At 63.4% G+C, this 94,789-nt stretch carries 85 protein-coding genes and 2 pseudogenes; 52 read left to right on the top strand and 35 right to left on the bottom strand.

The features are described 5' to 3' along the window. Nucleotides 1–31 precede the first annotated feature (31 nt). On the bottom strand, nucleotides 32–2,284 hold the full coding sequence (locus RH91_RS20485) for a transferrin receptor-like dimerization domain-containing protein (RefSeq protein ID WP_010165268.1): 2,253 nt from the start codon (nucleotides 2,282–2,284) through the stop codon (nucleotides 32–34). A gap of 486 nt (nucleotides 2,285–2,770) precedes the next feature. On the opposite strand from RH91_RS20485, the gene RH91_RS20480 reads away from it, so the two are divergent. Next, nucleotides 2,771–5,626, top strand: coding sequence for a PAS domain-containing protein (locus tag RH91_RS20480; protein ID WP_010165267.1), 2,856 nt, complete (start codon nucleotides 2,771–2,773; stop codon nucleotides 5,624–5,626). Nucleotides 5,627–5,819: 193 nt separating this feature from the next. Here RH91_RS20480 and RH91_RS20475 read toward each other — a convergent pair whose 3' ends face one another. Beyond that, a complete protein-coding gene (locus RH91_RS20475; protein ID WP_010165265.1) occupies nucleotides 5,820–6,941 on the bottom strand; it encodes a site-specific integrase in 1,122 nt (373 codons plus the stop codon). 263 nt (nucleotides 6,942–7,204) lie between these two features. Between RH91_RS20475 and RH91_RS20470 the strand changes: the two genes are divergently transcribed. Both RH91_RS20470 and RH91_RS20465 read left to right on the top strand, forming a co-directional pair. Further along, nucleotides 7,205–7,450, top strand: coding sequence for an AbrB/MazE/SpoVT family DNA-binding domain-containing protein (locus RH91_RS20470; protein WP_010165264.1), 246 nt, complete (start codon nucleotides 7,205–7,207; stop codon nucleotides 7,448–7,450). Continuing rightward, a complete protein-coding gene (locus tag RH91_RS20465; RefSeq protein WP_010165263.1) occupies nucleotides 7,447–7,833 on the top strand; it encodes a type II toxin-antitoxin system VapC family toxin in 387 nt (128 codons plus the stop codon). The genes RH91_RS20470 and RH91_RS20465 overlap by 4 nt, the downstream gene beginning before the upstream one ends. Nucleotides 7,834–8,034: 201 nt before the next feature. Here the strand turns inward: RH91_RS20465 and RH91_RS20460 are convergent, their stop codons facing one another. The 13 genes from RH91_RS20460 to RH91_RS20400 all read right to left on the bottom strand — a co-directional run bounded on the left by RH91_RS20460 (nucleotide 8,035) and on the right by RH91_RS20400 (nucleotide 24,292). Beyond that, entirely contained in the window at nucleotides 8,035–8,751 is a 717-nt protein-coding gene (locus tag RH91_RS20460) for a phosphatase PAP2 family protein (protein ID WP_010165262.1), read from the bottom strand. A gap of 230 nt (nucleotides 8,752–8,981) precedes the next feature. Beyond that, a complete protein-coding gene (locus tag RH91_RS20455) occupies nucleotides 8,982–11,555 on the bottom strand; it encodes a TonB-dependent receptor (protein WP_232283629.1) in 2,574 nt (857 codons plus the stop codon). A 205-nt stretch (nucleotides 11,556–11,760) separates the two neighbouring features. Then, nucleotides 11,761–12,384 carry a phosphatase PAP2 family protein gene (locus tag RH91_RS20450; protein WP_232283628.1) on the bottom strand — a complete coding sequence of 208 codons (624 nt, stop codon included), beginning with the start codon at nucleotides 12,382–12,384 and terminating at the stop codon, nucleotides 11,761–11,763. A gap of 71 nt (nucleotides 12,385–12,455) precedes the next feature. After that, nucleotides 12,456–13,460 carry a YncE family protein gene (locus RH91_RS20445; protein ID WP_029624148.1) on the bottom strand — a complete coding sequence of 335 codons (1,005 nt, stop codon included), beginning with the start codon at nucleotides 13,458–13,460 and terminating at the stop codon, nucleotides 12,456–12,458. Between the two features lie 67 nt (nucleotides 13,461–13,527). Further along, a complete protein-coding gene (locus RH91_RS20440; RefSeq protein WP_010165256.1) occupies nucleotides 13,528–14,937 on the bottom strand; it encodes a sensor histidine kinase in 1,410 nt (469 codons plus the stop codon). Next, on the bottom strand, nucleotides 14,924–15,601 hold the full coding sequence (locus RH91_RS20435; protein WP_010165255.1) for a winged helix-turn-helix domain-containing protein: 678 nt from the start codon (nucleotides 15,599–15,601) through the stop codon (nucleotides 14,924–14,926). The genes RH91_RS20440 and RH91_RS20435 overlap by 14 nt, the downstream gene beginning before the upstream one ends. 213 nt (nucleotides 15,602–15,814) lie before the next feature. Then, entirely contained in the window at nucleotides 15,815–18,925 is a 3,111-nt protein-coding gene (locus RH91_RS20430) for an efflux RND transporter permease subunit (RefSeq protein ID WP_037479849.1), read from the bottom strand. Next, nucleotides 18,922–19,953, bottom strand: coding sequence for an efflux RND transporter periplasmic adaptor subunit (locus RH91_RS20425; protein ID WP_029624147.1), 1,032 nt, complete (start codon nucleotides 19,951–19,953; stop codon nucleotides 18,922–18,924). Before RH91_RS20425 ends, RH91_RS20430 begins: the two co-directional genes overlap by 4 nt. After that, entirely contained in the window at nucleotides 19,944–21,287 is a 1,344-nt protein-coding gene (locus tag RH91_RS20420; RefSeq protein ID WP_029624146.1) for a TolC family protein, read from the bottom strand. The genes RH91_RS20425 and RH91_RS20420 overlap by 10 nt, the downstream gene beginning before the upstream one ends. After that, nucleotides 21,284–22,639 carry a sensor histidine kinase gene (locus RH91_RS20415; protein WP_029624145.1) on the bottom strand — a complete coding sequence of 452 codons (1,356 nt, stop codon included), beginning with the start codon at nucleotides 22,637–22,639 and terminating at the stop codon, nucleotides 21,284–21,286. The genes RH91_RS20420 and RH91_RS20415 overlap by 4 nt, the downstream gene beginning before the upstream one ends. Beyond that, a complete protein-coding gene (locus RH91_RS20410) occupies nucleotides 22,632–23,309 on the bottom strand; it encodes a winged helix-turn-helix domain-containing protein (protein WP_010165250.1) in 678 nt (225 codons plus the stop codon). Before RH91_RS20410 ends, RH91_RS20415 begins: the two co-directional genes overlap by 8 nt. A gap of 30 nt (nucleotides 23,310–23,339) precedes the next feature. Continuing rightward, a complete protein-coding gene (locus RH91_RS20405; RefSeq protein ID WP_010165248.1) occupies nucleotides 23,340–23,633 on the bottom strand; it encodes a PepSY domain-containing protein in 294 nt (97 codons plus the stop codon). A 389-nt stretch (nucleotides 23,634–24,022) separates the two neighbouring features. Next, nucleotides 24,023–24,292 (bottom strand): metal-sensing transcriptional repressor, encoded by a 270-nt coding sequence (locus RH91_RS20400; protein ID WP_010165246.1) that lies wholly within the window; start codon nucleotides 24,290–24,292, stop codon nucleotides 24,023–24,025. 145 nt (nucleotides 24,293–24,437) lie between these two features. On the opposite strand from RH91_RS20400, the gene RH91_RS20395 reads away from it, so the two are divergent. The 9 genes from RH91_RS20395 (at nucleotide 24,438) to RH91_RS20355 (ending at nucleotide 33,938) form a co-directional block, all read left to right on the top strand. Further along, the gene (locus RH91_RS20395; RefSeq protein WP_029624143.1) at nucleotides 24,438–25,562 is read left to right on the top strand and encodes a nickel/cobalt efflux transporter; all 1,125 of its coding nucleotides are present in this window, start codon (nucleotides 24,438–24,440) and stop codon (nucleotides 25,560–25,562) included. Further along, complete coding sequence (locus RH91_RS21920) at nucleotides 25,562–25,753, top strand: DUF1289 domain-containing protein (RefSeq protein WP_010165243.1); 192 nt, start codon at nucleotides 25,562–25,564, stop codon at nucleotides 25,751–25,753. The genes RH91_RS20395 and RH91_RS21920 overlap by 1 nt, the downstream gene beginning before the upstream one ends. Continuing rightward, complete coding sequence (locus RH91_RS20385) at nucleotides 25,753–26,103, top strand: DUF3147 family protein (protein ID WP_010165242.1); 351 nt, start codon at nucleotides 25,753–25,755, stop codon at nucleotides 26,101–26,103. Before RH91_RS21920 ends, RH91_RS20385 begins: the two co-directional genes overlap by 1 nt. Nucleotide 26,104: 1 nt before the next feature. Next, nucleotides 26,105–26,449: a hypothetical protein gene (locus RH91_RS20380; RefSeq protein ID WP_010165241.1), complete on the top strand. Its 345-nt coding sequence runs from the start codon at nucleotides 26,105–26,107 to the stop codon at nucleotides 26,447–26,449. A 53-nt stretch (nucleotides 26,450–26,502) separates the two neighbouring features. Then, entirely contained in the window at nucleotides 26,503–27,762 is a 1,260-nt protein-coding gene (locus RH91_RS20375) for a TolC family protein (RefSeq protein WP_010165240.1), read from the top strand. Beyond that, the gene (locus tag RH91_RS20370) at nucleotides 27,759–28,919 is read left to right on the top strand and encodes an efflux RND transporter periplasmic adaptor subunit (protein WP_010165239.1); all 1,161 of its coding nucleotides are present in this window, start codon (nucleotides 27,759–27,761) and stop codon (nucleotides 28,917–28,919) included. The genes RH91_RS20375 and RH91_RS20370 overlap by 4 nt, the downstream gene beginning before the upstream one ends. Beyond that, nucleotides 28,916–32,158, top strand: coding sequence for an efflux RND transporter permease subunit (locus RH91_RS20365; RefSeq protein WP_010165237.1), 3,243 nt, complete (start codon nucleotides 28,916–28,918; stop codon nucleotides 32,156–32,158). Before RH91_RS20370 ends, RH91_RS20365 begins: the two co-directional genes overlap by 4 nt. A 126-nt stretch (nucleotides 32,159–32,284) precedes the next feature. Continuing rightward, nucleotides 32,285–33,241, top strand: coding sequence for a cation diffusion facilitator family transporter (locus RH91_RS20360; protein ID WP_010165235.1), 957 nt, complete (start codon nucleotides 32,285–32,287; stop codon nucleotides 33,239–33,241). A 10-nt stretch (nucleotides 33,242–33,251) separates the two neighbouring features. Further along, on the top strand, nucleotides 33,252–33,938 hold the full coding sequence (locus RH91_RS20355) for a ZIP family metal transporter (RefSeq protein ID WP_010165233.1): 687 nt from the start codon (nucleotides 33,252–33,254) through the stop codon (nucleotides 33,936–33,938). A gap of 214 nt (nucleotides 33,939–34,152) precedes the next feature. Here the strand turns inward: RH91_RS20355 and RH91_RS20350 are convergent, their stop codons facing one another. From RH91_RS20350 to copC, 15 genes and pseudogenes are all read right to left on the bottom strand, one after another. After that, on the bottom strand, nucleotides 34,153–34,536 hold the full coding sequence (locus RH91_RS20350; RefSeq protein WP_010165232.1) for a MerR family DNA-binding protein: 384 nt from the start codon (nucleotides 34,534–34,536) through the stop codon (nucleotides 34,153–34,155). Beyond that, nucleotides 34,533–34,853 (bottom strand): annotated as a pseudogene (locus RH91_RS20345) (haloacid dehalogenase); the annotation flags it as partial. The pseudogene RH91_RS20345 and the gene RH91_RS20350, both read right to left, overlap by 4 nt. 282 nt (nucleotides 34,854–35,135) lie before the next feature. After that, complete coding sequence (locus RH91_RS20340) at nucleotides 35,136–35,447, bottom strand: hypothetical protein (RefSeq protein ID WP_010165230.1); 312 nt, start codon at nucleotides 35,445–35,447, stop codon at nucleotides 35,136–35,138. A 157-nt stretch (nucleotides 35,448–35,604) separates the two neighbouring features. Continuing rightward, nucleotides 35,605–36,174, bottom strand: coding sequence for a general stress protein (locus RH91_RS20335; protein WP_010165229.1), 570 nt, complete (start codon nucleotides 36,172–36,174; stop codon nucleotides 35,605–35,607). Nucleotides 36,175–36,186: 12 nt separating this feature from the next. Further along, complete coding sequence (locus RH91_RS20330; RefSeq protein WP_010165228.1) at nucleotides 36,187–37,482, bottom strand: MFS transporter; 1,296 nt, start codon at nucleotides 37,480–37,482, stop codon at nucleotides 36,187–36,189. Nucleotides 37,483–37,523: 41 nt separating this feature from the next. Then, a pseudogene (locus RH91_RS20325) lies at nucleotides 37,524–39,296 on the bottom strand (copper-translocating P-type ATPase). 1,071 nt (nucleotides 39,297–40,367) lie between these two features. Further along, nucleotides 40,368–41,669, bottom strand: coding sequence for a glycoside hydrolase family 130 protein (locus tag RH91_RS20315; RefSeq protein WP_010165227.1), 1,302 nt, complete (start codon nucleotides 41,667–41,669; stop codon nucleotides 40,368–40,370). A gap of 107 nt (nucleotides 41,670–41,776) precedes the next feature. Then, nucleotides 41,777–42,451, bottom strand: coding sequence for a DUF6629 family protein (locus tag RH91_RS20310; RefSeq protein WP_051116750.1), 675 nt, complete (start codon nucleotides 42,449–42,451; stop codon nucleotides 41,777–41,779). Between the two features lie 120 nt (nucleotides 42,452–42,571). After that, nucleotides 42,572–42,796 (bottom strand): hypothetical protein, encoded by a 225-nt coding sequence (locus RH91_RS20305; RefSeq protein WP_010165223.1) that lies wholly within the window; start codon nucleotides 42,794–42,796, stop codon nucleotides 42,572–42,574. A 132-nt stretch (nucleotides 42,797–42,928) separates the two neighbouring features. Next, entirely contained in the window at nucleotides 42,929–43,999 is a 1,071-nt protein-coding gene (locus RH91_RS20300) for an acetate/propionate family kinase (RefSeq protein ID WP_010165222.1), read from the bottom strand. Further along, complete coding sequence (locus RH91_RS20295; protein ID WP_010165221.1) at nucleotides 43,987–46,395, bottom strand: phosphoketolase family protein; 2,409 nt, start codon at nucleotides 46,393–46,395, stop codon at nucleotides 43,987–43,989. The genes RH91_RS20300 and RH91_RS20295 overlap by 13 nt, the downstream gene beginning before the upstream one ends. 250 nt (nucleotides 46,396–46,645) lie before the next feature. Then, nucleotides 46,646–47,029 carry a Cu(I)-responsive transcriptional regulator gene (gene cueR, locus RH91_RS20290; RefSeq protein WP_010165220.1) on the bottom strand — a complete coding sequence of 128 codons (384 nt, stop codon included), beginning with the start codon at nucleotides 47,027–47,029 and terminating at the stop codon, nucleotides 46,646–46,648. Continuing rightward, on the bottom strand, nucleotides 47,026–49,296 hold the full coding sequence (locus RH91_RS20285; RefSeq protein ID WP_010165219.1) for a heavy metal translocating P-type ATPase: 2,271 nt from the start codon (nucleotides 49,294–49,296) through the stop codon (nucleotides 47,026–47,028). The genes cueR and RH91_RS20285 overlap by 4 nt, the downstream gene beginning before the upstream one ends. Nucleotides 49,297–49,705: 409 nt before the next feature. After that, nucleotides 49,706–50,632 (bottom strand): copper homeostasis membrane protein CopD, encoded by a 927-nt coding sequence (gene copD / locus RH91_RS20280; protein ID WP_010165218.1) that lies wholly within the window; start codon nucleotides 50,630–50,632, stop codon nucleotides 49,706–49,708. Between the two features lie 4 nt (nucleotides 50,633–50,636). Next, nucleotides 50,637–51,005 carry a copper homeostasis periplasmic binding protein CopC gene (copC, locus tag RH91_RS20275; RefSeq protein WP_010165216.1) on the bottom strand — a complete coding sequence of 123 codons (369 nt, stop codon included), beginning with the start codon at nucleotides 51,003–51,005 and terminating at the stop codon, nucleotides 50,637–50,639. A gap of 126 nt (nucleotides 51,006–51,131) precedes the next feature. Here copC and RH91_RS20270 point away from each other — a divergent pair, with 126 nt between their 5' ends. The 29 genes from RH91_RS20270 (at nucleotide 51,132) to RH91_RS22695 (ending at nucleotide 80,855) form a co-directional block, all read left to right on the top strand. After that, nucleotides 51,132–51,407 carry a hypothetical protein gene (locus tag RH91_RS20270; RefSeq protein ID WP_010165215.1) on the top strand — a complete coding sequence of 92 codons (276 nt, stop codon included), beginning with the start codon at nucleotides 51,132–51,134 and terminating at the stop codon, nucleotides 51,405–51,407. Next, nucleotides 51,404–51,844, top strand: coding sequence for a periplasmic heavy metal sensor (locus tag RH91_RS20265; RefSeq protein ID WP_010165212.1), 441 nt, complete (start codon nucleotides 51,404–51,406; stop codon nucleotides 51,842–51,844). The genes RH91_RS20270 and RH91_RS20265 overlap by 4 nt, the downstream gene beginning before the upstream one ends. Continuing rightward, nucleotides 51,841–52,410, top strand: coding sequence for an RNA polymerase sigma factor (locus tag RH91_RS20260; RefSeq protein WP_010165211.1), 570 nt, complete (start codon nucleotides 51,841–51,843; stop codon nucleotides 52,408–52,410). The genes RH91_RS20265 and RH91_RS20260 overlap by 4 nt, the downstream gene beginning before the upstream one ends. 67 nt (nucleotides 52,411–52,477) lie before the next feature. Then, on the top strand, nucleotides 52,478–54,430 hold the full coding sequence (locus RH91_RS20255; RefSeq protein ID WP_010165210.1) for a copper resistance system multicopper oxidase: 1,953 nt from the start codon (nucleotides 52,478–52,480) through the stop codon (nucleotides 54,428–54,430). Further along, complete coding sequence (locus RH91_RS20250; RefSeq protein ID WP_029624136.1) at nucleotides 54,427–55,647, top strand: copper resistance protein B; 1,221 nt, start codon at nucleotides 54,427–54,429, stop codon at nucleotides 55,645–55,647. The genes RH91_RS20255 and RH91_RS20250 overlap by 4 nt, the downstream gene beginning before the upstream one ends. A 39-nt stretch (nucleotides 55,648–55,686) precedes the next feature. After that, on the top strand, nucleotides 55,687–56,271 hold the full coding sequence (locus RH91_RS20245; RefSeq protein WP_029624135.1) for a DUF305 domain-containing protein: 585 nt from the start codon (nucleotides 55,687–55,689) through the stop codon (nucleotides 56,269–56,271). Nucleotides 56,272–56,348: 77 nt separating this feature from the next. Then, nucleotides 56,349–56,723 (top strand): DUF305 domain-containing protein, encoded by a 375-nt coding sequence (locus tag RH91_RS20240; protein WP_010165207.1) that lies wholly within the window; start codon nucleotides 56,349–56,351, stop codon nucleotides 56,721–56,723. A gap of 138 nt (nucleotides 56,724–56,861) precedes the next feature. Beyond that, a complete protein-coding gene (locus tag RH91_RS20235) occupies nucleotides 56,862–57,230 on the top strand; it encodes a hypothetical protein (protein WP_029624133.1) in 369 nt (122 codons plus the stop codon). 90 nt (nucleotides 57,231–57,320) lie between these two features. Beyond that, entirely contained in the window at nucleotides 57,321–58,574 is a 1,254-nt protein-coding gene (locus RH91_RS20230) for a TolC family protein (protein ID WP_010165205.1), read from the top strand. After that, on the top strand, nucleotides 58,571–59,788 hold the full coding sequence (locus RH91_RS20225; protein ID WP_010165203.1) for an efflux RND transporter periplasmic adaptor subunit: 1,218 nt from the start codon (nucleotides 58,571–58,573) through the stop codon (nucleotides 59,786–59,788). The genes RH91_RS20230 and RH91_RS20225 overlap by 4 nt, the downstream gene beginning before the upstream one ends. Then, nucleotides 59,785–62,946 carry an efflux RND transporter permease subunit gene (locus RH91_RS20220; protein WP_010165202.1) on the top strand — a complete coding sequence of 1,054 codons (3,162 nt, stop codon included), beginning with the start codon at nucleotides 59,785–59,787 and terminating at the stop codon, nucleotides 62,944–62,946. Before RH91_RS20225 ends, RH91_RS20220 begins: the two co-directional genes overlap by 4 nt. After that, on the top strand, nucleotides 62,943–63,137 hold the full coding sequence (locus RH91_RS23325) for a hypothetical protein (RefSeq protein ID WP_010165201.1): 195 nt from the start codon (nucleotides 62,943–62,945) through the stop codon (nucleotides 63,135–63,137). Before RH91_RS20220 ends, RH91_RS23325 begins: the two co-directional genes overlap by 4 nt. A gap of 11 nt (nucleotides 63,138–63,148) precedes the next feature. Further along, entirely contained in the window at nucleotides 63,149–63,274 is a 126-nt protein-coding gene (locus RH91_RS23320; protein WP_010165200.1) for a copper-binding protein, read from the top strand. Nucleotides 63,275–63,945: 671 nt separating this feature from the next. Further along, nucleotides 63,946–64,257 (top strand): hypothetical protein, encoded by a 312-nt coding sequence (locus RH91_RS20210; RefSeq protein ID WP_232283626.1) that lies wholly within the window; start codon nucleotides 63,946–63,948, stop codon nucleotides 64,255–64,257. Nucleotides 64,258–64,490: 233 nt separating this feature from the next. Next, nucleotides 64,491–64,982 carry a DNA-directed RNA polymerase sigma-70 factor gene (locus tag RH91_RS20205; protein WP_029624132.1) on the top strand — a complete coding sequence of 164 codons (492 nt, stop codon included), beginning with the start codon at nucleotides 64,491–64,493 and terminating at the stop codon, nucleotides 64,980–64,982. A gap of 123 nt (nucleotides 64,983–65,105) precedes the next feature. Next, nucleotides 65,106–65,375, top strand: coding sequence for a hypothetical protein (locus RH91_RS20200; protein ID WP_232283625.1), 270 nt, complete (start codon nucleotides 65,106–65,108; stop codon nucleotides 65,373–65,375). Between the two features lie 25 nt (nucleotides 65,376–65,400). Next, nucleotides 65,401–65,883: a hypothetical protein gene (locus tag RH91_RS20195; protein ID WP_010165195.1), complete on the top strand. Its 483-nt coding sequence runs from the start codon at nucleotides 65,401–65,403 to the stop codon at nucleotides 65,881–65,883. After that, entirely contained in the window at nucleotides 65,853–66,323 is a 471-nt protein-coding gene (locus tag RH91_RS20190; RefSeq protein ID WP_051116749.1) for a winged helix DNA-binding protein, read from the top strand. Before RH91_RS20195 ends, RH91_RS20190 begins: the two co-directional genes overlap by 31 nt. Nucleotides 66,324–67,001: 678 nt before the next feature. Beyond that, the gene (repC, locus tag RH91_RS20185) at nucleotides 67,002–68,336 is read left to right on the top strand and encodes a plasmid replication protein RepC (RefSeq protein ID WP_010165193.1); all 1,335 of its coding nucleotides are present in this window, start codon (nucleotides 67,002–67,004) and stop codon (nucleotides 68,334–68,336) included. Nucleotides 68,337–68,601: 265 nt separating this feature from the next. Then, on the top strand, nucleotides 68,602–69,504 hold the full coding sequence (locus tag RH91_RS20180; RefSeq protein WP_010165192.1) for a replication initiator protein A: 903 nt from the start codon (nucleotides 68,602–68,604) through the stop codon (nucleotides 69,502–69,504). 177 nt (nucleotides 69,505–69,681) lie between these two features. Further along, nucleotides 69,682–73,902, top strand: a complete 4,221-nt coding sequence (locus RH91_RS20175) for a strawberry notch-like NTP hydrolase domain-containing protein (protein WP_010165190.1) — start codon at nucleotides 69,682–69,684, stop codon at nucleotides 73,900–73,902. Between the two features lie 125 nt (nucleotides 73,903–74,027). Beyond that, nucleotides 74,028–76,091 carry a ParB/RepB/Spo0J family partition protein gene (locus tag RH91_RS20170; protein WP_010165188.1) on the top strand — a complete coding sequence of 688 codons (2,064 nt, stop codon included), beginning with the start codon at nucleotides 74,028–74,030 and terminating at the stop codon, nucleotides 76,089–76,091. A gap of 138 nt (nucleotides 76,092–76,229) precedes the next feature. Next, the gene (locus RH91_RS20165; RefSeq protein ID WP_010165186.1) at nucleotides 76,230–77,153 is read left to right on the top strand and encodes an ArdC family protein; all 924 of its coding nucleotides are present in this window, start codon (nucleotides 76,230–76,232) and stop codon (nucleotides 77,151–77,153) included. Further along, on the top strand, nucleotides 77,150–78,121 hold the full coding sequence (locus RH91_RS20160) for a phosphoadenosine phosphosulfate reductase domain-containing protein (RefSeq protein WP_010165185.1): 972 nt from the start codon (nucleotides 77,150–77,152) through the stop codon (nucleotides 78,119–78,121). The genes RH91_RS20165 and RH91_RS20160 overlap by 4 nt, the downstream gene beginning before the upstream one ends. Next, complete coding sequence (locus RH91_RS20155; RefSeq protein ID WP_010165184.1) at nucleotides 78,118–78,327, top strand: hypothetical protein; 210 nt, start codon at nucleotides 78,118–78,120, stop codon at nucleotides 78,325–78,327. The genes RH91_RS20160 and RH91_RS20155 overlap by 4 nt, the downstream gene beginning before the upstream one ends. Before the next feature lie 73 nt (nucleotides 78,328–78,400). Next, nucleotides 78,401–79,036, top strand: a complete 636-nt coding sequence (locus RH91_RS20150; RefSeq protein ID WP_010165183.1) for a hypothetical protein — start codon at nucleotides 78,401–78,403, stop codon at nucleotides 79,034–79,036. Then, nucleotides 78,996–79,673: a DUF6927 domain-containing protein gene (locus RH91_RS20145; protein ID WP_232283624.1), complete on the top strand. Its 678-nt coding sequence runs from the start codon at nucleotides 78,996–78,998 to the stop codon at nucleotides 79,671–79,673. The genes RH91_RS20150 and RH91_RS20145 overlap by 41 nt, the downstream gene beginning before the upstream one ends. Further along, entirely contained in the window at nucleotides 79,666–80,646 is a 981-nt protein-coding gene (locus tag RH91_RS20140; RefSeq protein ID WP_010165180.1) for a hypothetical protein, read from the top strand. Before RH91_RS20145 ends, RH91_RS20140 begins: the two co-directional genes overlap by 8 nt. A gap of 50 nt (nucleotides 80,647–80,696) precedes the next feature. Beyond that, nucleotides 80,697–80,855: a hypothetical protein gene (locus RH91_RS22695; RefSeq protein ID WP_157137054.1), complete on the top strand. Its 159-nt coding sequence runs from the start codon at nucleotides 80,697–80,699 to the stop codon at nucleotides 80,853–80,855. Between the two features lie 209 nt (nucleotides 80,856–81,064). Here RH91_RS22695 and RH91_RS20135 read toward each other — a convergent pair whose 3' ends face one another. Next, nucleotides 81,065–81,373: a hypothetical protein gene (locus tag RH91_RS20135; RefSeq protein WP_157137053.1), complete on the bottom strand. Its 309-nt coding sequence runs from the start codon at nucleotides 81,371–81,373 to the stop codon at nucleotides 81,065–81,067. 248 nt (nucleotides 81,374–81,621) lie between these two features. Here RH91_RS20135 and RH91_RS20130 point away from each other — a divergent pair, with 248 nt between their 5' ends. The 3 genes from RH91_RS20130 to RH91_RS20125 all read left to right on the top strand — a co-directional run bounded on the left by RH91_RS20130 (nucleotide 81,622) and on the right by RH91_RS20125 (nucleotide 84,159). Next, nucleotides 81,622–82,581, top strand: coding sequence for a DUF2493 domain-containing protein (locus RH91_RS20130; protein WP_029624131.1), 960 nt, complete (start codon nucleotides 81,622–81,624; stop codon nucleotides 82,579–82,581). Nucleotides 82,582–82,674: 93 nt separating this feature from the next. Continuing rightward, nucleotides 82,675–82,932: a hypothetical protein gene (locus tag RH91_RS22690; protein ID WP_157137052.1), complete on the top strand. Its 258-nt coding sequence runs from the start codon at nucleotides 82,675–82,677 to the stop codon at nucleotides 82,930–82,932. An 816-nt stretch (nucleotides 82,933–83,748) separates the two neighbouring features. Further along, nucleotides 83,749–84,159: a single-stranded DNA-binding protein gene (locus tag RH91_RS20125; RefSeq protein WP_010165177.1), complete on the top strand. Its 411-nt coding sequence runs from the start codon at nucleotides 83,749–83,751 to the stop codon at nucleotides 84,157–84,159. Between the two features lie 94 nt (nucleotides 84,160–84,253). Here the strand turns inward: RH91_RS20125 and RH91_RS23315 are convergent, their stop codons facing one another. Beyond that, nucleotides 84,254–84,478: a hypothetical protein gene (locus tag RH91_RS23315; protein ID WP_010165176.1), complete on the bottom strand. Its 225-nt coding sequence runs from the start codon at nucleotides 84,476–84,478 to the stop codon at nucleotides 84,254–84,256. A gap of 728 nt (nucleotides 84,479–85,206) precedes the next feature. On the opposite strand from RH91_RS23315, the gene RH91_RS22905 reads away from it, so the two are divergent. After that, the gene (locus RH91_RS22905) at nucleotides 85,207–85,377 is read left to right on the top strand and encodes a hypothetical protein (protein ID WP_198283320.1); all 171 of its coding nucleotides are present in this window, start codon (nucleotides 85,207–85,209) and stop codon (nucleotides 85,375–85,377) included. 138 nt (nucleotides 85,378–85,515) lie between these two features. Here the strand turns inward: RH91_RS22905 and RH91_RS20115 are convergent, their stop codons facing one another. Then, nucleotides 85,516–87,780 carry a TonB-dependent receptor plug domain-containing protein gene (locus tag RH91_RS20115; RefSeq protein WP_081469601.1) on the bottom strand — a complete coding sequence of 755 codons (2,265 nt, stop codon included), beginning with the start codon at nucleotides 87,778–87,780 and terminating at the stop codon, nucleotides 85,516–85,518. 99 nt (nucleotides 87,781–87,879) lie between these two features. Between RH91_RS20115 and RH91_RS20105 the strand changes: the two genes are divergently transcribed. Continuing rightward, complete coding sequence (locus RH91_RS20105; protein ID WP_010165170.1) at nucleotides 87,880–88,560, top strand: response regulator; 681 nt, start codon at nucleotides 87,880–87,882, stop codon at nucleotides 88,558–88,560. Beyond that, nucleotides 88,557–89,591, top strand: coding sequence for a sensor histidine kinase (locus RH91_RS20100; protein WP_010165169.1), 1,035 nt, complete (start codon nucleotides 88,557–88,559; stop codon nucleotides 89,589–89,591). Before RH91_RS20105 ends, RH91_RS20100 begins: the two co-directional genes overlap by 4 nt. Before the next feature lie 23 nt (nucleotides 89,592–89,614). On the opposite strand, the gene RH91_RS20095 is transcribed toward RH91_RS20100, so the two are convergent. Further along, a complete protein-coding gene (locus tag RH91_RS20095; protein ID WP_010165168.1) occupies nucleotides 89,615–90,223 on the bottom strand; it encodes a cation transporter in 609 nt (202 codons plus the stop codon). Nucleotides 90,224–90,306: 83 nt separating this feature from the next. On the opposite strand from RH91_RS20095, the gene RH91_RS20090 reads away from it, so the two are divergent. The 4 genes from RH91_RS20090 to RH91_RS20080 are packed head-to-tail and all read left to right on the top strand — an operon-like array spanning nucleotide 90,307 to nucleotide 93,498. Continuing rightward, a complete protein-coding gene (locus RH91_RS20090; protein ID WP_010165167.1) occupies nucleotides 90,307–91,539 on the top strand; it encodes a tyrosine-type recombinase/integrase in 1,233 nt (410 codons plus the stop codon). Beyond that, the gene (locus tag RH91_RS20085) at nucleotides 91,536–92,288 is read left to right on the top strand and encodes a tyrosine-type recombinase/integrase (protein ID WP_081469600.1); all 753 of its coding nucleotides are present in this window, start codon (nucleotides 91,536–91,538) and stop codon (nucleotides 92,286–92,288) included. Before RH91_RS20090 ends, RH91_RS20085 begins: the two co-directional genes overlap by 4 nt. Nucleotides 92,289–92,312: 24 nt before the next feature. Further along, complete coding sequence (locus RH91_RS21315) at nucleotides 92,313–92,495, top strand: hypothetical protein (RefSeq protein ID WP_051116747.1); 183 nt, start codon at nucleotides 92,313–92,315, stop codon at nucleotides 92,493–92,495. Then, nucleotides 92,488–93,498 (top strand): tyrosine-type recombinase/integrase, encoded by a 1,011-nt coding sequence (locus tag RH91_RS20080; protein WP_010165166.1) that lies wholly within the window; start codon nucleotides 92,488–92,490, stop codon nucleotides 93,496–93,498. The genes RH91_RS21315 and RH91_RS20080 overlap by 8 nt, the downstream gene beginning before the upstream one ends. A gap of 326 nt (nucleotides 93,499–93,824) precedes the next feature. Here the strand turns inward: RH91_RS20080 and RH91_RS20075 are convergent, their stop codons facing one another. Beyond that, complete coding sequence (locus RH91_RS20075) at nucleotides 93,825–94,151, bottom strand: hypothetical protein (RefSeq protein ID WP_010165165.1); 327 nt, start codon at nucleotides 94,149–94,151, stop codon at nucleotides 93,825–93,827. A 250-nt stretch (nucleotides 94,152–94,401) separates the two neighbouring features. Between RH91_RS20075 and RH91_RS20070 the strand changes: the two genes are divergently transcribed. Continuing rightward, on the top strand, nucleotides 94,402–94,789 hold a 388-nt coding region (locus RH91_RS20070; RefSeq protein ID WP_157137067.1), incomplete at its 3' end, for a DUF3768 domain-containing protein.

Genomic DNA, 94,789 nt, shown 5'->3' with positions numbered 1-94,789 from the left:
CAAAATTGCAACAGGCTGGTAACGCGGCTCGTTAGTTTCCTTCGATAGTTCCCCGCGCCCCATCCAGCCTTGCAGCATAGTCCGCCAGCACTTTGGCGGTGCGTGCGGCATAGACATTTGCGTCGTCGAAACGCCGCTCCTCGATCGCCTCGCGCACGCCCGGTAGTGTCTTCGCGCCATAGCCGGTGAAGCGGCCCGGGGCGTAGACGAGGTTCTTGTACCAAGGCCGACCGGGAAGTCCCCGCTTGTCGAGCAACAGCTGGTCGATATCCCGGACTTGCGCGTTGAGCTTCATCCGGCGCGCGGGATCGAGCTTTCCGCCCTTTTCGGCGTAAGCGGCGTCGTAGCGCGTGGCTGCGCCTTGCAATTTGTCGACGGCATCCTCCAGCACGGCCAGTTCGATGAAGGGCGTGCGGGCTTCGAACGTCGGGGCCGACACCGGTTTGAGCGGATCGGATGCCAGACGGAAAGCCCCGTCCTCAAGCAGTTTCTCGCGGTTGCGATCCTGGGCGCGGCGGTCCTCGGCGAGCTTCTTGATTTCGGTCATATACGTCGCAACGGTCGTCGCGAAGTCGCTGAAGCGCTGCGGCGGGGTATCGGCATCGGCAACGCGCAGCACCATCCGTCCGACTGTCTTCGACAGCGCAGCGCCGTATTTCAGGCCCGGATCGTCGAACGTCGTCATGTGGTGATAACTATCGTAGATCGAATGATAGACCCCGCCGCTCTCATCCTCGCCGCCGAAGCTTATGTTTAGCGCGGGTAGCCCGAGATGCTGGAGAAACGCGGAGTAATCCGACCCCGACCCGAGCGCACCGAGCGGGAAATCGCCACCTATCTCGGCCGCAGCAAGCGCGACGTCGGCGAGCCGTCCGGTCTTATCATACGCCCCGACGCGGATTGCTGCGGCGCGCCGTGCAGCAACGGTTGCGCCCGTTTCGGGGTCGATCACGTCTGCGGCAACGCCGTTGACGAGATGCTGGAAATCGTGGCTGCCCTCCGCTTGCAGGAACCCACGGCCATTGCCGTCGGTGTTGATGTAGATGACGCCCTTGGCCTTCAATTCCGCGGCATGCTGTTCGGCCCATTCGGTCGAACCGAGCAGCATCGGCTCCTCGGCGTCCCAGCCGGTATAGACGATCGTCCGCGCCGGCCGCCAGCCTTGCGCCCATAGCGCGCCGAGCGCCTTGGCCTCCGACATCATCGCCACATTGCCCGACAGCGGATCGGACGCGCCGAACACCCAGCCGTCATGATGGTTGCCGCGCAGCACCCATTGGTCGGGATAGACCGCCCCCCTCAACGTAGCGACGACGTTGTAGACCGGCTTTTGCGACCAGTCGGACTTGACCGCGAGATGCACCTTGACCGCTCCGTCTCCGCCCAGATGGTAGGTGATCGGCAGCCCCCCATGGAACGACGCCGGCGAAATCGGCCCGCTGAGCCGCTGCAGCAGCTTTTGGGCATCGCCGTAAGACATCGGCAGCACGGGGATTTTCAGGATCGTCTGCGCATCGGCGCGCGACAGGCGTTTGGCCCCCGGCACCGAGCCGATACCGGGCGTCAGCGGATCGCCGGGATAGACCGTCATGTCGGCAACTGAGCCGCGCTGGACGCTTTGCGCATTGCGCGCGCCTCCCTTGGGATAGACGTCGCCTTCGCCGTAACCGTCATCCGCCGGATCGGAATAGATGATCGAGCCGACTGCACCATGTTCCTGCGCCAGTTTCGGCTTCAACCCGCGCCAGCCAACGCCGTAGCGCGCGATCGCGATCTTGCCCTTCAAATCGACGCCGCGCCGCGCCAGCGCCTTGTAATCGTCGGGCAGGCCGTAATTGACATAGACCAAGTCGGCGGTGACATCGCCGTCACCCTGGAACGCGACATAAGGCGGCAACGCGTTTGCGGTGTTGGCGGACGTGGCGTCGCCAGCGACCGGCGGTTCCTGCCCGCCGAGAACGATCTTGTCGGGTGCGACGAGTTCTACGGTCGTCGAAATCGGCGTGGGATAAAGTACCGAGAAGATTTCGATCTTCGCGTCCCAGCCCCATTCCTTGAACTTCGCGAGCATGAACTCGGCATTGGCCTTGTCGTGCTGGGAGCCGACATGATTGGGTTCCGACGACATCGTCTTCAGCCAGTCGAGCTGGTCCTGCGAACTGATGCTCGCGTCGAACGCGCGCTCGATCGCGTTCGGGTCGGTCGGTGCACCGCTCTGCGCTCCGGCTGCTGTCGCTACCGCGAGCGCGCTGGCGCCCGCCAGTATCCTGCCTAATCTTGCCATTGTCTTGCCCCCACCAGTTATCACATGGATGCGCCGCACCATGGTCCGGCGCAAGAGAACTGTTATTTGCACCGCTAATGATCGAACCACACGACTTGTGCGGCGCATCTCGATCGTGCGCGGCTGCCCGGAGAGCGGGCAGTTTCACGTGAACGGGCGTCCAAAGCTGGACGCTGCGAAGGGCACGCTGGACGGCGGGATATGGGTCTTTTCGTCCGCGGAGGTGCCATCTCCGCCACGGGCGCGAGCTTGGGTGCGGCTTACGGCGCATTCCCTGTTTATCCTGGTCGAGCGAGCCGCTAGCATGCCGAAAACGAAGGTTGGTGCGTGTCGAGTACTGAACAATTGGCGTTTCTGGATAACGGCGGCCTGATGGGCGCGCTGATGCGCACCTTCGACTGGAGTACTACGCCGCTCGGTCCAGCCGCTGCCTGGCCAACAAGCCTGCGAACGGTGACTGCCCTCCTTCTGCGATCCCCTGTACCGATGGTCCTGCTCTGGGGCGAGCAGGGCATCATGCTCTACAACGATGCGTATTCCGTCTTCGCCGGCGCGCGGCATCCGAAGCTGCTTGGTTCAGCGGTCCGCGAAGGGTGGGCCGAGATCGCGGACTTCAACGACACTGTGATGCGCGTCGGGCTATCCGGAGGAACGCTCGCCTACCGCGACCAAGAGCTTACACTTGAACGTCATGGACGTCCCGAGCCGGTCTTCATGAACCTCGATTACTCTCCTGTGCTTGATGAGAGCGACCGACCGGCGGGCGTTCTAGCGATCGTAATCGAGACAACTGAGCGAGTGCTGGCGGAGCGTCGGCAAGGTGCGGCAGAGGTGGCTCTGCGAGCCGAACGGGACAGAGCTCAGGGCGTCCTCGACAACATGGGGGAGGCATTCGTCTTCCTCGATTCAGATTTTCGCATCGTGGACATGAATGCCGAGGCAATGCGGCTCGAGTCACGGCCGCGCGAGGAGATCATCGGTCGGACGCACTTTGAAGCGCATCCCAACGCCGCCCCGGAACTCGGCGCGCTGTATCAACGCGTGATGAAGGAGCGCATCGCGGGTTCGCTCGAGCACCATTACCTCTGGCCCGACGGCCGCGACACATGGATCGAGATGCGTGCCTATCCGATCGACGACGGTTTGGCCGTCTTCTATCGCGACGTTACAGCAGCACGGCACGAGGCCGACGACCGGGTCACTCAGGCGGCGGAACGCGGTGCGATCCTAGCCCAGCTCACCGAGGGTGTGATCGTGACGGACGCCGACGGCGCGATCACCTTCGTGAACGAGGCCGCGGAACGTCTCCATGGTACAAAGCAACTCGGAGTAGCGCCCGAAGGATATGCGGCAGCCTACAGCCTGTGGACGGAAGAGGGGGACCCATACCCCCCGCTTGACCTCCCGCTGGCCAGGGCCGCGCTTTGCGGCGCGACCGTCCTCGACGCGAGTTGGCGGATCCGCCGCGCTGACGGCACGGAGGTTCTCGCCCGCGGCGCTGCCCGGCCGATCACGATGTCCGACGGCCGGAGGCTGGGCGCCGTGTTGACCTTCCGCGACGAGACGGAACGACACAGTGCCGAGTTAATGCTGCGCGACGAAACGCGCGCGCTAGCCACGCTGAACCGAGCCGGGGCGGCTTTAGCTGCGGAGTTGGACATTGAACGGCTGGTGCAGATGGTCAGCGAGGCCGGGGTCGAGCTGACCGGCGCTCAGTTCGGCGCCTACTTTCACAACGTAATGGACGAGACTGGCGAACGTTTGCACCTCTACACGCTAGCCGGGGCCGCCCGGGCGGACTTCGAGAGCATGGGCAGGCCCCGTGCCACCGCTATCTTCGGGCCTACCTTCCGCAACGAGGGTGTCATCCGATCCGACGACATCCTCGCTGATCCACGCTACGGAAAGAACGCGCCGCATCGTGGCATGCCGACAGGCCACCTGCCGGTACGCAGCTATCTTGCGGTATCGGTAGTGTCGCGGTCGGGTGGAGTGCTGGGCGGACTTCTTTTCGGGCATCCAGAGCCAGGGCGCTTTACGGAGCGGCATGAGGGTCTCATCCAGGGGCTCGCGGGCCAGGCGTCCGTCGCGATCGATAACGCCCGGCTAATCCAGCAGGTGCAGGAGGCGAACGAGACGCTGGAGCAACGTGTCCACGAGCGAACCGACGAGCTCGAGCATGCGCAGGAAGCACTCCGACAGGCGCAGAAGATGGAGGCCGTCGGTCAGCTCACCGGCGGGATCGCCCACGATTTCAACAACCTGCTCACCGGAATCATCGGCTCGCTCGACATGATGCAGCGCCAAATGGCAAAGGGCGATAACAGCAAGATTGAGCGTTATGCCACGACGGCCATGACCTCGGCTAATCGCGCCGCGGCACTTACTCACCGCCTCCTGGCCTTTTCGCGGCGCCAGCCCATCGATCCAAAGCCTGTCAATGCCAACAGGCTCGTCACTGGTATGGAGGAATTGCTTCGTCGAACGATCGGAGAGGCGATCGCGCTCGAGGTGGTGACGGCTGGCGGCCTCTGGCAGACGCTCTGCGACCCTCATCAGCTCGAAAGCGCCATCCTCAATCTCGCTATCAACGCGCGCGATGCGATGCCGCACGGGGGCTCTCTCACGATCGAGACGTGCAACGCACACCTGGATAACGCATATACCGCTAGGCAGCGGGATGTGCGGCCGGGGCAGTACGTCTGCATCTGCGTGACCGACACCGGTTCCGGGATGTCGGCGGACACGATCGCGAAGGCCTTTGAGCCATTCTTCACGACGAAGCCAATCGGTCAGGGTACGGGCCTTGGACTTTCGATGATTTACGGCTTCGCGCGACAGTCGGAAGGTTATGCCAAGATCTACTCGGAGATCGGCCAGGGCACGACAGTGAAGCTATATCTGCCGCGCTACTACGGCGAGGCCGAGGGAGCCGACGAGGAGCACGGCGAGCTCACTGACGCCCATCGCGCCGACGCCGGAGAGGTCGTGCTCGTCGTAGAGGACGAAACCGCAGTGCGCGATCTCGTCGTCGACGTGCTCGAGGAGCTTGGATATCGAGCCATCCAGGCGGCAGACGGACCGGCCGGATTGAAGCTCCTCCAGTCCAAGATGCGTATCGATTTGCTGGTCACCGATATCGGGCTGCCGGGCCTCAACGGTCGGCAGGTCGCCGACGCCGCTCGTTTGCAGCGGCCTGACCTCAAAGTGCTCTTCATGACCGGATACGCGGAAAACGCGACGATCGCTAATGGCTTCCTCGACCCCGGCATGGAGATGATCACCAAGCCCTTCGCTATCGAGGCGTTGGCCACGCGCGTTCGCGATATGATTGAAAATTAGCAAAGGAGCATCGCCGAACGGGGCTGCAAAAGGAACGTGCGGGCATCATGGGAAGCGTGCGTCTGCCCGTGGGTTTCCACGTGACCGTCGGAGTGTCGTTTAATGATCGTACAGGAGCCGGCGCCTTGACTGGACAAATGTCCGGATGTCGGAAGGAGTCAGCGCGCTCCGAACGACTGCTTGTGGCTCAGCGCTACAAAAAGCCTTCGCCTGCGTGTTCGCGGAACCTCTCATGATCCCGCACATATTCGGCGACCATTTCGAGCGACGAATGCCGACTATGCTCTTTCATCTTAAAAAGATTGGCATTTTGCCGGCCGGCCTCGGTTAGGAAGCCGGCGCGCAGCGAGTGGCCTGAGAACAGCTCGGACGGGTAGCCCGCCGCGACCGCCGCCGCCTTCACTACTAGTGCCACGCCTTGCGCGCTCATAGCCTTGTCGGTCAGCCGTCCCTGCGGCGTAAGCTTGCGGAACACGGGGCCGCTGGTGATCCCGGCCTTCTCCAGCCAGGCGCGGTAGTGCCGGACCGGCTCCAGCCGGCGGCCATCCGGGATCGCAACTGTATGACCCTTGCCCTCCTGATCAGTCTTCGATGCCGCGATCCGCACCAGCAGCCCGCGACTGTCTCCGCTGACATGCCCGACCATGATCGCCACCAGCTCGGAGCGCCGGAACGCGCCCGCCATTCCGATCGCGAGAAGCGCGCGGTCCCGGTAGCCGCGCAAATCGTCTTCGACCATCGCGCGCACCATGTCGCGCAGCACATCGCCGTCCGCGGGGCGCTTTTTACCAGGCAGGTCGCCGCGCTTGTCCTTGCGGATGCCGCGCATCGCGCGCTCAAGCCGCGCTGCGTCGGGTTGCGAAGTTGGCGGCTCGAGGTCGGCGGCCCGATGCGCGAATACGATCGCGGCGAGCCGCCGGCCGATCGTCGCTCTGCCAAGCGGCGCTGGCTCCTTACGTGGTAAAATCAAGCCGCGCTTCGTCCGGCGCAACTCCTGTGGACTGAACCCGCGCTCGGCGAGGAGCGTCAGGAACGCTGCGACCGTCGCTGGTGCCGCCGGCAGCGGGCGGTAGCCGCTTTCCTGGCACCACGCGCAGAACAGCCGCCAGTCTGACTTGTATGCACGCAAGGTCGCGTCGGCAGACGCGCGGCGGACATAGTCGTCGACCCGCTCGCGGTCGCCGGGGGCAAGCTGCGGAAGATAGGGTTCGAGCGACTGAACCTGATCGACGACGACCAGCGCATCAGCCACGATGCTATCCAGATCCGTGCGGTCGACACGCGCGGAGTTATCGATGTCGTCATCATCGGCCAAACCGACCTCCTACGCTGCGCTCAAACGAACGGCACCGGCGCGCGTGCGACGGTACATGATCCGCTAAAACCGTTAAACGGCCGGACAGATTGACGCCAGCATGTAATTAGCGGGAATCAGCGTTATCGCTAAATAGGTAGTACGGTACGATATAAGAGTTATGTCACGAACGGCATCATTTGGCGCATTGGCTCATGCGTTGAATCACCGCCCCAGAATGACTACGGTCGCAATTCAGACGTCGCTTACGAACGAGATGCGCAATGACCATCCAAGTGAACATCACGCCAAACGGACGAATGAGCCTACCTGCAGACATTCGTAAGCGTTTAGGTCTCACCGACGGCGGCGCAGTCTACCTCGACGAGACGCCCGATGGCGTGGTTCTGCGCACTGCCGCGCAAGCGGTGGCCCGGGCGCAGGCGCTTGCCAAGCAGTTCACCGGCGGCAATTCGGAGGCGTCTGTTGATGCTTTTCTCGCCCGGCGCCGGGAGGACAGTGGGGAATGAGGGTCGTTCTCGACGCTTCTGCGCTTATCGCAATGCTTAAAGGTGAGAAAGGCTCTACCAAAGTCGCCGGAGCGATCGCGGGCGCGCGGGTCAGCAGCGTCAACTATGCCGAGGTGGTGAGCCACTTCATCCACGCCGGCATGCCCGCTCACGAGGTCGACGCGATGCTGCAGCCGTTACCAATGGACGTCGTCGCGGCTGACCCCGCGTTAGCCACCCTTGCCGGACGGCTGCGCGCCGTTACTGCCGAAGCAGGGCTCAGCCTTGGCGACCGGTTCTGTCTTGCGCTGGCGCAGCGCGACGGGCTTCCGGCGTGGACGAGCGACCAAAACTGGAAGAAGGTGGCGGACGCAGCCGGTGTAAAAGTTGTCGCGATCCGCTAACGCGGTCACTTGTGCTTTGGAGTAAGGTAAGTGCGAGTAAGGTGTATAGACAGCTTCTAGACCATCACTGCCACGGTTCAATACTCCCACAACCGGCCCTGTTTGAACAGAAGAGCTGTTCAAACTGTCGTGTTCCGTCACGGTTTAGCCTGATAGGCGCGCGCGTCTCTTCGCGCCGAGGCTAGGCCTGGCCGAGCATCGTTACTGCTGAGTGAGGTGGGCGGCTTTCAACTCTTGGTGCGCAGCGACCATCCGCTGCGCGAACGCGGGGTTGGCGAGGAGCTTTGTCGCGACGATCGTGCCGAGCACATGGCTCGCTTCTGTGTCGGAGGGAAAATGCACACCGCAGACCTGTCGACTCATCGCATAGTCGGCTGAGCGCGAGAGGATCGCCCCGGCCTTTTCCGGCACCAGCCGTGCCAGTATGAAGCCAACCGAGTAGCCGAGCGTCGAATGGCCACTTGGATAAGAGCGTGCGGGGTTGGAGCCCTTACCCGCATCGCAATTGGCCAGCGTCGGATCAGCCGCCCAAGGGCGTGCACGGCCAAAATAGACCTTCGACACGTCGGCCGCGGCATCGCCCTCTTCCTGAACGCTCTTCAGCAACGCCCAGGTCAGCGGCAACTCCTCAAGCTTCGTCCCGAGCGCAACATCGAACAACGCTGGGTCCTCGTGAGCGTCATCCCATTTGGCGCGCGCCATGCGCTCGGCGCTGGCCGAGGCCACGATCTCGTGCAACTCGAGCAACTCGGCTCTCTCGGCCTCCGATCCAGCGGGGAACGGCTTCGGTAACGCCATTGCGGGGAGAACGTCGGTGCTGGCGAGATAACGCAGCGCATGCGTTTCGGCTGCCGTCGCAGCTCCTGCAGCAAGTACCAAGGCGGCACTAACCGCGAGCAAACATATCTTCGACTTCATCGCAATCACCTCCCTGGCTTCAAATACAATTTCTAAACCGAGCGGACCGCGCTTCCATTCTCGCTCGCCAATCTCGATATATTCGGCACGACCGCCGGGTTCATGACCTGGCTAAAATGCCTATTCCCTTCCACGATGACGACGACTTGACTGTATGCCGGGATATCACCTGATGCTTGACAGGCCGCACTTTCTGCCGCCGCTCCTGCCGCAATCCTAAGCGCGGCGCATCAGAACTTAAATCTAAAGCCTGCCTCATAACTCTGGTCGTAAAATTCGCGCTGCGTCGTCCGGTTGGGCAAGCCCTCATAATAGCGGAGCGGTGAATTGTTGAGGTTTCGCGCGTTGAAGTACAATGCCATATGCTGTGTTACCTGATACGACGACGTCAGGTCGAGCTGCGTCCGTTGGTCTTCGAAGGTATCAAATCCGGACGCTCCGCCGACACCGAAGATTGCGCCATCGACATGGCTGAGCGACAGCCGCACCTGTGCCTTATGTGCTTCGTAGAACAGGCTGAGGTTGTAGGTCAGCGGCGACGTTCCCGGCAGACGGCTCGTCTCGCCCGGTCGAATTGCGAACTTCGACCAGACATAAGTCACATTACCCAGGGCGCCGAAACCATCAAACGGCGCCGGCAGGAAGCTGAACTTCTGGCTGTACTGCGCTTCGATACCACGGGCGTGTGAGCTGGCGACGTTTGTGTAGGTCGTGATCGTGGTGATGCCATCGGTTATGCCGGGATAGTTGGGATCCCGGGTGACGCCGTTAATGATGTAATTGTTGAACTCCTTGTCGAATGCACCGAACGATAGGACGCCTGAGTCGGGCAGATAATATTCGACCTGCCCGTCAAACGCGTTGACCGTCGTTGGCTTGAGGCTCGGGTTACCGACAGAGACCGCACGGTTGCCGACATCCACCGTCGCGCCGGACAGCAGTTGCAGGAAGCCCGGGCGCCCGATCCCGGTCGAGTAGGTTGCACGTGCGACGAAGTTCTTGGCCAGATCGTAGCGAAGCTGAACGGTCGGGAAGAAATTGGTGTAGCTCGACTTGCGTGATGCTGGCGAGAACGAGTCAACGCCCAAGGCGCTGGTCGTGCGCGTCGTACCACGATAGGTACCGTCGGTATTTTCGACCCGCAGCCCTGCAAGAACGTTCAGCTTCCCGAATTTGCCGGAATATTGCGCATAGGCCGCGTAGATGTTCTCTGTGTCGTTGAAGAATCCGGAGGCATTACGCACCGCGTTGGCGGCGCTGGTAAACTGGGTCAGCGGCGCCAAGACGGCGCGAACGCCGGAGATGCTCGGAGCATAGCCGACATTGTAGGTCCCGGCATAATAATTGGTGAACGGCCCGTCCCCAAGCACAGCAGATAACGACGTCGCCGGCACGCCCGCATAGCTCAGATTGTTCGGCTGATCGATCTTGTCACGAAAACGCAGCTTGCCGCCAACCTTGAACGCGCCGTCACCACCAAGCAAGGTTGTAGGAACCGTCACATTGAGCACGGCTGCATATTCCCGGTCATGAGCGCGCTCGGTCGCGTTGTTCGCGCCGGTAAGGGTGAATTGCGACGGGTCACTCGGATTGAAGCCCGAGGGCGACAGCGTGGGATAGAGCAAGCTCGTATTGTCATAGGCAACGGTGAAGCCCGGCTGGCCTGGGCGCGTGAAGGTGGAGTTGCGGTCGTAATCGCGGTGATAGGTCGAAGCCGTATAAGACAGCTGATAGTCGAGAATGACCTTGCCCAGATCGTTTCGGCCGCCCGCCGCCGTGATGAAATTGAGATGAGTCTCCTGTTCGTCACGCAGCGTAACGTGCGCATCGACGCCCGTTGCAGTGTTGACGCTGCCATTGGTGGTCGTAGTGTCACCCAGGCCCCGATACTGCAGCACTGAACGGTGCACCGACTCGGTATAGCCCGCATCGTTTGCACGAATGTAGAAGTGGTTCTGCCCGTCTGGATTCCAGTCGAACTCGCCGCCAAAGCCGAAGCGACGGCGGTTGTAGCTATAGCGCCGCAGATCGAGCGAATCGAGGATGCGGTCACCCGGAGTTCCGGGCTGCACGGCGTCGAGCAGACCGGGCTCGGCATCGTCAAAGCCGCGTTTGTCGGTGTGAAACGAGCCAGTTAGCACAATTGCGAACTGCTTATTTGGCCCAAAAGCCGTCCCGGCCGCCGCCTCTCCGATGAAGACGTCCCCGTTCTTGTGCGCGTTCTGATAACCGCCCCCGATGGTCCCTTCGAAAAACGGCTTCGTCAAACCGACTGCCGTACGCGGTGTGAGTTCGACCGAACCACCCAGCCCCTCGGCCTCCTGGTCTGGCATGCCAGTTTTGCGCACGACCAGCCGGTCGATCGAACCGATCGGCACGGTATCGAGCTCGACGGCGCGACCGCCACCGCCAAAATAGGTGCCGCCAGGCTGCGTGTTGAGCAACGTTACGCCGCCAAACGTGGTGCCGTTCAGATTGCCGTCGATGCCGCGGATGTTGACGAAACGGCCCTCGCCGGTGTCAATCGCTAGGCTGACGCCCGGGATGCGGCCAAGCGCTTCGGCGGCATTGAAGTCGGGATATTTGACGATGTCTTCCGCTGCCTGAACATTCACCAGGTTTACTGCAGCTTTCTCCTCGGCGCGCGCAGTTTGCGCTGCTCGAGCCCCGGTGACGATAATATCGCGGCTGTCAGTTTGCGCGGCGGGTGCTGGCGCGGGCGCGGGCGCGGTCTGTGCTTGTGCACTGAGCGGGGCAAGCGCTGCTACCGCCGTCGAGAGAAGCGACAACGTCCGAATCTTCATGATGCTCATCCCAATCTATGCATACGCTCGCCTTATCGACGGCGCTCTTTGACGCTCCCGGTGACATCGGGGTGGGGATGAATTGTTACAGCAATGGGACTTGGCGGCCTGTTTTCCTAACGTTGGCAAGAATCAATCTTCAGGAGATCAGCGCAAGACCGTTTTGAGATCGCAACATTGCCGCCGAACTCCAAAGCTATACTGCCTACTTCGGCGAGTAAGCTTTATGCGCTCGGAACCACCATGCGATGGACCACCAGAGCACTGCCCATCCCGACCCGGCGATCCAGCCGGCGACGACGTCAGTCGTCCAATGGACGCCCAGGTATAGGCGCGACAGACCGATCGCCGATGTGAGCGCGACGGCGCAGCACAGGATATAGACGCGAAGGCGCAAAGTCGGCACCGCAAGCGCGACCAGCCCAGCAAGTGTAAGGTAGATGACGGCCGAGTTCATCGCATGGCCGCTTGGAAAACTCGCGGTACCAAAACTGGCAAGATGCGCCACGACGTCGGGACGGGGGCGATCAAACAAGAGCTTCAGCGCGGTGGTGAGGAGACCGCCGGTTGCAGACGCGGCGACGAGCAGAAGCGCGAGCTGTCTTTGGCGCGCCAGCATGAGGAAACCAGATACCATCGCCACGACGATGACGAGGGTGGCGTTGTCGCCAAGCGCAGTGAGGTCGAGCATCGCTGCCCGCAACGCCGTTTTCCAAGGCGCATCGCCCTCTGTAGCGTGACGGAGGCGCGTGAGGACAGCTATGTCGAAAGCCTCGGTGTCGCCCTCCATCACCTCCGAGCCGAGATAGAAGATGATTAGCAGCGTCAAGGCAGTCAGCGCGAACGCTAGCAGGACGACCAGCTCAGGACGCTCCCTAGCATACGCGCGTGCCCTGCCGATCACGCCCGCTTTAAGACCAGGACGTGAAAAGACCCAGGCAGCATCACAGGTCGGCCACCGGCAGTAGCGGGGGCGCCGAACTTAGCAGTCGGTAGATAGATCGACCCCGTCTTTGGATCGAGCGCTCCGGTCCGTGCGCCGACCTCGGTCTTGACGACTCCGACATGCGTCACTGCGACGCCAGTGAGGGCGAGGATATCGAGAATGCCATCCTTTCCGCAGGGGATGAAGGCGAGACCACGGGCTTCATCCATGATCACCGCATCCGGCCCCGAACCGATATCGACCAGCGCCGTCAGCTGCCGCTTGTGCGCATCAACAATGGCAGCCTTGCCGTTGGCGCACGATGCGATCAGCCGGTCATGCGCTTTGTCATAGCCAAGGCCGGTGGGGGCCTTGCAGCCCGGAAGCGCGATCGTCTTGCCCGCAGCCCCGCGCGTGACATCGACGGTATCGATCTCGTTTTTGTCCTCGTTATTGATGAACAGCGTGCCGTCCGACCCGAACGCTGCATATTCGAGCGCTGGGCTCACCTTTATGGTCTTGGTCACCTTTGCCGCGGCGAGGTCGATCACCGATACGGTACCGCTGTCGGCATTCATGACGAACGCGTGAGTCATCGTGGCGTCGAGGATAGCAGCATCGGGCTTCTTACCGACCGGAATGCTCGCGGATTCCGTGCCCGACCCGGTGTCGAACAACCGCACGGTGCCATCGGTCCCGCTCGTCACGAGGAGCTTGCCCCCGGGCAGCGGCACGACCGCGTGTCCGCGCTGCACATTACCGAGCGAAGAAACCGCGCCTGTCGTCACGTCGATTACCGTGACGGCATTGCTGCGCGCGACATAGACATGGCTGCCGTCATCATCGGCTCTCGCATAATCCCACGACCCATCGGGTCCGGCGATAGACTGGGCCACCGAATAGGTCGGTGCCGGAGTTGCGGCGATCACGAGCGGCATGGCAGCAGCGGCGAGCAAGGCAGGAAGCGAATGGCGGGGCATTGCGGTCTCCGGGATAATAGCCAGCGCCTTCTGACCCGGCGGGTGCCGCACGTCACGTTAGGGATTGCTAATCTGCTTGGTTTTTTGACGGGCTGGCACTGTGTTCTAACGCTGGTGGGGACTTGGGAAAGGTTATGCGCACGCGCAGCCCCGGGGTATTATCCAGGAGGTCGATGCGCGCATGATGGAGTGCGGCAATCGCCGCCGCGAGCGACATGCCCAAACCGGTGCCGGGCAGATGACGGCTACGATCAAGTCGGTAAAAGCGGGAAAGAACATTGACGCGTTCCCCCGCCGGAACGCCCGGGCCATCATCGCTGATGGTCGCGATGACACTGTCGTCCATGCGTTCCAGCTTACTGACGATCAGGCTGCCAGCGGGGGTGTGCCGGATTGCGTTGTCGATCAGGTTGGTCAGCATTTGTGCGAGCAATTCCGCGTCTCCCGCGACGACGAGCCCAGGCTCATGCTCCGCCAGCAGGGCCTTGCCGTCATCTTCTGCCACCGGCTGGTGAGCTGCCACCACGTGCCCGATGACCTCGCTCAAATTCACGGGGCGAAAATATTGCCGGCCGTCACCCCCTTCCAGCGTGCCGATCCGCAGCAATGCTCGAAAGATCGCAAGGATTTGATCGGTCTGGAGAACAGCGACATCAATTCCCGCTGTGTAGTGGTCGATACTATTTGCCTCTCGCGTCGCCTCGAGTTGCTGGCGCAGCCTGGTCAACGGTGTGCGCAGGTCGTGCGCGATGTCGGTCGTCACTTGGCGCAAACCTTCCATCAACGCGCCGATCCGGTCGAGCATGGCATTGAGGTTCGACGACAGAAGGTCGAATTCGCGGCTGATCCCGATCGTCGGCAGCCGTTCCGCGACATTACCTGCCATGACCCGGCCGATCGCGTCGTTGACGCGGTCCAGCCGCCGCATGAACAGACCCCCGAGTAAATACCCGCCTGCCAGCACGAACAACGTGATGAAAACCCCGGCGAAGAGCGTGAAGCGATCAAGCCCGCGGCGTAGCTCCTGAACGTCGTAAGTGTCGGTTGCGACGACCAACACGCCTCCCTCGGGCATTGGCACGCCAAGGCTCTTCAGCATTTCTGGGCGGGCACCCGCGTCCTGCGGATCGTCCAAAACCTCGACTTCGCCCCACCCTATCTTTGCGTTGCTTGTGCCGATATCGTTTACGAGCAAGCGCCCCCGGCGATCGGTCAGTTGGTAGCGAAAGGCCTCTTCACCGCCAGCCCTCCGATGAAGAGCGATCGCCTGGAGCAGGTTGGACCGACCGCCCTCGCGATCCTCACCTTGCAGGATGGCCGCTTCGCTTTTCAGGCCTCCATCGGTTGCTTCAACGGCATAGCGTGAGATCGAGCGTTCAACGACAGCGAGGAGCAGCGCGGCGCCCGCCCCAAACACGAGTGCGAGAAGCAGTGCGAAGCGAAAAGCGCCGCTGCGAAAACCGCTAAGCCAGCGCATCGAGACTATAACCCGATCCGCGGATCGTGTGGATCAGTTCCCGGTCGAAGCCGCGGTCGACCTTGGACCGCAATCGGCTCATATGGCTCTCGATTATGTTGGTTTGCGGATCGAAATGGAACGACCAGACATTTTCGAGCAGCATCGAGCGCGTCACGATCTCGCCGGCATGGCGCATCAGATACTCGAGCAGTTTGAACTCTTGTGCCTGAAGTAGGATCTGCTGCCCCGCCCGTTTGACGCTGCGCTTGATCAGATCGATTTCGAGATCAGCGACGCGGAGCGCGGTCACGACGTCAGTCGCAGGCCGTCGCCGCAACAGCGCGTTCACGCGCGCTATGAGTTCGATCGCAGCGAACGGCTTGACCAGATAGTCGTCGGCCCCAGCGTCGAGTCCCTCGACGCGATCGTGCACGCCATCGATCGCGGTTAGGAACAGTGCCGGCGATCGAACCCCCGCTGCGCGGAGTGCCTTGAGTACGCCAAGACCGTCGATGCCGGGTACCATGCGGTCGAAAATCAACACGGCGTACTCATTGATCGAGCCGAGAGCGATCGCGTGGCGCCCGTCGCTGCACACGTCAACGACATAGCCGGCGGCGACCAGCGTGCGTTCCAGATGCACCCGTGTGGCGTCGTCATCCTCGAGCAGCAACAGCTTCATGGCATCCTCTCGAGCATCTGCGGTTGTGCAACGACTAGCCAACGGCTCGCTGCACCGAGAAAGTTAGGGATAAACACCACCCGGATCACCTGCGGCGCATGTCATACGGCTGACTGGGTCACGACGATCACCAACGTCGGACCTACCGATTGTCCGCATCGGATGCTTAAAGAACCTGGGTCGACGCCACCGCTGCCCGGACCAAGAACCTTCTCAAATCGCTTCCTCCTGTCGACTGTGGTCAGCTCTGCGCCGCGTCAGCGCCGCGATCATCGCCGGCAAAAACAGCAACACGAGGGGGACCGACGCGGTCAACCCGAATATGATTGCAGTCGCAAGCGGCTTCTGAAGGCCAGAACCGCGACTCATCCCGAGCGCGAGCGGCAACAACGTCAGGATTGCGATCAATGCTGACATCAGGATCGGCCGGAGACGTTTACTGGCCGCCTCGCGGAGCGCACCTAGGTCGACCACCTGATCTCGATCGATCTCGGCGAACAGGAAAATAATGAGCTCGGTGACCATCCCGATGACCATGGTCAGCCCCATCAAAGCCGAGATGTCGAGTTCAATACCCGTTACCCACAGCCCCATCAGCACTGCTGCTGCGGATAGCAACACAGTAACGAGGGCCGACAGCGTCCAGATCAAACGCTCGAACAAGAATGTCAGAAGCAGCGCGGTCAGCAACAGCGCGGCGGCGAACACCATCGAAAGATCAGCGAAGCTTTGCTGTTGCTGGGCATACAATCCGCCATATTCGACGCGGATCGAACCGGGGAGGTTCAGTGCGGAGACGTGCGATCGCACCTCCTTCATGGCCGAACCCAAATCGCGACCCTCCAGCCGCGCCGTGACCGCAATGAATGGGGCGAGGTCTTCGCGGGTCAATTGCTTCTGCCCAGCGCTGATCGATATTTTCGCGACCTGATCGACCCGAACGGCATGCCCGTCGGGTGCTGTAAGGATCAGACGGCCGAGTTCCGACGCGCGAGATCGCAAATCGGCCGGCGCCCGAATTCTCACATCTACCAATTGCTCACCGATCCGCACTGGGGTTGCTGTAGTACCGCCCACCAACGCCTGGAGTTGGGTTGCTACAGCATCAGGATCGAGACCCTGAAGCGCCGCAGAGGCAGGGTCGACCGTGATGTCGATCGCATCGCCGGAGACGCGCAGGCCATCGACCACCTCGACCACACCCGATATGCCGCCGATAGAGGCCCCCACGCGCTTGGCCGCCTGTTCCAGCACCGCTGGATTCTCGCCGAACAGTTTCACCTCGATCGGCTGCGGCACCGCGGTGAGATCGCCGATCAGATCCTCCATCAGCTGCGCGGTTTCGATCTGGAGGCCAGGAACCTGAGCGTCGATCTTCTGCCGGACTTCGGCCATCACCCCATCGATTGAACGGCGCGAGCCACCCTTCAGGCGGATGAAGTAATCTCCTTCATCTGCCTCGGTGAGGCCTCCGCCAAGCTGCAGGCCAGTGCGGCGGGAATAGCTCGCAACTTCAGGCGTCGATGTGATGATCGTCTCTACCTGACGAAGCAACCGATCGGTATCTGATAGCGCAGCACCCGGTTGCGCCTTGTAGTCGAGGATGAACCCCCCCTCATCCATGTGCGGCATGAACCCTGATGGGACGTGGCTCCACGCGGCATAGCCAAGGACCGCCATCCCGATGCCCAACAGTGCGGCAAACAGTCGCGGTCTAGCGAAACTGCGGTCAGCCGCGCGCGCATAACCACGATCGAGGCGGCTCATGAACCCTGCGGCTTTTTCGGCAGCCTCGGCATCTTTCTCCCGCAGCCAATAGGCGGACGCGAGCGGGATTACGAAGCGGGCATACAACAGCGACAACGTCAGCGCGGCGACCATGGTCAGCGCAAGCGCCTTGAAGAAGCCGCCAGTCACTCCGCTGATGAGGGCGAGTGGCAGGAAAACCACGATCGTTGCCGAGGTCGAACCAAACAAGGGTGAGCTCATCTCGGCTGCCGCCGCAAGGATCCCCTTTACCCCTTTCGCCGTCCCCTCCTGCATGCGGCGCATGATGTGTTCGAGCATGACGACGGCGTCGTCGACGACGAGGCCAACTGCCGCTGCCATACCGCCGAGCGTCATCATGTTGAAGGTCATGCCGGTCGCGAGCAGGATGAGGCCCGTGCCCGCCAGAACAGCGGGCAGCATCAGGCCGGTGATCACCATCAGTCGGGCAGAGCGCAAGAATACGAACAGCACGACCCCGGCCAGCACCGCACCCAAGAGGATTGCGTCCCGTACTGCGTTTGCGGCACCCGTCACGAGTTCCGACTGATCGTAGAATGGAGTCACTTTGACGGATGGAGGCAGGCCGAGCGTTGCCAGCCGAGCATCGACCTCATTCACGATCTTCGTCGTGTCGCCGTTCAGCGCCTGACGAACGTTGACCAAAACAGCGCGCTGGCCACCGGCAGTGACCAGGGTATAGCTTGGCGCCGTCGAGACGCGGATGTTGGCGATTTGTCCCAACGTTGAGACACCGACTTCCGGTTGGTGTGGAACACCGGTGCCGCGGGATCCCGCCTGGGAAGTACCATTCGGCACGCTCGCCGCCTTTAGGGGGGTGGCGGAAATGTCGGCGATCGTCGCCAACCGGTTTTGTGCCAGGACCAGATATAGCCGATGCCGATCCTCGATCCGACCGACTCCGCGAACGTCGTTCGCCTTGGTCAAAGCGGCCACCACATCCTGCAGACTCAGTCCCAGAGCCTGCGCTTTGGCTGGGTCAATATCGACCGCGAACTCGCGAGGACTTCCCCCCAGCACGTCCACGCCTGCGACCCCGCCGACGGCTGTCAAAGCAGGCCGTACCGTCAATTCGGCGATTTGTCGCAAGGCCTCCTGATCGAGACTCTTCGACGTGAGCGCAACTCCAAGCACCGGAAAGATGGTCGGATCGGAGCGGCGAACGTCGAACCTGGTGCCGGCCGGCAGATCGGGCACTACAGTGGCCAGCGCACTCTGCGTCGCAAGAGTCGCCGACACCATATCGTGGCCCCAGGCGAAGTTAAGCGCGACCTCGGCGGTCCCACGACTGGTTGTCGAACGGATTCCGGAAACGCCGGGCACCGCGCGCAGCGCGATCTCGATCGGCCGCGTGATCTGCGCAGTCATCTGCGCCGCGTCACGTTCACCGGCGTCGATCGACACGACAACCCGCGGGTAGTTGATGAACGGAAATAGACTGACCGGCAGCTTTATGGCGGCAGCCACGCCCCCGAGCGTCAATAGGATCGCTGCAAGCCAGAGAGCGCGCGCATGAAGAGCGATACCTCTCTTCACTTCGTGCGGACCTTCATGCCGTCCTCGAGCGCAGTCCCACCATCGGTCACGACCCTGTCGCCCGAGCTGACGCCCTTGACGATCGCGATGCGATCGCCGCCGGTCGGCCCGGTCTCGACGTCATGACGGTGGGCGATGCCGCTCGCGACCACGAAGACGTATGGCTGGCCGCCATCATCGAGCAACGCCTGATAAGGAATGGTCACCGCGCTGCTTTGGGTCTGCGTGGCAACTTCCCCCTGCAGCACCTCGCCAGAGCCGATGCCGAGGGACGGAGGCAGAGTCGTGAACACAGATTCGAGGCGGGTGTTCGGGTTTACGACCGGATCAATCGACTGGATCGGCACGGACACGGTCGCGCGGCCCTTGGTGCCGGCGATTTTGATCTGTGCACCAGGCGACAAGGTCCTTGCAACCGTGGGATCGGCCCCGAAGCGCGCACGCAGACCGCTCCCGTTCGTGATCATCGCGATTGACGCGCCCGCTTGAACGAGATCACCGGGATTGTTGGCGACACTCGCGACATACCCTGCAGCGGGGGCTGTCAGCGCCAGGCTACCTGCACGACCGCGCAAGCTTGCCAGCGTTACGTCGGCACTCTGCGCCGCAGCCCGCGCCGTTTCCACATCGGCGTCTCCAACCAGTCCGTCTTTACGAAGCCGCTGCGCGCGAGCGTAGGCAGCATCGGCGGCGCGGGCATCCGCAGAGGCCTTTGCGAGATCGAGGCGGGTATTAGGTGCCGGAGACAACTGAACGACCAGTTGACCGCGTGTGACCCTGGTGCCGACCGGCGCCACGATACGGGCGACGATGGCTTCAGTCGGTGCCGACAACGCGATGCTTCCGGCAGGTCCTGCCTCCGCGACACCGTAAAGCTTCACGGTCTCGGCAATCGAGCCCTGCGTCGCCTGCGCGAGCGTGACTAAAGCAGTGGGAGGTGTCGCTTGGTCGGCGCTGCTGTCGCTTCCGGAGCAAGCAGTGAGAAAAAGGCCGACAGCGGGACCGAGCAATTTCAGATTCATGGCCATGTCTCTTTCGGTGTTCCCGTCAGCAGTTCGAGCGCGATCGTCTGCTCTTCGATGTCCTGCGTCGTCTGCGCGAGCAGCGTCTCCTGGTCGCGCAGCGATTGCGCGGCGGTTTGGGCAGTGGCGGGCGGCAGATCGCCACGTTTCCCCGCACGCGCTGTTGCCACCTCGAACCTTTGGAGTGTTGGCAGCCCCTTTAGCACCGTGTCGCGTTGCGACCGGGCGACCGCGATTCCTCCGACTGCTGCTTCTATCTGGGCGCGTGTCTGAAAAACGCGGGCGTCATATTCAGCCCTGAGTGCTGCTCGCGTTGCGCGTTCCACCGCTATGCCACCTCTGTTGCGGTTCCACAGCGGCAGCGTGAAATCGATGACTGGTCCGAGCAACTGGTTGCCGGCCGAATCCCGGTTTGCATTGACGCTCAGCGCAAGCGTGGGAAATTGGTTTAGAATGGCAAGCCGCACAGCCGCCTCCTGTGAAGCGTAACCCGCCTGAAGCGCCTGAAGATCGGCCCGCTCGCGCAAAGCGACCGCAAAAAGCGCCGAGGGCGAGGCCGGTTGTTTGGGCAGTGGAAGCGGCGCCAGCTCCAGCTTTGTTGCGGGCGGGAGACCCAGCAACCGCGTTAGTTCGTAACGCGCCGCGGTGAGATCGCGTTCACTCGTGCGGACCTGCTGCTGGGCGCTGAAGGCTGCAAGCCGCGCGGCTTGCACCTGCTCCGCGCCGATGTCGCCGCGCCCCGCTGCTCGCAACGTTCGGTCGAGCAACGATGCCGTCGCCGCGAAGCTTGACCGCGCGAGCTCATAGATCCGCTCCAGACCTACTATCCTTACGACCTGGATCCGCGATTGACCTACGGTTTGCCATTCTGCCCAAGCGAGATCTAGCCGGACCTGCCTTGCTTGCGCGCCCGCCGCGGCAATGCGCGCACCGCGCGTGCGAAGCGCGTTGATGTCCTGTCCAAGGGCTCTTGTCAGGTCAAGGAGCGGATCTGGTCCGCTTAAGACCTTGCTCGCCCCTATACTGAGCGTTGGATCCGGCATGAGGCGCGCTACAAATACCTGCGCGTCGGCAATCCCTGCTCGCACGCGCATCGCCTTTAGCTCGGGGTTGGCGATTACCGCAATGACGCCGACCGCATTGAGATCGAGCGGTCGCGAGAGGTCGATTGACGTCGGTTTTAGATATGGTCTGTCGATCGTTGTCGCGTCGTGAGCCAGCACGGCGTTGATCGAAGCACGCGAAAGATCATTTCCGCCAGCCAGAAGCAGCGGCACGGGATGGTAGGTGGCGCAGCCCGAAGCCAATAGGGCTAAGGAACAGGCGAAATGGCGTTTCATCGTTCGAGCAGCCTCGGCAAGTTAATCGTGACGCGCAGCCCTGGCGCGTTGTCGGACAGAGTGACGCCGCCTCCATGCAACATCACGATGGCCGATACGAGATTTAGACCCAGACCGTTGCCAGGGGTGGTACGGCTGGCATCTAGTCGTACGAACCGGCGCAGTATGCGGTCATGGTCGGCCACGGCGACACCCGTTCCATTATCGGAGACGATGATGCTGGCTGACGCTTCATCGTGCACCATCTCGATCGTGATCTTCGTTCCGGTCGGCGTATGGATTTGCGCATTTTCAAGGAGATTGATGATCGCCTGCGCCAGCAGTTCCCGGTCCGCAGCGATTAAGACCGAACCTTCGATGGTACACCGAAGAGTGCGTCCGCCATCTACGATCGCAGGTTCACAGCTTTCGCAGACGTCCTGAACCAAGGCGACGAGATCGACGGGTGCAAACGATTTTATCAGCTCCCCGCCTTCGACTTCCGAAATCCGCAGTATCGCGGCGAACAAGTCGAGCAGATCATCGCTTTCCCGAAGCGCGGCCTGAATGGCCGTCTGCTGTGTTCCGCGCGGCGCATCGTCCGCGAGCGCGCGCTCAAGTCCATTGCGCATCCGGACCAAGGGCGTACGCAAATCGTGCGCGAGATCGCTGGAAACTTGCTGCAAATTTTCCAGAAGAAGGGCGATGCGGTCGAGCATCGCGTTCAGCGATGCAGATACAGCGTCGAACTCGTCGTTGCGCGCGCTGACCGGCATCCGCTGGCTGAAATCGCCGGCCATCACGGTGCGCGCGGTCCCGCTGATCCGGCCGAGCCGATGGCGCAGATAGCCCCCGAGGATCAACGCTCCTGCGGCGCCGGCCGTGAGGACAAGAACGAATGCACCGCCGAACAGCACGAGGATCGTATGGTCGATCCGCTCCAGCGCTTCCGTATCCGCCGCCACCATCAAGGTAATGTTCTCAGGCAGGTTCGTGGCTAGGGCTCGCGCCGGATCAGCCCCCTCCTCGGGATCGACAAAGACAATGTCGTGCCACCCTGAGCCCTTCGGTTTGGTATTCAGGCCGCCGGCGATGCGCTTGCCTGCACCGTCGAAGAGGGCGTAGCTGAACGAATTGGTCGGATGGCTGGCTTCGCGCGCATCGATCCGCTCGCGAAGATCGCCGAGGCCTTCATCGCGATAATCCCGCAACAGCGACGCGGACTCCTCGGCGATTGCGGCATCCTGCTGCTGCCTGAAGCTTCGATCGGCCGCCAGGAAGACGATCGCCCCCAAAACGGCCACTAGCAACGCGAACCCAGCTGAATAGGTGAATGCGATCCGATACGCCGCACTGGAGCGACGTTCAGGCATCGGTGCGTATCCTGTATCCTACGCCACGCACAGTCTCAATCGGATCGAAATCAAAGTCGAAATTCAACTTCGCCCGCATTCGGCTAAGATGGCTATCAACAATATTCGTTTTGGGATCGAAATGGTAACCCCAGATCGTTTCCAGGAACATCGTCCGGGTGACAATACGCCCGGCGTGACGCATCAACTGCTCAAGCAAAGCAAACTCCCGTGGCTGCAGGGCGATGTCGCGACCGGCGCGTTTCACGCTGCGGTCGAGGAGATCCAGTGTCACGTCGCCCACTGTAAAATGCGTCTGCGGCTCGCGGATCGTAGGGCGGCGCGCCAGCGCCGCGAGGCGGGCAGCGAGTTCCGAAAAGGCAAAGGGCTTAACGAGATAGTCGTCTGCGCCCGCATTGAGTCCGCCAACACGGTCCGCGATTCCACCAAGAGCAGTTAGCATAAGGACCGGGGTCACGATGTCCGCAGCCCGCCATCGCTTCAGGATTTCGACGCCGTCCATTCCAGGCAACATTCGGTCAAGGATTGCTACCTCGAACACCTCCACCGAACCAAAATGCAATGCATCCAACCCCGACCGGACGCACGTGACGACGTGGCCGAGTTCGCCGAGCGAATGCTCGAGGAACTCGGCCAAATCGTCATCATCTTCTGCGATCAGGACGCGCATCTGATCGCGGCAGCGACGAAGGACAAAGTGTCAGTCCTTTTCATTCAGACCTTCAAATTTGTCTTCGACGATACGTCCGGTATTGGCGTCGACACCGATTTCGTGAATGCGCGCTCCCTGTCGGATGTCGAAAGAATAGCGCCAACCGCCACCTTCTTTTTCATACTCGGCATCGGCGACTTTGCCGGGTGCCTTGCTGAGCGCGATCGCGCGCGCCTGTGCCATCGACAATTTAGCCGCTGGTTTGTTCGGCGCGGCAATGGCCATGGCGGGAACCAAACCGGCAGCGGCGACGGCCATGGCGAAGAGCGGAAGCTTGTTCATTATCAGTCCTTTCTCAAAGTTGCTCTGCGTTGAGCACCTCGGATTGGTACACCACCCTACATTGGGCCATCGATGCGGCCGCGTTATAAAAACCCAATGTGAGATCCTTTGGACACTTTTCCATCGTGGATAAGGCACATCGATCCCCGTCGGCCCTCACTGCGAGGAAATCGAACGGGTACGCGGAGGGCAACTCCGGTCCTGCTCGCCGGGGCTATGGCCGTGGCGCAGGCACAGACCGCAGCCGGTTGGCTGTTGCCCCGGATGGGTGCCGAGGGCGTGCAGCAGATAAACGCGGCCGCGTGACCCGATCAGGGGCGCCACCTTACGCGTCGACTAGGGCCAGAGAATCAAGCGCCGCTCCCCCGCAGAGCGAGGGAGCGGCGCTTCTACCAATATTTCGAGATTGCTCGGAACTGCTCCACCGCGGCCTTGGTCCCTTCGCCCTCTTCGGCGTGGACGAGGCAATGGTCGATATGGTCGTTGATCAGCGCGCGCTTGGCGCTGGCGATAGCATTCTCGACCGCCTGAAGTTGTTGCGCGATGTCGACGCAGGGGCGCTCCTCCTCGATCATGCTGACGATGCTGCGAAGGTGACCGTTCGCACGGTTCAGCCGCTTGATGATCGCAGGATGACTGGAATGATCGCTGTGGGCCATGTCACCCCATGTAGGACATTCCTTGAACGATTGTCGAGTATCCCCCCAGGGGGATGGACTCCATCCCCCTGGGGGGATACAGAAGCCCGAGCTCGGCACCCATGCACAGCTATCGTTTGGACGCTCTGAAACATCGGGAAGTATGATGACCTCGTTTGCAGACCTCATTCAGCAGGGTAGCACGAACCTGTGGCTGTTCATCCCGAGCGCGTTGCTGCTGGGCGCGTTGCATGGTTTGGAGCCCGGTCATTCCAAGACGATGATGGCCGCGTTCATTATCGCGGTGCGCGGCACGGTCGGCCAAGCCGTGCTGCTCGGTCTTTGCGCAGCGTTGTCGCATACTGCGATCGTTTGGGGGATCGCGCTCGGCGGCCAGTATCTCGGCCGCGGCATCAACACCGAGACGACCGAGCCTTACCTGTTACTCGGCTCTGCGGTCATCGTACTTGGCATCGGCCTCTGGATGGTCTGGCGCACGCGTGCGGACCAGAAGGCGGAAGCGGCGCACGATCACCATCATCATCATGGCGAGGATGAGGTCCGCTCAATCAATACCGGCCACGGCATGATGCGTCTCGAAATCTTCGAGGACGGCGAACCGCCTCGCTGGCGCGCGCACTTCGCCAAGGGCGGTTGGAAGGCGGACGACGTGACCGTCACCACGACCCGCGACGAGGGACGGTCGCAGACCTTCCGCTTCGTCGATCGCGGCGACTTTATCGAGAGCGTTGAAGAGATCCCCGAGCCGCACGCCTTTGCAGCGCGGGTGTCGCTCGGACATGGCGGTCACAGCCACGACTATGATCTCACATTCGCCGAACACGATCACGACCATGGGGAGCCGATGGACGGTCTCAAGGTGACGGGCGACGATGCCTACATGGACGCCCACGAGCGCGCCCATGCCTCCGACATCAGTCGCCGTTTCGCCAACCGGAAGGTTACGACCGGCCAGATCGCGCTGTTTGGCCTCACCGGTGGACTTATCCCCTGCCCTGCAGCTGTAACCGTTCTCCTGCTCTGCCTCCAACTCAAGCGCCTCTCGCTGGGTGTCGTGTTGGTCAGCGCGTTCAGCGTCGGCTTGGCGGTCACGATGGTCAGCGCGGGCGTCATTGCTGCCCTCAGCGCCAACCAGATTCAGAAGCGCTGGTCCGGCTTCGGCGATTTCGCGCGCAAAGCTCCGTACGCATCGGCCGGCCTGATGATCGTGATCGCGAGCTATATGGCCTATTCCGGCTTGAGCGGGCTCAGCCGCATCGGCGCGATCTGATGCGTTCGCCATGTGTTGAACTCTGCGGTTTCGACGCCCCAACCGGTTGGTGTCAGGGCTGCGGCCGCACGCGCGAGGAAGTCCGCCGCTGGCGTAACCTCCTGCCTGGCGACGCACTGCGCGTTGCGAGCGACCTGCCGCACCGCCTGGCGAAACTCAGCATCCGCCTTGCCAAGGACGGTGCGCGCTGATGTTCTACCTCGCCGTCAAAGCCCTCATCTCCGGTATTCTGATCGCCGCGGCGTCGGAGGTGGCGAAGCGTTTTCCTGGCTTCGGTGCGCTGATCGCCTCGCTGCCGCTTGTCTCTGTCCTCGGCATGATTTGGCTATGGCGCGACAAGCCCGACGCCGAGAATATGGCGGCGCATGCTGGTGCGACGTTCTGGTACGTCATTCCCTCACTTTCGATGTTCCTGCTTATTCCCGCACTGTTGCGCTCCGGCCTGCCGTTCTGGCTTGCGCTGACGCTTGGGTGTATACTGACGATCGTGCTCTATTTGGCGATGACCTTGCTGGCGCCCCGGTTCGGGCTTCGCCTCTGATATGATGACGGTGCGTCGCCCCGGCTTCTCGCTTTTCGGCGCGCTGCTCGCGTTCGCAGCGATCCTTGGCGTGTTCGCGTTGTCGGGCTGGCATAGCGCAATGGTCGACGATGCCGATCCGATCCACGCCGTCTCGATCGGGCAAAGCGATGGCGGTCACAACAGGGCCGACCCCGACGGTCCGATCCACGTTGTCGCCCATGCTACCGCCTCCCTCGTGTCGATCGAAGCTCAGCCGGTCGCGACCGTGCTACTGGGGCTTGCCGATGAAGCTTGGCTGCCGCTCGTTTCCTCCTTCCGTGCTGATAGCGATCCTTCCGGGCTCCTGAGACCTCCCCAGGGCTAAGCCTCGCCGGCGCTTGTGCGCCGCCCGGCTTTCCCCCTGGAGGATCAAAGAACATGAATGGTCATCGTGGCCGACAGCGCGCGTTCGCGCTGCTCGGCAGTCTCGCGGCGTTAATGCCCGCGGGCGCGGCGTGGTCGCAATCCGCGCCGCCCTATGCTCAACTTCTTCGCCAAGCAGGCGACAATCCGCGCGTAACGGCGCTCGATGCCGACGTCGCGCGCGCACAAGGTCTTGCCCAACAGGCACGCGCCCGGCTCAATCCGTCGCTAAGCGTCTATGCCGAGAACTTCATCGGCGACCGGACGCGCAACGCGACCGATCAGCAGCAAACGACCTTCCAGGTCGACCAGCCTATTGAGCTTGGGGGCAAGCGGTCCGCGAGGATCGCTGCCGGCGAAGCCGGCGTCGTTGCCGCCCAGGCTCGAGGGCTGGACGGGCGGCTTGGCTACGCGACCGAACTGGCGCGTGCCTATGCCGGGGCCGAGATCGCCGAACGCAGGATCGGTCTCGCCGAGGCCAATCTGGAGGCTGCGTCTGGCGATCTCAAGGTCGCGCGCGCGCTTGTCGAAGCGGGTAAGGAGGCCCGGCTCCGACAGGTCCAGGCTGAGACGGAATTGAACACCGTCCAGGCCGACCTCGAGGACGCGCGTGCACAGAGAACGGTCGCGCTCGCCCGCCTGTCGGCATTGGTGGGATCGGTCACGCCCTTCACCGGTGTCTCGGAATCGTTGCTCGATCGGCTCGAAGCGCGACCCGCCAGTGGACCTGTCGATCCGCTGCAATCGACCGCGGTACGGGTGGCGGACGCCGAGCGTGAGGCTGCCGCTCGTCAGGTGGCGGTTCAACAGCGGCTCGCGATCCCTAACATCACCGCGCAGTTGGGCGTCCGCCAAGTGCGCCTCGCAAGCGGACCTGCCGTCGTCGCAGGCGTCGCGATCCCGTTGCCATTCTTCGACCGCAACAAGGGTAATATCGCTGCTGCACAATCCGAGCTACAGGGTGCGGAGGCCCGTGCAGCGGTTGTCCGGCTCGACGCCGAGGCGAACGCGCGCACTGCGGGCGCGCTGATTGGGGCCGCTGACGCTCGTGCCGCAGCCGCTGCCCGCACACTGGCAACAGCGCAGGAGGCCTATCGCCTTGCGCGGATCGCCTACGGAGCGGGCAAGTCCCCGCTAATCGAGTTGATCGCTGCGCGCCGCAACCTCGGGCTCGCGGAAGGTGTCGTCGTTGATGCCACTGCCGCGCGTTTCAACGCCCGGATCGATTTTGCCCGCCTGCAGGGCCTCACCATTACCGGAGAACCGGTCCAATGACCGATCGCAATCGTCTTTACACAGGCGCCGCCGTTGGGCTTGTCGCCGCCGCGGCGCTCGGCTTCGGCGCCGCCCGTCTCACCCAGTCTCCCGCCCCCGCTTCTGCACCTACTGAAGAAGCCGCACCGGCCAAACCAGTCGGCACGCTCACTATCACGCCGCAAGCCATCGCAACGTCGCAGATCACCGTCGCACCCGCCGCAACCGGCGAACTGGATGCCGCGGTCCTCGCATCTGCGACTGTCGAGGCGACCCCCGATGCCGAGGCGGTCCTGACCGCCCGCGCGCCGGGCACCGTTACGCGCATCTTTGCGCGCATCGGTGATCCCGTTCGGGCAGGGCAGACGCTCGCGCTAGTCGAAAGTCGGGATGCCTCCCAGATCGTCGCCGATCGTGCGTCGGCGTCGGCGCGCGTGACGCTCGCATCCAAGCAACTCGCTCGCGAGCGCTCGCTGCTGGCACAGGGCGTCAGCCCCCGTGCCGACTTCGAGTCCGCGCAGGCGAACCTCTCGGTCGCCCAGGCTGACGCTCGTCGTGCCAGTGCCGCCGCAGGCGCTGCGCGCGTATCGGCCGATGGCCGTTCGGTTGCGATCGTCAGTCCGGTTGCGGGTCGCGTCACCAGCGAGGCCGCTAACCTCGGTCAATTCGTCGCGGCGGAAACCGAGCTGTTTCGCGTTGCCGATCCGCGCCGACTTCAGATCACTGCCAGCGTGCCGCTGGTAGACGCCGGCCATGTTCGGGCGGGTGATCGGGTCGAGCTGACTACGACCGATGGACGCACTGTCGAGGGGCGCGTGCGTGCGTCGACGGGCGTTGTCGATCCGCAGTCGCGTACCTCCACGGTCGTTATCACGCCGACAGCCGGGACCAGCACGCTCGCCCCCGGCCAGCTCGTCCAGGCGCGGATCTTCGCCAGTGGCGGCGCCGCCAAGGGCGGCGTCGTGGTCCCGCAAGATGCCGTACAGACGCTCGGCGATCGAACTGTCGTGTTCGTTCGCACCGCCAAGGGCTTCAAGGCGCAGACCGTCCGCGTAGCAAATCGCTCGGCCGGCATGGTCTCGATCGCAGATGGCCTTGTCGCAGGCACGCCCATCGCCACGACCAACGCCTTTCTCATCAAAGCCGAACTCGAGAAGAACGAGGGGGGCGAGGAATGATCGAACGCATCCTATCGACGTCGGTCCGCTTTCGCTGGCTCGTCGCCTTCCTCACGCTCGTCGTTATCGGTTTCGGGGCTTGGCAGATCACCAGGTTGCCGATCGATGCGGTGCCTGACGTCACCAACCGGCAGGTCCAGGTCAGCGCGTTCGTGCCGACGCTCGGACCGGTCGATATCGAAAAGCAGGTGACCTACCCGGTCGAGACGGCACTGGCTGGTATCCGCGGGCTCGAGATGACGCGCTCGATCTCGCGCAACGGCTTCAGCCAGGTTACGGCGGTGTTCACCGACGCCACCGATATCTATTTCGCACGCCAGCAAGTCAGCGAGCGCCTTGCGCAAGCGAAGGACAATCTGCCGCCGGGCGTCCAGCCCAATCTCGGCCCGCTCAGCACCGGTCTTGGCGAAATCTTCTTCTATTCGATCGCTTGGCGACACCCCGACGGCAAGGGGCCGGAGCATGTCGACGGCAAGCCGGGCTGGCAGTCGGACGGAAGCTATCTCACCCCCGAAGGCGAACGGCTGACTACGCCGCTCGCCCGTGCCGCCTACCTGCGGACCGTGCAGGACTGGATCATCCGGCCGCAGATGCGCAACGTGAAGGGCGTCGCCGGGGTCGACTCCAATGGCGGCTACATCAAGCAATATCTGATCGAACCCAACCTCAACGCGCTTGCTTCCTACGGCATCTCGATCACCGAGCTGGCGGCCGCGATGGAGCGCGCGAACCTGTCCGCGGGCTCGAACTACGTGCGGCGTGCGGGCGAAAGCTTTCTGGTGCGGGCCGACGCTCGGCTGAAGTCGATCGAGGACATTCAGGAAGCGGTCGTCGCGACCCGTAACGGCGTGCCGGTGCGGGTGAAGGACGTCGGGCAGGTCGTCATCGGCGGTGCCGTCCGTACCGGCTCGGGAAGCCGTATGGGCTCGGAGGCGGTTATCTCGACCGTGCTGATGCAGGTCGGAGAGAACAGCCGCATCGTTGCGACCTCGGTCGCCGACAAGCTCGAACAGATCAAGAAGACACTGCCGCCGGACGTGTTCGCCGAGCCGGTCTACAACCGCTCGAAACTCGTCGATGCGACGATCGCGACGGTGGAGAAGAACCTGACCGAGGGCGCGCTGCTCGTGATCGTGGTCCTGTTCCTGCTGCTCGGCAACGTGCGGGCAGCGCTTATCACTGCCGCTGTCATCCCGATCACGATGCTGATGACCGCCGCCGGCATGAATGCCTTGCGGGTGTCGGGCAATTTGATGAGCCTGGGGGCACTCGACTTCGGTCTCATCGTCGACGGTGCCGTCATCATCGTCGAGAACGCCCTGCGCCACCTCGCCGAGCGACAACAGGAGGAAGGCCGGCTGCTGACACTCGAGGAGCGTCTGGAGACAACCACCGCGTCGGCGAAAGAGATGATCCGACCGACCGTCTATGGTCAGCTCATCATCTTCCTCGTCTTCACCCCGCTCCTCACCTTCCAGGGCGTGGAGGGCAAGACCTTCTCGCCGATGGCGCTCACGCTGATGATCGCACTCGCCTGCGCTTTCATCCTGTCGCTGACCTTCGTGCCGGCGCTGATCGCGATCGTCATCAAGGGCCGCGTCAGCGAGACGGAAGTGCGCCCGATACGCTGGTTCAAGGAGCGGTACGCGCCTGTCCTGACCCGAGCCGTCGCCCGCCCGGTGCCCTTCATTTTGGGTGGTGCCGGCGTGTTGGCCGCTGCGGTGTTTTGCTTCGGCTTCCTTGGCGAGGAGTTCATGCCGCAGCTCGACGAGAAGGATATCACCGTCACCAACTTCCGGGTGCCGTCCGCTTCGATCGAGCAATCGACCGAGATCCAGATGCGGCTCGAGGACGCGTTGAAGACGCTGCCCGAGGTGGCGCTGGTCTTCTCCAAGAACGGCAACGCCGATCTGGGTACCGATCCGATGCCGCCGAACGCCTCCGATACCTATGTCATTCCCAAGCCGCAGGACGAATGGCCTACCGGGGTCAAAACCAAGGACGACGTGATCCGCCGTATCGAGGAGCGGATGAAGAGCGTCATCGGCAATCGCACCGAGATCCAGCAACCGATCCAGATGCGGTTCAACGAGTTGATCGCCGGGGTCCGTGCCGACGTCGCAATCAAGCTTTATGGCGACGATCTGGACGCCATGAACGCGCAGGCATCACGTATCGCTGCGGCCGTCCGCAGCATATCCGGCGCGGGAGACGTGAGCGTCGAGCAGACGTCGGGATCGCCTACTTTCGATGTTCAGATCGACCGCCAGGCCGCAGCTCGTCTCGGCCTGTCGGTCGAGGAAGTAGCGAACACCGTCGCGACCGCCTTGGGCGGCCGGGAAGCGGGAGTAGTCTTCGAGGGCGATCGGCGCTTCAACGTCGTCGTCCGCCTCCCCGACGCGCAGCGCGATGACATCGATACGCTCGGCTCGATCCCGGTCATGTTGCCTACCGCCGAGGGGCAGACGGCCCGTTCCATCCCGCTGCGCGAGGTGGTGCGGTTCCGCTATACCGAGGGGCTGAACCAGATCAGCCGCGAGAACGGCAAACGGATGGTAACGGTCCAGGTCAATGTCCGCGATCGCGACCTCGGCGGTTTCGTCAAGGACGCGCAGGCAAAGGTCGCTGCGATGCAGCTCCCCGCTGGCATGTATACCGATTGGGGCGGCACCTTTCAGAGCCTGCAATCGGCGCGCCTGCGGCTGGCGGTGGTGGTTCCGATCTGCTTCGCGGCGATCTTCGCGCTCCTCTACATGGCGCTTGGCGGCTTCGTCCCTGCCGCAATCGTCTTCTCGGCGGTGCCGATGGGTCTCGCGGGCGGCGTGTTCGCGCTTCTTCTTCGCGGCATCCCGTTTTCGATCACCGCGGCCGTGGGTTTCATCGCCCTGTCGGGCGTCGCGGTGCTGAACGGGCTCGTCATGATGAGCGCGATCAAGCGGCGCAGAGAGGAAGGCGAGGACGACGACCAGGCCATTGCCGATGGCGCGATGGAGCGGGTCCGTCCGGTCCTGATGACGGCACTGGTGGCCTCGCTCGGCTTCGTACCGATGGCGCTCGCTACTGGCACGGGCGCGGAAGTCCAGCGTCCGCTCGCTACCGTCGTCATCGGGGGGCTGATCACGTCGACGGTGCTGACCCTCCTGGTCCTCCCGGCGATCACTGCCTGGGCGGCGCGCTTCACTGCGCGCCGTCGGGATCGAACTCATACCCGACAAGACAACCCCGTTCCTGCGGAATGACCGTCAGGTCCGATCGATGCTGCTTGTGACGACCCACCAATTCAAGGAAGCGATCATGTCCACAATTCAAAAGACGATCACTAGCGAGAGCGTTGCTGCCCGGCTCGTGCGTCGCGGTGTCGCAAAGTGAGCGCCGAGCACGCGCACGATCATGGCGGGCATGACCACAGCGAGGAAGGTCATGGTCACGCGGGGCACGATCACGCGCCGAAGAGCTTCGGGTCTGCCTTCGCGATCGGCACCGCGCTCAATCTCGGCTTCGTTATCATCGAGGCAGGTTACGGTTTCGCCTCGGGATCCATGGCGCTGTTGGCCGACGCCGGCCACAATCTCAGCGACGTGCTGGGCCTGCTGATCGCTTGGGGCGCAGCCACGCTCGGCAAGCGCCGCCCAAGCGGCAAATACACCTATGGTTTCCGCAGCTCATCGATCCTGGCGGCGTTCCTGAATGCCCTGCTGTTGCTCGTCGCGATCGTCGTGATCGCAGTCGAGGCGATCCGTCGCTTTTCCGAGCCTGCCCCGGTAGCGGGCGGCACGGTGATGATCGTCGCGGCGATCGGCATCGTCGTCAACACCGCGACCGCGCTGCTGTTCATGTCGGGACGCAAGGGCGACCTCAATATCAAGGGCGCGTTCCTCCACATGGCAGCCGACGCAGCGGTGTCGGCCGGCGTCGTGGTGGCAGGCTTCATTATCGTGAAGACCGGCCTCACTTGGATCGACCCGCTGACGAGCCTCGTCATCGTTGCGGTAATCGCGATCGGAACGTGGGGGCTGCTCCGCGATTCCGTGAACATGAGCCTGCACGCCGCACCCCCCGGCCTGGACCCCGAGGAGATCGGCACTTTCCTGCGCGGACGCGAGGGTGTGCAGGAGATCCACGACCTCCACGTCTGGCCGATGAGTACAACCGAGACGGCTTTGACCGTGCATCTGCTCGTCCCCGGCGGCTATCCCGGCGACGCCTACACGGCCGGCGTCGCGGCAGCTCTGAAGGAAAAGTTCGGGATCGACCACGCGACGATCCAGATCGAGACCGACCCGGGAACGCCGTGCATGCTCGAATCCGACAAGACCGTTTGAGGCTCGCGACATGCAGGCAATACTCTTCACCCTGATCCCGGTCGCGGCCGTACTGCTCGGTTCGCTGGTTGCCGTTACCCGACGACCGAGCGAAGCCGTCGTAAGCGCGATGCAACATCTGGCAGCAGGCGTGGTGTTCGCCGCAGCCGCAGTCGAGATCCTGCCGCAGGTGATGCACGAAGGCTCGCCCATCGCGACCTTCATCGGGGGGGCGATCGGCATCGTCGTTATGTTGTCGCTCAAGGCGATCGAGGGTCGGGCCAAGGGGCCTATCGCGATGCTCGGCGCCGTCGGCGTCGACATCCTGATCGACGGGCTTGTCCTGGGCCTGGCGTTCATCGCCGGCGGCAAGGCGGGCATATTGCTGACCATCGCCTTGACGCTCGAGGTACTGTTCCTTGGATTGACCGTGACGACCGAGCTCGGCGAGACGATCCGATCGAAGGCCCGTATCGTGGCGATCACGGTGGGGATCGCGCTGCTGCTCCCGATCGGCGCGGCACTGGCGACACCCGTTGCGCTGCTCCCGCCCATCATCATCGCCGGGTTCCTCAGTTTCGGGCTGATGGCCTTGCTCTACCTCGTCACCGAGGAGCTGCTGGTCGAGGCGCACGAGAAGCCCGACACGCCGCTTATCAGCGCCATGTTCTTTGTCGGCTTTTTGGGGCTTCTCCTGGTCGAGGAGATATTGGGCTGACCGATCAGCATGGCACACGCTGGACCGCCGAGACCGACGCTGAGCTACGCCGGCGCGTGGCGGCGAGGCAAACCATCGGACAGATCGCGCGCGAGATGGGACGAACGATGGACGCGATCCGCGGCCGGGCAGCGTCGCTGCGGATCACGCTTCGCTCTTCGCAACGACCGTGGCGGGACGGCGTTGCTCGTCGCCCTAGCGACTAGGCGCGGCCTCACGCTTCCATGCGGCGAAGAATCGGGCAGTCCGGTCGATCGTCTCCGTGACAGCGGTTCACCAATTCCAGCAGCGTCGATCGCATATCTTCGAGCGCAGCCGCCTTGCGCCCGAGTTCGTCAGCGCGCGCTTGCGCAAGCATTTTGACTTCGCTGCTGGATCGGCTGCGATCAGACCAGAGGCCGAGTAGCGTCCTGATCTCCTCGATCGGAAAGCCCAGGTCACGCGCGTTGGCAATGAAGCGAAGGCGGTGAACGTCGGGGTCGGCATAGTCGCGGTAACTCCCGCGCCTTGCCGGCGCGGGCACGAGACCGATCTTCTCGTAATGGCGAATCATGCGCTGCGAGACGCCGCTTGCGTCCGATGCCGCCCCGATGTTCATAGCTTCACCGTGTTCAACCGCAGCGCGTTGAGGACCACGGTGAGGGACGAGAGCGCCATCGCCGCGCCGGCCAGCATCGGCGAGAGGAGGATGCCCGCCACGGGGTAGAGCACCCCGGCCGCGACCGGCACGCCGATCCCGTTGAACAGGAACGAGAAGAACAGGTTTTGACGGATATTCCGCATCGTCGCCCGGGCAAGCTTCCGCGCACGCACGATCGCCGACAGATCGCCGCGCGTGAGCGTTATGCCGGCGCTTTCGATCGCTACGTCTGTCCCCGTGCCCATCGCGAGGCCCACATCAGCAGCCGCGAGAGCAAGCAATCGTTCGACAAGCGCACGATCTTTGCCGCCGCGACGCAGGCGCAGGCCGCAGCCGATTGGCTTTTGAGCAGCATGGCGATCACGGCCGCTGCCGATATTGAGGACTCGGCGTGATCGACCTCGGCGACCTCGGCCCCAAGAGGGGCAGTCGCAGGGCGATGCGCGGCAGTGGCTGGCTCGGCAAAGCGCTGCTGCTTGATAATCCAGCTTCGGCTAGAGGCACGGCTTCAGAGCCAGGCGTCCTTGGGACGAGTCTCGAAGGACGCCTGCCCTCTCCTATTGGTGCTTCTTGTCCATTTTGTCGTCACTCATCATGCCACCCTCGCTCATCATGTCCGGGTGCATTTTCATCATCTTCATGCACGTCCGGTTCTTCGTCATCATAGGATGTGACATCTTCTTGCACCGGTTCATGCTAGCCATCTGCGACTTCGTCATCTTCATGCTGGCTGGCTGCATACCGCCGGCACTCATCATGCCGTCCTGTGCAAAAGCTGGCGTGCCGGTTGCAAGCACGAGGGCAATGGACCCGAGAGTCAGTTTCGATGAAGACACTTTCTTTCTCCTAGATTGGTCAAACATACGCATGACAGATAATACGGGAACGTCGACGCCGAGCGATGCGGGATCGGCCTAATACCAAGCGCACCATATAGTACGAAATTCGCATATCTCGGCAGAGTATATTAGTTCTAAACCTTCCGCGGGGGTTACTCGAAACGGAAGGCGCGCATTGCATCATTAGTCAGCTCACCTCCTCCAGCGCGGCGCGTGTTGTCTGGAGCTCCGGCATCTCTACTACATCGCGGTGCAGATCGATGCGCGTCGGAGATGTGGAATCGAGCAGAGTTTTGGCACGGGCCATTTCTTCGACCGAGCCATGTGCCATCAGCAGAAAGCTGTCTGTCTTGAGAGCGGTCTCGTATTCGATCACGCTATCCTTCGGGATACCAAGACTGGACAGTGCGCCTCCGAGCGCGCCGAGGCCTCCTACGACTATTGCGCCCTCGGCCGCAGCGAATACCATTGCAACGAAATGTCCGAGCACGATGACCGGACCTATTATTGGCACCGTCATGAACAGGCCGCCTGCAAACAGTCCCCATAGACCACCCCAGAATGCGCCGGTTCCGCCCCAGGAGGCGATGCGGTCGCCCACGTTGTAGAAGCCAAGAACCTGCTCCTCCTTGTGGTAACCCTTGCCGATGATGCTGAAGTGCTTGATATCGAGACCGCCGTCGGAGAGCGAACGGACAGCGCTTTCGGCGGCCTGATGACTGTCGAAGACGGCGATGATCGCGTGACTTTTTGACATCGTGTATTCCTTCTAGGTTGAAGTCCTTGGAACGGGCGGGCGTGATCCGAGCACGGGGGAATGCCTGGGTCTGGGAGAGTTCGCGGCGGGAGGCTCAGTCTTCTGGCGGGCTCCGTGCGCGACCAGAAGCTTCGGCAACCGCAGGCTCAGCAGGACAGCTGCAACCGACAGCGCAGCGGCAATCGCGAACGAAGCGTCGGGCAGCCACGATACGTCGAACAGCAGCCCACCCGCGGCCGACCCGAAGGCGGCGCCAAGACTTGCGGCGGCGGTTTGCTTGCCGAGTTGTGCACCCTGCGCCCTTCCGGCCTTGCTCGATATCCAGAAGGTCAGGATTGGTGAGAGGATACCGGCGCTTGCGGCAACCGCTCCAATGACCGCCAGCATGAGCGTGAAGGTGGATGCGTGCGGGACCAGAAAAATTCCCCCAGCGAGGATCGCAAAAGCGGGGGCGATGAGCCAGCGGGTCGTTTCGGGTTTAATCCAAGGCGAGAAAACGAGGGACTGGACGATCAGCATTACCAGGCTGCATTCGGTAAACATGGTCGCGATCTGATATTGGGTCAGACCCAATTGCTCTTTTCCGCGTAACGCCAGCCCGACCTCGAACACTCCCACGCCGGCAGAGACGACGAACGCAAGGGCGAGCAACCTCGGGACAAGCCATTTGTCAGACTCGGGAGCGATCGGCTCGCCTCTCGATCCGCCACTGCTCATAGTGGCTTTCGGAACCGTTCGCACCGCTGCCAGAGCAGCGAGTGACGCCAAACCCGCGGTTCCGATCAGCGGTATTGTAAGCGCGCCGATGCCGCCCAGGGCCGGAAACAGCACCTTCACCCCTCGCGACAGAAACACGCCGAGCATCGGCCCCACGAGAAAGCCGGTAATTCCGGCCAGGCTGACGAAAGTGAGCCGCCTCGCCCGTGCGGCTTTCGTCGCCGCAATATCGCCGATCGTGGCAAGGGCGATTGGCGTCACTGCTGCGGCGAACATCCCACTCAAGAAGCGCTCGGCATAGATCGCACCAAGGCCATCGATGAAGGCGAACGTCAGCATTGTGGCACTGAACCCCAGCAACCCGATAAGCAGGATTATCCGCCGGCCGAAGCGATCGGACAGCCGGCCCCACACTGGTGCGAACAGAAACAGCGACAGGGTGTACAGCCCGGTAAGCAGACCCGTCGCGCGGGAAATCTGCCTTGCGTCGCCCCCCGCACCGAACAGTCTTTCAAGCAGGAATGGCAGCGACGGGAGGACGATGCCGAAGCCGAGGGAAACCGTGAACACCGAAAGCATCAGCGCTGCCATGGTCCCGCGTGGCACCCCTATCGCTGATGCCCGCATTTTCATCAAGCCGACGCCGGCGCCGAGTCTGACTGCGCTTGGGACCGTCGGAGAGTGATGCCAGTGAGTTTAGTGCGCTTGAGTAACAGGGCGTTCATAGCGACGAGCGCCGAACTGCCTGACATTGCAAGCGCGGCGATGCTGGGCCCAAGCAGGAACGGGTAGAGCACGCCTGCAGCTAGTGGGAATGCGATAACGTTGTAGCCGACCGCCCACCACAAATTCTGATGCATTTTCCTCAATGTCGCGTGCGAGAGCTCGATCGCTCCGACCACATCGAAAGGATCGCTTTTCATCAGGACGATGTCGGCGCTGTCCATCGCGACATCGGTGCCCGCGCCGATCGCGAAGCCGACATCGGCCTGCACGAGAGCTGGCGCGTCATTCACGCCGTCGCCAACCATCCCGACCTTCTTGCCCTGCGCCTGCAGTTCCTTGATCTTGCTTGCCTTGTCCCCGGGCAGCACGTCAGCCAGAACGGTGTCGATGCCGAGGCCGGAGGCGATGCGCGAGGCCGTTCCCTGGTTGTCACCGGTAATCATGATTACATCGAGGCCACGCTGACGAAGCGATGCGATTGCTGCCTTGGCGCTCGGTCGTTCGGCATCTGCAATCGCAAGAAGGCCGGCTAGTTCGCCGGAAATTGCGATGTGAACGACGGTACGCCCGGCGCTCTGTAACGCGTCGGACTTCGCGCCGAGTTCGCCGAGATCGATCTTGTTGTCCGCCATCAGGAGCCTGTTGCCGAGCAGAACCGTCTTGCCGTCGACTTCAGCCTGCGCACCCTTCCCTTCCAGGTTCTTAAAAGCCGTTGCCTTAGGTCTTTCTATGTCGGCAGCGCGGCGCGTGATCGCCTGGGCCAGCGGATGATCGGAGCCTGCCTCAACTGCGGCCGCCGTTGCTAGAATCTGTTGTCCATCCATGCCGGCGGCTACGGCCAGCTCGACAACCTCGGGCTGGCCCATCGTCAGCGTACCGGTCTTGTCGAAGACGATCACGTCCAGCTTGGTCGCGTCCTCCAACGCCGATGCGTTCTTGAACAGTATCCCGTTGATCGCGCCCAGGCCGGTGCCGACCATGATCGCCATTGGTGTCGCGAGTCCGAGGGCGTCGGGACAGGCGATGACGAATACCGTGATCGTGAGACTGACGGCGAACAGCAGCGGCTGACCGATCCACCAATACCAGACCGCAAATGTGCCCAGTCACATGACGACTGCCGCCAGCACGAGCCACTGCGCGGCGCGATCCGCCAACAGTTGCGCTGGGGCCTTGGAGTTCTGCGCGTCCTGGACGAGCTTGACGATCTGCGAGAGCGCGGAGTCGGCGCCAACCTTGGTCGCCTTGTATTGAAACGTCCCGCTCTTATTGATCGTCGCGCCGATAACGGCGTCACCGACCTTCTTGTCGACCGGCATCGATTCTCCCGTAAGCATAGACTGGTCGACCGAGGACGATCCTTCCGTGATCACACCATCGACCGGGATCTTGTTGCCAGGCCGGATTACGATGATGTCGTCGGCGACGACATCGGAGGTGGCCACTTCGATTTCCTTGCCGTCACGCAGCACCATCGCCTTCGGCGGCGCCAGATCCATGAGAGATCGTATCGCCTGCGACGCTCCGGCCCTCGCCCGCATCTCGAGCCAATGTCCAAGCAGGATGAAGTCGAGCAGGATTACCGCGGCTTCGTAGAAGTTCTGGCCGCCCCAGATGAACGTGGCTCCCACGCTGAACAGATAGCCGGTGCCTACGCTCAAGACGACGAGGACGGCCATGTTGGCGATGCCCGCGCGGATTGCGCGATACGCGGCAACGACGAAGGGCCAGACCGGGTAGAGAACCGCGCCGCTTGCCAGAACGAACAGGACCGGTTCGAGTCTTAGTCCGAACGGAACAGGGACCTTGAGGAAATCCAGGCCCATTGGGGAGAGGATGAAGACCGGCACGCTAAACGCGAGCGCGATCCAGAAGCGGTTGCGCATGTCGCGAACCATGGCAGCCAAGTCTTCGCCGCCGCCATGACCCATTTCCTTGGCCATGGCGTCGGCATTGCTCATAGCATTCGCCTTGTGGCCGTCGCCATGTCCCTCGTCGGCGAGCGGCTCCATTCCCTTCGCTGTCCCATTCTCGATGTCCGGATCTGCAGCGCCGCTGCTCGTCTTCCCTGCGGCAGCCGCGTTCGGATTTTTTTCCGCCAATGCTCCAAGCATATCAAGCGAGCGCGTGCCGCCCTCTGACATATCCATTCGATCAATCGATGTTGTCGGACTGGAGCTTTTCGGCATTGCTTCTCTCGCTACTGTCGAGCCTCTCGCTCAACCGATGAAAGGTCGTGCTCGGATCGTCACTGGCCTTGCCGAATGGGCTCGGCCTACGACCCGCGGCACGTCGTTCGGTCAATTGCGACGGCCGGCTGATATCCGGTAGCGTCGTCAACCGGTTGATGCTCACCTGCAGCACAGGTCGCGGAAATGGCGTTGTGATCCGAACTGGTCGCGTCCCAACGGCGTCGGGATTGGGATCACCGATCGCCCTAGCCGTGTTCGGCGCCAGCCCCTCCGCCGCAGCAGGATGCAGATTTCTTTGGGGCTTGTGTATCGTGCTTGAGTTCAGCCGACGTAGCGACCGCTGGCTGCGCCGCTGCTGGAGTAGCCGCTCTCGTATTCTTACTCACGCCGCCACAGCAACTATGGCTCGAACCGGACTCTGTAGGCGAATCGGTGTTGATCGACATGGCTGGTGTCCTGTTGGGATCGGCGCTGATCACAGAGCGTGCTCGGCGGGACCGTGTATCGGCATTTTGGTTTAGCCGAGCCCGCACTTGCCGCGACAGGATCGGAAACTACCTAAGCCATTGCGTGGAGCAGCCGATCCAGCGGCACTGTTGCAAAGGTCGTGAAGCTGTCGGCCAAGGCATAGGGGAGGATAAGCGTTCGGCCGTGGACCATCGCGCCGCAGGTATAGGCCACGTTGGGGACGTAACCGTAGCGTTCTTCCGCTCGGGGCTGAAGAATTGGGTAGGTCGTTCGTGCTAGAAGTTTCGTTGGATCGTCGCGGTCAAGCAGGCACGCCCCGAGGCAATAATTGCGCACTGGGCCAACGCCATGGGTGATGACCAACCATCCTTCATCGATCTCGATCGGGGAACCACCGTTGCCGATCTGAACGAATTCCCAGTCCCACCGAGGCGACACTATCCTGGTCCCGCCTGTCCAGTTGTAGAGGTCGTCAGACGTCAGCAGCCAGATGTTCTCATGATCCTGGCGTCCCAGCATGGCATATCGGCCGTTGATCCGACGCGGGAAGAGCGCCATCCCCTTGTTGGCGGTGGCGTCGCCGCGAAGCGCGTTCAGTTCGAAGGTAACGAAGTCGGTCGTGCGCAGCATTTCCTGTCGGATAGCCTCGCCGCTGAAAGCGGTGTAAGTGCCAAAATAGGTGACGTTGCCATCGTCGTCGACAAATCGAACGAGGCGCACATCCTCGATTCCGTGCCGTTGGTTGATCGTTATTGGAAAGATCACGACTTCGGAAAGATCGCGACTGTCTTCACAGAATAACCGGACGCCCGGATCATCGGGTGCGCCGCCTGGAATCTTCTCGATCCGCGGCGCGACAGCCTGCAGGCCTGGCGGATCGACGGTGACGCTGCCGTCGGCATCGCAGATCCCAGTACGAAAGGTGACGGATGAGACATGACCTTCGCCGACGCCACGTAACGACAGCACGAAGCGCCTTGCGCCCGGTTGCACGCCAGACTGATCCGGATGGGCAACGATGCTCGGGTTGAACAGGGCAGCTGCCTCGAACGCATATTCCTCGCTGAAATAGGCCCCGATCAGAAGAGCCTGCTCCTCGGAGACGGAGCAGTGGTCGATCAATAGTCCGTCCACTTCGTGGAAGCGCCGCCGGAGGACCATGTTCACATCGCGGTGGTGTTCCGACAGGCCTGACATGACCCGCTTGAGGTCGATCGTCAGGTCGGCAGCGCTGAGCGCCAGAACGCGGTCAGCAATCCGCTGGGCGCGCGGACGACCATCGACCGCTGCGTGGGGCGAGTCGTCGGCAGGCGTGAACGGGCGGATCGCGACCCGTTTTGGGTCGGGTCGCAGCGTGATTGGCAGATGCGTCGCAAGGTCGTCGTTAGCCATTGTTACCCCGGCCGGATGATGCCGCGACCGAGATCCGGAACGCACTGCGAGGTAACTCCATCGCCTGGCGCACCGCGAGGGTCGGAAACTACCTAACGACCATTGTCTCAGCTTGCGCCGGTGTCTGGGAGCGGTGCCGTTCGCCCGGCGCACGCAGGAGCGTGACGGGAGAAATGGAGAAGGACGATGCCGCTCATGACGGCGGCGAGGAAACACCAGACGGAAATGAACCACATCGCGAAAAAGATATAGGCGATGACGAAAGATATCGACGCTGCCACGCCGAACGCCCACACCATCCGGTGACTCGAAAAAAGCGGGCTGACGCACGTTCCAAGTAGATAGAGTGCCATTACTCCGACGCCGTAGAAGTGCGGAGACACATAGGTGATGTGGTGACCAATTACCCGGGCGACGATCGGCTGCGTGATCAACGCGTATGACAGATAGAGCCCGGCCACGCCGCTCGCCAACGCGATCGCCATCGCGGTTTTGCGGCGCCAATTCGTTCCTTCGATCAGCATGACGGCGAACGGCACGTATATTGGCCAGAGGACATGCGAAAAGACGGAATAGGCGTAGGTAAGCACCACGTTAAGCAGCGGCGCCTTATCTGGAAACGTGAGCCAGAGTGCGCCCTCTATTACCTGTTGGACGCCGAACATCGCGGGAATGAGAGCGAACGGAAATTCCGAAGTCGTCCGGGTGCGGCGCACCGTTATAGCACCGATGATTAATAACCCGGCTCCGGCGGTGAAGCTGGCAGTTGCAGAAAAGCACATTCTGTTCCGCCCGGATTAGCGCGAGGGAACCGTTCCCGGGCGAATGCGGGTCTGAATAGTCTAATCGGAGCAGACGCGATACGTTCGTCTTCTAGGATACTGTATCGACACTACCCAGGCTCAGCAGGTCGAGAGGAATGGCACCGAGCGGGTTTCCTCCATCAGCAGCAAAGTGGACGACGCAGTTGACGGACGACCCCTCAGCGCAACCAGATTGCTTCCATAGCGCTCGGCTATCGCCTCATGGGCGATGCGGGCGCAGTCGCTCGTAGCGGCGCGCGCCATATCAAGCGAAGCATCGATCCGCCCCTGGATATATGCGGCTTCGTCGTTGTCGGTGAACATAGCGATCCCCCCAAATAACGAACATGTTCCCATAACTTCGGGCCAAGCTTCATAATTACTCTAGATTGCGGTTGTTCGCGCGTCAGGCCTCGGGAATCACGTACTCGCGCATTTTCGGATCTGCGCGAAGCGTTACAGTCGACCGGTGTCCGCAAGGACAATGTGCGTTTCCCGCGCAATCTGCTCGTCTTCCCGAGCATTGATGACACGAACCGCAAAGTTCCCGACCCAGCCGGGGTCGCCGAGGATCGACCTGCGCACAGCCGCGTCGTTCTCTCCTATGCCGCCGGTGAAGACGAGCATGTCGACACCGCCAAGGACGGCTGCCATCGCGCCGATCTGCTTGCGCACCGAATAGCAGAATATGTCGATCGCCAGGCTGGCGTCGGGATGCTCCGTGGCTGCCAGGTGCAAGGCACGCATGTCGCCGGAGACGCCCGAGATACCGAGCAGCCCGGATTGGTTATCGACGAGCGCCTCTAGCGCGGAACCATCCAGGCCCTTCTCACGGAGCAGATATAGCAGCACACCCGGGTCGAGATCGCCGGTTCGGCTGCCCATGACGACCCCGCCGGTCGGCGTAAGGCCCATGCTTGTGTCGATGGAGCGACCGGCTTTTACTGCCGTGACGCTGGCGCCATTGCCGAGATGGGCAATGATCAGGCGATCGGGCAATTCCCCCCCGAGTTGCCGAACGATCGACGCGCAGGAAAGCCCGTGGAAACCGTAGCGGCGCACTCCGTCGGACGACATGGCGCGTGGGATGGGCAGGACGTAGGCGATCTCGGGCAGGGTCGTGTGGAAGACAGTGTCGAAACAGGCGACCTGCGGCAGCGCCGGGTAATGCGCTTCGGCAAGCCGGATCAGCGCCAGGGACGCTGGACCGTGGAGCGGGGCCAAGGCGACCGCCTCTTTGAGTTGGGCGACGACATCGTCTTCGATCCGGGAGTGCCGCCGCAGCGTCGGACCGCCATGCACGATACGGTGGCCGATCGCAGTTGGACCCGGAACCTTTGCCTCGGTCAGCGCGGCTTCGATGCGTTCGAACATCCGGTCCTGGAAATGCATCGCCTCTACGGCGCCCGTGGTCAACTCGACGACCCCAGTCGGCCCGACGTCGTAGAGCCCAAATTTGAGCGATGACGAGCCGCTGTTGAGCGCGAGGACGACGTCGCGGTCCGCTGCCGGGTTCACCTGCTCCATCGCCAGTCCCGGACCTCCGGCAGATCGTCGCCATGCTCCGCGATGTAGAGCTTATGCCGCTCGATCGCCGCCCAGTAGCGGGCGGTGGCAGCGGGGACCTGAGCACTCAGACGCGGAACGCGTGAGATCGCGTCCAGCGCGAGCCGATAGCGATCAAGATCGTTCAGCACGACCATGTCGAACGGCGTGGTCGTTGTTCCTTCACCCTTGAAGCCGCGCACATGGATGTTGTGATGGTTGGTGCGGCGATAAGTCAGCTTGTGGACCATCGCTGGGAAGCCGTGGAACGCGAAGATCACGGGCTTGTCGGCGGTGAAGAGCGCGTCGAACTCCCGATCGCCGAGGCCGTGGGGATGTTCGGACTGGGGCTGCAGCCCCATCAGATCGACGACGTTGACGACACGCATTCGGATATCCGGCACAAAGTCGCGCAGTAGCGTAACAGCCGCAAGCGTCTCGAGCGTCGGCACGTCGCCGGCGCACGCCATGACGACATCTGGTTCTCCCTCGTCACCGGCCCACTCCCAGATGCCTGCCCCCGCGGTGCAGTGGCGCACGGCCTCATCGATATCCAGCCATTGCCATTCCGGCTGCTTGCCGGCGACGATCAGGTTCACATAGCCGCGGCTCCGCAGGCAATGATCGGCCACCGACAACAGGCAGTTGGCGTCGGGCGGCAGGTAGATACGGGCGACGTCGGCGGTCTTGTTGGCGATATGATCGATGAAGCCCGGGTCCTGGTGCGACAGGCCATTGTGGTCCTGCCGCCAGACATGGGAGGTGATCAGATAGTTGAGCGAAGCGATTGGCTTGCGCCACGGGATCGCCTTGGCGACCTTCAGCCATTTGGCGTGCTGGTTGACCATGGAATCGATGATGTGGACGAATGCCTCGTAACAGGAAAACAAGCCGTGACGGCCGGTCAGCAGGTAGGCCTCAAGCCAGCCCTGGCAGAGGTGCTCGCTCAGCACCTCCATCACCCGGCCATCCTGACTCAGATCCACATCGACCGCATCGATCTCCGCCATCCAGACTTTGCCGGACACTTCATAGACCGCTTCGAGACGATTGGACGCGGTCTCGTCCGGCCCGAACAGCCGAAAGTTCCTGGCGTCGAGATTAAATGCCATTACGTCACGCAGATATCCGCCCAGAACACGGGTCGCTTCGGCCTTGGTCTGACCGGCTTCGGGCAAAGGCACCGCATGGGAACGGAAATCGGGCAAGGACAGCGGTCTAAGCAGCGCGCCACCATTGGCGTGAGGGTTCGATCCCATTCGGCGGTGGCCGGTCGGCGCCAGCGAGGCATAGTCCTCGCGAAACTTTCCGTCATCGTCGAACAGTTCGGCCGGCTTGTAGCTGCGCATCCATTCCCCGAGCTGGTGAAGATGCTCAGGCTTGTCGAAGCTCGCGATCGGTACCTGATGCGCGCGCCATGTGCCCTCGACGGGCAGGCCGTCGACGACTTTAGGCCCGGTCCATCCCTTCGGGGTCGCGAAGACGATCATCGGCCAGCGCGGGCGCTCGATCGGGCCCTTGCCTGAGCGTGCCGTCGCTTGGATGTCCTGTATCCGGGCGAGCACCGCATCGAGCGTTCCTGCGAGTTGCTGATGGACTTTGGCGGGGTCGTTGCCTTCGACGAACCAGGGCTCGTGGCCAAAGCCACGCAGGAGGTCGGTCAGCTCGTCGCGGCCGATCCGCGCCAGCACGGTGGGATTGGCGATCTTGAAGCCGTTCAGATGCAGAATTGGCAGCACCGCGCCGTCGCGCGCCGGATTGAGAAACTTGTTGGAGTGCCAGCTGGTCGCAAGCGCGCCAGTCTCCGCCTCTCCGTCGCCGACCACGCAGGCGACGATCAGGTCGGGATTGTCGAACGCAGCGCCGTAAGCGTGGGCCAGCGAATAACCGAGCTCGCCGCCTTCGTGGATCGAGCCCAGAGTCTCCGGCGCGACGTGGCTCGGGATACCCCCCGGCCAAGAGAATTGGCGGAACAAGCGGTGCATGCCGTTTCGGCTGCGCTCTATCGCCGGATAATGTTCGGTATATGACCCTTCAAGGTAGGTGTTCGCAACGAGGCCCGGGCCGCCATGACCCGGTCCGATCACGTTAATCATGTTGAGATCATTCTCGGTGATCAGGCGGTTGAGGTGGACGTAGAGCATATTTAGCCCCGGCGTCGTTCCCCAGTGCCCCAATAGCCGCGGCTTGATGTGGTCGATCGTGAGCGGCAGCTCGAGCAACGGGTTCTCACGCAAGTAGATCTGGCCGACCGAGAGATAGTTTGCCGCGCGCCAGTATCCGTGGATGCGCCGGAGCATGTCCTGCGATAGCGGACCGTCTGCACTGATGGGATCGGCGATGCCGCGTTCGATCGTGTCAAGCACGCTTGCCGCCATGTCGCAAATCCTTGCTGATTAACCTAGCACGCCGCTATGCTCATGCGGCCCTATGCAATCGCTTGCTTAGTGCGTGATCTGAGCGTTGATGACCCTCGGAAAATACGCAGCCGTTGAAACTTTTCGGTGCATGTGCTCCCGGTGATGCGGGCAGCCCTGGTGCGCTGCCATGGAATTAGTGCCAACACATTCAGTCCTTTTGAAGGACCGCGATTAATTCTATACATGGTGAAACGCTTGTCCGCGTTACCTATTCTGCCAGGCGATCCATAATCGGGCAATCTGGGCGATCATCGCCATGACAGGACTGAACAAGCCCCGTGAGGGAGCGACGCATGTTCTCTAAAGCGCGAACCTTGCGGCCCAATTCGGCGGCACGCGAATCAGCCAGCGCCTTCACCTCGGCGCTTGAACGATCACGATTCGACCAGAGTCCCAGCAGCGTCCTGATCTCCTCGATCGGAAACCCCAGATCACGCGCGTTGGCAATGAAGCGAAGGCGGTGAACGTCGGGGTCGGCGTAGTCGCGGTAACTCCCACGCCGGGGCGGTGCGGGCACGAGACCGATCTTCTCGTAATGGCGGATCATGCGCTGCGAGACGCCGCTGGCATCTGATGCCGCTCCGATGTTCACAGCTTCACCGTGTTCAACCGTAGCGCGTTGAGGACCACGGTAAGGGACGAGAGCGCCATCGCCGCGCCGGCTAGCATCGGCGAGAGGAGGATGCCCGCCACGGGGTAGAGCACCCCGGCCGCGACCGGCACGCCGATCCCATTGAACAGGAACGAGAAGAACAGGTTCTGACGGATATTCCGCATCGTCGCCTGGGCGAGCTTCCGCGCTCGCACGATCGCCGACAGATCGCCGCGCGTAAGCGTTATGCCGGCGCTTTCGATCGCTACGTCTGTTCCCGTGCCCATGGCGAGGCCCACGTCCGCAGCCGCCAGAGCGGGCGCATCGTTGATTCCGTCGCCGGCCATCGCAACCTTGGCACCGGAGGCTTTCAGCTCGCCGATGATGCGCGCCTTGTCCTCCGGGCGCAGGCCGGCGCGCACGTCGTCGAGTCCGCCAACAGCGCGGCCGACCGCATCGGCAGTCGTCTGATTGTCGCCTGTCAGCATAATGACGCGGAGGCCCTGCTGGCGGAGTGCGGCAATTGCTTCTCCGGCGTTGGCGCGGACCGGGTCGGCGACCGCGAGCAGGCCGGCAAGAGCGCCATCGATCGCCACCAGGATTACGCCTGCACCCTCGCCACGATGACGATCGGCATCGGCGTCGAGCGCCTTGGGATCAGCGCCAATCCGGCTCATTTGCTCGGCGTTCCCGATCACGACCGAACGGCCATCGACCTTGGCGCTGACCCCTAGACCGGTTTGCGAGGCGAAGTCCGTGACCGTGCCGAGCTGCAAATCTCGATCCTTGGCGGCAACGACGATCGCGTGTGCAAGCGGATGTTCCGATTGCCCTTCGACGGCCGCAGCAAGCGCTAGCATGTCGTTCTCTACGACGGCGCCGATCGTCTGGACCGCGATGAGCTTAGGCTTGCCTTCCGTGAGCGTGCCGGTCTTGTCGATGACCAGTGTATCGACTTTCTCCAGCCCCTGTAGCGCTTCGGCGTTCTTCACCAGCACGCCGGCCTGAGCCCCGCGGCCCGTCCCGACCATGATCGACATGGGCGTAGCGAGACCCAGCGCGCAGGGGCAGGCGATGACAAGCACGGCAATGGCATTGAGCATGGCGTGGCCCATGCGCGGCTCAGGACCGACCAGCGACCACACCACGAACGTCGCTATAGAAACCAGTACGACCAACGGCACAAACCAGCCAGACACCTGATCGGCGACCGCCTGGATCGGCGCACGGCTGCGCTGCGCGTCCGCGACCATGCGGACGATCCGCGCCAGCATCGTATCCGACCCGACCGCGCGCGCTTCCATGACCAGGCTGCCGGTGCCGTTGACCGTTCCACCCGTGACGGCCGCCTCGATCTCCTTGAGGACAGGGGCAGGCTCGCCGGTGAGCATGGATTCATCGACCGAGGAGCGTCCCTCGACGACCACGCCATCGACGGGGATCGCATCCCCGGGACGAACGCGTAGCCGATCACCGGCCGCCACGTCGGCAAGGCTGACTTCTTCCTCGGACCCGTCTGCGCGCAGTCGGCGCGCCGTCTTGGGGGCAAGATCCATGAGGGCGCGGATCGCGCGCCCGGTCGCCGCTCTGGCACGCAGTTCGAGGACCTGTCCGAGCAGCACCAAGGCTACCACCACTCCGGCCGCCTCGTAATAGACCGGGACCACGCCGCCGTGCATGCGGAAGGTCGGCGGGAAGATGCCGGGCGCGACCGTCGCGACCAGGCTGTATAGGAAGGCTGCACCGACCCCGATCGAGATCAGCGTGAACATATTGAGATGGCGGGTGCGAAGCGACATCCATCCCCGCTGAAAAAACGGCCCGCCCGCCCACAACACGATCGGGGCGCTGAGCGCGAGCTGTACCCAAGGGGAAGCGGCAGGACTGACGACATGAATGCCGAGCATTTCCGCGACCATCGAGATCGCCAGCAGCGGCACGGCCAGCACGCCCGCCACCCACAGCCGTCGCGTGAAATCGACCAGCTCCGGATTAGGCCCATCATCGAGGGACGGCTCTTCCGGTTCGAGCGCCATGCCGCAGATCGGGCACGTCCCCGGTCCTTCCTGCCGGATTTGCGGGTGCATGGGACACGTCCAGATAGCGCCCGGCGTCGCCGTTGGCTCAGGCTTCGGCTTGTCGCCGAGATAGGCGTCGGGGTTGGCGACGAACTTCGTCCGGCAACCAGCGCTGCAAAAATGATAGGTTTGGCCGGCGTGCTCGGCATGATGCGCCGTTTTCGCCGGATCGACCGTTATCCCGCACACCGGGTCCGTAACCGTCGCTGCGCCTTCAGAGACCTTGCCGCCAGCGCAGCAACCTCTAGCCTCAGGGTGATGCTCGTCGTTTTTGGCCGTCTCGGGAGGCCCCTCAGCCGCTCCACCCGAGCAGCAGGCCGCTGGCGCGGGAGAGACAGTCGAGGCCGCAGGTTCAGTGGTACTATGCCCGGAACAGCCGCACCCGCTGGCTTGAGGCGTATGGGAATGAGGGTCGTTCATGGCGTGAGACTCCTTCTACCCGAGGGCATGTAGGGTCTGACATCGTGTCAAGGTCAAGCCCGCCTACCTAGACTCTACGCGGCCGGGGTCGGTTGCCCTTGGAAACAAACGGCAGTGGTACGCCGATTGATCCATCAGAGCGGGAGGCCGGGAGCCACGAGGACCGCCCGGCCGATCCTCACATCGCCGATGCAGGGGGAGCAAGCGTCCCCAGCCAGGCGACGAGTCCGAGGATGACGACGATGCACCCGGTCTCGGTTACGAGGCTCGCGCGCAACCCGCCGATAGCCCTGCAATGATCGGCACTGGCGATCGATTGCTCGAAAGTCGGCGTCAGCCGAAAACGGTTGAGGGCGGCAAGCCCGAGCATGGCTGCGAACAGCATCAGCTTGGCGAGCAGGAGCCGACCATAGAGCGACTTGCCGAGGTCCGTGAGGTGGGCGACACCGACCAACATCCAGCCGTTGACCAAGCCGGTGACGACGATCGTAGCGACCACGACCGTTCCGACCATCCCGAACCCGTGCAGTGCGCGGTGCGTCAGTTCGAGGTGTGCTGCATCGACCCGCGCAGCGGGCCGCGAGACGAGAAGGATCAGCCCGAACAAGGCCCCGACCCAAGTCGCCGAAGCGACGAGGTGCAGAATATCGGCACCGAGGTGAATCCAGCCGATCGCGGCGTCATCCATCGCACCGTGCCCGGTCCATGCCAGCGTTCCGATCGCGACGACGCCGCAAAGCGCGACGATGCACAGCCAGATTTCGTGGCGAGCAATCATCATTGCCGCTACACCTGCGATAACGAGCGCGACCATGCGGAGCTTCCAGGCCGCCCCAATGGCAGAGCCGTTGAGAAGCGCGCCGATCGCTTCGCCATCGATCGGCCACGCTGGTGTTCCCGCCATCAAGGAGGCCATCAGCACGATCCAGGCGGCCGAGAATAAGAGGCCGAGGGCGGCGCTGCCGACCAGCCATGCGCGCAGCGCGAGCGCATCACCGCGCTCGTCAGCTCGCAGCCCATAGATGCCGAATGCAGCGAGGCCGAACAGCGCCGCCAGCGTCAGGTAGAGCGCGAAGCGGATGCCGATCAGCGACCAATCGGTCATCGTCTCACTTCACCGCAAAGGCATAGCTTCCGGCGACCTTGTGCGTGTCTGTCGAGACCACCTGCCATGCCACGCTATAGCGGCCGTGCGGGAGCGAGCCGTTGGGAGTGACGATCAGCGTACGAAGATCAGGCCCCAGTTTTGCTACGCTGGCCATCTTCATGGCGGCCATCCCGGGCATGGCCGCCATAGTCAGCTCGGCCTTGGAAAAGGCTGGCAGCAGCTTTTCGCTGAAATGCAGCTCGATATGCGTCGGCTTGGCAACGGTCGCATTCGCGGACGGGCTCGCAGACAGCAGTTTGGGGTGCGCGTAGGCGGTGCCGGCGAGTGCAAGGCTAGCGGCAGTGGCGATCAGGACAGGGAAGCGGCGCATGGATGGCTCCTTCGTAATAGGGACTATCCTTCGTTACGCGCCCCAATCGACTACCCCTCGAAAGGTCGTGTTGAGGGATTGGGCTGCGGCATGCGTAACCTATGCTAGAGGAGTGGAGTGAACGACATGGATGACCTCGACGCAGTATTGACGAGGATGGCGCACGCTCCCGTGCCCGCCAGCCTCGACGGAATGGAAGCCAGGGTGCTTGCGCGCATCGCGGCGCGGCCAGCGGCGCGAGCCGGCACCGGCATCGGCGCAGTGACGATCGCCGTAGCGCTCGTCATGGGCGTATTCGGCGCGGGCTTTCCGGCCAGAGAGGCCGGGGCTGTGTCTGCGCTCTCGCCACTCGGGCCAATGTCGCCGCTCGCCCCGTCAATCTTGCTTGCCGGCGCGCCATGAGCGGTCGCGTCCGGCTGATAGTGTGCGTGATCGCCTGCTTTGTTGCGGCGATCGGCGGTGTGTTCATCGGGCGGGCACTTCTCCCCTCGCCGGTGCAGCCCGGCGCGGAGCTGCACGAAGTGCTGCATCACAAGCTGGCGCTGGACGCAGACCAGCAGGCACGCCTGCAAGTGCTGGAACAGCGCTTCGCGGTCCAACGCCGCGCCTTCGAGCTGGAGTTGCGGGCCGACAATGCCCGTCTCGCGGAGGCTATCGAAGTCGAACACGGCAACGGACCGCGCGTTGTCGCGGCAGTCGATCGGAGCCACGCCGTCATGGGCGAGCTCCAGAAGGCGACGCTCGCGCATATATTCGCCATGCGACAGCTTCTCCGGCCGAACCAGACCGGGCAGTTCGACCAGGCGGTGGTGAAGGCGCTCACCGACGATCAGCGTTGAGTCTAGACTGGACCTCGCTCACCGAGGCCGAGCTTGCGACGCTCAGCATCGCGGGGCGGGAAGCGGCCTTTGCCGAGATCATGCGTCGCCATCGGCAACCGATTTTCCGGATGGTCCGCGCCTGCGTCGGTGAACCCGACGAGGCGCTGGATCTGTTGCAGGAGACCTTCGTCGCCGCCCACCAGGCCATGCCACGCTACGATGGCAACCGGTCGATGCGGGCGTGGCTTTCCACGATCGCGCTCAACAAATGCCGTGATTGGGGACGCAAGCGGACCGTGCGCCGCTTCCTCTCATTCGCGATCCCGGTCGGCATCGAGGCCGAGGCGGTTACGGACGATCAGGTGCCGATCGACGACGCCGCCAGCGATCGGCAGGAGCTGGACCGGGTGACACGCGCCATCGCTGCGCTACCCGTTGCCTTGAAGGAGCCGCTGGTGTTGCGGACGATCGAAGGCTTGAGCCAGGCGGAAACCGCTGCAGTGTTGTCGATCAGCGAGAAGGCTGTGGAAACACGGCTTTATCGCGCGCGCGCCAAGCTGCTCGAGCAATTAGGCGATCGTTGAGGGGTAGCACGACGCACCGCGTATCAAGGCTAGAGGGACATCCCCGATCGAAAGCCTTGAGGATCGTATGAGCCGCATTATCGACCGTCGCCAGATGCTACGCGGTGCCGCCCTTACAGGCGGCGGACTCGCGCTGTCGGCCTACATGCCGGCATGGGCGCAGACCAATTCGGCAGGCATCATCACGCCGCTGCCGACCGTCACCGGCAACGACATTACGCTCCGCATCGCGCGCCAGACGATGATGATCGATGGCCGCGCGTCCAAGGCGATCGGCATCAACGGCACCGTGCCGGCCCCGCTGATCCGGTTGCGCGAGGGGCAGACCGTTCGTCTCAATGTCATCAACGATCTCGACGAGGACAGTTCGATCCACTGGCACGGCCTGCTCGTTCCCCCGCAGTTCGATGGAGTGCCCGGCATCTCGTTCCCCGGCATCAAGCCCCGTTCGAGCTTCCTCTACGAGTTTCCGATCCGGCAGAACGGCACGTATTGGTATCACAGCCATTCCGGGCTTCAGGAACAGCTCGGGCATTACGGGCCGATCGTGATCGATCCTGCCGGCGCCGATCCGGTGCAGTCCGACCGCGAACACGTCATCGTGCTGTCCGACCACAGCCAGCTCAGCCCCGCTACCATCTTCCGCGACATGAAAGTCGACCCCGGTCACTTCAACTATCAGCGTCAGACCCTGGCCGGCCTGCTTTCCGGCAAGGATCAGCCGCTCAAGGACCGCGTGGATTGGGGCAAGATGCGGATGGACCCCACCGATATTTCGGACGGGACCGGCCCCGCCTGTACCTATCTCGTCAACGGCCACGGCCCGCGCGACAACTGGACCGCGCTGTTCACGCCCGGGCAGCGCGTGCGACTGCGCGTCATCAATGCATCGTCGATGACAACCTTCAATGTCCGCATCCCCGGTCTCAAGCTCAGCATCGTCCAGGCCGACGGGCAAAACGTCATGCCGGTCGAGGTGGACGAGTTCCAGATCGGTGTTGCCGAAACCTACGACGCAATCGTTACCCCGATCGACGACCGAGCTTACACGCTTGTCGGCGAGGCGATCGACCGATCCGGCCTGGCGCGCGCCACGCTCGCCCCGCGCCCCGGCATGGCGGCCGAGGTGCCGGCGCTTCGTCCGCGCCCGCTCGCCACGATGAAGGACATGGGCATGGATATGTCGTCGATGGGCGACATGGATATGTCGAGCGGCGGGATGCGCGGCCCCGACCCGACCAATGAAAAGAACCCGTCCGCCGGTCTCACCACCCCCGGCGCCGGCATGGCAGCAGGCGCGATGACAATGGGCGGAATGCCGCAAGGCGGCACGATGTCAGGGATGGATCATTCGGCGATGAACCACGGTGCGATGGCGACGGGCGGCATCGCGGGCGGCATGGCGGGGATGGACCATAGTTCGATGGGCGGCGAGCAGGGCATGGCCGGCATGGACATGGGGTCCATGAAGATGCGCGACTTCTCCAAAGCCCCGCAGGTCAAGAAGGGGCCGGGTGTCCAGACGATCTCGCCGATGCCGATGGATCGCACCGGCGACCCCGGTCAGGGACTTGAGAATGTCGGCCACAAGGTGCTGGTTTACCGGGACTTGATGGCGCTGGAACGTAACTCGGACGTGCGGGCACCCAGCCGCAGCCTCGACATTCACCTGACCGGCAACATGGAGCGCTTCATGTGGTCGTTCGACGGCGTGAAGATGTCCGACATGATGGAGCCGATCCCATTTCTCGAAGGTGAGCGCGTGCGGATCAACCTCATCAACGACACCATGATGGGGCACCCGATCCATATCCACGGCCACTTTTTCGAGCTGGTGACGGGGCACGGCGATCATGCGCCGCGCAAACACACCGTCATCGTCCAGCCAGGCGGCAAGGTAACATGGGATTTTACTGCCGATGCGGTCGGCGATTGGGCGTTCCACTGCCATCTCCTCTACCACATGCACGCCGGCATGATGCGAACCGTGAGTGTCCGTCCGCGGGGAGACGCCGCATGACGCGCCTCGCTCCCATGTTGGCGTCGGTCGCCATGCTCACCCTCGCATCTCCGGTGGCGGCGCAGTCGATGCAGGGCATGAACATGCCCGGGATGACGATGCCGGCTCAGAAGAAACCCGCGGCCAAATCCTCCGCGCCAGCCAAGCGCGCCAAGGCAAAGCCCGTTGCCGCGAAGCGCAAGGCGCCCGCGAAAGCCACGGCTGACCCGATGGTCGGCATGGCGGGCATGGACCATTCGGCGATGCCGGGCATGACTATGCCCGGCGATGCCTCAAAGCCAGCGCCGGGCGCGTCCCAATCCATGCAGGGAATGGAGATGCCCGCGAGCGGCCAAACGGCTCCACAGGGCGCTCAGCAGGCAATGCCGGGGATGAATATGTCCGGCGAGCAGCACAGCGGCCATGATATGCAGGCCATGCCGGGCATGGTCGGGATGGCGATGCCCGCAATGGAGCAGACCGGCACGGCGCTTTCCGCCGGGAACGCACCGGCTCCCGCGCCGCCGATGGATCATTACGCCGATCGTCAGTTCGCGCCCGCCGATATGGCCAAGGCGCGGCACGACATGATGTTCGAGCAAGGCGGCCAGCCCTTCTACCAGGTCATGTTCAATCTTGCCGAATATCAGGCACGCCAAGGCCGCGACGGATATCGTTGGGATGGCGAGGCGTGGTTCGGCGGTGACATCAATCGCTTGTGGCTGAAGAGCGAGGGCGAGGGCGCGTTACGCGAGGGTGTCGAAAGTGCCGAAGTCCAGGCGCTCTACAGTCGAGCCGTCGGGCCGTACTTCAACCTTCAGGCAGGCGTCCGCCACGACTTCCAGCCGTCACCCAACCGCACCTATGCGACAGTGGGGTTCGAGGGTCTTTCGCCCTATATGTTCGAGGTCGAGGGCGCTTTGTTCCTGTCGACCAAGGGGGATCTGCTCGGTCGCCTCGAGGGGTATTACGACCAGCGCATCACGCAGCGGCTGATCCTTCAGCCGCGGGTCGAGTTCAACCTATCGGCGCAGGACGTGCCCGAAAACCGGCTTGGCGCGGGGCTGACCGACGCCGAGCTGGGGCTCCGGCTCCGCTACGACATCAGGCGGCAGTTCGCGCCCTATATCGGCGTCTCCTATGTCGCACAGACCGGACGTACCGCCGATTTCACACGCGCCGAGGGCAAAGATCCGACCACTACCAGCTTCGTGGCCGGTGTGCGGGTGTGGTTCTGACGATGAAAGACACGGGGGCGCAAATAGGGAGACACGAAGATGGATAACCACGAGAAAAGTAGCGGAACGGGTTACGGTCGTTTTGCCGCGATGATCGCGACTTCGACCATCGTGATGTTCGGTCTGATGTATCTGAACACCTACACGTGGAGTCACGTCGAATATAGCCAGACCCGGATGTGGATGGCCGTCGTCATGGGAGCGGCGATGGCCGTCATCATGCTCGGCTTCATGTGGTCGATGTATAAGAACCGGACCGTCAATTTGGCGATTCTGGCCGGTAGCGTCGTGGTCTTCGTGCTCGCCTTATGGCTGGTCCGGAGCCAGGAGACGGTCGACGACGTGAGCTACATGAAGGCGATGATCCCACACCACTCGATCGCGATCATGACGAGCGAGCGGGCGCACATCAAAGACCCTGAGGTTCGCCGACTGGCCGACGGGATCATCGATGCCCAGGTTCGCGAAATCACAGACATGAAGCGGATGATTGCGCGGATGGAAGCGCACCCCATGCCGAACGGCGCGCCGGACCTACCGTCCTACCGCGACAAGCAGGTTCCCCCTCCCCCGCCCGAAACCGACGAGAGCGCCGGGGTGAACACTCTACAGCCGATCCGCTGACGGCGTGAGGGATGCGATGCTTTGCCGCGTAGAAGGTTGAGTAATCACCGAGGAAATCGAGAATGCGTTTGATACCGATGTTTGCAGCCTTTGCGATCCTCGCCGCCCCCGCGCTCGCGCAGCAGGGCGGGATGCAGGGCATGGATCATAGCCAGATGAAGGGCATGAACCACGGCGACATGGCCACGATGATGGCCGGCAATCCCTACGGGCAGGCCGAGATGGACATGCACCAGAAGATGATGGCCGCTAAGCAGGGCGACCCATCGGAAATGTGGACCCGCAAGATGATCGAGCATCACCGCGGCGCGATCACCATGTCGCGTGTCGCGGTGCGCGACGCCAAGGATGCCGAGACGCGGCAAATGGCGCAGATGACGATCACCAAGCAGGAAAAGGATATTGCAGAGCTACAGGCGTGGCTCCGCAAGCACGGTAAGCGCCCGCAATAACGGGTGTTGCCCCGCCCTGTTTGCCCAAGCACGGGCAACAGAGCGGGGCTTTCGATTTCATCATGTAACCAAATCGATGATCCCACGACGGCAATGTGGCCGATTGACAGGTTCAGAGGCGCCCCGCAGGAAGTGCATGTGAAGCGCCTGTTTCTTTTCCTGATGCTGATCGGCGTGATGGCCGGGCTTGCTGTTCAGCAGCCGGCTCAGGCGCTTGCTGCCCCGGCAGGTGCGATGGACATGGCAGCGATGGCATCCAGCGACATGGCATCCATGCCGGACTGCATGTCAGCGGCGGAGAAGAACGCAGCCCACAAGCCGTGCAAGTGCGGCTTGGCCGGCTGCATCGCCATGATGGCGTCGGGCGGACCGATGATGCTGTCCGACGCATTGATGGTTCTCCAGGCTGCGGCCCGCTCCGATCGTGACGAGCAGATCGGTATCTTCGCAGCCTTACGGGGCCGTTCGACCGCTCCGGAACCAGAACCGCCTTCAATCCTGATCTGATTTCAAGTCCGCGCGCGTGCCCGTCACGCGACCCGGCGCGCATGCGCCGGGCACGACGCGATGTGAACTCTAGGATCAGGACATGACGAAATGCGAACCCCCTTACGCCGCCGCGCGTCGCGCGCGCTGGTATGGCTCGCGCTCGCGTCGGTCAGTATGCCGGCGATTGCCGGACCGCTGACCTTCGACGCGGCACTGCAAAAAGCCGCTGCCGACGCGCCGTCCATCAAGGCGAAGTCGCTCGGCGCTGATGCTATGCGTTCGGCGCGAAGCGCCGCAGGACAGTTGCCCGATCCGAAGCTCGCGCTCGGGATCGACAGCTTTCCGATCTCAGGACCGATCGCGTTCGCGCCGCAGCGCGATAACTTCACCTGGGCGCGCGTCGGTGTCTCGCAGGACATTCCCAATCTCGTCAAGCGTCGCGCGCAACGTGGTCGCGCCGAGGCAGACATCGGCGTCGCCGACGCAGAAACCGGCGTGGAGGCGCGCATCGTCAAGGTCCAGGCCGCGCTTGCATGGATCAGTCTCGCATATGCCGAGGGTAGACTTACGGCGCTCGACACGGTGCTCCAACGGCTCGACCGCTTCGTCAAAGCGTCACCCGGTGCGGTCGCGTCGGGTGCATCGCGGCCAGCGCAGGTGCTCGCCGGGCGCGAAGCCGTTGCGAAATTACAGGACCGTCGCGACGAGCTGGTGTCGATGGTCGGCCGCGCGCGCGCCGACCTCACGCGCTGGACGGGCGAAGCCGACCCCGACATCGCAGGTCCGATCCCGGACTTCACGGTAGAGCCTGCGCGCCTGCGCGCGTCGCTTCGCGAGCATCCGACGCTGGTGTTGGCCGGTGCCACGATCGGTCGCGCGGATGCCGACCTCCGCATGGCCGAAGCAGAACGGCGTCCCGATTTCGGCGTCGATCTGTCCTACCAGCGCCGCGATCCCCGGTTCGGCGATTACGTGTCTGCCGGGGTCACGATCGGCCTGCCGTTGTTCAAAAAGCGGCGTCAGGAACCGTTGATCGCGGCCCGCGCTGCCGATGCCAACAGTGCACGCGCCGGCGCAGATGCCAGTTTGCGCGAGCTGACCGCCGATCTCGAAGCAGGTCTTGCCGATCACGCGATGCACCACGCGCAATGGTCGCGTGCCCGCGACGTGCTGCAGCCCCTCACCGAGCAGCGGGTGACGCTGGAGACCGGCAGTTTCAGCGCCGGGCGCGCCACCCTCACCGACATCGCCGACGCGCATGCCGCGCTTGCCGATGCGATCCTCACCACGCTCGATCGCGAGGCGACTGTCGCCGCGGATGGCGCGCGGCTCATTCTCCTGTTCGGGAGCACCGACCAATGACCCTCACGTCACTTCAACGGTCGCAGCTCGCGGCGACGTTTGCGGCTGTCGCCCTCGTCGCGGGCGCTGGAGGCTATTATCTGGCCGGCACGCGCAATGGGGCACCTGCCGCCGGGACGCCGGATACTCCTCGTAAGCCGCTCTATTATTACGACCCGATGGTGCCGCAGGAGCATTACGACAATCCGGAATCCCTGTCGTCGATGGGGATGAAGACGGTCCCCAAATATGCCGACGCGATTAGCGGCCCAACGGCAAAGCCAGGCGTCACGGTCGACCCTTCGGCGATGCAGAGCCTCGGGATCCGGCTTGCAACTGCGACCACCGGCACGTTGGCCGGCACGCTCGATGTGACCGGCGCGATCGACTTCAATCAGCGCGACATCGCAATCGTGCAGGCACGTGCCGCAGGCTTCATCCAGCGGGTCTATGGCCGCGCACCGGGAGACATAATCCGTGCCGGGGCGCCGATCGCCGACGTCTTGGTCCCCGAATGGGGCGGCGCGCAGGGCGAATATGAAGCGGTGCGCAAAACCGGCGACCCGTCGTTGATCGCTGCCGCCCGCCAGCGTCTGCGACTGATCGGCATTCCGGGCGGCGGTGCGGGCGGGCGTGGAATGACCACCATCCGCAGCCCGATCGGGGGCGTTATCCAGACCCTCGATGCCCGTGCCGGGGTTACGCTCGCACCCGGCCAGACGCTGGCGCAGGTCAATGGCCTTGCCACGGTTTGGTTGAACGCTGCAGTGCCGGAAGTGCGCGCAACCGCAGTCAAAGTCGGGCAGAACGCGAATGCCGAGCTGGCGGGGTTCCCTGGCGAGCGCTTCACCGGCCGCATCATCGCCGTCTTGCCAACGACGCAGGCGGACAGCCGGACGCTCACGGTACGGATCGAGCTGCGTAACCCGGGTGGTCGCCTGCGCCCCGGCATGTTCGCGACCGTCCATCTGGGCGGCACGTCCGGCACCGCGCTGCTGGTGCCGAGCGAAGCCGTAATCCGCACCGGCAAGCGCACGCTCGTCATGCTCGCCGACGGCAAGGGTCGTTTCCGACCGGCCGAGGTCCGTATCGGGCGCGAGACAAGCGGCCAGACCGAAATCCTTGCAGGACTGGCGGCAGGGGAGAAGGTCGTCGCATCGGGCCAGTTCCTACTCGACAGCGAGGCGAGCCTGACCGGCATCGCCGCGCGCCCGATCACGGGGGACACGAAGTGATCGCGCGGATCATCGAGGCGTCGGTCAAGGCGCGCTACCTCGTCCTGCTCGCAGCCCTCGCGCTGATCGTCGTCGGGGTGGGCGCTTTGCGCTCGACTGCGGTCGATGCGCTCCCCGACCTGTCCGACGTCCAGGTCATCATCCGCACCACCTATCCGGGCCAAGCCCCACAGATTGTCGAGAACCAGGTCACGTATCCGCTCGCGACGACGATGCTGTCCGTGCCGGGCGCACGCGTGGTGCGCGGCTATTCGTTCGTCGGCGACAGCTTCGTCTATGTGTTGTTCGACGACGCGACTGATCTCTATTGGGCGCGCAGCCGGGTCCTCGAATATCTGAGCCAGGTGCAAAGCCGCCTCCCCGAGGGTGCAAAGGCATCGCTCGGCCCGGATGCTACCGGGGTGGGGTGGGTCTATGAATATGCGTTGGTCGACCGGACCGGGCGTCACGACCTCGCACAGCTCCGCAGCATCCAGGACTGGTTCCTGCGCTACGAATTGAAGACCGTGCCGGGGGTCGCCGAGGTCGCGAGCATCGGCGGGATGGTGAAAGAGTATCAGGTCGTCCTCGATCCGCAGAAGCTGGCCGCTTACGGGATCACCCACGAGGCGGTGACCGAGGCACTGAAGCGCGGCAATCAGGAGAGCGGCGGATCGGTTCTCGAGATGGCGGAGGCGGAATATATCGTCCGCGCGACCGGCTATCTGAAGACGCTCGACGATTTCCGCAGCGTGCCGCTCAAGACGGTTGGCGGCGTCCCCGTGACACTCGGCGACGTCGCAACAATTCAGATCGGTCCGGAAATGCGGCGCGGGTTGGCCGAGCTCAATGGCGAGGGTGAGGTCGCAGGCGGCGTCATCGTGATGCGCCAGGGCAAGAACGCGCGCGAGGTGATCGACGGAGTACGCACCCGGCTCGAGGAATTGAAGAAGAGCCTGCCACCCGGCGTGGAGGTCGTCACCACCTATGACCGCTCGGGCCTGATCGATCGTGCCGTCGACAATCTGACCGCCAAGCTGATCGAAGAGTTCATCGTCGTGGCGCTCGTCTGCGCGCTGTTTCTCTGGCACGTTCGATCGGCACTGGTCGCCATTCTCACGCTCCCGCTCGGTATCCTCATCGCCTTCATCGCGATGCGGGTGCAGGGACTGAACGCCAATATCCTCTCGCTGGGCGGCATCGCCATCGCCATCGGCGCAATGGTCGATGCGGCCGTCGTCATGATCGAAAACGCGCACAAGCATCTCGAGCATTGGGCGCACGATCATCCCGATGAGACATTGGCGGGTGCCGAGCGCTGGCACGTGATCACCGCCGCAGCGGTCGAGGTCGGCCCGGCGCTGTTCCTCAGCCTTCTCATCATCACCTTCTCGTTCGTGCCGATCTTCTCGCTCCAGGGGCAGGAGGGGCGGCTCTTCGCGCCCCTCGCCTTTACCAAGACCTATGCGATGGCGGGTGCGGCGATCCTGTCGATCACGCTGATCCCGGTGCTGATGGGGTTGCTGATCCGCGGTCGCATCCCATCCGAGAATGCCAATCCGATCAATCGCGTCCTCACCCGCATCTACCGTCCCGCGCTCGACTGGGTATTGGCGCGGCCGAGGCAGGCGCTGGTCATCGCCGGCCTCGTGTTTGCGACCAGCCTATGGCCGATCAGTCAGCTTGGCGGCGAGTTCATCCCGCAGATGAACGAAGGCGACCTGCTCTACATGCCGTCCGCGCTGCCCGGCATCTCGACCGCCAAGGCCGGCCAGCTTCTCCAGCTTACCGACCGGCTCATCAAGACCGTACCCGAAGTGGAAAGCGTGTTCGGCAAGGCCGGCCGCGCCGACACCGCGACCGACCCTGCCCCGCTCGAAATGTTCGAGACCACGATCCGCTTCAAGCGCAAGGATCAGTGGCGCGCGGGCATGACGCAGGACAAATTGATCGATCAGCTCGACAAGGCGGTAAAGGTGCCGGGCCTCGCCAATTTCTGGATTCCGCCGATCCGTAACCGGATCGAGATGCTGTCTACCGGCATCAAGAGTCCGATCGGTATCAAGGTGGCAGGCGCGAACCTCGCCGAGATCGACGCGGCTGCGCGCGAGATCGAACAGGTCGCGAAGACCGTGCCCGGGGTGGGGTCTGCGCTCGCCGAACGGCTCACCGGCGGGCGGTATATCGATGTCGATATCAACCGGGCTGCTGCCGCACGCTATGGTCTCAACGTCGCCGACGTGCAGTCGATCGTGTCGGGCGCGATCGGCGGAGAAACGATCGGCCAGACCGTCGAAGGGCTCGCGCGTTATCCAATCAGCGTGCGTTATCCGCGCGAGCTGCGCGACAGCATCGAGGGCTTGCGCAACCTGGCCGTGCTGACGCCGGCAGGGCAGCAGATCACGCTCGGCACCGTCGCCGACGTCCGCATCACCGATGGACCGCCGATGCTACGCAGCGAGAACGGCCGGCCGGTGACGTGGATCTACATCGACGGGCGCGGCGTGCCGCTCACCAGCATCGTTCGTGATCTGCAGAACGCGATCGCCGCCAAGGTGAAACTGCCGCCCGGCGTCAGTGTCACTTATACCGGCCAGTTCGAGTATCTGCAGCGCGCGGTCGAGCGATTGAAGATTGTCGTTCCAGCGACCTTGGTCATCATCTTCCTGCTGCTCTACGCGACCTTCCGCCGGCTCGATGAAGCCGCGCTGGTGATGGGGACGCTCCCGTTCGCGCTCACCGGCGGTTTATGGCTACTCTATCTGCTCGGCTACAACCAATCGGTCGCGACCGGTGTCGGGTTCATTGCGCTCGCCGGTGTCTCAGCGGAGTTCGGCGTGGTGATGCTGATCTACCTCAAGCATGCGCTGGATGCCCGAGGCCCGGTGCCGGACGATGCCGAGGTCGGGGCTGCCGTGCGCGAAGGCGCCCTCCTTCGTGTCCGGCCCAAGGCGATGACGGTCGCGGTGATCCTGGCGGGCCTGTTTCCGATCCTGATCGGTACAGGCACCGGCTCCGAAGTGATGAGCCGGATCGCGGCTCCTATGATCGGAGGCATGCTCACCGCACCGTTGCTCTCGATGCTGATACTGCCGGCAGCGTTCCTGCTGCTGCGGCGCTCCCGGCGTTCCCCTCACCCTTCGATCCCAGTCCCACCGCCGCAAAGGAATACGCTATGAAGAAGACCCTGTTGGCATTCGCCGTCCTCGCGGGCCTCACAACGACCACAGCATCGGCGCAGTCGAGCGCTTCCATGCAGGGCATGCCGATGAAGGGGGCCGTGAAGGTTGGTCGCGGCAGTGGCGTCGTAACTGCGATCGATCCCAAGGCCGCCAAGGTGACGATCCAGCATGGCCGATCGCGGCACTGAGCTGGCCTGCGATGACGATGGCGTTCACGGCAATCCCACCGGCACTGCTCAAGACCGTGAAAGTCGGACAGCGGGTCGACTTTGCCATGAGGATGCGCGGTTCCGTGGCGGAGGTTACAGCGATCCGCTCGCGTTGATCCTGGGCGGTGCGATCGTTTCCATTGGTACGCGGCGACCATCGCACCTTCCCGAACTCAGCCGATCCCCCCAAGTATCCGGATCTTCGCGGTAGCCGTCGCCGCTGCCGGCTTGTGAGATACATACTCTTTTGTCGATGATCGGGCGCGACCCTACCGGGCAAGACTCCATCGGCGCATTTGCGCCGACCAAGCCACCGTGCCAGCGTCTCTGCCCTCGCGGGTGAGGATCCTCGCTTGAGGTGTGCCACGTGGCACACCTGTGGACGCGCAGCGCGCGAGCAATGCCGATCGTTGTTGATGACCTCCCCCACGGAGGCGATCGACACGACGATCGTCCGGGCGAGCTCCCGCGCCGCCCGCCACGCGGCAGATCGATCCGGCAACGAGCGCGACGCCTACTTCCAGGATGCTGGGGTCTGCTTGGATTTGCAATGACAGCGTGTTTTCGCCTGAGCCTTGTGCCATAGCGGTCGGGCTTGGGCATGGCTTGAACACCATCCTTGGCCCGCATGTGCGGTCGAATGCTGGGTCCCCGATTTCCGTCGGGCGGCCCGCGAAATACAAGACCTTGCTACCGCTTGTCGGTGCGGGGAATACGTGGGGCGTGGTTACCAGTGTTCCCGCGTGTTCAACCGTCCCGGCTACGGGCGGTTGATGGAACGCGCGCCATGTCCTTGATCAAAAGTTTGCTTATGAGGTTCCGCCGGCGTCAAAGCCCTTCAAAGCGTTTCTCCGGAAATGGTTCGGGAATGCTTCAGGTCGAAGCGCTGGTGCAGGCACATGGTGACTGGCTGGCTCTTCTGGCCACGATACTGGAACGCGAACGCGTGATCACAGGCGCCGAACTCGCCCGCACCCTGTCAGAGTTTGCCGCGCATACAGCCGAAGATCGCCCTGCCGAGGGAGAGATCCTTTCCTTTTGGGCCTCGCGCTTGAACGACACAGCCGCAACTCTCGGCAAATTTCCGTCCGTTCACTAGGGCTTCACTCATGCTAAGTGGCGGCCGCTGCCGATCGCCGAGGTGCGCATGGGGTCGGCCTGCTTCGAAATTAAGAACTCGCCGACGCGTCGTGGGCGCTCGAACGTGACCTGTTCGCCGCGTTCGCGCGCCGACTCAACCCATTCGCGATGTCAATTTGATCAACAGAGCCCGTCAGGAGTTATCCCTGATCTGGAGCCGAATCATTCCGCGTCGTGAGTATTTTCGAGAGCATGCTGACCAACGAACCGGGCAGACGTCCTGCCGAACGGACGCCCCCAATCCCGACGCCCGATGTAAGCGCACCGGATCGAATTGCCCGCCTGACCGATCGGCAACGGTCTTATCTCCGCCTTGTGCTTCAGAACCGCAACTCGAAGGAGATCGCGGCGGCCACAGGTAGCAGCCACCGGGCGGTCGATAAGCAGCTGTTAAAGGCTAACAATATCCTCGGTGTGCCGACCCGTTTTGATGCCGCGCGGCTACTGGCGGAGTACGACGGAGGGGTAGAGCCCTTACCCCCTGCAAACGACCTACCTTCCGCGCCGCCAACTTTCCCGCTTCCCCTCCCGTTGCCGACCGCTGAGGCGGCAGCGAATATGCTCACCTGGAAGCAGGTTGCCTTCTGGACCGCGATCATCTCGATCGTGACCCCCTTGGGCCTAACTGCGGCCGGCATGGCGATTGTAACGCTGCTTCTTCTGCTCGGGCTGAAACCAATGTGATGGGCGTGCGGTGCCCAAGGAGGCCTTATGCAATCCCTTTCGAACACAAGCCGGATCGTCGCGGACGAACTGCGCAGAGCGGAGCGATCGATCAACCTAGCCACACGCGGTACGGCGCAATTTTTGCTGACCACGCTCGAGGCGACGGAGGCGCACAGCCTATCCGCCGCAATGACGCAGCGCACGGTGAAGGCGACGGTCGCGGCGCTGTCGGCCCTCGTCGATGGTCAAGATCAGATGGAAATGCGAGCGCATCTGTTTGTCGAGAAAGTCGGTCGCCAACTGGGTCTGACGGAGACGAGCTGGGGCGAGAATTTGCCGAAGCCATCATCTGCGTCGCTCGAGGAGATCGACTTTCCGCCGATTGTCGAGGTTACGTCACCGCAGGGGTAACGGCGGGCGGGCGGGGAGAAGTCCTATGAGCGCCCAGATATTCCTCGCGGTCATCTTCAACGTCGTCATGGTCGGCGTGCTGCTCTTCGCGGCACTCAGAGGGGGCAGGCCCGAGCGATTGGGCGCGCTCATCAACATGGCGGGGTTCGCCACGACTACGGCTATTCGGTTGATCGCAGCGAGACAAGGCTGGGCTCCAGGTGAGGTATCGATCCTGGTCATTGATGCGGGCGTCGCCGCCGGATTCTACTGGCTGGGCGTTACGACGACCCGCTTCTGGCCGATCTGGGCGGCAGGGTTTGCTGTAGCCGATCTCTTCATGAGCATCTTCGGCGCCCTGCTGCCACGCGTGCCGCTCTTTGCTTACCACACCGGGCTCGGGATTTACGCCTACCTCGCGCTAGGCGCGCTTGCGCTCGGCACGTTCCGCTTGCCGGCGAAAGCCGAGCCCTACATCCGAAACGGATCAAGACGATTATGGGTGCAGCATCTGAAGGAGACGACCTGATCGACGTCGTCGTGCGGCTGCCGCGCAAGGCGATCGAAGAAACTTTGCTGTCTATGCCGCCAGACGCGAGAGACCTGTCCGAGCGCAGGCTTGCCGAGGCCAGGGCGGTGTTGGTCGGCCGGCGTCGGCGGGCGACCCACTTCAACGGGGTCCGCTTCTATGATCCGAGCTGGGACATGATCCTGGAGCTTTACGTGGCTACGTGCGAGCGGCGCCGCATCGCTGTGTCCCAGCTTTGTAAGCTTAGCGGAGGCTCGACGACCACCGCTTTGCGCCACATCGAGCATCTCGAGGCGCTTGGATACATAGTCAGACAAACGGATCCTGATGACGGACGCCGCCTGATCGTCGGCACGCTTACTCCCCTTCTTGCTGCTTCGGAGCAGTGGCTCGATCTTCAGATCGCCGAGTCCCAAATACAGGATCGGAGATCGGGCTGACGATTTCTACGGGTCACGCTCGACTCCGTTCTTCGGTCACCAGTGACATATCGAACGATCGAAAAAGTCCCATTCGGTCTACCGCTAGGACAGACGGCGGCAGCCAATTTCGAGCCTGAACTTGCAGGCCCTCGCTCCCATGACTGCAATTTTCCCGCCACGCCTATCCGGCGCGGCGCTAAGGAGCATGCTCTCCTTCTGCGCTACATGTCACGTGAGACAGCCGAATCGTCGGATTCTCACGCCGTTACCGAAAGCACGAGCGAAAGCGCGACGGCGTTACCGATAGCACGTGTCTCAGCGGCACGGCGTTATCGATAGCACGAGCGAAGATCGATGCTTCGTTACCGATAGCACGTGATTATTGCCCGTCCCGTTACCGATAGCACGATTCATCGCGCACGACCGACCCGCCAGCGATGCTTAACAATCGACGTTGTGGATCGGCTCAACGCTGACCGCCGCCGTCCACCCGGGCGGGCGCCACAACGATCAAGGGGGACGCTGTGCGGACATGAAAAACCCGGCACGAGGCCGGGCTTTTCGGGACGCCTGCTAGGGCGGATGTGAGAACCCTCACTTAGCTGGCTCCCTTTCATATTGCTACCCCAAAGCGCCGACCGTGGCGCCACGGTGTCGCTGTGTCTGCACGGGCTCCCCTCCCAGGGAGAACGAACAATGGCTGCTGCCCAAAGCCCCGGTCGGGGACTACGCCGGTTTGACGAGCATGCCGCCAAGGCGACGAAGCTTGTCGATGAGTTTTGCGGGCTCGAGACCGGAATGGCACCTTCCAACGCGCTTGCCGCGCTCAAAAGGGCGGCTCCTTATATGGGCGTCCCCCTGCGCGTGGTCTCCGTCATCGATCTCCTGTTTGCCTGGACGAAGCCGCAGGACTGGCAGGGTGGACAAATCCCCGTCGTTTGGCCGTCGAACGACCTGCTCGCGCAAAAGCTGGGCGTAACCGTCCGACAGGTTCAAAAGCTCTTGAATCAGGCACAGTCCTTCAGTCTGATCAGCTTTCGGGATAGTCCGAACGGTCATCGTGGTGGACGCCGCGGGGCCGACGGCTTCATCACGTGGGGCTACGGCATCGTGCTCGCTCCGATCGGGACCAGGCTTCAAGAATTTGCTGCCCGCGCGGCCAAGGGAGCCGCAGAGGACGCGGCACTGACAGTGCTCCGCAAGCGCCTTGCCGCTGCCCGCAGGAATATCAGGGCTCTCGCCCAAACGGCATTCGACGCCGACCTTCACGATTTGAAGGCGGGTGACGATCTTGCGTTGGCGTTGATGGCCACCGACCAGATGCGCTGCGTCCGCGATGCCGGCCTTCTGACGGCCTGTGTGGAGCAGATCGAAGAGCGTGCGCGTCGTCTTGCCGAGGCTGTTTCGGCCAAGATTGCCGTCCCCAATATGGTTAGCGATCAGGATGATTGTTCATGCTGGGATGGACCTGAGGACATCCACTCTACAACTACAAACCAACCCCAATCTGCTAAAGCAGATACCCGTAGTCGCTTAGCAAATAAAAGTAGTGAGAATGGGGACGCCCTCCCCTCTCAACCTCAAACTGCAGTCGACGACGATCTGGAGAAACACGGTGTCGACCCGGAATTCATGATGTCGATCGCGCCGGAGCTCTGTTCCGGTCTGCCCTACCGCGATGGATCGTGGGGCGAGGTGGTCGCCACCGCGGAGCGGCTTGCGGGCCAGTCGGGGATCAGCAATCACGCGTTCAAGGAAGCCTGTCGCATCATGGGCCAGCGAGGTGCTGCTGCCTCCGTCATCGCCACCATCCAGAAATACCGGCGCGGCGAGGTTCAGCGGCCCGGCGCGTATCTTCGCGGAATGAGCAGCAAAGCTGACAAGGGCGAATTGAACCTTGGGCGGACGCTCCACGGCCTCAAGGACACGAGCCGCGCGGTCGCCATGCGGGGGATGTCCGATGGGACCGATGCGACGCCGATCGGGAGCCTGATGTCGCGGCTGGTTTCCCGGGGAGCCGGACTACGATGACGGGATCTCGTCATCTTTTCAAAGGCCTGGACCTCGTACTGCACACCTGGTCTTTGAACGGCTTTCACGGCGTTACCGATAGCACGAGTCCCGACCGAGTTTGCGGTGGCTCGCACCTACCGAAATGTGAAACACACCCCGATTTACCGGCTAAATCGCTCCAAATCCTCGTGCTATCGATAACGCGGTCGCTTATCCGACTGCAGGTTTGCGGCCGATCGGCTATAAGCGGCTTTGCTAAGTGAAGCTGGTGGGAGCCCCGACGATGGATTCGCGAGAAGTCGCTCTCACCCAGGGCAAGCTGTTCGACTATCTCGACAGCCCGCTGCACGGCAAAGTCCGTGGCGAGCAAAGCATCATGGACTTTCCACTCTTCTCGTTAGCGAAGCGGCCTCAGATGGAGGCCATGACCTACGAGATGGACGGCGTCAAAATCGAGATCAAGCCCAGTTCGAGCGGTATCGCGACGATGTGGGATAAAGAAGTCCTGATCTACGTCCTGTCGTTGATGGTGCAGCATATTGGTCGGACCGGGGGTGAAGTACAGAACGTCTTCACCTTCAATGCACACGACTTCTTCCGGGCGACCGGCGTCGGACGCCCATCGAAGCGTGATTACGATCGCTTCATCGAAGCGCTCGGTCGCCTGCAGGGCACGCAGATCCGCACGAATATCAAAACCGGCACCGTGGGGACGAAGGGCTTCTTCTCCTGGTTCGCGGAAGCGCAGGCGACCACTCGCGAAACGGCGAGCGGCGTCGATCAACTCATGCCCGTCCGCGTCCAGCTCTGTGATTGGCTCGTCCGCGCGGTCTCGCGCGACAGCCGTATCTATGACTACCACAACGACTATTTCCGTCTCGGCTCGATTGAACGACGCCTTTATGAATTGGCGCACTGCTACTGTCGTGATGAAGAATATGAAATGCCTCTGGAAATGCTGGGTGCGAAGATCGGCTCAACGTCGCCGCTCCGCACGTTGAAAAGTCAGCTGAAGAAGATCGCAGTCGAGAATAAAATGCCGAGCTACTCAATCGAAGTGCGGGAAGTTGTTCCGGAAGTTCCTGCGCGGGATAAACTAGGCCGACGGGTCGGGAGGCCCGAGACGGTCGTCGTGATGAAGCCCAAGGATCGTTTGACAGGAACTCGAGCCGCGTTGGCCGCCTGATATCGATCCATATGCCTGACGTCCTGCGCAACTATCTGCAGCCGACGCGTCCCGACTGGCTTTGGAAGATGGCTTCGCGGTAGCGATGCTTCGTCGGGCACAAGGCGTGCAGAGGAGAGGGAGCCTTCGGCTTGTTGATCCGGTGATGGGCACCGGGCGACAAGAAGGAAGCCCTCGATGCGCACCTCAGCCGCAGCTCTCGAACTCGACTTCACCGAACCCTCGATCACGGCCGCCAAGGCGGTCGCCGACACCATCGCCAGGAACGGATCGCTCCAGCGCGAAACGCTGCTGCGGGTCATGGAGCAAGCCTATGGCGGATCCTCGGCCGACGGTCGTTGGTCGCTACGCGACGCTTACGACATGCTCGAACTCGCCGAGGTCATGCACCTGGCGAAGGCCGACCTGCCGTCCACACCCGGCGATTGCCTTGCCGCGCTGACCGAGCTGGTCGCCAACCTGCCGACGCATACCGTTCGCAGCGAGGAGCAGATCGAGCTTCAGCAATTCTCGACCCCGGCCCCGATCGCCTACCTCGCTGCGCTCGCCGGCAGGATCGCGGCCACGGATCTGGTCCTCGAACTGTCTGCCGGGACAGGCCTACTCGCCGCCTTCGCGCACCGCGTCGGTGCCCGCCTGGTCCTCAATGAGATCGATCCGGCGCGCGCTGAGATGCTCGCTGCCGCGTTCCCGGGCGTTGCTGTCACGCGGCACGACGGCGAGTTGATCCACGATCTACTCGAACCAACGATCCGGCCAACGGCCGTCCTCATCAATCCTCCCTTCTCGCGCAGCATCGGTCGCCACGCCGACCCGCTGGCAGCGTTCCGGCATCTTCGCGTCGCCTTGATGCGTCTCGGCACCGGAGGCCGCTGCGCCGCAATCCTGCCCGATCGCGTGGACACATCGAGTCGCGCCTGGGCCAAAGCGACGGAGGGTTGCACCCTCACGTTGCACCTCGAGCTGCCGGCAAATGCCTATGCCAAGCACGGCACCAGCCAGGCCGTGAAGATCATGGTGTTGGAAAAAGGCACCGGCACGCCGGCCGAACTGATCCGCTGCGCGACGCTCGCCGAGGCGCTCGCGGCGATCGCGGCAAAGGCCGCTTCCCCCGTATCCGCGCCTGTCCCGCGCACCGCCTCGCTGCTCGCGCGCCCTGCAGGGCGCAGCTCGCTGCTTGGCCGCCTCGCCAGCAAACCGCGCCTCAACGCACCACCTGCAAAAGCCGCGAGGTCGCAGACCGCGACGCCGATCGATTACACCGTGTTCGCCGAGCCACTCCCGACCGGCGAGTCTGTCGGTGTGTACCTGCCATACCGGCCCAGCCGGATCGCGATCGGCTGCGCATCGGCGCATCCAACCGCGCTGGTGGAATCGATCGCCATGGGCTCGATCACCGCACCGCGGCCGACTTACGTCCCCACGCTCCCGCAAGCCGTCGTCGACGCGAAGACGCTTTCCGACGCACAGCTCGAGACGCTGATATATGCCGGCGACGCCTTCGAGCGTGACATCCCCGGCCTGTTCAAACCTGTCGAGGAGGGGCTATCGATCGCACCATCCGAGGATGGCCGTCCGTATCGGACCGGCTTCTTCCTCGGTGACGGCACCGGCGCTGGCAAGGGCCGCCAGGTCGCCGCGATCATTCTCGACCAGTGGCTGCGCGGTCGCCGTAAGCACATTTGGGTCTCCAAGACCGAGACGCTGCTCGAAGATGCGCGGCGCGACTGGACCGCTGTTGGCGGTCTCGCACTCGATATCCAGCATCTCAACCAGTGGAAGCTGGGAACGCCGATCGGTGCTGGCGAGGGCGTGCTGTTCCTCACCTATGCGACGCTGCGCTCCAATCGCGGCGACAAGGGCACGCGGCTCCAGCAGATCCTCGAATGGGTTGGCGACGACTATGACGGCATGATCGTATTCGACGAGGCGCACGAGATGGCCGGTGTCGCAGGCGGCGAAGGCAGCTTCGGCACCAAACAAGGCTCCGACCAGGGCATCGCCGGCGTACGCCTGCAGAACCTCCTGCCGCGCGCCCGCGTCCTGTACGTCTCCGCGACCGGGGCATCGGACGTCAACAATCTGGCCTATGCCACGCGGCTCGGCCTGTGGGGTCCGGCCACGGCGTTCGCCGATCGCCGGACCTTCGTCGACTCCCTGCGCCGAGGGGGGATCGCGGCGCTGGAACTGATCGCGCGCGACCTCAAAATGCAGGGCCTCTATGTCTCGCGGGCGTTGAGCTTCGCCGGCGTCGAGTACGACATCCTCGAACACAAGCTGACGGTCGACCAGATCGAGGTGTACGACGCCTATGCCGATGCGTGGGCGATCATCCACAGCAACCTGCGCGCCGCCCTGGACGCGACCCGTGTGACGGACAGCTTCTCGAATGACACCTATAACAGCGGCGCCAAGGCGGCCGCACTGTCGATCTTCGAATCCACCAAGCAGCGGTTCTTCTGCCAACTCCTGATCGGCATGAAGCTGCCCTCGCTCGTTCCCGCGATCCGCGCCGATCTCGCCCGTGGCGAGAGCGTCGTGATCCAGCTCGTCTCGACGTCCGAGGCGATGCTCAACCGGGCACTTGCCGCGCTGACCGTCGAAGAGCGGGCGAACCTCGACATCGAGCTTTCCCCGCGCGAGTTTCTCATGTCGTACCTCACGGCCGCCTTCCCGGTCCGACAGATGAAAACCTTTGTCGACGAGACCGGCAAGACCCGCTCCGAACCGATGTCCGACGAGGACGGCCGCCCCGTTTTCAGCCAGGAAGCGCTCGAGATGCGCGACAATCTCCTCGAGCAGCTCTGCGCGCTTCCGATCGTCGGATCCGCGCTCGACCATATCATCGGCCATTTCGGCACCGACGCGGTTGCCGAGGTGACGGGGCGCAGCCGGCGCGTCATCATGGACGCCCACGGCCGCCAGCGCGTCGAAAGCCGCTCGCCCCGCACCAATCTCGCCGAGACTGACGCCTTCATGCGTGGGCAGAAGAAGATCCTGATCTTCTCCGACGCTGGCGGCACGGGCCGCAGCTATCATGCGAGCCTCACGTGCGAAAACCAGTCGCGCCGCAACCATTACCTCCTCGAGCCGGGCTGGCGTGCTGACGCCGCCATCCAGGGGCTCGGCCGCACGCACCGGACGCATCAGGCGACCGCGCCGCTGTTCCGGCCGGTGTCGACCGACTGCCGGGGCGAACGTCGCTTCATCTCGACGATCGCGCGCCGGCTCGACAGCCTGGGCGCGCTCACCCGCGGCCAGCGCCAGACCGGCGGTCAGGGCCTGTTCGACCCGCGCGACAACCTCGAAAGCGACTATGCAAAGGAGTCGCTTGAACAGTGGTTCCGCCTGCTCGCCAACGGCAAGCTGCGCTCCACCACACTGGACGAGTTCCAGAAACTGACCGGCCTCGAGCTGGAGGGTGAAGGTGGCGGGCTCAAGGAGGAGATGCCCCCGATCCAGCGCTGGCTTAACCGTATCCTCGCGCTGCGCATCTCCATGCAGAACGTGATCTTCGACGAATATCTCGGGCTGATCGAGGCGCGCATCGAAGCGGCGAGAGAAGCCGGCACGCTCGATCTCGGTGTCGAGAGCATCAACGCCGAGCGCATCATGATCCTCGATCGCACCGTCATCCGGCGCGACCAGACCAGCGGCGCCGAGACCGAGATCCTTCGATTGGAAACCGAAGAACGCTACAAGCCGCTCGCGCTAGATCGCGCCTTGCGGATCCTCGGCGACGACACCCGTCCGATCGTCAACCGCAAGTCGGGCAAGGCCGCGATCCGGTGCAGCACCTACTCGCTCACCGACGACGATGGCGAGATCGTGCGCCGCTACGAGCTGGTCCGCCCGACGCGCACCGAACGGATGCGGCAGGATCTTCTCCTCGAAACGATGTGGGAGGATGCAAGCGAAGCCCAGTTCGAGGCGCTCTGGCAGGCCGAGGTCGAGGAGATGTCGGGCAAGACACGCACCAACACGCTCTACCTCGTCACCGGCCTGCTCCTGCCGGTCTGGGACCGCCTGCCCGACGATCACGTCCAGGTCTGGCGTCTGAATACCGATGACGGCCAGTCCTTCCTTGGCCGGATCGTCCCCGCCCCGCTCGTCACCAAGCTCGCAGACGCTTTCGGTATCGCCGCCACCATCACGGTGTCAGGTGCCGAGACCGCCAAGCACGTCCTGGGGACGGCTGAGATCACCGCACTCGGTGCGTACCGGCTGAAGCGCAGCCTGGTCGCAGGACAGCAGCGTCTCGAACTGCTCGACTGGCCACACACGCGATTGCCCGAACTGAAGGCAGCCGGGTGCTTCACCGAGATCATCCAGCACAAGACACGGATGTTCATTCCCGTCGCGACTGCCGCGACCGTGATCGACCGTATCACCGCCTGACCCGAGCAAGGCTCTCTTCCCGGGTCATCAAAAGGAGGGGAGGGAGCCTTCGGCTTTGTGAGCTTGGAGGACCAGGCTCGCGTGACCGCGGGACGCGGCGCGCCATTTCCAAACGGAGACGACCGATGATCCAGTCCGTGAAGGTCAAGAACCTGACGCTGTCGAAGGACAATGTGCGCAAATCCAACCGTGACGCAGGGATCGACACCCTCGCCGCGAACATCGCAGCCCAGGGGCTGTTGCAGAACCTCGTCGTCACCCCGCTCAAGAAGGCGGGCACGTTCACCGTTAAGGCGGGCGGTCGCCGCCTGCGCGCGCTCCAACGTCTGATCGAGCAGGGCACCCTCCCCGCCGACCACGCCGTCCCGGTGCTCGTGCTGGGCGATGACGACAACGCGATCGAGGCAAGCCTCGCCGAGAACTTCCAGCGTGTGCCGATGAATCCGGCCGACGAATGCACCGCGTTCAACTTCCTGATCCAGAAGGGCATGACGGCCGAGGACGTCGCCAAGCGTCAGGGCGTGACCACCCGCTTCGTCGAGCAGCGCGTGCGCCTTGCCGAGCTGGCCCCGCCTGTCTTCGAGGCGCTCGCAGCCGGCGAGATCACGCTCGGCGTTGCGCAGGCTTACGCGATCACCACCGACGTCAACCGCCAGTCGCGTGTGTTCGCCCAGATGAAAACGTCCTACTACGGCGACAACCCCGACAATATCCGTCGCGCCATCCTCAACGGCACCGTCAAGGCGAACGACGCCAAGGCGCGCTTCGTCGGTCGCGAAGCCTATGTCGCAGCAGGCGGTCGCATCGAGGGCGACCTGTTCGCCACGGAAGGCGATGAGAACTGGATCGACGTCGACCTCATCGAGACGCTTGCCGCCTCGAAGCTCGAAGCCGCAGCGGCCGAACTGGCGCGAGATCAGGGCCTTGCGTTCGTGACCCCGATCGCGGCGACGCACGTCCCCTACGACCTCGAGCGCCAGCTTCACGAGTATCACGCGCCTGCCCGCGCCCTCACCGAGGACGAGACCGCGCGTGTCGAGGTTCTGTCGGCCGAAAACGACACGCTGATCGACCAGCTTGAGCAGGAACTGCCCGACGGCAGCGCCGAAGCCGAGGCGGCGAACGCGCGTATCGAGGCGATCGAGCGCGAACTGGAGACGATCGAGGACGCCCGTCACGAGATCAATCCGGCGCTAAAGGCGCAGATCGGGACGTTCGTGTATATCGGGGGTGATGGCGAACCCCGCGTCCACACCCGCCTCTTCAGCGAAAAGCCGGTCGTGGATCCGAACGCACCGCCCAAGGAATCGGGCGGTGCAGCCGGGGACGGCGATGCCGGTGACGCCGAACAGGGTCCGAAGCTCAGCGCCACGCTGATCGACGAACTGGCGACGCAGCGCCGCCAGATCCTCGCCGCCCACGTCGCCAGCGACCCGGTTATGGCACTCGACCTGACCATCTTCCTGATGGCGCAGAACGTGGTGTTCGAGCAGGCGCACATCCCGAACCACTCGACCTTGAAGTCGAGCGCCGCGGGCTTCCCGATCTTCGGGTTCCGCGACGAGGGATCGATGGCGTCGCAGACGATCGACGACCAGCGCCAGCGGCTCGACACGAGCTGGGCGGGTCTGCCGACCATGACCGCCCGCTTCGACGCCTTCCGCGCGCGCGACGACGAGGCCCGGGGCGCTTGGGTTGCATACTCGATAGCACGAACTCTTGAACCGACGCTCAACGTCGCCGAGGGCTATCGGAGCAACGGCTTCCACGACCATCTCGGTCGCCTCCTCGACATCCAGGTCGAGAATTGGTGGCGCCCGACGGCCGAGAACTTCTTCAGCCGGGTCAAGAAGACCGTCATGCTCGACGCGCTCGAGGAGATCGGAGGCCCGATCCTGCGCGGCCGCTACAAGGACGCCAAGAAGGGCGACCTTGCCGGCACCTGTGCTTCGCTGTGCAACGGCCAGGGTATCGTCGAAGCCGAGATCCGCGAGAAGGCGACGGCTTGGTTGCCGGAAGCCATGCGCTTCGAGGGGATCGAGAAGGCGGCACGCACGCCGCTGCGCTCGAGTTTCGCCGATGACGAGACCGGCACTGATCCGGACGAGGACGAGGATACCGACCTCGACACCGGTGACGACGCAGTGATCGATCACGAGGAAGAGGAGGGTTTCAGCCAAGCGGCCTGACGCCGGCTTGCACATTTCGAGGCACCTGGGGGCGGCACTCTTCGGAGTGTCGCCCCTCTTTTTGTGACCCGGCACCGTCCGCTTCCAGAGGGGAGGATGCTCACGCGGGTTTGCCTCACCTCAATCAGGAGACCGATCGTGGCACAGACCACCGACAAGCCCTCGCCTGCCGACATCATCACCAACACCATCATCGACAAGCTCGAATCCGGCGTGCGCCCCTGGGTCAAACCATGGCGCCCCGGTCTGGGCGGTCGCCCGCTGCGCGCGACCGGCGATCCCTATAAGGGCATCAACTGCTTCTGGTTGTGGCTGTGTGCCGAGGGTGCCGGGTACAACTCGCGCACCTGGATGACCTACAAGCAAGCGCAGGCGCTTGGCGGCCAGGTCCGCGAGGGCGAGCGATCGCAGATCGCGATCTTCTACAAATCCTACAGCAAGACCGTCGAATCCGTCGTCACCGGCGACACGACCGACGAGATGCGGCGCGTGCTGCGCTCCTACGCCGTGTTCAACTGCGACCAGATCGACGGGCTGTCTCCTGACTTCTACCCGAGGCCTGTCAGCATCGTGCCCCCGGCCGATGCGCTCCACGAGCGCGCGCAGCGCTTCCTCGATGCGCTGCCGGCAACCGTCCACACGCGCGGCGATCGCGCGTTCTACGACCGCACCGCCGACAGCATCACGATGCCGCCCGTCGAGCTATTCTCGACCCGCGCCTACCACGCCGCCACGCTCGCCCATGAGGCTGGCCACTGGACCGGCCATCCCGACCGGCTCGATCGCACGTTCGGCAAGCGCTTCGGCGATGACGCCTACGCGTTCGAGGAGCTTTGCGCCGAGATGACCTCAGCGTTGCTCGGTGCCGATCTTGGTCTGCCGACGTCGCATATGGACGACCACGCCGCCTATATCGGCTCGTGGTTGAAGGTGCTGCGCAAGGACAGCCGCGCGATCATGACCGCCGCGGCGAAGGCCGAAGCGGCAGCCGGCTATCTGCTCGGCGCAACCGGCCTCGACGCCTCGGCCGAACCCGAGGAACAGATCCGTGAAGCGGCATGACCGCTCCGGCCGCCCTCCCCGACCTCGGCGCCTACCGGCGCTTCGTCGTGGCATTCAGTGGCGGCAAGGACAGCCTTGCCGCCCTGCTCCACCTCCTCAGCCTCGGGGTGCCGGCACACGCGATCGAGCTGCATCACCATGATGTCGATGGCCACGGCCCGACCTTCATGGATTGGCCGTGCACCCCCGCCTATGTCCGCGCGATCGCCGAGCATTTCGGGATCGCTCTCTACGTCTCGTGGCGCGAGGGCGGCTTCGCGCGCGAGCTGGCGCGCGACGACGCGCCGACCGCGCCGATCGCGTTCGAGACGCCGACTGGCATCGGCCGTGCCGGGGGCAACGGCCCTGCTGGCACGCGCGGGCTTTTTCCCCAGACGTCTCCCGATCTTCGGGTGCGCTGGTGCAGCCCCGCGCTGAAGATCGACGTCCTCGCGGCCGCGATCCGGAATCAGCCGCGCTTCCTTGACGGCCGCACGCTCGTCATCACCGGCGAGCGCGCCGAGGAAAGTCCCTCGCGTGCGCGCTATGCGACGTTTGAGCCGCATCGCACCTCCACCCTCGCGCGTGCAGTCGATCATTGGCGCCCGGTCCATGACTGGACCGAGCGCCTGACCTGGGACGCGATCTCGCAAGCGCGCATCCGCCCCCACCCGGCCTACGTCCTGGGATGGGGACGTCTGTCGTGCCGAGCCTGCATCTTCGGCTCACCGGACCAATGGGCGACGCTCCGGCTCGTCTTCCCTGCCGCCTTCCGACGGGTTGCGGCTCGCGAAGCCGCGAGCAGGAAGACGATCCATCGCACGCTCACCGTCACGCAGCTTGCTGATCGCGGTACGGCGTTCCCGGCTGCGACGCTCCATCCCGACGAATTGGCGCAAGCCGATGATCCGGTCTGGCGTCTCTCGATCCTGGCGGATCGCTGGACGCTCCCTGCCGGCGCCTTCGGCGACCATGCAGGCCCGCCATGAACGCCGCCACGCGCGTCGATCTCATGGACCTGCTCGGTCCCACGCGGGAAGACCCGCTGTGGGAAGCCGAGAAATCGGGATGGCGCAGCTTCGTCATGGGCAACGACCGTTGCCATTACCATCGAGCGAGCAAGCTCCGCACGGCTTGGCAATACGGCTATGACGCGGCCTCCCGCTCGGCCGACCCTGTAGGAGGGATGCTCTGACCAAGGCCGCGTTGACGGAGGAGAGGGAGCCTTCGGCCTTTTGAGCGCGCGTGTGCGCTCAGGAGGTCCGGCCATGCTCTACGACACTCACTACCGCCACAAAGAGGCGCTTTCCCCCGACGCGCTTGGCACCCTGCCCGCAGCACTACATGCCCTGAACGCGGGCGTCGACGACTGCAAGCGTGCCGGCAAGCCGATCGACCGCGATGCATCGGTCCTGCTGCTGATCCGCAACCTGGCGTCCGTCGCCGAACGTGGAGCGCCCAGCACCAACGAACTGCGCCTGCGCTGTGCGGAAGATCGGGGTACCGTCATTGCAGGATCCGCGCTGCTCGACATCGCCGGCAACAGCGTCGTCGGCGACGGAGCGGCGAAACGTACCTTCCATCGGCAGGCACGCCTCGCGCTCGCTTCGCTCGCCGAGACGATCGGCCTCGAGGCCCATGACGTCCGTATCGATAGCGACATGGGGGGTATCGCGGACGATGGCACGACCGAGCTGCGCCACGCCGATCTCTCGATCCGGGTGCGGCCGCACAGCTTCCTCCCCGACAGCGAGATCACCTTCAACCGCTGCCGGGGCGGCGAACACGCTGGCCCCGTTCAACGCGCGCCGATCGCCGAGCTGCTGGATGCCGCCACGTTCCAGCGCCGGCTCACCGCGACGGTTGGCGACGTGGGCGCTCCGCGCCTCGCCGCTGCCGCCTGATCCCTCACGTCATCGGAGACTTATCATGGGTTGGCTCTTCATGCGCGATATGGGCGGCCACGCCTCCGCGCGCTCCTATCTCGACAACCAGTTCACCTACCAGCGTGACACGCATCGGCTGACAGTTCTCGCGTCAGCCATGGTCGGATCAACCTATTACGCCGCTTGCGAGCGCCTCGCCGACGACGCCGAACGGATCGTGTTCGGCATCGTCTGCCTCACCAAGACCAGCACCGGCGCGCGCGACGGATGCACCTTCGGCTATAAGGACATGGATGAAACGGCCGGGCCGAACGAGAGCGAGTGCCCGGCCGCGATCCTCGACGAGCTGACCGCTACGGACAGCGAATATGCCTTGGCCTGGCGCGCGCGGTGCCGCGCCAACCTGCTCGCGAAGAAGCTCGACCGGGCCAAGCCGACCCCGAAGCCTGGGCAGATCATCATCTTCGATGAGCCCATGCGCTTCAGCGACGGCAGCGACCGCAGCCGCTTCGAGGTGGTTGCCAACCCCAAAGGCAAGACGCCGCTGTTCCGCGACCCGGAAAGCCGCGCGATCTGCCGCATCCCGGCGTTTCGCAAGCGCGCCTACCGCATCGTTCATGCGGCGATCATCGTCCGGGATACGACCAATGGTTGATCGCCCGCCCGTCATCGCGGCCTGGGGGGCCGGCGTCGACTCCACCGCCATGATCGTCGAGCTCGCCGAACGCGGCGAGCCCGTCGACATGGTTCTCTTCGCCGATCCCGGCGCCGAAAAATCGGCGACCTATGCGTTCATCCCCGTGTTCCGGGCCTGGATGTCGGAACGCGGCATCCCATCCGAGATCGTCCGCTACCAGCCCCGCAACTTCAAGCACTGGCCGCCCTGTGCGGGCATCGCCGAGAACATGCTGACCAACGCCACCCTTCCCTCCGTGGTATTTGGTGGCGGGTCGTGCAGCCAGAAATGGAAGGCGGCCCCGCAAGATGCCTGGACCGCCCAGTGGGAACCCGCGCGCCGCTGCTGGGACGCAGGCGGGCGCGTGGTAAAGCTGATCGGCTACGACGCCTCGGGACGCGACACGCAGCGTTATCATCATGCGGTCGGGTGCGAGGATCCTCGCTACGCCTACCGCTACCCCTTGCGGGAATGGGAATGGTCGCGCGCCGACTGCGAGGCGCGCATCGCGCGCGCCGGACTCCCCGTCCCACCCAAATCGAGCTGCTATTTTTGTGGCAGCATCAAGCCCGACGAGGTGCTGGAGCTTTCAACCGAGGAGCTGCGCATCATTGTGTTGATGGAAGCGCGAGCCAAGCCTCGCCTTCGCAATGTCGACGGCCTGTGGCGCAAGCCGGTGCTTGGCCGTCGCGGTGCGACGCCGCGTCCCGGCAGCATCACCGAACTCATCCGCGAACGCGGCCTCCTATCATCGGCCGAAGTCGACCGCATCATCGAGACGGCGCCCTTGGCGCTACTCGATTTTCAGGCCGCGCAGGCCGCACTTCTCCCTGAGCAACGCGTCCCGATGGGGCGCTGGCTCGACGACTTTCATCGCGCGTCCGACGCGCTGGCCAAAGACCATCACCATCATACTGAGATTCCGGCGAACTCTGCACCGAACCGGCACTGACTGCCTGTGGCGTCACCTTTGCCGAGGGTCACAAGGACCACGGGTGGACGATGGCGCTGGAGTTTCAGGCGCATCTCAATCGCGATTGGAACGTCGGCGATCACGCTCGCGAGATCAGCAGCGTCCTCTCCGCTGGTCGCTTCGGGGCCCACGCCCACGAAGGCTGGCCCCCTCTCGCCTTTCCGGCCGAGCGTCCCCGCTACGAATGACCCGAACCGCTTGGGTCTCCAATTTTGCCAGCCTTCAGAAGTCCGGTCTCATGAAGACCTTCACCGACCCCTTTCGAATACCCTGCCCATTACCGTGCGGAAATCACTGTCGAGGCGGAAGACGTCGTCAGCGCCTGCCGCTCCGCTTGTCGATGCATCGCATACGACCGACGGGTGGAAGAGCCTCAATACGGAGCATCCCACTTATGTCAGCGCTTGTCGCTGAAGGTGCGGACGTCGCGCCTTAGCGCCTTGTCCTCGATGGCGGCGCTGCCTCCGCCCTGCCCGTCCCGGGCCTGTTCTCGCAAGCCACGGCGTGCGCGGGCTATACCGCGACCCGGAGCGAGGATCTGGTCGACAGCTTGCGCACCATGGTCGATGCGATCGGCGCCGATGGAGCGCCCACGGATCACCCCAGCGGCGATGGTCCGCTTGTGTGCAACGTGGCAGGCGCTTCTCGACGACATCGCGACGTTCGGGTTGAGCCCCACGTCAACCGTAGCAGCAAGCGTGGTCACGTCTGCGCCCGACGCCACCTGACGCCCGACAGCCTTCCGCCAGAGAGATGCGGCACATGGGCGGCCGCGAGACCCCCGCAACCGCAAAAATCCGGGCCGAGTTGCCGCTTTGCGGCTGCCCGCACCACCCCGGTTTTTGCGGTTTCCCTCCGCTTCGCGTCGGTGCGGGCGCCCCTCATTCGGCTGCCCAGGAGGTGCGCATCCGGCGGATAGGCCGCCGGCCTCGATCAGATGAAGGGCTTGACCCCATGACCACTTCCCTCGCTGCCGCACTCTCCGCTCTGGAGCTTGGACACCTCGAACCCCGCGCCGAAGACATTTCAGGCATGTGCCCGCCCTCGACCGAAGCACTGGAGCAGACCACCACCGCCATCTGGAGCGACCTGTTCGCAACCCTCCAGAACACGTCGCTCGAGCGCGACATCGAGGAAATGGGCTGGGGCCTGGTCAACCTCTTCCACCGGGCCGCGGCGAAGAAGCACGCGACCATCGACCGTCTCACCGATGAGATCAGGCTCCTCCTGGCCGAGCAGGACGGTTCGGAGATCAACACCGCCAACCTCGAGGACAAGATCGACCTTGCCAAGAAGATCGAGGAAGCCGCCACCTGCTACGAGCACATGCGCGACACTGCAGCGGCACACTATATCCGCGAGACCGGCCGTTCCTGGATCCCGTCGACCGGCAACCGCATTTCGCTCGGGGTTACGTCGGCAATCGTTGACGGACGCGCCTTCCTCCAGGCTCGGCGCGAGCGGGTCCGCGGCGCCAACACTGCACAGGGCACGCCCGTAGTGTTTGCCGGGGGACGGCTGACCTTCCGGACCGATGAGGATATGAAGGCGTTTGGCGACAATCTGCTGCGTACCCTGGGTGCGGTTCGGGAGCGTGTCGGCGACATGTATCTCGTCCATGGCGGCGACATGAAGGGGATCGAGCGCATCGCGGCGTCGTGGGCCGAGCAAAACGGCATCCAGCAAGTTCGCTTCGGTCTCGATCGCAAGCTGGGTGATCGTGCCGGCTTCCGTCGCAACGAGCAGATGCTCTCGCTGAAGCCCCGCTACGTCATCGCCTTCCAGGGTAACGGCGTGACCGAGCGTCTGGTCATCGACGCCAAGAAGGCCGGCATCCGCGTGGTCGATCGTCGCGGTCCGCTGGGGACCCCGCCCGCAGCTCAGAACGCTCAGCGCGACCGAGAGGTCGCCTGAGCTTCGGCTCGGCCGCTGGCAAAACCAGCGGCCTCGCCCTTTGCCGCCTCCCCGCAGATTCCACTCACTTCCACCCCATCTGGGAGCAAACCGATGCCTCGCCCAACCCGTAACAGACGGCTGCGCATTGCGGTCGCTTCGCGTTTCGCGCTTCGCGCTTCGTCTGACGGCGATACCTGCCACGTCGTCATGACGGACAATCGCAGCGCTCCTCGCGCGAGCGGCAAGAGGCTTTTCGTCACCGTCACCGTCGCCGGCTCCGGCCCCCGCCTGCATGACGACGACGCGGATCGCGCTGTCGAGGTCATGATCGGTCGTGCAGGCTTCCCAGGGCGAACAGCCGAGCGGTGATGACTGGTTCCTAAGGGCAAGCTCGCGAAGGTTCGGGGCCAATAGTGTCGCGACCAGCGCGCTATTCCGCTTCGTTTCACCGAGCCCCTTAGCCGGTCTTGGCCCATTCGGGTGACGATCGACTGACGGGGGCTTACCGTGCCCGCATCGCGATTCCGACGCGGAGCGGTTCCGTGGGGCGAGGCCGGAGTCTGCCCCTCGCCGTGTGCCTCTCGGTCGGGCGGCATGCCACCTCACCGCGTTGGTCTCTGCGCCGGCTTCGCCGCTCTATGCCAGGGGGGATGCGCCGCCGGAATCACGACAGCCGCGTTCGGTTCCTGCCGTCCGGGCGGGGCGCTGCGCAGCACGACCCCCCCCATCGTCATCTCGACACGCACGACGCGCGCGCGCCGTGACGGCGAAAGACGGTACCAAGGTCCACGCCGCGACCATCATCCTTCACGACAGACACCGGCGCAGGGCGCGAGCACCAGCGAGGGAGGGTGTCAGGTCCGCCCGGATAGCGGGATCAAGGCATAGTGGCACTGCCGGACGAGCAACGCGACAAGGGCGTCCTGCTTCACGGTTCCATGTTCGTTGCCCGCCGGTGGGGGTCCATCCCCTCTCTTTCCTGAACGACCTAATCCGGCCGTCCACCCCCTCCAACCCGCGATCATTCGGGCCGAGTTGCCGTGTGCCACGGCTGCCCGCACCACCCCTTCGATCGGGGTTCCCCTGCGCGTCTTCGCGCTTCCGGTGGAGAGGGCGTCCTGGCCGTCTTTTTTGGTGTTCAGTCGAGGGGACGGACCCCCCGGCGAGCAAAAAAGGAACCTCGAAATGCAGAACCTCGTCATCCTCGCCGGCAACGTCGGCGCCACGCCTGAAGTACGCACCACCCAGGGCGGCACCAAGATCACCAACTTCTCCCTCGCCACCTCGCGCCCCAGGCGCGACCAGGACGGCAAGACCATGAAGGATGGCGAAGGTCGCCGGGTCGAGGACACCGAATGGCACCGGATCACCTGCTTCAACGGCGTCGGCAAGACCGTCGCGCAGTATGTCGAGAAGGGCCAGAAGGTCATGGTCCGGGGCCGCATCCACTACACCCGCTGGACCGACGATCAGAGCATCGAGCGCTACGGTGTCGAGATCATCGCCGACGAAGTGACCTTCCTCTCCTACGGCAAGAACCGCCAGGAACGCCAAGGCGCCGCGCAGGACGATGAGGCGGATGACGTACCCTTCTGAGGGAGGCAGTACGGGCCCGGAGCTGGCGCTCCGGGCCTCTTCTCGCGTTCACCGGCAATCAGGACCGCAAGGTCACAAGTTCACGAAGACACAGCTAAGCCGCGTGCTTGAGCTGCTCGAGTTGCTTGTTGTCCGGCAGCGTCTCCGTGAGACGTTGCTGGAGCATGCGATCGTCGAAAGGCTTGCCGATGCACGTCGCTTTGCCGGGCATGTCCCCAGGACATGGCGTCACGTTGCCGCTTGCGATCACGATCTCCATCCAGGGCCAATGCTCGGCAAAGTAATGGGTTAGCACGCACCCGTCGCTGTCGCCGGGCATCGCCACGTCTGAAAACAGGGCGTCACACCGTCGGCATGATCGCTCAGGAGGTCTTGGCCTCTTTGCCCGTACCCGCTTCGTGAAAGCGAAAACCCGCTCCATCCGGAATGTCGCATACATGCCTGAGAATGAGCGGATCGTCGTCGACTACCAATGCATAGGGGACGGTAGGGATCGCCATTCAATCTAAAGCCTTATCATGAAGCGGGGTAGCCTGGGTTGCTGTTTCGAAACGAGTTGACGTCTCCCGGCGAAGCCGGGACCGTCGCTCTATTCCGCTTCGCTCCACCGAGCCCGTAGCCGGTCTCGGCCCGTTCGGGTGACGATCGACTGACGGACGCGCAGCGCGGAAACTTCTTTCCGGAAAGCGGCAACTTCCTTCCATCTTGGCCCGGCCGGGGCTGCACCGCCGAGCAGCGCACTGCGCCCGTCGACATTGGAGCGCGGAGAGGGGGCACGGACTGGGCAGGTGTCCACCGCGCCTGCGAGGGGGCGCGTTACCGGCAAACCAACGCTGAGCACGACGTTCCGGGCAGGCGGGCTTCACCCCGCTCTTGAGGCGCAATCCTTGGGCCGGCTCAGGGCCTTGTACGATCAACCCGCAAGGGGTCCGGGCGCTTCGCTACGGCTTTTTTCGCAAGCGAAAAAAGTGATCGCGGCCCTTCCCCGTCCTGTCGGGCGCCTGTCGAGCGGGGATGAACCCCGCCGGCTTCACAGGAGCCTCGGACATGTTCAACGATATCTGGATCGCCCGCAAAAACGCCATGGGCCTCGCAAGAACCTTGATGGTGGCAACCATGGTCATCGCCGTCGGCACAGGGTACGCCGTCATCACCGCCGAAGATCACGACAGCTCGCTCACGATCGTCAACGATTATGATCCCTTCGAGATTATGTAGGGGCGTGATCGGGAAGCGCAGCCCGGCTGGGTATCCAGCCATCCGGGCTGCGCATAATCGATGAGCTCCGCTCGGCACCGGATCAGCGCTAGCAGGGGCGGCGTCATCGCCAATCGGCGTCCGTCAGCTTATTGGCGATTAGAATATTTGCTCAACACCAACGAAAATACCTCGGCCGCGCGAGAATTGCGGCGTGCCGCCTCCCAATGCAGTGCCGTCGCGGAGCTGATATCGCGCATCGAGCGCATTAATCAGGTCCAGGCGCAGATTGAGCGGTTTGCCGGCGTGCCCGGGCAGGCGGAGCAGCCCAGCAAAGTTGATCTGAACATAGTCTGGCAGCGTCGCGCCGTTGATCATTCCGCCGACTCGCGTTGCCCGAACGCCACTTCCATAAAGCACATCGCTCGACAGGCGAAGGCGGCCCAGCCGATAAGATACGCCTCCCGAAGCAGTCTCGGTTTGATCCTGGTCGATCGGAAGATAGCGAGTGGCGATGTCGGCGAGATAGGCTGGGGCAAAAAGCGTGCGGCCCGATACGACATCGCGACCTTCGGTGCGCGCGATGCTAAGATTGGACCACGCCGCGAACGGACCATTCGCATAGGTCATGGTGAACTCTATGCCCTTGCTGCGTCCGGCTGAGAAATTGTAAAATAACTGTTGTGATCCCTGCCCGAGCGGAGCGTCGACCAGCATATTGCGGGAACGCCTGATATAGCCATCGATGCCGAGTGTTAGACCGCCGCGGGTTCGTTGCAACCCAACGTCGTAATAGTCATCGGTCTCGGGACGTAGGGTCCCGCCCGAGTTCCCCCCTCGGCTTTCGGTCAGCGTCAATGCTTCTTGCGATGCAGGCACGAAGTAGCGGGCGTATCCGCCATGCACGTCGATCCCGCTGCCCGGCGACCAGATGAGGTTAAGCCGTGGACTGAGGCGATCGCCACCACCGGCACCGCTGGCGTGATCGAACCGTAAGCCGCCATTGACGACGACGCCGTCCAGCGGGCGCCACTCGTCCTGCACGAACCCCGTTGCGATCGTCCGGTGCTCGGTCGAGCGCTCCATCTCCACTTGGGTGGACGACACCGTGCGGCCACCATCGAGGCTGATGACGATTCCGCTACGGAGCGTGTGTTGCGGGCTTGCGACGTAGGCCGCTTCGATCTGCAACCCTCCGGTCACGCCGCTGGTGTCGGCCGTCTGGACGAGACCCGGTGCAATGTGGTCCCCGGCCGTGTTCAGGCGCGAATAGCGCGCGAACGCCGAACCCTGCAGCGTGAGATCACCGGCCGTCCGAAGAATGCTCGCAAGTGCATAGTCGGCGTTCTGCGTCTCCGTTCCTTGAGGAGCGGTGTCAGTGGCCAAGGCGGGGAGCTGGAAGCGTTCGTTAGAAGTGCCGAGGACCAGTGAGACTCGTGTTTGATCATCGATGATCCGATCGAGATAGCCGAACCCGTCGAACTGGTCGGTTCGGTCATGCGACGGGATACCGCTGCGATCAGGCGCTGAGAGCCCAACGTCGTTGTGGCGATAGCTTCCGGAGACGAACAAGTTCGTCTTTCCGAATGCCCCGCCATATTCAAATGCGGGTTCGATCTCGCCCTGGCTTCCGCCATAGACTTCCGCCTGTCCGCCACGGTCGAAGACGCCGCTCTTGGTCGTGATATTCACCACGCCGCCAGCATGCAGACCATATTGAGCCGGCAGCGCGCCAGCGACGAGCTGGACGCGATCAACGAACCGCGCGCTTAGACTCTCGCCGAGGTCGCTCAACCCGTCGGGCACGATCACATTGTTGATTCGGTATTGCAGATCGCCCTGTGCGCGGACACGGAGCGACCCATTGCCTGACTGAGTGACGCCCGGCGCTTGCAGCAGTATCTGGGCCAGCGTCGTGGTTTCCCCACCAGGGCGCTTTTCAATCGTGTCATTGGTCAACGTGTAGGTCGACGCACCCAAAGCAGGATCGACCGCAGCCCGCGCCTTGTCCAGCCGCGCGGCCTGCACGACGATATCGCCGACCGGGGCTGGACCATCATCGCCATCATCATCAGCATCGTGCCTGATGATTGTAGGTCGAGCCACAGGCGGTGCCAACACGGCGTCAGGGGTCATTGGTGACGAGGGCATAGCAGGCGTTACCGGTAATGGAGGCGTTTCAGGTTTTGGCGCCGGTGCGGGACGCGCATGTTTGTCGTCATCATCGTCATCGTCATCCCGACGAGGAGCAGCGTGGCTCTTGGCTTTTTCCGGCGCCGGCAGATGGTGACCCGCTCGCTTGGCGGTGCGGACCGACTTGTCGTCATCGTCGTCCCGAGATTGCGCTGCGTGGGCAAGATCTGGGACCAGCATCGTCAGCGAGGCCGATACGAGGAGCAGGGAGACGATACGCGAAGATGTCATTGAAAGCCCATGCCGCTAGAAGGAAGGTCCTCAAGGCCTGTGGCGGTGCTCGTTTAAGGCAGTTTTATGGACGGCCGAACTGTCCCGGCGGAGAAACAAATGCGCGTTCTGGTGGTGGAGGACGACCCGCGAATGGCCGAACTGATCGTCGGCATTATCGGCCGAGCGGGGTTCGTCGCTGATACCGTGCCCGGAATCCAGGACGCTGATCATGCCCTGGAGTTCCTTCCCTACGATGCAGCCGTGCTGGATCTTAGCCTCGTCGATGGCGACGGCTTGACGCTGCTAGCCCGATTGCGGGCACGGCGGTCGGGCCTGCCGGTGCTCGTCCTGACGGCTCGCGACACGCTCGATGATCGCGTCGCCGGGCTGGATGCCGGCGCGGACGATTATCTGGTCAAGCCATTTGCCGGCACTGAACTTGTCGCTCGATTAAAGGCGTTGCTGCGGAGACCTGGCCATTCGCTGGGCGTGCTGCTTGAAGCAGGAACACTGACGTTCGATACGATCGGCCGGGAAGCCAGGGTCGACGGCACGGCCTTGCCGCTAGCGCGCCAGGAACTGGCGATCCTTGAGCATCTATTACGTCGAAACGGCCGCGTCGTGCCGAAAGTGCTCCTCGAGGAAAAGCTGTATGGCGATGGGGGCGAGCTGGAGTCGAACGCGATTCCCGTTCATGTCCATCATCTGCGCAAGAAGCTCGCAGACGCTAATGCTGGCTGCACGATCCACACCGTGCGCGGCGTCGGCTATTTCCTGACAGACGGTATTACAGCGTGAAGCTGTTCCGCAAAGGTTCGCTAGAAGGCCGCCTCGTCGGACGGCTCGCGGCATTGAGCATCGTCGCGATGGTGGTCGGTTTCGCCGGGCTTGTAATCAAGGCCTACCGGATTGCCCATGGGCTGTCCGATGAGGGCCAAGCCGACATATTCGTCGAGGAGTTCATGAAGGAGGCGGCTTGGAGCTTCCCGCTTTTCGCTGCCGTCGTGCTTGCGACGGTGGTCGTGACAGTGCGCACCAGCCTCGCACCGCTCAAGCAGGCCTCCGATCGTGCGAGCCGGATTGATCCGACATCACCCGGCGTCCGGCTCGATAACCTTGGTGTGCCGACTGAATTGCTGTCGCTCGTCGCAGCGATCAATGATGCGCTGGATCGACTTGAGCGTGGGTTCGAAACTCAACGCCGCTTTACCGGCGATGCTGCCCATGAGCTGCGCACGCCGCTTGCCATTCTGACGTCCGGGTTGGAAACTTTGCCGGAAAGCGAAGAGGTAATGCGCCTCCGGCACGACGTCGCGCGAATGACGCGATTGGTCGAGCAGCTCCTGCGGATCGCGCGGCTCGATGCGTTGCCGCTTGATACGCGTCGACCGGTTGATCTCGGGGAAATTGTCAGAGAGGTGGTCGAGCAACTCGCGCCGTGGGCGGTCGGACTCGGTCGCACGATCGCGTTCGAAGCGCCACCTGCGCCCATCATGATCTCCGGCGATACCGATGCGCTTGCGAGCGCTGCCCGCAATCTGGTCGAGAACGCGGTTCACCACACCATGGTCGGGACCGAAGTGACGGTTGTGGTGAGTGCTCCGGCGCAGGTTCGCGTAAGTGACCATGGCCCCGGCATTCCCGAACACGACCAGGCCAAGGTGTTTTCGCGCTTCTGGCGCGCTCCCGGCCAAGCACGGACGGGAGCCGGTCTGGGCCTCGCGATCGTGGCACAGGTCGCAGAGGCACACCGCGGCAGCGTTGCGATAGAGGACGGGCCACAAGGCGGCGCGTCTTTTGTTCTAAATCTCAAACCGCTGACTGGTTAAGAAAGCACCGTTGATGCGCCGGGTCACGATGTAGCTGACCGATGTTCTGCGCGGGCGGCCTGCCAAACCTCACGGGCGGCGTCGGCGTTCATAAGCGCTATCGCCAGCCCGACCGCGAGGTCGGGCCATGCCGAGCGCCACAAGAACGCTGTTACGACGCCGGCACCGATAATCGCAACATTGGCAAACGCGTCATTGCGAGCGGACAAGAAAGCAGCCTTGGTCAGACTGCCGCTGTGATGACGATATCTGGCAAGCATGAAGGCGCAAGACAGGTTGACGCCAAGCGCACCAAGACCGGCCAGCGTGAGTGGAAGCGGCGCGGGTGGCGCTAGGGTGCCGAACTTCCCCCACGCGGTCCACAGCGTGGCCAAGCCGGGCACGAGGAGAACGCCAGCAAGTAACATACCCACCTTGGCGCGGCGCGAGGCGGACCAAGCGAGCGCCACGAGGATCAGCAGATTAACTGAGGCATCCTCGAGAAAGTCGACAGAGTCCGCGAACAGCGAGACAGATCCGATCGCGGTCGCGACTGCAAACTCCACACCGAAATAGGCGAAGTTAAGCAGCGCTACTAGTCGAACCACCCGGCGCAAGCCTGGCGTCGTATTGACCGCAAGATCCCCGCTCATTCATTCCTCCAGCAGCCGGCACCTATGGATGTCAGCTGATCCTGTCTTTCTACTCGATCTCCCATGAACCGGAGATCAAGCCCATGCCTACACATCTCACGCTCCACCTGCGCACAGACGACCCAACCAACGCTTTTACGGCCATTATCAGAACCTACGACGATCTTCTGGATGCTGGTCGATATGGTCAAAAGCGTCGCCGCTATCTCGCGAGCGTCGTCCACTTCGGGCAGTGGCTCGACGGCGAAGGACTCGAGCCGAGCGATGTCGATGCGGCCTTGATCGGGCAGTTCCTGTCGAAGCATTTGCCGCAATGTACGTGCCCGCGCCCGGTACCGCTTCGGCTGATCGAAGTGCGGGCCGCCCTCCATCTTCTGCTCGGCCTGCTTCAGAGGCTGGGTATCGCACCCCTTCCAAGCTCTGATGAGATCGCACGCGAACTGGCCTGTTTCGACGACAAGATGCGTGAGGTCTGGGGGCTGTCAAAAGGCACCCGCGACCATCGCTGCCGGATAATCCGCCGCCTGCTCAAGCGACAGTTCGGGATTGGTAGAATCGACCTGACGCAGCTGTCACCATCGATTATCCGGGCGTTCGTGCTCGGCGACGCGGATTGGAGCACAAGCACGATCCGGGTAATGGGCGGGGCGGTCCGCTGCTACCTGCGACACCGCAAGCTTCTTGGCGATGATGTGCACGATCTGCTGCGCGCCGTCCCGCGCCCCGCCTATTGGCGAGACGCGGCGTTGCCGGAAGCGCTCTCGCCCGACGAGCTGAACCAGCTCCTGCACGCGTTCGACGCGCCCTGTCCTTCAAGGAGGCGGGGTTACGCCATTGTTCGCTGCCTCGCCGACCTCGGGCTGAGAAGCAGCGAGATCATCTCGCTTCGGCTCGAGGACATAAGCTGGCAGGAGGGAACCGTGCGGGTCGCCGCTGGCAAGGCGCGCCGGGCTGACGTTCTGCCGCTTCCGCATGAGACCGGTGTTGCGATCGCCGACTACCTGCTGCACGAGCGGCCGGCGTCGAGCAGACGCGAGGTGTTCGTCCGGCACGTCGCGCCGCTGGGCGAGCCGGTTGGGCGGCGCGTTGTCCAGCAAACTGTGCATGCCGCGTATCGTCGGCTCGGCTGGGACCGCACCCGCGTTCACATCCTCCGGCACACACTCGGCAGTCGGTTGGTGAACGCCGGCACGCCGATGAAGCAGATCGCCGACCTGCTGCGTCATCGCAGCATCGTCACCTCAGCAATCTACGCGCGGGTCGACGCAGCACGGCTGTCCGCGGTCGCTCTCCCTTGGCCGGGGTACAAGGCATGAGCGCGCCCTCCACAATGCACGCGCTGGCGCAAGCCTATCTTGCCGAACGCCGACAGCTCGGATTCGAGCTCGACCGTTCGGGTAGTCTAACGCTAGCGTTCGCCAGCTTCGCAGACGGCAACGGCCATGTGGGGCCGCTCACCGCTAAGATCGTGCTGCGATGGGCCAAGGAGGGTGCGTCGCGCGCTGACCCATTCACCTGGGCCGGACGCGTCGCAGTGCTCAGGCCGTTCGCCCGTTACCTCGCCGACCACGAGCCGAAAACGGAGTTCCCGGAGGACGCGCCGTTCGGACGCTCGCACCGCCGGCTCGCGCCTCACATCTACTCGCTTTCAGAGGTAGAGGCGTTGGTCGCGGCCGCGAAGCGACTGCCGGGTCGGCTCAAACCAGCGACCTACGCGATGCTGTTCGGACTGCTCGCCGCGACCGGCCTGCGAATCTCGGAGGCACTTCGGTTGCGCATCCGCGATATCGATGAAAGCCAGGCGCAGCTTACCGTGCTGCACGGGAAATTCCAGCGGAGCCGGCTCGTTCCGCTGCATCCAAGCGCAACCAAGGCACTCCGCACCTATCTGCGCGTACGCGCCAGCCACGGTTCGATGGAGGGCAGCGCAGCGCTGTTCCTTTGCGAGCGAACCTACCAACCGCTTACCTACGGTAGCGTAAGGTCGGCTTTTCGCCGACTTACTGCTGAGCTTCGCATCCCGGCACGCGGAGGTCATCAGTTCGTCCGCATCCACGATCTGTGACATAGCTTCATTTGCCGTCGCTTGATGCTCTGGCAGGAACACGGCGCCGATATCGGCAACGCAATGATGGCGCTCTCAACCTATGTCGGGCACGTCAACGTCGGCGATACCTACTGGTACATGCAGGCGGTGCCGGACCTGATGGCGATCGCTGGAGAACGGTTCGAGGCGCTCAGCACCAAGGTTGGCGAGGTGCGTCATGGCTGACTTTCTCGCACCCCCCTCGTTTCCGACACTGCTCCAGCGGTTCTTCACGGAATACCTGCGCGAGCACCGCGCCGTCAGCCCCAGCACGGTTGCGGCGTATCGCGACACGTTCCGGCTGCTGCTTCTATTCGCGCAGAAAACAATCGGGAAATCACCGACTAAGATTGCGCTTGCCGACCTTGAAGCGACGCTGATCCTCGCGTTCCTCGACCACCTGGAACGCGAGCGAGGCAACACCGTGCGCAGTCGCAACGCCCGCCTCTCGGCGATCCGGGCGTTCCTGAAGTACGCCGCCCATCAGGACCTAACTGCCCTTGCCACCATCGAACACGCCTTGGCGGTACCGCAGAAGCGGTGCGACAAGGCCGTACTCGGCTTCCTGACACGACCGGAGATGGAGGCGATCATCGATGCGCCGGACCGGCGCTGCTGGGCCGGGCAGCGGGATCGAGCGCTGTTCACCATGCTCTACAACACGGGCGCGCGCGTATCAGAGGTCATCGACCTGCGAATCTGCGATGTCGTGCTGGACGTCTCACCTGTGGCGCACCTTCGCGGGAAAGGCCGGAAGCGACGAAGCGTGCCGATCTGGAAGGCAACCGCCGCCATGCTACGGCAGTGGCTTCGCCAGCTGCCCAGATCGGGCGAGACCGATCCGTTGTTCCCTAACAGCTCGGGCGGAAGGCTGTCGCGGTCGAGCGTCACCGAGCGCCTTGCGCTTGCGGTGAAGGGCGCGTCCAGCTCGTTACCGCAACTGGCCAACCGACCGATCTCGCCACATTCGATCCGCCACACGACCGCAATGCACCTGCTGCAAGCGGGTGTGGACATTACCGTCATCGCACTCTGGCTCGGGCACGAAAGCCCGACCACCACGCACATCTACTTGGAGGCCGACCTCGCGATGAAGGAGGAAGCTCTCAGCCGCTTGCAGCCGATTACCGCGATGCCGGCACGCTATCGCGCCCCGGACAAGCTGATGGCGTTTCTTCAAGCGCTATGATTATGCGCAGCCTGGCCGGGCTAAAACCTAGTCAGGCTGCGTTTCGCAATCACGCCCCTACATAATCTCGAAGGGATCATAATCATTCTTATGCGGATCTGATCATAAGAACGAATACGACCCTTTCGCCTGAGACGTCGGGGGGCTCAGGCCCCCCTCCCCTCCCCGCGCTTCAGCCGTGAAGGCGGCGGAGCGGGCATCGAGCCCGCCCCGGCCCGGCTACGCAAGCACGGCAGCCCTGCTGGACAGAGGGCTTCTGCCCCCTTCTACCCACCGCTTGGGTGCGGAATTCAAATTCAGACGGTATCTCTTCCGAAGGCGGGCAATCAGCTCCACGCCGTCCGGACAGGCGGCAGTTCCTCGAACGCCTTCATCAGCCGCGGGTCGCGCAGCAGCGTCGTCCACTTACCCCCATAGGTCCGCGAGGCCAGATAGAAGTTCGGGCTAACGCACTCGACCATCCGGCACCGCTCCAGCTTGTCGATCAGCGAATAGCCAGGGCCATGCCGCGCCACGATGTCGTGGAGGTCAGCCCGCATCAACGTCCCGCAGCCACGGCAGCGCGTCCGGACCAGGGCGTTCATGCGCAGCATCTCGCCGGCGCTCTCCATCCAGCGGGGCCACAGGGCGACAATGTTCGCAGCCGTTTCCATGGCCGAACGATACGCCGCGATCGGCGCGGTCGTCCAGCGTTAGCCTTGCGGAAATGATCTCACCCCTTGTCGCCAATCAGAGGGTGTTCGGGCTCTGAAGGCCTCGCCGGGGCGTCCACCCGCGCAAGCCCGCAAGCGGGCTTCTCCACTCCGTTTCGACCCTACGGGTGCGCTTACGCGAACTATGCCCCGGCAGTCCTGTCGCCTGTCGAACGACCCCGATTGGCGGGGTCCGGACGAGGAGACCATCATGGCCGAGCAAACGCCTCATTCAGACCGCGCCAAAGGTGGCGTCACCGAGATCGCACGGCACAACGACTGGCTGCGCGAACATATCACCGCTCCCGGCAACAACCGCGTGATGATGACGAGCGGTATCGCCGACCTGATCGGCGACGTCAGCCTGTTCCGGGGATGGCGCAACCGCGCCCAGATCCTCCGCGAAGTGCGCGACTTCGACGCCTTCGACGACGACATCAATCCGCATGGCGAACGTGACATGGGAAAGTTCGAGTTCGCTGGCGTCCCCTGCTATTGGGAAATCGACTTGTATGAGGAAACGGTTGTCAAGAACACATTCTGTGTATCCTTTCCCGTGAGGCTTCCGGCGCCATTGCCGTCGTATTCAAATTCCATCG

Source organism: Sphingomonas sp. PAMC 26617, from assembly GCF_000242835.1.
In the GTDB taxonomy this organism is placed as follows: domain Bacteria; phylum Pseudomonadota; class Alphaproteobacteria; order Sphingomonadales; family Sphingomonadaceae; genus Sphingomonas.
Note: the sequence above shows the minus strand (reverse complement) of the source record. Positions and strands in the feature narration are given on the sequence as shown.

Coding starts and splice junctions, on each gene's coding strand:
- RH91_RS21315 (WP_051116747.1), top strand. CDS start 92,313: ATGCTCTGGCAGGAACACGGCGCCGATATCGGCAACGCAATGATGGCG.
- RH91_RS20130 (WP_029624131.1), top strand. CDS start 81,622: ATGACCACTTCCCTCGCTGCCGCACTCTCCGCTCTGGAGCTTGGACAC.
- RH91_RS20195 (WP_010165195.1), top strand. CDS start 65,401: ATGAGCGCCCAGATATTCCTCGCGGTCATCTTCAACGTCGTCATGGTC.
- RH91_RS20160 (WP_010165185.1), top strand. CDS start 77,150: ATGACCGCTCCGGCCGCCCTCCCCGACCTCGGCGCCTACCGGCGCTTC.
- RH91_RS20340 (WP_010165230.1), bottom strand. CDS start 35,447: ATGCGTATGTTTGACCAATCTAGGAGAAAGAAAGTGTCTTCATCGAAA.
- RH91_RS20125 (WP_010165177.1), top strand. CDS start 83,749: ATGCAGAACCTCGTCATCCTCGCCGGCAACGTCGGCGCCACGCCTGAA.
- copC (WP_010165216.1), bottom strand. CDS start 51,005: ATGCGCCGCTTCCCTGTCCTGATCGCCACTGCCGCTAGCCTTGCACTC.
- RH91_RS20075 (WP_010165165.1), bottom strand. CDS start 94,151: ATGGAAACGGCTGCGAACATTGTCGCCCTGTGGCCCCGCTGGATGGAG.
- RH91_RS20245 (WP_029624135.1), top strand. CDS start 55,687: ATGGATAACCACGAGAAAAGTAGCGGAACGGGTTACGGTCGTTTTGCC.
- RH91_RS20425 (WP_029624147.1), bottom strand. CDS start 19,953: ATGGCCATGAATCTGAAATTGCTCGGTCCCGCTGTCGGCCTTTTTCTC.
- RH91_RS20400 (WP_010165246.1), bottom strand. CDS start 24,292: ATGGCCCACAGCGATCATTCCAGTCATCCTGCGATCATCAAGCGGCTG.
- repC (WP_010165193.1), top strand. CDS start 67,002: ATGGCTGCTGCCCAAAGCCCCGGTCGGGGACTACGCCGGTTTGACGAG.
- RH91_RS20315 (WP_010165227.1), bottom strand. CDS start 41,669: ATGGCTAACGACGACCTTGCGACGCATCTGCCAATCACGCTGCGACCC.
- RH91_RS20090 (WP_010165167.1), top strand. CDS start 90,307: ATGCCTACACATCTCACGCTCCACCTGCGCACAGACGACCCAACCAAC.
- RH91_RS20485 (WP_010165268.1), bottom strand. CDS start 2,284: ATGGCAAGATTAGGCAGGATACTGGCGGGCGCCAGCGCGCTCGCGGTA.
- RH91_RS20335 (WP_010165229.1), bottom strand. CDS start 36,174: ATGTCAAAAAGTCACGCGATCATCGCCGTCTTCGACAGTCATCAGGCC.
- RH91_RS20230 (WP_010165205.1), top strand. CDS start 57,321: ATGCGAACCCCCTTACGCCGCCGCGCGTCGCGCGCGCTGGTATGGCTC.
- RH91_RS20170 (WP_010165188.1), top strand. CDS start 74,028: ATGATCCAGTCCGTGAAGGTCAAGAACCTGACGCTGTCGAAGGACAAT.
- RH91_RS20440 (WP_010165256.1), bottom strand. CDS start 14,937: ATGCGCTGGCTTAGCGGTTTTCGCAGCGGCGCTTTTCGCTTCGCACTG.
- RH91_RS20375 (WP_010165240.1), top strand. CDS start 26,503: ATGAATGGTCATCGTGGCCGACAGCGCGCGTTCGCGCTGCTCGGCAGT.
- RH91_RS22690 (WP_157137052.1), top strand. CDS start 82,675: ATGCCTCGCCCAACCCGTAACAGACGGCTGCGCATTGCGGTCGCTTCG.
- copD (WP_010165218.1), bottom strand. CDS start 50,632: ATGACCGATTGGTCGCTGATCGGCATCCGCTTCGCGCTCTACCTGACG.
- RH91_RS20270 (WP_010165215.1), top strand. CDS start 51,132: ATGGATGACCTCGACGCAGTATTGACGAGGATGGCGCACGCTCCCGTG.
- RH91_RS20300 (WP_010165222.1), bottom strand. CDS start 43,999: ATGGAGCAGGTGAACCCGGCAGCGGACCGCGACGTCGTCCTCGCGCTC.
- RH91_RS20480 (WP_010165267.1), top strand. CDS start 2,771: ATGGTCCTGCTCTGGGGCGAGCAGGGCATCATGCTCTACAACGATGCG.
- RH91_RS20115 (WP_081469601.1), bottom strand. CDS start 87,780: ATGACATCTTCGCGTATCGTCTCCCTGCTCCTCGTATCGGCCTCGCTG.
- RH91_RS20265 (WP_010165212.1), top strand. CDS start 51,404: ATGAGCGGTCGCGTCCGGCTGATAGTGTGCGTGATCGCCTGCTTTGTT.
- RH91_RS23325 (WP_010165201.1), top strand. CDS start 62,943: ATGAAGAAGACCCTGTTGGCATTCGCCGTCCTCGCGGGCCTCACAACG.
- RH91_RS20240 (WP_010165207.1), top strand. CDS start 56,349: ATGTTTGCAGCCTTTGCGATCCTCGCCGCCCCCGCGCTCGCGCAGCAG.
- RH91_RS20395 (WP_029624143.1), top strand. CDS start 24,438: ATGACCTCGTTTGCAGACCTCATTCAGCAGGGTAGCACGAACCTGTGG.
- RH91_RS20310 (WP_051116750.1), bottom strand. CDS start 42,451: ATGTGCTTTTCTGCAACTGCCAGCTTCACCGCCGGAGCCGGGTTATTA.
- RH91_RS20210 (WP_232283626.1), top strand. CDS start 63,946: ATGTCCTTGATCAAAAGTTTGCTTATGAGGTTCCGCCGGCGTCAAAGC.
- RH91_RS20175 (WP_010165190.1), top strand. CDS start 69,682: ATGCGCACCTCAGCCGCAGCTCTCGAACTCGACTTCACCGAACCCTCG.
- RH91_RS20420 (WP_029624146.1), bottom strand. CDS start 21,287: ATGAAACGCCATTTCGCCTGTTCCTTAGCCCTATTGGCTTCGGGCTGC.
- RH91_RS20355 (WP_010165233.1), top strand. CDS start 33,252: ATGCAGGCAATACTCTTCACCCTGATCCCGGTCGCGGCCGTACTGCTC.
- RH91_RS20150 (WP_010165183.1), top strand. CDS start 78,401: ATGCTCTACGACACTCACTACCGCCACAAAGAGGCGCTTTCCCCCGAC.
- RH91_RS22905 (WP_198283320.1), top strand. CDS start 85,207: ATGTTCAACGATATCTGGATCGCCCGCAAAAACGCCATGGGCCTCGCA.
- RH91_RS20330 (WP_010165228.1), bottom strand. CDS start 37,482: ATGGCAGCGCTGATGCTTTCGGTGTTCACGGTTTCCCTCGGCTTCGGC.
- RH91_RS22695 (WP_157137054.1), top strand. CDS start 80,697: ATGGCGCTGGAGTTTCAGGCGCATCTCAATCGCGATTGGAACGTCGGC.
- RH91_RS20205 (WP_029624132.1), top strand. CDS start 64,491: ATGCTGACCAACGAACCGGGCAGACGTCCTGCCGAACGGACGCCCCCA.
- RH91_RS23315 (WP_010165176.1), bottom strand. CDS start 84,478: ATGCCCGGCGACAGCGACGGGTGCGTGCTAACCCATTACTTTGCCGAG.
- RH91_RS20370 (WP_010165239.1), top strand. CDS start 27,759: ATGACCGATCGCAATCGTCTTTACACAGGCGCCGCCGTTGGGCTTGTC.
- RH91_RS20255 (WP_010165210.1), top strand. CDS start 52,478: ATGAGCCGCATTATCGACCGTCGCCAGATGCTACGCGGTGCCGCCCTT.
- RH91_RS20305 (WP_010165223.1), bottom strand. CDS start 42,796: ATGTTCACCGACAACGACGAAGCCGCATATATCCAGGGGCGGATCGAT.
- RH91_RS20435 (WP_010165255.1), bottom strand. CDS start 15,601: ATGAAGCTGTTGCTGCTCGAGGATGACGACGCCACACGGGTGCATCTG.
- RH91_RS20155 (WP_010165184.1), top strand. CDS start 78,118: ATGAACGCCGCCACGCGCGTCGATCTCATGGACCTGCTCGGTCCCACG.
- RH91_RS20455 (WP_232283629.1), bottom strand. CDS start 11,555: ATGAAGATTCGGACGTTGTCGCTTCTCTCGACGGCGGTAGCAGCGCTT.
- RH91_RS20295 (WP_010165221.1), bottom strand. CDS start 46,395: ATGGCGGCAAGCGTGCTTGACACGATCGAACGCGGCATCGCCGATCCC.
- RH91_RS20105 (WP_010165170.1), top strand. CDS start 87,880: ATGCGCGTTCTGGTGGTGGAGGACGACCCGCGAATGGCCGAACTGATC.
- RH91_RS20080 (WP_010165166.1), top strand. CDS start 92,488: ATGGCTGACTTTCTCGCACCCCCCTCGTTTCCGACACTGCTCCAGCGG.
- RH91_RS20350 (WP_010165232.1), bottom strand. CDS start 34,536: ATGAACATCGGGGCGGCATCGGACGCAAGCGGCGTCTCGCAGCGCATG.
- RH91_RS20465 (WP_010165263.1), top strand. CDS start 7,447: ATGAGGGTCGTTCTCGACGCTTCTGCGCTTATCGCAATGCTTAAAGGT.
- RH91_RS20095 (WP_010165168.1), bottom strand. CDS start 90,223: ATGAGCGGGGATCTTGCGGTCAATACGACGCCAGGCTTGCGCCGGGTG.
- RH91_RS20085 (WP_081469600.1), top strand. CDS start 91,536: ATGAGCGCGCCCTCCACAATGCACGCGCTGGCGCAAGCCTATCTTGCC.
- RH91_RS20405 (WP_010165248.1), bottom strand. CDS start 23,633: ATGAACAAGCTTCCGCTCTTCGCCATGGCCGTCGCCGCTGCCGGTTTG.
- RH91_RS20140 (WP_010165180.1), top strand. CDS start 79,666: ATGGTTGATCGCCCGCCCGTCATCGCGGCCTGGGGGGCCGGCGTCGAC.
- RH91_RS20460 (WP_010165262.1), bottom strand. CDS start 8,751: ATGAAGTCGAAGATATGTTTGCTCGCGGTTAGTGCCGCCTTGGTACTT.
- RH91_RS20415 (WP_029624145.1), bottom strand. CDS start 22,639: ATGCCTGAACGTCGCTCCAGTGCGGCGTATCGGATCGCATTCACCTAT.
- RH91_RS20250 (WP_029624136.1), top strand. CDS start 54,427: ATGACGCGCCTCGCTCCCATGTTGGCGTCGGTCGCCATGCTCACCCTC.
- RH91_RS20470 (WP_010165264.1), top strand. CDS start 7,205: ATGACCATCCAAGTGAACATCACGCCAAACGGACGAATGAGCCTACCT.
- RH91_RS20385 (WP_010165242.1), top strand. CDS start 25,753: ATGTTCTACCTCGCCGTCAAAGCCCTCATCTCCGGTATTCTGATCGCC.
- RH91_RS20445 (WP_029624148.1), bottom strand. CDS start 13,460: ATGCCCCGCCATTCGCTTCCTGCCTTGCTCGCCGCTGCTGCCATGCCG.
- RH91_RS20190 (WP_051116749.1), top strand. CDS start 65,853: ATGGGTGCAGCATCTGAAGGAGACGACCTGATCGACGTCGTCGTGCGG.
- RH91_RS20410 (WP_010165250.1), bottom strand. CDS start 23,309: ATGCGCGTCCTGATCGCAGAAGATGATGACGATTTGGCCGAGTTCCTC.
- RH91_RS21920 (WP_010165243.1), top strand. CDS start 25,562: ATGCGTTCGCCATGTGTTGAACTCTGCGGTTTCGACGCCCCAACCGGT.
- RH91_RS20380 (WP_010165241.1), top strand. CDS start 26,105: ATGATGACGGTGCGTCGCCCCGGCTTCTCGCTTTTCGGCGCGCTGCTC.
- RH91_RS20365 (WP_010165237.1), top strand. CDS start 28,916: ATGATCGAACGCATCCTATCGACGTCGGTCCGCTTTCGCTGGCTCGTC.
- RH91_RS20225 (WP_010165203.1), top strand. CDS start 58,571: ATGACCCTCACGTCACTTCAACGGTCGCAGCTCGCGGCGACGTTTGCG.
- RH91_RS20180 (WP_010165192.1), top strand. CDS start 68,602: ATGGATTCGCGAGAAGTCGCTCTCACCCAGGGCAAGCTGTTCGACTAT.
- RH91_RS23320 (WP_010165200.1), top strand. CDS start 63,149: ATGACGATGGCGTTCACGGCAATCCCACCGGCACTGCTCAAGACCGTG.